At 60.9% G+C, this 114,057-nt stretch carries 103 protein-coding genes, 1 tRNA gene and 1 pseudogene (2 of these 105 only partly in view); 66 read left to right on the top strand and 39 right to left on the bottom strand.

Annotated features, from left to right (window positions below; genetic code table 11):
• On the top strand, nt 1–446 hold the 3' portion of the coding sequence (locus PST29_RS24355; RefSeq protein ID WP_060844531.1) for a hypothetical protein. The gene continues 19 nt to the left of window position 1, outside the view; 446 of the gene's 465 nt are visible here — the last part of the coding sequence; the start codon falls outside the window, past its left edge; the stop codon is at nt 444–446.
• A gap of 87 nt (nt 447–533) precedes the next feature.
• Here PST29_RS24355 and PST29_RS24350 read toward each other — a convergent pair.
• A tRNA-Leu gene (locus PST29_RS24350) sits at nt 534–618 on the bottom strand.
• Nucleotides 619–726: 108 nt separating this feature from the next.
• Between PST29_RS24350 and queA the strand changes: the two genes are divergently transcribed.
• The 6 genes from queA to PST29_RS24320 all read left to right on the top strand — a co-directional run bounded on the left by queA (nt 727) and on the right by PST29_RS24320 (nt 6,839).
• Nucleotides 727–1,791, top strand: a complete 1,065-nt coding sequence (gene queA, locus PST29_RS24345) for a tRNA preQ1(34) S-adenosylmethionine ribosyltransferase-isomerase QueA (RefSeq protein ID WP_060840889.1) — start codon at nt 727–729, stop codon at nt 1,789–1,791.
• A gap of 14 nt (nt 1,792–1,805) precedes the next feature.
• Complete coding sequence (gene tgt / locus PST29_RS24340) at nt 1,806–2,921, top strand: tRNA guanosine(34) transglycosylase Tgt (RefSeq protein ID WP_162470478.1); 1,116 nt, start codon at nt 1,806–1,808, stop codon at nt 2,919–2,921.
• Between the two features lie 47 nt (nt 2,922–2,968).
• Nucleotides 2,969–3,307, top strand: coding sequence for a preprotein translocase subunit YajC (gene yajC / locus PST29_RS24335; protein WP_060840888.1), 339 nt, complete (start codon nt 2,969–2,971; stop codon nt 3,305–3,307).
• Between the two features lie 62 nt (nt 3,308–3,369).
• On the top strand, nt 3,370–5,238 hold the full coding sequence (secD, locus tag PST29_RS24330; protein WP_060840887.1) for a protein translocase subunit SecD: 1,869 nt from the start codon (nt 3,370–3,372) through the stop codon (nt 5,236–5,238).
• Between the two features lie 9 nt (nt 5,239–5,247).
• On the top strand, nt 5,248–6,162 hold the full coding sequence (secF, locus tag PST29_RS24325) for a protein translocase subunit SecF (RefSeq protein ID WP_060840886.1): 915 nt from the start codon (nt 5,248–5,250) through the stop codon (nt 6,160–6,162).
• Between the two features lie 122 nt (nt 6,163–6,284).
• Entirely contained in the window at nt 6,285–6,839 is a 555-nt protein-coding gene (locus PST29_RS24320; RefSeq protein ID WP_011063221.1) for a glycine zipper 2TM domain-containing protein, read from the top strand.
• Nucleotides 6,840–6,972: 133 nt separating this feature from the next.
• Here PST29_RS24320 and suhB read toward each other — a convergent pair whose 3' ends face one another.
• A complete protein-coding gene (gene suhB, locus PST29_RS24315; RefSeq protein ID WP_011063220.1) occupies nt 6,973–7,788 on the bottom strand; it encodes a type III secretion system regulator SuhB in 816 nt (271 codons plus the stop codon).
• Nucleotides 7,789–8,034: 246 nt separating this feature from the next.
• Here suhB and trmJ point away from each other — a divergent pair, with 246 nt between their 5' ends.
• The 22 genes from trmJ to PST29_RS24205 all read left to right on the top strand — a co-directional run bounded on the left by trmJ (nt 8,035) and on the right by PST29_RS24205 (nt 27,388).
• On the top strand, nt 8,035–8,808 hold the full coding sequence (trmJ, locus tag PST29_RS24310; protein WP_060844530.1) for a tRNA (cytosine(32)/uridine(32)-2'-O)-methyltransferase TrmJ: 774 nt from the start codon (nt 8,035–8,037) through the stop codon (nt 8,806–8,808).
• On the top strand, nt 8,808–9,584 hold the full coding sequence (gene cysE, locus PST29_RS24305; protein ID WP_060840884.1) for a serine O-acetyltransferase: 777 nt from the start codon (nt 8,808–8,810) through the stop codon (nt 9,582–9,584). Before trmJ ends, cysE begins: the two co-directional genes overlap by 1 nt.
• 239 nt (nt 9,585–9,823) lie before the next feature.
• Nucleotides 9,824–10,315 (top strand): Fe-S cluster assembly transcriptional regulator IscR, encoded by a 492-nt coding sequence (gene iscR, locus PST29_RS24300; RefSeq protein WP_011063217.1) that lies wholly within the window; start codon nt 9,824–9,826, stop codon nt 10,313–10,315.
• 50 nt (nt 10,316–10,365) lie between these two features.
• Nucleotides 10,366–11,580 (top strand): IscS subfamily cysteine desulfurase, encoded by a 1,215-nt coding sequence (locus tag PST29_RS24295; RefSeq protein WP_060840883.1) that lies wholly within the window; start codon nt 10,366–10,368, stop codon nt 11,578–11,580.
• A 94-nt stretch (nt 11,581–11,674) separates the two neighbouring features.
• A complete protein-coding gene (iscU, locus tag PST29_RS24290; protein ID WP_003443374.1) occupies nt 11,675–12,061 on the top strand; it encodes a Fe-S cluster assembly scaffold IscU in 387 nt (128 codons plus the stop codon).
• Nucleotides 12,062–12,103: 42 nt separating this feature from the next.
• Nucleotides 12,104–12,427: an iron-sulfur cluster assembly protein IscA gene (gene iscA / locus PST29_RS24285; protein WP_007929524.1), complete on the top strand. Its 324-nt coding sequence runs from the start codon at nt 12,104–12,106 to the stop codon at nt 12,425–12,427.
• 8 nt (nt 12,428–12,435) lie between these two features.
• Entirely contained in the window at nt 12,436–12,957 is a 522-nt protein-coding gene (gene hscB / locus PST29_RS24280; protein WP_060840882.1) for a co-chaperone HscB, read from the top strand.
• A gap of 51 nt (nt 12,958–13,008) precedes the next feature.
• Nucleotides 13,009–14,871: a Fe-S protein assembly chaperone HscA gene (gene hscA, locus PST29_RS24275; protein WP_060844529.1), complete on the top strand. Its 1,863-nt coding sequence runs from the start codon at nt 13,009–13,011 to the stop codon at nt 14,869–14,871.
• A 3-nt stretch (nt 14,872–14,874) separates the two neighbouring features.
• The gene (gene fdx / locus PST29_RS24270; protein WP_011063213.1) at nt 14,875–15,216 is read left to right on the top strand and encodes an ISC system 2Fe-2S type ferredoxin; all 342 of its coding nucleotides are present in this window, start codon (nt 14,875–14,877) and stop codon (nt 15,214–15,216) included.
• 14 nt (nt 15,217–15,230) lie between these two features.
• Nucleotides 15,231–15,431: a Fe-S cluster assembly protein IscX gene (gene iscX / locus PST29_RS24265; protein WP_011063212.1), complete on the top strand. Its 201-nt coding sequence runs from the start codon at nt 15,231–15,233 to the stop codon at nt 15,429–15,431.
• A gap of 94 nt (nt 15,432–15,525) precedes the next feature.
• Nucleotides 15,526–15,951, top strand: a complete 426-nt coding sequence (ndk, locus tag PST29_RS24260; protein ID WP_025129556.1) for a nucleoside-diphosphate kinase — start codon at nt 15,526–15,528, stop codon at nt 15,949–15,951.
• Between the two features lie 28 nt (nt 15,952–15,979).
• Nucleotides 15,980–17,128, top strand: a complete 1,149-nt coding sequence (rlmN, locus tag PST29_RS24255) for a 23S rRNA (adenine(2503)-C(2))-methyltransferase RlmN (RefSeq protein WP_060840879.1) — start codon at nt 15,980–15,982, stop codon at nt 17,126–17,128.
• A gap of 12 nt (nt 17,129–17,140) precedes the next feature.
• Nucleotides 17,141–17,899: a type IV pilus biogenesis/stability protein PilW gene (pilW, locus tag PST29_RS24250; RefSeq protein WP_060840878.1), complete on the top strand. Its 759-nt coding sequence runs from the start codon at nt 17,141–17,143 to the stop codon at nt 17,897–17,899.
• Entirely contained in the window at nt 17,899–18,915 is a 1,017-nt protein-coding gene (locus PST29_RS24245) for a RodZ domain-containing protein (RefSeq protein ID WP_060844528.1), read from the top strand. Before pilW ends, PST29_RS24245 begins: the two co-directional genes overlap by 1 nt.
• A gap of 3 nt (nt 18,916–18,918) precedes the next feature.
• A complete protein-coding gene (gene ispG / locus PST29_RS24240; RefSeq protein ID WP_060844527.1) occupies nt 18,919–20,028 on the top strand; it encodes a flavodoxin-dependent (E)-4-hydroxy-3-methylbut-2-enyl-diphosphate synthase in 1,110 nt (369 codons plus the stop codon).
• 23 nt (nt 20,029–20,051) lie between these two features.
• The gene (hisS, locus tag PST29_RS24235; RefSeq protein ID WP_060840876.1) at nt 20,052–21,341 is read left to right on the top strand and encodes a histidine--tRNA ligase; all 1,290 of its coding nucleotides are present in this window, start codon (nt 20,052–20,054) and stop codon (nt 21,339–21,341) included.
• 40 nt (nt 21,342–21,381) lie between these two features.
• The gene (locus tag PST29_RS24230) at nt 21,382–22,023 is read left to right on the top strand and encodes a tetratricopeptide repeat protein (protein ID WP_016968331.1); all 642 of its coding nucleotides are present in this window, start codon (nt 21,382–21,384) and stop codon (nt 22,021–22,023) included.
• The gene (gene bamB / locus PST29_RS24225; RefSeq protein ID WP_060840875.1) at nt 22,016–23,167 is read left to right on the top strand and encodes an outer membrane protein assembly factor BamB; all 1,152 of its coding nucleotides are present in this window, start codon (nt 22,016–22,018) and stop codon (nt 23,165–23,167) included. Before PST29_RS24230 ends, bamB begins: the two co-directional genes overlap by 8 nt.
• 141 nt (nt 23,168–23,308) lie before the next feature.
• The gene (der, locus tag PST29_RS24220; RefSeq protein ID WP_016968329.1) at nt 23,309–24,781 is read left to right on the top strand and encodes a ribosome biogenesis GTPase Der; all 1,473 of its coding nucleotides are present in this window, start codon (nt 23,309–23,311) and stop codon (nt 24,779–24,781) included.
• Between the two features lie 187 nt (nt 24,782–24,968).
• Nucleotides 24,969–26,117 (top strand): pyridoxal phosphate-dependent aminotransferase, encoded by a 1,149-nt coding sequence (locus PST29_RS24215; protein ID WP_060844526.1) that lies wholly within the window; start codon nt 24,969–24,971, stop codon nt 26,115–26,117.
• A complete protein-coding gene (locus PST29_RS24210; protein ID WP_060844525.1) occupies nt 26,105–26,896 on the top strand; it encodes an amidohydrolase in 792 nt (263 codons plus the stop codon). Before PST29_RS24215 ends, PST29_RS24210 begins: the two co-directional genes overlap by 13 nt.
• A 90-nt stretch (nt 26,897–26,986) precedes the next feature.
• Entirely contained in the window at nt 26,987–27,388 is a 402-nt protein-coding gene (locus PST29_RS24205) for a hypothetical protein (RefSeq protein WP_060844524.1), read from the top strand.
• Between the two features lie 88 nt (nt 27,389–27,476).
• Here PST29_RS24205 and leuA read toward each other — a convergent pair whose 3' ends face one another.
• The 4 genes from leuA to PST29_RS24185 form a co-directional block, all read right to left on the bottom strand.
• The gene (leuA, locus tag PST29_RS24200) at nt 27,477–29,156 is read right to left on the bottom strand and encodes a 2-isopropylmalate synthase (RefSeq protein ID WP_016968325.1); all 1,680 of its coding nucleotides are present in this window, start codon (nt 29,154–29,156) and stop codon (nt 27,477–27,479) included.
• A gap of 355 nt (nt 29,157–29,511) precedes the next feature.
• Complete coding sequence (locus tag PST29_RS24195) at nt 29,512–30,333, bottom strand: peptidoglycan DD-metalloendopeptidase family protein (protein WP_060844523.1); 822 nt, start codon at nt 30,331–30,333, stop codon at nt 29,512–29,514.
• Between the two features lie 3 nt (nt 30,334–30,336).
• A complete protein-coding gene (gene xseA / locus PST29_RS24190; RefSeq protein ID WP_060844522.1) occupies nt 30,337–31,716 on the bottom strand; it encodes an exodeoxyribonuclease VII large subunit in 1,380 nt (459 codons plus the stop codon).
• The gene (locus PST29_RS24185; RefSeq protein WP_060844521.1) at nt 31,713–32,660 is read right to left on the bottom strand and encodes a LysR family transcriptional regulator; all 948 of its coding nucleotides are present in this window, start codon (nt 32,658–32,660) and stop codon (nt 31,713–31,715) included. The genes xseA and PST29_RS24185 overlap by 4 nt, the downstream gene beginning before the upstream one ends.
• Nucleotides 32,661–32,762: 102 nt before the next feature.
• On the opposite strand from PST29_RS24185, the gene PST29_RS24180 reads away from it, so the two are divergent.
• From PST29_RS24180 to PST29_RS24160, 5 genes are all read left to right on the top strand, one after another.
• Nucleotides 32,763–33,533, top strand: coding sequence for a sulfite exporter TauE/SafE family protein (locus tag PST29_RS24180; protein ID WP_060844520.1), 771 nt, complete (start codon nt 32,763–32,765; stop codon nt 33,531–33,533).
• Nucleotides 33,534–33,663: 130 nt separating this feature from the next.
• Nucleotides 33,664–34,212, top strand: a complete 549-nt coding sequence (locus tag PST29_RS24175) for a hypothetical protein (RefSeq protein WP_060844519.1) — start codon at nt 33,664–33,666, stop codon at nt 34,210–34,212.
• Nucleotides 34,213–34,328: 116 nt separating this feature from the next.
• On the top strand, nt 34,329–35,798 hold the full coding sequence (gene guaB / locus PST29_RS24170) for an IMP dehydrogenase (RefSeq protein WP_060840866.1): 1,470 nt from the start codon (nt 34,329–34,331) through the stop codon (nt 35,796–35,798).
• Nucleotides 35,799–35,902: 104 nt separating this feature from the next.
• Entirely contained in the window at nt 35,903–37,480 is a 1,578-nt protein-coding gene (gene guaA / locus PST29_RS24165) for a glutamine-hydrolyzing GMP synthase (RefSeq protein WP_060844518.1), read from the top strand.
• A gap of 307 nt (nt 37,481–37,787) precedes the next feature.
• On the top strand, nt 37,788–38,999 hold the full coding sequence (locus PST29_RS24160; protein ID WP_060845175.1) for a tyrosine-type recombinase/integrase: 1,212 nt from the start codon (nt 37,788–37,790) through the stop codon (nt 38,997–38,999).
• 251 nt (nt 39,000–39,250) lie between these two features.
• On the opposite strand, the gene PST29_RS32005 is transcribed toward PST29_RS24160, so the two are convergent.
• From PST29_RS32005 to PST29_RS24150, 3 genes are all read right to left on the bottom strand, one after another.
• On the bottom strand, nt 39,251–40,129 hold the full coding sequence (locus tag PST29_RS32005) for a hypothetical protein (protein ID WP_148659674.1): 879 nt from the start codon (nt 40,127–40,129) through the stop codon (nt 39,251–39,253).
• A 650-nt stretch (nt 40,130–40,779) separates the two neighbouring features.
• Nucleotides 40,780–41,589, bottom strand: a complete 810-nt coding sequence (locus PST29_RS31310; protein WP_082729293.1) for a restriction endonuclease — start codon at nt 41,587–41,589, stop codon at nt 40,780–40,782.
• Between the two features lie 81 nt (nt 41,590–41,670).
• Nucleotides 41,671–42,612: a LuxR family transcriptional regulator gene (locus PST29_RS24150; RefSeq protein WP_198419648.1), complete on the bottom strand. Its 942-nt coding sequence runs from the start codon at nt 42,610–42,612 to the stop codon at nt 41,671–41,673.
• Between the two features lie 91 nt (nt 42,613–42,703).
• On the opposite strand from PST29_RS24150, the gene PST29_RS31305 reads away from it, so the two are divergent.
• Together PST29_RS31305 and PST29_RS24145 are read left to right on the top strand one after the other, a co-directional pair.
• The gene (locus tag PST29_RS31305; protein WP_082729292.1) at nt 42,704–42,922 is read left to right on the top strand and encodes a helix-turn-helix transcriptional regulator; all 219 of its coding nucleotides are present in this window, start codon (nt 42,704–42,706) and stop codon (nt 42,920–42,922) included.
• A 216-nt stretch (nt 42,923–43,138) separates the two neighbouring features.
• Complete coding sequence (locus PST29_RS24145) at nt 43,139–44,404, top strand: replication protein (protein WP_442966375.1); 1,266 nt, start codon at nt 43,139–43,141, stop codon at nt 44,402–44,404.
• A 224-nt stretch (nt 44,405–44,628) separates the two neighbouring features.
• Here PST29_RS24145 and PST29_RS24140 read toward each other — a convergent pair whose 3' ends face one another.
• From PST29_RS24140 to trbJ, 4 genes are read right to left on the bottom strand one after another with little or no spacing between them, the layout of a single operon-like run.
• Nucleotides 44,629–44,949 (bottom strand): hypothetical protein, encoded by a 321-nt coding sequence (locus PST29_RS24140; protein ID WP_060844514.1) that lies wholly within the window; start codon nt 44,947–44,949, stop codon nt 44,629–44,631.
• 2 nt (nt 44,950–44,951) lie between these two features.
• The gene (gene trbL, locus PST29_RS24135; RefSeq protein WP_060844513.1) at nt 44,952–46,532 is read right to left on the bottom strand and encodes a P-type conjugative transfer protein TrbL; all 1,581 of its coding nucleotides are present in this window, start codon (nt 46,530–46,532) and stop codon (nt 44,952–44,954) included.
• 2 nt (nt 46,533–46,534) lie between these two features.
• Nucleotides 46,535–46,723: a hypothetical protein gene (locus PST29_RS24130; RefSeq protein WP_060844512.1), complete on the bottom strand. Its 189-nt coding sequence runs from the start codon at nt 46,721–46,723 to the stop codon at nt 46,535–46,537.
• A 2-nt stretch (nt 46,724–46,725) separates the two neighbouring features.
• Nucleotides 46,726–47,565, bottom strand: coding sequence for a P-type conjugative transfer protein TrbJ (trbJ, locus tag PST29_RS24125; RefSeq protein WP_442966374.1), 840 nt, complete (start codon nt 47,563–47,565; stop codon nt 46,726–46,728).
• An 887-nt stretch (nt 47,566–48,452) separates the two neighbouring features.
• Here trbJ and PST29_RS24120 point away from each other — a divergent pair.
• The 3 genes from PST29_RS24120 to PST29_RS32000 all read left to right on the top strand — a co-directional run bounded on the left by PST29_RS24120 (nt 48,453) and on the right by PST29_RS32000 (nt 50,485).
• Nucleotides 48,453–48,824 (top strand): plasmid mobilization protein, encoded by a 372-nt coding sequence (locus tag PST29_RS24120; protein WP_060844511.1) that lies wholly within the window; start codon nt 48,453–48,455, stop codon nt 48,822–48,824.
• Between the two features lie 88 nt (nt 48,825–48,912).
• Nucleotides 48,913–50,013, top strand: a complete 1,101-nt coding sequence (locus PST29_RS24115; RefSeq protein WP_060844510.1) for a hypothetical protein — start codon at nt 48,913–48,915, stop codon at nt 50,011–50,013.
• A 229-nt stretch (nt 50,014–50,242) separates the two neighbouring features.
• The gene (locus PST29_RS32000) at nt 50,243–50,485 is read left to right on the top strand and encodes a hypothetical protein (protein WP_148659673.1); all 243 of its coding nucleotides are present in this window, start codon (nt 50,243–50,245) and stop codon (nt 50,483–50,485) included.
• Between the two features lie 80 nt (nt 50,486–50,565).
• On the opposite strand, the gene PST29_RS24110 is transcribed toward PST29_RS32000, so the two are convergent.
• Complete coding sequence (locus tag PST29_RS24110; RefSeq protein ID WP_060844509.1) at nt 50,566–52,041, bottom strand: hypothetical protein; 1,476 nt, start codon at nt 52,039–52,041, stop codon at nt 50,566–50,568.
• 777 nt (nt 52,042–52,818) lie between these two features.
• Here PST29_RS24110 and PST29_RS24105 point away from each other — a divergent pair.
• The 3 genes from PST29_RS24105 (at nt 52,819) to PST29_RS24095 (ending at nt 54,773) form a co-directional block, all read left to right on the top strand.
• A complete protein-coding gene (locus tag PST29_RS24105; RefSeq protein WP_060844508.1) occupies nt 52,819–53,703 on the top strand; it encodes a M24 family metallopeptidase in 885 nt (294 codons plus the stop codon).
• 264 nt (nt 53,704–53,967) lie between these two features.
• Nucleotides 53,968–54,246, top strand: coding sequence for a hypothetical protein (locus tag PST29_RS24100; protein WP_060840864.1), 279 nt, complete (start codon nt 53,968–53,970; stop codon nt 54,244–54,246).
• A 5-nt stretch (nt 54,247–54,251) separates the two neighbouring features.
• Nucleotides 54,252–54,773 carry a helix-turn-helix transcriptional regulator gene (locus tag PST29_RS24095; protein ID WP_060844507.1) on the top strand — a complete coding sequence of 174 codons (522 nt, stop codon included), beginning with the start codon at nt 54,252–54,254 and terminating at the stop codon, nt 54,771–54,773.
• Between the two features lie 11 nt (nt 54,774–54,784).
• On the opposite strand, the gene treR is transcribed toward PST29_RS24095, so the two are convergent.
• Entirely contained in the window at nt 54,785–55,489 is a 705-nt protein-coding gene (treR, locus tag PST29_RS24090; RefSeq protein WP_060840862.1) for a trehalose operon repressor, read from the bottom strand.
• A 230-nt stretch (nt 55,490–55,719) separates the two neighbouring features.
• Here treR and treP point away from each other — a divergent pair, with 230 nt between their 5' ends.
• From treP to tadA, 7 genes are all read left to right on the top strand, one after another.
• Nucleotides 55,720–57,162 (top strand): PTS system trehalose-specific EIIBC component, encoded by a 1,443-nt coding sequence (gene treP, locus PST29_RS24085; protein WP_060844506.1) that lies wholly within the window; start codon nt 55,720–55,722, stop codon nt 57,160–57,162.
• Between the two features lie 60 nt (nt 57,163–57,222).
• Entirely contained in the window at nt 57,223–58,869 is a 1,647-nt protein-coding gene (gene treC / locus PST29_RS24080) for an alpha,alpha-phosphotrehalase (protein ID WP_060844505.1), read from the top strand.
• A 109-nt stretch (nt 58,870–58,978) separates the two neighbouring features.
• Nucleotides 58,979–60,202, top strand: a complete 1,224-nt coding sequence (locus PST29_RS24075; RefSeq protein WP_060844504.1) for a maltoporin — start codon at nt 58,979–58,981, stop codon at nt 60,200–60,202.
• Nucleotides 60,203–60,262: 60 nt separating this feature from the next.
• A complete protein-coding gene (gene ptsP / locus PST29_RS24070) occupies nt 60,263–62,797 on the top strand; it encodes a phosphoenolpyruvate--protein phosphotransferase (protein WP_060844503.1) in 2,535 nt (844 codons plus the stop codon).
• Nucleotides 62,798–62,799: 2 nt separating this feature from the next.
• Nucleotides 62,800–63,090 (top strand): PTS transporter subunit EIIB, encoded by a 291-nt coding sequence (locus PST29_RS24065; protein WP_060844502.1) that lies wholly within the window; start codon nt 62,800–62,802, stop codon nt 63,088–63,090.
• A gap of 198 nt (nt 63,091–63,288) precedes the next feature.
• On the top strand, nt 63,289–64,665 hold the full coding sequence (locus PST29_RS24060) for a multicopper oxidase family protein (RefSeq protein ID WP_060840856.1): 1,377 nt from the start codon (nt 63,289–63,291) through the stop codon (nt 64,663–64,665).
• Nucleotides 64,665–65,153, top strand: a complete 489-nt coding sequence (gene tadA / locus PST29_RS24055) for a tRNA adenosine(34) deaminase TadA (RefSeq protein WP_047305914.1) — start codon at nt 64,665–64,667, stop codon at nt 65,151–65,153. Before PST29_RS24060 ends, tadA begins: the two co-directional genes overlap by 1 nt.
• Before the next feature lie 143 nt (nt 65,154–65,296).
• Here the strand turns inward: tadA and cmoB are convergent, their stop codons facing one another.
• The 5 genes from cmoB to lon form a co-directional block, all read right to left on the bottom strand.
• Complete coding sequence (gene cmoB / locus PST29_RS24050) at nt 65,297–66,253, bottom strand: tRNA 5-methoxyuridine(34)/uridine 5-oxyacetic acid(34) synthase CmoB (RefSeq protein WP_060844501.1); 957 nt, start codon at nt 66,251–66,253, stop codon at nt 65,297–65,299.
• Complete coding sequence (gene cmoA, locus PST29_RS24045) at nt 66,250–66,993, bottom strand: carboxy-S-adenosyl-L-methionine synthase CmoA (RefSeq protein ID WP_060840854.1); 744 nt, start codon at nt 66,991–66,993, stop codon at nt 66,250–66,252. Before cmoA ends, cmoB begins: the two co-directional genes overlap by 4 nt.
• A 171-nt stretch (nt 66,994–67,164) precedes the next feature.
• Entirely contained in the window at nt 67,165–67,800 is a 636-nt protein-coding gene (locus tag PST29_RS24040) for a lysoplasmalogenase (RefSeq protein WP_060840853.1), read from the bottom strand.
• A gap of 1 nt (nt 67,801) precedes the next feature.
• On the bottom strand, nt 67,802–68,194 hold the full coding sequence (locus PST29_RS24035) for a protease inhibitor I42 family protein (protein ID WP_060840852.1): 393 nt from the start codon (nt 68,192–68,194) through the stop codon (nt 67,802–67,804).
• A gap of 151 nt (nt 68,195–68,345) precedes the next feature.
• Nucleotides 68,346–70,766, bottom strand: coding sequence for an endopeptidase La (gene lon / locus PST29_RS24030; protein ID WP_060844500.1), 2,421 nt, complete (start codon nt 70,764–70,766; stop codon nt 68,346–68,348).
• A 401-nt stretch (nt 70,767–71,167) separates the two neighbouring features.
• Here lon and PST29_RS24025 point away from each other — a divergent pair, with 401 nt between their 5' ends.
• Entirely contained in the window at nt 71,168–73,510 is a 2,343-nt protein-coding gene (locus PST29_RS24025; RefSeq protein WP_060844499.1) for a putative bifunctional diguanylate cyclase/phosphodiesterase, read from the top strand.
• Nucleotides 73,511–73,550: 40 nt separating this feature from the next.
• Here the strand turns inward: PST29_RS24025 and PST29_RS24020 are convergent, their stop codons facing one another.
• Together PST29_RS24020 and PST29_RS24015 are read right to left on the bottom strand one after the other, a co-directional pair.
• Nucleotides 73,551–73,982, bottom strand: coding sequence for a HEAT repeat domain-containing protein (locus PST29_RS24020; RefSeq protein WP_060840849.1), 432 nt, complete (start codon nt 73,980–73,982; stop codon nt 73,551–73,553).
• 206 nt (nt 73,983–74,188) lie between these two features.
• Nucleotides 74,189–74,806 (bottom strand): response regulator, encoded by a 618-nt coding sequence (locus PST29_RS24015; protein WP_060844498.1) that lies wholly within the window; start codon nt 74,804–74,806, stop codon nt 74,189–74,191.
• A 146-nt stretch (nt 74,807–74,952) separates the two neighbouring features.
• Here PST29_RS24015 and PST29_RS24010 point away from each other — a divergent pair, with 146 nt between their 5' ends.
• Nucleotides 74,953–76,611, top strand: coding sequence for an ATP-binding response regulator (locus tag PST29_RS24010; RefSeq protein ID WP_060844497.1), 1,659 nt, complete (start codon nt 74,953–74,955; stop codon nt 76,609–76,611).
• Here PST29_RS24010 and PST29_RS24005 read toward each other — a convergent pair.
• The 3 genes from PST29_RS24005 to PST29_RS23995 form a co-directional block, all read right to left on the bottom strand.
• Nucleotides 76,589–77,236 carry a carboxypeptidase-like regulatory domain-containing protein gene (locus tag PST29_RS24005; RefSeq protein WP_060844496.1) on the bottom strand — a complete coding sequence of 216 codons (648 nt, stop codon included), beginning with the start codon at nt 77,234–77,236 and terminating at the stop codon, nt 76,589–76,591. The two genes, PST29_RS24010 and PST29_RS24005, sit on opposite strands and share 23 nt — an antisense overlap.
• Nucleotides 77,237–77,342: 106 nt before the next feature.
• A complete protein-coding gene (locus PST29_RS24000) occupies nt 77,343–77,636 on the bottom strand; it encodes a hypothetical protein (RefSeq protein WP_060844495.1) in 294 nt (97 codons plus the stop codon).
• Between the two features lie 229 nt (nt 77,637–77,865).
• The gene (locus tag PST29_RS23995; protein ID WP_016964166.1) at nt 77,866–78,186 is read right to left on the bottom strand and encodes a hypothetical protein; all 321 of its coding nucleotides are present in this window, start codon (nt 78,184–78,186) and stop codon (nt 77,866–77,868) included.
• Nucleotides 78,187–78,760: 574 nt separating this feature from the next.
• Between PST29_RS23995 and tssI the strand changes: the two genes are divergently transcribed.
• From tssI to PST29_RS31985, 5 genes are all read left to right on the top strand, one after another.
• Entirely contained in the window at nt 78,761–80,791 is a 2,031-nt protein-coding gene (gene tssI / locus PST29_RS23990; RefSeq protein ID WP_060844494.1) for a type VI secretion system Vgr family protein, read from the top strand.
• Nucleotides 80,792–80,837: 46 nt separating this feature from the next.
• Nucleotides 80,838–83,066 (top strand): M23 family metallopeptidase, encoded by a 2,229-nt coding sequence (locus PST29_RS31995; protein ID WP_148659672.1) that lies wholly within the window; start codon nt 80,838–80,840, stop codon nt 83,064–83,066.
• 4 nt (nt 83,067–83,070) lie between these two features.
• On the top strand, nt 83,071–83,517 hold the full coding sequence (locus PST29_RS23980; protein WP_129406397.1) for an XAC2610-related protein: 447 nt from the start codon (nt 83,071–83,073) through the stop codon (nt 83,515–83,517).
• 254 nt (nt 83,518–83,771) lie between these two features.
• Entirely contained in the window at nt 83,772–84,236 is a 465-nt protein-coding gene (locus PST29_RS31990; protein WP_129406398.1) for a hypothetical protein, read from the top strand.
• Nucleotides 84,233–84,973, top strand: coding sequence for a hypothetical protein (locus PST29_RS31985; protein ID WP_129406399.1), 741 nt, complete (start codon nt 84,233–84,235; stop codon nt 84,971–84,973). Before PST29_RS31990 ends, PST29_RS31985 begins: the two co-directional genes overlap by 4 nt.
• Before the next feature lie 112 nt (nt 84,974–85,085).
• On the opposite strand, the gene PST29_RS23975 is transcribed toward PST29_RS31985, so the two are convergent.
• From PST29_RS23975 to PST29_RS23965, 3 genes are all read right to left on the bottom strand, one after another.
• Nucleotides 85,086–87,506, bottom strand: a complete 2,421-nt coding sequence (locus PST29_RS23975) for a glucose/quinate/shikimate family membrane-bound PQQ-dependent dehydrogenase (protein WP_060844492.1) — start codon at nt 87,504–87,506, stop codon at nt 85,086–85,088.
• Between the two features lie 116 nt (nt 87,507–87,622).
• Nucleotides 87,623–88,996, bottom strand: a complete 1,374-nt coding sequence (locus PST29_RS23970) for a carbohydrate porin (RefSeq protein WP_060844491.1) — start codon at nt 88,994–88,996, stop codon at nt 87,623–87,625.
• 223 nt (nt 88,997–89,219) lie between these two features.
• The gene (locus PST29_RS23965; RefSeq protein WP_060844490.1) at nt 89,220–90,422 is read right to left on the bottom strand and encodes a benzoate/H(+) symporter BenE family transporter; all 1,203 of its coding nucleotides are present in this window, start codon (nt 90,420–90,422) and stop codon (nt 89,220–89,222) included.
• Between the two features lie 307 nt (nt 90,423–90,729).
• Here PST29_RS23965 and PST29_RS23960 point away from each other — a divergent pair, with 307 nt between their 5' ends.
• Nucleotides 90,730–92,118 carry an aminotransferase-like domain-containing protein gene (locus PST29_RS23960; RefSeq protein WP_060840839.1) on the top strand — a complete coding sequence of 463 codons (1,389 nt, stop codon included), beginning with the start codon at nt 90,730–90,732 and terminating at the stop codon, nt 92,116–92,118.
• Nucleotides 92,119–92,184: 66 nt separating this feature from the next.
• Here PST29_RS23960 and PST29_RS23955 read toward each other — a convergent pair whose 3' ends face one another.
• Nucleotides 92,185–94,224, bottom strand: a complete 2,040-nt coding sequence (locus PST29_RS23955) for a TonB-dependent receptor (RefSeq protein WP_060844489.1) — start codon at nt 94,222–94,224, stop codon at nt 92,185–92,187.
• A gap of 265 nt (nt 94,225–94,489) precedes the next feature.
• On the opposite strand from PST29_RS23955, the gene PST29_RS23950 reads away from it, so the two are divergent.
• Both PST29_RS23950 and PST29_RS23945 read left to right on the top strand, forming a co-directional pair.
• Nucleotides 94,490–94,720: a VF530 family DNA-binding protein gene (locus PST29_RS23950; protein ID WP_019093117.1), complete on the top strand. Its 231-nt coding sequence runs from the start codon at nt 94,490–94,492 to the stop codon at nt 94,718–94,720.
• 8 nt (nt 94,721–94,728) lie between these two features.
• Entirely contained in the window at nt 94,729–95,397 is a 669-nt protein-coding gene (locus tag PST29_RS23945) for a Pr6Pr family membrane protein (protein ID WP_060844488.1), read from the top strand.
• 6 nt (nt 95,398–95,403) lie between these two features.
• Here the strand turns inward: PST29_RS23945 and PST29_RS23940 are convergent, their stop codons facing one another.
• From PST29_RS23940 to PST29_RS23930, 3 genes are all read right to left on the bottom strand, one after another.
• On the bottom strand, nt 95,404–96,189 hold the full coding sequence (locus PST29_RS23940) for a siderophore-interacting protein (protein ID WP_060844487.1): 786 nt from the start codon (nt 96,187–96,189) through the stop codon (nt 95,404–95,406).
• On the bottom strand, nt 96,186–96,764 hold the full coding sequence (locus tag PST29_RS23935; protein WP_060840835.1) for a PadR family transcriptional regulator: 579 nt from the start codon (nt 96,762–96,764) through the stop codon (nt 96,186–96,188). The genes PST29_RS23940 and PST29_RS23935 overlap by 4 nt, the downstream gene beginning before the upstream one ends.
• A 123-nt stretch (nt 96,765–96,887) precedes the next feature.
• Nucleotides 96,888–99,995: a transglycosylase domain-containing protein gene (locus PST29_RS23930; RefSeq protein ID WP_060844486.1), complete on the bottom strand. Its 3,108-nt coding sequence runs from the start codon at nt 99,993–99,995 to the stop codon at nt 96,888–96,890.
• 598 nt (nt 99,996–100,593) lie between these two features.
• On the opposite strand from PST29_RS23930, the gene PST29_RS23925 reads away from it, so the two are divergent.
• Nucleotides 100,594–102,015 carry an amino acid permease gene (locus PST29_RS23925; protein WP_016968550.1) on the top strand — a complete coding sequence of 474 codons (1,422 nt, stop codon included), beginning with the start codon at nt 100,594–100,596 and terminating at the stop codon, nt 102,013–102,015.
• A 101-nt stretch (nt 102,016–102,116) separates the two neighbouring features.
• On the opposite strand, the gene PST29_RS23920 is transcribed toward PST29_RS23925, so the two are convergent.
• The 6 genes and pseudogenes from PST29_RS23920 to PST29_RS23895 all read right to left on the bottom strand — a co-directional run bounded on the left by PST29_RS23920 (nt 102,117) and on the right by PST29_RS23895 (nt 106,833).
• Nucleotides 102,117–102,716, bottom strand: a complete 600-nt coding sequence (locus PST29_RS23920; protein WP_060840833.1) for a hypothetical protein — start codon at nt 102,714–102,716, stop codon at nt 102,117–102,119.
• A gap of 8 nt (nt 102,717–102,724) precedes the next feature.
• Nucleotides 102,725–103,315 carry a papain-like cysteine protease family protein gene (locus PST29_RS23915; RefSeq protein ID WP_060844485.1) on the bottom strand — a complete coding sequence of 197 codons (591 nt, stop codon included), beginning with the start codon at nt 103,313–103,315 and terminating at the stop codon, nt 102,725–102,727.
• Nucleotides 103,316–103,566: 251 nt separating this feature from the next.
• The gene (locus PST29_RS23910; protein ID WP_060844484.1) at nt 103,567–104,409 is read right to left on the bottom strand and encodes an alpha/beta fold hydrolase; all 843 of its coding nucleotides are present in this window, start codon (nt 104,407–104,409) and stop codon (nt 103,567–103,569) included.
• 80 nt (nt 104,410–104,489) lie between these two features.
• Nucleotides 104,490–104,788, bottom strand: a pseudogene (locus tag PST29_RS23905) (cupin domain-containing protein).
• Between the two features lie 76 nt (nt 104,789–104,864).
• A complete protein-coding gene (locus PST29_RS23900; RefSeq protein WP_060840829.1) occupies nt 104,865–105,149 on the bottom strand; it encodes a putative quinol monooxygenase in 285 nt (94 codons plus the stop codon).
• 64 nt (nt 105,150–105,213) lie between these two features.
• A complete protein-coding gene (locus PST29_RS23895) occupies nt 105,214–106,833 on the bottom strand; it encodes an FMN-binding glutamate synthase family protein (RefSeq protein WP_060844483.1) in 1,620 nt (539 codons plus the stop codon).
• Between the two features lie 309 nt (nt 106,834–107,142).
• On the opposite strand from PST29_RS23895, the gene PST29_RS23890 reads away from it, so the two are divergent.
• The 5 genes from PST29_RS23890 (at nt 107,143) to PST29_RS23870 (ending at nt 110,692) form a co-directional block, all read left to right on the top strand.
• Complete coding sequence (locus PST29_RS23890; RefSeq protein ID WP_060844482.1) at nt 107,143–107,412, top strand: type B 50S ribosomal protein L31; 270 nt, start codon at nt 107,143–107,145, stop codon at nt 107,410–107,412.
• A gap of 194 nt (nt 107,413–107,606) precedes the next feature.
• Complete coding sequence (locus PST29_RS23885; protein WP_060844481.1) at nt 107,607–108,953, top strand: HD domain-containing phosphohydrolase; 1,347 nt, start codon at nt 107,607–107,609, stop codon at nt 108,951–108,953.
• 99 nt (nt 108,954–109,052) lie between these two features.
• Complete coding sequence (locus PST29_RS23880) at nt 109,053–109,487, top strand: NUDIX hydrolase (RefSeq protein WP_060840825.1); 435 nt, start codon at nt 109,053–109,055, stop codon at nt 109,485–109,487.
• A gap of 27 nt (nt 109,488–109,514) precedes the next feature.
• Nucleotides 109,515–110,153 carry a LysE family translocator gene (locus PST29_RS23875; protein WP_060840824.1) on the top strand — a complete coding sequence of 213 codons (639 nt, stop codon included), beginning with the start codon at nt 109,515–109,517 and terminating at the stop codon, nt 110,151–110,153.
• A 29-nt stretch (nt 110,154–110,182) separates the two neighbouring features.
• Nucleotides 110,183–110,692: a GNAT family N-acetyltransferase gene (locus PST29_RS23870; RefSeq protein WP_060845173.1), complete on the top strand. Its 510-nt coding sequence runs from the start codon at nt 110,183–110,185 to the stop codon at nt 110,690–110,692.
• Nucleotides 110,693–110,737: 45 nt separating this feature from the next.
• Here the strand turns inward: PST29_RS23870 and metR are convergent, their stop codons facing one another.
• Nucleotides 110,738–111,655 (bottom strand): transcriptional regulator MetR, encoded by a 918-nt coding sequence (gene metR, locus PST29_RS23865; protein ID WP_060842009.1) that lies wholly within the window; start codon nt 111,653–111,655, stop codon nt 110,738–110,740.
• A 108-nt stretch (nt 111,656–111,763) separates the two neighbouring features.
• On the opposite strand from metR, the gene metE reads away from it, so the two are divergent.
• Nucleotides 111,764–114,057, top strand: partial view of a 5-methyltetrahydropteroyltriglutamate--homocysteine S-methyltransferase gene (gene metE / locus PST29_RS23860; RefSeq protein ID WP_060844480.1) — the 5' portion only. Its footprint extends 16 nt past the window's final position; 2,294 of the gene's 2,310 nt are visible here — the first part of the coding sequence; it begins with the start codon at nt 111,764–111,766; its stop codon lies beyond the right edge, outside the window.

Genomic DNA, 114,057 nt, shown 5'->3' with positions numbered 1-114,057 from the left:
CAGCACTGGCTATTTTGCTGGTTGCCCAGTCGCCGGCGTACGCCATCAACGAAAAGTATCGCCAGCAACTTGAGCAATCGGGCTGCACTCAGATGACCGAGCTTCAGGGTTGTGACATCCACAAGAGCAAAGCCGAGAACGCCAAGGCCGGATTTGCTGACCCCGACGCCCCGGCAAGCGCTGACAGCCTGAAGGCACCGACGCCTTATGTCGGGCAATGGACGGCGAAAAGCCCATCCGGCGCGACGGTTGCCACGATCCGTATCGATGCCAGGGAGCGGGTGTGGGTCAATGGCAAACAGGTCAAAGCCAAACGCACGGATGGCGCCCTGCAATTTCGTCAGGGCACGCTGCTCTTCACCATTCAAGGCAATCGGCGGCGGCAGAACGAAGACATCTGGATGGATACCGATACTGGAGCCAAGGGGCCGATTCAGATCCAGTGAGGATTCGGCCAGGCACAAAAAAACCGGCTCAGGTGGCCGGTTTCTTTGGGTTCAAGACGTATTGAGCAACGTCTTGAGATATGTACTTGGTGCCCCGAGGGAGACTCGAACTCCCACTTCTTGCGAAAACGGATTTTGAATCCGCCGCGTCTACCAATTCCGCCATCAGGGCTCAATGGCGGCGAAGTATAGAGAGGCGGTTACCGTTGGTCAATCGGCTTTCATGGTCAATTTTTAGTTATTCCGCTAAACTTTCCGGCCCTGCTAGACGAACCCCATCATGCGCGTTGCTGACTTTACCTTCGAGCTTCCTGATTCGCTGATCGCCCGCCATCCTTTGGCCGAGCGTCGCGGCAGCCGTCTGTTGACCCTGGATGGGCCAACCGGCGCCTTGGCCCACCGTCAATTCACCGATCTGCTGGAGCATCTGCGCCCTGGCGATCTGATGGTGTTCAACAATACCCGGGTGATTCCGGCCCGCCTGTTTGGCCAGAAGGCCTCCGGCGGCAAGCTGGAGATCCTCATCGAGCGGGTGCTGGACAGCCATCGTGTGCTGGCCCATGTGCGCTCCAGCAAGTCGCCCAAGCCGGGCTCGAAGATTCTGATCGAGGGCGGTGGCGAGGCCGAGATGCTGGCGCGCCACGACACGCTGTTCGAGCTGGGTTTTGCCGAGGAGGTGCTGCCGCTGCTGGACCGGGTCGGGCACATGCCGTTGCCTCCTTATATAGACCGCCCGGACGAAGGCGCGGATCGCGAGCGCTACCAGACCGTGTACGCCCAGCGCCTGGGCGCGGTGGCAGCACCGACCGCCGGGCTGCATTTCGACCAGCCGCTGCTGGAGGCGATTGCCGCCAAGGGTGTGGAGACGGCATTCGTGACCCTGCATGTCGGCGCCGGAACCTTCCAGCCGGTGCGGGTCGAACGCATCGAAGATCACCATATGCATCACGAGTGGCTGGAAGTCGGCCAGGATGTGGTGGATGCGGTGGCCGCGTGCCGGGCTCGCGGTGGCCGGGTGGTGGCGGTGGGTACCACCAGCGTGCGTTCCCTGGAAAGCGCCGCCCGCGATGGTGTGCTCAAGCCGTTCAGCGGCGACACCGACATCTTTATCTACCCGGGCCGGCCATTCCATGTGGTCGATGCCCTGGTGACCAACTTCCATCTGCCGGAATCCACGCTGTTGATGCTGGTTTCGGCGTTCGCCGGTTATCCCGAGACCATGGCCGCCTATCGCGCCGCAGTGGAAAATGGGTACCGCTTTTTCAGCTACGGTGATGCGATGTTCATCACCCGTAATCCCGCGCCGACCGCTCCCAAGGATCTGGCCCCCGAGGAAACTGTATGAGTCGCACTTGTCGTATGTCCTTCGAGCTTCTGGCCACTGATGGCAAGGCTCGTCGCGGTCGCCTGACCTTCCCCCGCGGTACGGTGGAAACCCCGGCCTTCATGCCGGTGGGCACCTACGGCACGGTCAAGGGCATGTTGCCGCGGGATATCGTCGCCACCGGCGCCGAGATCATTCTCGGCAACACCTTCCATCTGTGGCTGCGCCCGGGTACGGAAGTGATCAAGGCCCACGGTGACCTGCATGATTTCATGCAGTGGAAGGGCCCGATCCTGACCGACTCCGGCGGTTTCCAGGTGTTCAGCCTGGGGGCGATGCGCAAGATCAAGGAAGAGGGCGTGACCTTCGCCTCGCCGGTGGACGGTGCCAAGGTGTTCATGGGCCCGGAAGAGTCGATGCAAGTGCAGCGCGACCTGGGGTCGGACATCGTGATGATCTTCGATGAGTGCACGCCGTACCCGGCCGATGAGGACGTGGCGCGGATCTCCATGGAGTTGTCCCTGCGCTGGGCCCAGCGCTCGAAGAACGCCCACGGCGACAACACGGCGGCGCTGTTCGGCATCGTCCAGGGCGGCATGCACCAGGACCTGCGCATGCGTTCCCTGGAAGGCCTGGACAAGATCGGCTTCGACGGCCTGGCCATCGGCGGCCTGTCGGTGGGCGAGCCCAAGCATGAAATGATCAAGGTCCTGGACTACCTGCCGGGCCAGATGCCTGCCGACAAACCTCGTTACCTTATGGGAGTTGGCAAGCCGGAAGATCTGGTTGAGGGTGTGCGCCGCGGTGTGGACATGTTCGATTGCGTGATGCCAACCCGCAATGCCCGCAATGGGCATCTGTTCATCGATACAGGCGTGCTGAAAATCCGTAACGCGTTTCATCGCCATGATGATTCGCCGCTGGACCCAACTTGTGATTGCTACACCTGCCAGAACTTCTCCCGTGCCTATCTGCATCACTTGGACAAGTGCGGGGAAATGCTCGGGAGTATGCTCAATACCATCCATAATTTGCGCCATTACCAGCGTCTTATGGCTGGTTTGCGCGAGGCTATTCAACAAGGTACATTGGCCGCCTTTGTCGATTCCTTCTATGCCAAGCGCGGGTTGCCCGTGCCGCCTTTAGAGTAAGTTCTAAAGACGTTAAGCCACTAATTCTGCAATTATCGGAGTGTTAAATGAGCTTTTTGATCCCTGCCGCGTATGCGGACGCCGCTGCACCTGCTGCTGCCGGTCCTGCCGGCACTGGTTTCGAGTGGATTTTCCTGGTCGGCTTCCTGGTCATCTTCTATCTGATGATCTGGCGTCCACAGGCCAAGCGCGCCAAAGAGCAGAAGAACCTGCTGAGCAACCTGCAGAAAGGCGACGAAGTTGTGACCACTGGCGGTATCGCCGGCAAGATCAACAAAGTGACCGACGACTTCGTGGTTCTGGAAGTGTCGGACTCCGTTGAGTTGAAGTTCCAGAAGGGCGCGATCGCAGCCACGCTGCCAAAAGGCACGCTGAAAGCGATCTAAGTTTCATCTTTTACCAATCGACGGGGCGCGCAAGGCGCCCCGCGTCATAAACGGGCGGCGTGATGCTGAACAAATATCCTCTGTGGAAGTACCTACTGATCCTGGCGGTGCTGGCGATCGGTTTTATTTATTCCGCTCCCAATCTATACCCTGATGATCCGGCCATTCAGGTCAGCGGTGCGAGCACTGCGTTGCAGGTCACTCAGGCGGATCTGGATCGTGCGAGCAACGCGCTCACCGACGCCGGTATCAAGGTCAAGGCTTCCTCCATTGCCGCCAACGGCAAGGGTGGCCTGCTGCGCTTGATCAACAAGGAAGACCAGCTTCCGGCCAAGGATGTAGTGCGCAAGGCGCTGGGCGATGACTATGTGGTGGCGTTGAACCTGGCGCAAACCACCCCGCAATGGCTGCGCAACCTCGGTGCGCACCCGATGAAACTGGGTCTGGACTTGTCCGGTGGTGTGCACTTCCTGCTGGAAGTGGACATGGACAAAGCCCTCGACGCCCGCCTGAAGGTCTATGAAGGCGACGTCAAGAGCCTGCTGCGCAAAGAGCGTCTGCGCTATCGCAGCCTGCCGCAGCTCAACGGTGCCATCCAGCTGGGCTTCAGCGATGAAGACAGCCGTGAACAGGCCCGCTCGCTGATCCGCAAGAACTTCAATGATTTCGATATCGTACCGGCCGACCTCAATGGCCAACCGGTGCTGCGTCTGGCGATGACCCCGGCCAAGCTGGCGGAAATCCGCGAATACTCCATCAAGCAGAACTTGACCACCGTGCGTAACCGGGTCAACGAGCTGGGTGTGGCCGAGCCTCTGGTTCAGCGTCAGGGTGCCAACCGTATCGTGGTTGAGCTGCCGGGTGTGCAGGACACCGCTGAAGCCAAGCGGATCCTGGGCAAGACCGCCAACCTGGAATTCCGTCTGGCCGCCGAGCCGGGTGCTTCCAAGGCGACTTCCGAGTCCTTCGAATTCCGTGAGGGCAACCGTCCTCCAGCGCTGATCGAGCGTGGCCTGATCATCACCGGCGACCAGGTGACCGATGCCCAGGCCGGCTACGACGAGCACGGCCGTCCACAGGTGAACATCAAGCTCGATGGTCACGGTGGCGAACTGATGAACCGTTCGACCCGCAGCAACGTCGGTCGCAGCATGGCGGTGATCTTCATCGAGCAGAAGCCGATCACCACCTACACCAAGCAGATGGTCGACGGCGTCGAGAAAGACGTGCCGGTCCAGGCGTTCAAGGAAGAGAAGAAGATCATCAGCCTGGCGACCATCCAGTCGCCACTGGGCAGCCAGTTCCGCATCACCGGCCTGAACGGCCAGGGTGAGTCCTCCGAGCTGGCGCTGCTGCTGCGTGCCGGTGGTCTGGCGGCGCCGATGTACTTCGCCGAAGAGCGCACAATCGGTCCGAGCCTGGGTGCTGACAACATCACCAAGGGTATCGATGCGTCGCTGTGGGGCATGCTGTTCGTGTCGCTATTCATCATCGCCATCTACCGATTCTTCGGCGTGATCGCCACGGTGGCCCTGGCGCTGAACATGGTGCTGCTGCTGGCCCTGATGTCCTTGCTGGGGGCGACGCTGACCCTGCCGGGTATCGCCGGTATCGTGCTGACCATGGGTATGGCGGTGGACGCCAACGTACTGATCTTCTCGCGGATACGTGAAGAGATCGCCGCCGGCATGACGGTGCAGCGGGCAATCAACGAAGGCTTCGGCCGGGCATTCACCGCGATTCTCGATGCCAACCTGACCACCTTGCTGGTGGGCGGCATCCTCTTTGCCATGGGCACCGGCCCGGTCAAGGGCTTTGCGGTGACCATGTCCCTCGGGATCTTTACCTCGATGTTCACGGCCATCTGGCTGACCCGCGCGATGGTCAACCTGATCTTCGGCGGTCGTGACTTCAAGAAGTTGTGGATTTAAGGGGCTGCCATGTTACGTACTATCAACTTCATGGGCGTCCGCAACTTTGCGTTCGGCGTCACAGTGCTCCTCACCGTTCTGGCGTTGTTCAGCTGGTTCCACAAGGGGTTGAACTACGGTCTGGACTTCACCGGCGGTACGCTCATCGAGCTGACCTACGAGCGTCCGGCGGATGTGATGAAGGTGCGTTCGCAACTGAACGACGCCGGTTATCACGAAGCCATCGTGCAGAGCTTTGGTGCGACCACCGACCTGCTGGTGCGGATGCCGGGTGAAGACCCGCAGCTGGGTCACCAGGTGGCCGAAGCGTTGCAGAAGGTCGGCGGCGACAACCCGGCGCAGGTCAAGCGCGTCGAGTTCGTCGGCCCGCAAGTGGGTGAAGAGCTGCGCGACCAGGGCGGTCTGGGCATGCTCATGGCGCTGGGCGGCATCCTGATCTACCTGGCTTTCCGCTTCCAGTGGAAGTTCGCCGTGGGCGCCATCGTTTCGCTGATCCACGACGTGATCGTGACCGTGGGTATCCTGTCGTTCTTCCAGATCACCTTCGACCTGACGGTGCTGGCGGCGGTGCTGGCGATCATCGGTTACTCCCTCAACGACACCATCGTGGTGTTCGACCGGGTGCGTGAGAACTTCCGGGTGCTGCGCAAGGCCAGCCTGATCGAGAACATCAACATCTCGACCACTCAGACCCTGCTGCGGACCATGGCGACGTCGATTTCCACCTTGCTGGCGATCATTGCGCTGCTGTTCTTCGGTGGTGACAACCTGCACGGCTTCTCCATCGCCCTGTTTGTCGGTGTGCTGGCGGGTACCTACTCGTCGATCTATATCGCCAACGTGGTGCTGATCTGGCTGAACCTGAACAGCGAGGACCTGATTCCTCCGGCCAACACCGAGAAGGAAGTGGACGACCGTCCTTGAGGATCTAGCCCTTTTCCGGCTGTCAGTTAAAAAGGCGCGGGTGTTGAACTCGCGCCTTTTTTATTGCTCCAACGCTGGGAGAAGCGCGGGCTAAGTCCCGTTTGTATGGTCAGGAGGTTCACGTGAACAAGTCGTTGCTGGTTGGTGCGGTATTGGGTGCTGTCGGTGTCACCGCCGGGGGTGCTGTTGCCACCTACAGCCTGGTTAAAAGCGGCCCTGAGTATGCGCAAGTGCTGGCTGTGCAGCCGGTCAAGCAACAGATCAAGACCCCTCGCGAAGTCTGCAAGGACGTTGCGGTCACCCGTCAGCGCCCGGTCAAGGATGAGCATCAGATCCTCGGCACCGTGGCCGGTGCGGTGGGCGGTGGCCTGCTGGGCAGCATGATTGGCAATGGTAACGGCAAGAAGCTTGCCACTGTGGCCGGCGCCGTGGGTGGCGGTTATGCGGGCAACAAGGTGCAGGAAGGCATGCAGGAGCGTGACACCTACACCACCACGCAGACTCGCTGTAACACGGTCAATGACATCAGTGACAAGATCGTCGGTTACGACGTGAAGTACGACCTGGGCGGCAAGCAAGGTCAGGTGCGCATGGATCGCGATCCGGGCAACCAGATTCCGGTGGATAAAGAAGGGCGTCTGATTCTCGGCCAGAACCAGAATCAGCCGGGCCAATAACCCGCGCTTGCAGGAGTCTGCTTGCCGGCGAATGGGCTCTGAGATTGCCTTTGCCGGCAACTCGGCTCCTGCGGGGCGGGTTTTGCGGGCATAAAAAAAGCACCCCGAAGGGTGCTTTTTTTGTCGCTGGCGCTTAGCGCTTCAGCGAGGCCGGCAGGTGCGGCTGGATGGCGGTCAGGACCGCTTTGAAGCATTTGGTGTTGCCGGCTACCACATGGCCTTTTTCCAGGAAGTCGTGACCGCCGGTGAAGTCGCTCACCAGGCCGCCGGCTTCTTGAATCAGCAGGGCGCCTGCTGCCATGTCCCATTCGGACAGGCCCGACTCCCAGAACGCATCGAAACGACCGGCGGCGACATAGGCCAGGTCCAGGCTCGCAGCGCCAGCACGGCGAATACCGGCGGTCTGGCCCACCAGGGCGCGGAACATGCCCAGGTAGTTGTCGAGGTTGTCCATTTGATCGTCACGGAACGGGAAGCCGGTGCCCAGCAGGGCGCCGTCGAGGCTGGTGCGACCGCTGACCCGCAGGCGGCGACCGTTCAGCTGGGCGCCACGGCCGCGGCTGGCGGTGAATTCTTCCTGGCGAACCGGATCGAGGACCACGGCGTGTTCCAGGCGGCCACGGTATTTGCAGGCGATGCTTACGGCAAAGTGCGGGATGCCACGCAGGAAGTTGGTGGTGCCGTCCAGTGGGTCGATGATCCACAGGTAGTCTTCACCTTCGCCGCTACCGGCATGCAGGCCGGTTTCTTCGCCGAGGATGGCGTGGGTCGGGTAGGCCTTGCGCAATGCGTCGATGATCTTCTGCTCGGCGGCACGATCAACTTCGGATACGTAGTCTTTGGCGTCTTTTTCGTCGACCTTGATGGTATCCAGGCGCTCGATGGAGCGGAAAATCAATTCACTGGCGCTGCGGGCGGCGCGCAGCGCGATATTCAGCATTGGCTGCATGGATAGGTCACCTAAGGTTGTTAAAGAAAGCCGAGCATTCTAGCAGAAAACTTTTGCAGATGAAGGTCGGCGTTCGCTTTGATTGCATCGATCCGCTGTGTGGCGCAGTTCGAGGGTGTGGGTGCGCCTCGCTGGCCGACTGCGCTTGATGGGCGGGTCGTTGGTTGTGGATGGTTATTTTTGAGGCGGGAGTCTTGCCTGTTCTGTAAGATTTGCTCCCCTTTCCCGTGTCCGAGAGCGCCTCCCTTGCTGCAGAACATTCGTGTCGTCCTGGTCAATACCAGTCATCCCGGCAATATCGGCGGGGTTGCGCGTGCCATGAAGAACATGGGCCTGTCGCGGCTGGTGCTGGTGGAGCCCCGGGTGTTTCCGTCCCATGAGGCCGATGCGCGGGCTTCCGGTGCCACCGATATCCTGGAGAGCGCCCAGGTGGTCGCCACCCTTGAGGAGGCCCTGGCCGGTTGCACTCTGGTATTTGGTACCAGTGCTCGTGATCGACGTATTCCCTGGCCGCTGCTGGATCCTCGTGAATCCGGCCTGAAAGTGGTGGAAGAGGTCGGGCAGGGTGCGCAGATCGCTCTGGTCTTCGGTCGTGAAGATTCCGGCCTGACCAATGACGAGCTGCAGCGATGTCATTTCCATGTGCATATCCCGTCGGACCCGGCGTTCAGCTCGCTGAACCTGGCCACGGCGGTGCAGGTGTTGACCTATGAAGTGCGCATGTCCTGGCTGGCGGCCCAAGGTCGGCCGACCAAGGTTGAGAAGGATGAAGTGGCCTCGCCGCGCAGTGAAGAACTGGCGACCATGGATGAGTTGGAGCGGTTTTACGAGCATCTGCAGCAGACGCTGGTGGCCATCGACTTTCTCGATCCGGAAAAACCGCGGCACTTGATGGCGCGCCTGCGTCGGTTGTACGGTCGCAGCTCGGTCAGCCGGGCGGAAATGAATATATTGCGTGGCATTCTCACGGAAACCCAGAAAGCGGCCCGTGGAGAGCTACAAAAGCGGAAGGATCAATGATGTTCGAGCGTCTGCGTGAAGATATCCAAAGCGTATTTCATCGTGACCCGGCGGCGCGCAATGCGTTCGAGGTGCTGACCTGCTACCCGGGGATGCACGCGATCTGGATTCACCGCTTGTCCGCTGCCCTGTGGGGCATGGGCTGGAAATGGCTGGCGCGGCTGGTGTCGAACTTCGGTCGCTGGCTGACAGGGATCGAGATCCACCCGGGGGCCAAGGTGGGGCGTCGTTTCTTCATTGACCATGGTATGGGCATCGTCATTGGTGAAACCGCCGAGATCGGTGATGACGTCACGCTCTATCAGGGGGTGACCCTGGGCGGTACCAGTTGGAACAAGGGTAAACGTCATCCGACCCTGGAGGACGGCGTGGTAGTGGGTGCGGGCGCCAAGGTGCTGGGCCCCTTCACGGTCGGTGCGGGGGCCAAGGTCGGTTCCAATGCGGTGGTGACCAAGGCGGTGCCGGCGGGCGCGACAGTGGTCGGCATTCCGGGGCGGATCATCATGAAGTCCAGTGACGAGCAGGAAGCCAAGCGCAAGGCGATGGCGGAAAAGCTCGGTTTCGATGCCTATGGCGTCAGCGAGGACATGCCTGATCCGGTGGCGCGGGCCATTGGTCAGTTGCTCGACCACCTGCAGGCGGTGGACGCTCGCCTGGAGGGTGTGTGCGGCGCTCTGAAGGACCTGGGCAGTGACTACTGCGCCAAGGATCTGCCAGTCCTGCGAGAGGAAGACTTCGCAGCAGTCAAAGGCAAGAGCGACAGCCAGATCGGCTGATGGCCTGGCCGGCTGCTCCTCGTCCAGGGGGCCGCTTGCCGGCGAAAGGGGGCTGAGGCGCCCTGGGTGACCCGCAGGTCAGTTGTCGGCAACCCGCTGTGCCATTACGTCGCAGACTTTGCTATGATTCGCGCGCTCTTTTGCGGGTAAACCCGACTAAAGTAGTTGGTCTTATAGTTGACCTGATTACTCGGGTATTGCATACTCGCCTCCATTCCGAAACTCCGTGGTACTTGTCCATGCGACTGACTACTAAAGGCCGATACGCGGTGACCGCCATGCTTGATCTGGCGTTGCACGCGCAACATGGCCCGGTCTCCCTGGCCGATATCTCTGAGCGCCAAGGCATTTCCCTGTCCTACCTCGAACAGCTTTTCGCCAAACTGCGTCGCAGTAACCTGGTGTCCAGCGTCCGTGGTCCGGGTGGCGGCTATCAGCTGTCCCGTGACATGCAGGGGATCCAGGTGGCCCAGGTGATCGATGCCGTGAACGAATCGGTCGATGCCACCAAATGCCAGGGGCTGGGTGATTGCCATGCCGGCGACACCTGCCTGACCCATCACCTGTGGTGCGACCTGAGCCTGCAGATCCACGAATTTCTGAGCGGTATCAGCTTGGCAGACCTTGTCACTCGCCGTGAGGTACAAGAAGTTGCCCAGCGTCAGGATCAGCGCCGTTGTAATGGCAAGGCGCCGCGCCTGGACAAGATTGAAGCGTCAGCCGTCGAATGACAGCCATAGAGCTAGCGGCACGCCAGCCAGCCTGATTTAGGAGAGAGTCCATGAAATTGCCGATTTACCTTGATTACTCTGCAACCACCCCGGTTGATCCGCGCGTGGCGCAGAAGATGAGTGAATGCCTGCTGGTCGACGGAAACTTCGGTAACCCGGCGTCCCGCTCCCACGTGTTTGGCTGGAAGGCCGAAGAGTCGGTGGAAAATGCCCGTCGCCAAGTGGCAGACCTGGTCAACGCCGACCCGCGTGAAATCGTCTGGACCTCCGGTGCCACCGAGTCCGACAACCTGGCAATCAAGGGTGTCGCGCATTTCTATCACACCAAGGGCAAGCACCTGATCACCTCGAAGATCGAGCACAAGGCTGTCCTGGACACCATGCGCCAGCTTGAGCGTGAAGGCTTCGAAGTGACCTACATCGAGCCGGGCGAAGACGGTCTGATCACTCCGGCCATGGTTGAAGCAGCTCTGCGTGACGACACCATCCTGGTTTCGATCATGCATGTGAACAACGAGATCGGCACCATCAACGACATCGCCGCCATCGGCGAGTTGACCCGCTCCAAAGGCGTCCTGTTCCACGTCGACGGCGCTCAGTCCACCGGCAAGGTCGAGATCGACCTGCAGGCCCTGAAAGTCGACCTGATGTCCTTCTCGGCCCACAAGACCTACGGTCCTAAAGGCATCGGCGCGCTGTACGTCAGCCGCAAGCCGCGGGTGCGCCTGGAAGCCACCATGCACGGCGGCGGTCACGAGCGCGGCATGCGTTCCGGCACCCTGGCCACTCACCAGATCGTCGGCATGGGCGAAGCCTTCCGCGTCGCCAAGGAAGACATGGCGGCCGAGAATGCCCGCATCAAGGCCTTGAGCGAGCGCTTCTACAAGCAGGTCGAGCACTTGGAAGAGCTGTACATCAACGGCAGCATGACTGCCCGCGTGCCGCACAACCTGAACCTGAGCTTCAACTACGTTGAAGGCGAGTCGCTGATCATGGCCCTCAAGGACCTGGCGGTGTCTTCCGGCTCGGCTTGCACTTCGGCGTCGCTCGAGCCTTCGTACGTGCTGCGCGCCCTGGGCCGCAACGACGAGCTGGCTCACAGCTCGATCCGCTTCACCTTCGGCCGCTTCACCACCGAAGAAGAAATCGATTACGCAGCGCAGAAAGTCTGCGAAGCCGTTACCAAGCTGCGCGCTTTGTCGCCGCTGTGGGACATGTACAAAGATGGCGTCGATATCTCGAAGATCGAGTGGGCGGCACACTGAATATAAGTCGCCGCACAGGGTTCTGTAGAGCGTGCCGATAACGGCGATTTGCGGAACCCGAGAGCGACTCTCTGATGAGTGAGGATTAAGAATCATGGCTTACAGCGAAAAGGTCATCGACCACTACGAGAACCCGCGTAACGTCGGCAAGATGGACGCGGAAGATCCTGATGTCGGCACCGGCATGGTCGGCGCTCCCGCCTGCGGCGACGTGATGCGTCTGCAGATCAAGGTTAACGAGCAGGGCATCATCGAGGACGCCAAGTTCAAGACCTATGGCTGCGGTTCCGCCATTGCCTCCAGCTCCCTGGCCACTGAGTGGATGAAGGGCAAGACGCTGGATGAAGCCGAAACCATCAAGAACACCCAGCTGGCAGAAGAGCTGGCCCTGCCTCCAGTGAAGATTCACTGCTCGGTACTCGCCGAAGACGCCATCAAGGCCGCCGTTCGCGACTACAAGCAGAAGAAAGGCCTGATCTGATCGATCGGCTTTCACAGATTTGGCGACAAGTAAGGAGTCACGATGGCTATCAGCATGACAGAAGCGGCTGCTCAACACGTGCGACGCTCCCTCAACGGGCGCGGCAAGGGTGATGGGATTCGTCTGGGTGTTCGCACCACGGGCTGTTCCGGCCTTGCCTATGTGCTGGAGTTCGTCGACGAGATCGGCGAGGACGATCAGGTGTTCGAGAGTCACGGCGAGAAAGTGATCATCGACCCGAAAAGCCTGACCTATCTGGACGGCACCGAGCTTGATTTCGTCAAGGAAGGGTTGAACGAAGGCTTCAAGTTCAACAACCCCAACGTGCGCGGTGAATGTGGCTGCGGCGAAAGCTTCAACATCTGAGGCTTCCAGTGGGTACTCCTTGTCATTTCGCTTTATTTGAGCTGCAACCGAGCTTCCGCCTGGATCTCGAGCAGCTGGCCGCGCGCTACCGTGAGTTGGCGCGCGGGGTTCATCCTGACCGTTTTGCCGATGCGTCCGAGCGTGAGCAGCGCCTGGCCCTGGAGCAGTCGGCAAGCCTCAATGAGGCTTATCAGACGCTCAAGAGTCCGCCCAAGCGTGCCCGTTATCTGTTGGCGTTGAAGGGTGGCGAGTTGCCGCTGGAAGTCACGGTGCATGATCCCGAGTTTCTTCTGCAGCAGATGCAGTGGCGCGAAGAGCTCGAAGACCTGCAGGACAGCGCCGACCTGGCCGGTGTGGCGGCATTCAAGCGGCGGTTGAAGATTGCCCAGGATGAACTGAACGAAAGCTTCGCAGCCTGTTGGGATGATGCAGCGCAGCGCGAGCAGGCCGAGCGCCTGATGCGGCGCATGCAGTTCCTCGACAAGCTCACCTACGAAGTGCGCCAGTTAGAAGAGCGCCTCGACGATTAACCCAGTGCCGCTCCGGTCGCACGCCTGATATACAGATAAGTCCAGATAAGCATGGCCCTACTGCAGATCGCCGAACCCGGCCAAAGTCCTCAACCGCACCAGCGTCGCCTGGCTGTGGGAATCGACTTGGGCACTACCAATTCGCTGGTCGCTGCCTTGCGCAGTGGTCTTTCCGAGCCTCTGGCCGACGCGCAGGGTCAGGTGATTCTGCCGTCCGCCGTGCGTTATCACGCCGACCGTGTCGAAGTGGGCGAATCCGCCCGCCTGGCCGCGCCCACCGATCCCTTGAACACCGTGCTTTCGGTCAAGCGCCTGATGGGGCGCGGGCTGGCCGACGTCAAGCAGCTGGGCGAACAACTGCCCTATCGCTTCGTTGACGGCGAGTCGCACATGCCGTTCATCGAGACTATCCAGGGGCCGAAAAGCCCGGTGGAGGTCTCCGCGGAAGTGCTGAAAGTGTTGCGTCAGCGCGCTGAAGCGACCCTGGGTGGCGAGCTGGTGGGGGCGGTGATTACTGTTCCGGCCTATTTCGACGATGCCCAGCGTCAAGCCACCAAGGATGCGGCCAAGCTGGCCGGTCTGAATGTGCTGCGCTTGCTCAACGAACCGACCGCGGCTGCCGTGGCCTACGGCCTGGACCAGCACGCCGAGGGCGTGGTGGCGATCTATGACCTGGGTGGCGGTACCTTCGATATTTCCATCCTGCGCCTGACCGGCGGTGTCTTCGAGGTGCTGGCCACCGGCGGCGATACCGCCCTGGGTGGCGACGACTTCGATCACGCCATTGCCGGCTGGATCATCGAGGGCGCGGGCTTGTCCGCCGACCTGGATCCGGGCACTCAGCGCAACCTGTTGCAAACCGCCTGCGCGGCCAAGGAAGCCCTGACCCATGCCGCCTCGGTGGAAGTGGTTTACGGTGACTGGCGCGCCGCGCTGACCCGCGAAACCTTCGATGCCCTGATCGAGCCCATGGTGGCGCGCAGCCTCAAGGCCTGCCGTCGCGCCGTTCGTGACTCCAATGTCGAATTGGACGAAGTGCAGGCGGTGGTCATGGTGGGCGGTTCGACCCGGGTGCCGCGAGTGCGGGAAGCGGTCGCCGAAATGTTCGGTCGCCAGCCGCTGACCGAAATCGACCCGGATCAAGTGGTGGCCATTGGTGCTGCGATCCAGGCCGATACGCTGGCCGGTAACAAGCGCGAAGGTGGCGAGTTGTTGCTGCTGGACGTGATTCCGCTGTCCCTGGGTCTGGAAACCATGGGCGGGCTGATGGAGAAGGTGATTCCGCGCAACACCACCATCCCGGTGGCCCGTGCCCAGGACTTCACGACTTACAAAGATGGCCAGACGGCCATGATGATTCATGTGCTGCAGGGCGAGCGTGAGCTGATCAGCGACTGCCGCTCCCTTGCGCGCTTCGAATTGCGCGGCATCCCGCCGATGGTGGCGGGTGCGGCGAAGATCCGCGTGACCTTCCAGGTCGATGCCGATGGCCTGCTCAGCGTCTCGGCCCGGGAGCTGGGGTCGGGCGTGGAAGCCAGCATTCAGGTCAAGCCATCCTACGGTCTGACCGACGGCGAGATCGCCAAGATGCTCAAGGACTCCTTCCAGTACGCCGGCGACGACAAGGTGGCCCGCGTGCTGCGGGAGCAGCAGGTTGATGCCCAGCGGCTGATCGAGGCTGTGCAAGGCGCTCTGGACGCGGACGGTGATCGCCTGCTGGACGCTGAAGAGCGCATGGTCATCGAGCTGCAGATGCAGGAACTGAGTGAATTGATGCGTGGTACCGATGGTTACGCCATCGAGCAGCAGACCAAGCGTCTGTCGCAAGTGACCGATGCCTTTGCTGCCCGCCGCCTGGATTCGACGGTGAAAGCCGCCCTGGCGGGGCGCAACCTGAATGAAATCGAGGAATAACTGATGCCGCAGATCATTTTTCTGCCACACGCCGTGTTCTGCCCGGACGGTCTGGTTGTCGAGGTCGAGCCCGGGGTTTCGGTGCTCGAGGTGGCCCATGACAACCACATCGAGATCGAGAGCGCCTGCGGCGGCGTCTGTGCCTGTACCACCTGCCACTGCATCATTCGTGAAGGGTTCGATTCGCTGAACGAAGCCGACGAGCTGGAAGAAGACTTGCTGGACAAGGCCTGGGGCCTGGAAGCGCAATCGCGGCTGTCGTGCCAGGCCATCGTCGGCGACGAAGACCTGACCGTTGAAATTCCCAAGTACTCGCTCAACCATGCCGCCGAAGCGCCGCACTGATTCAAGGAGTCGTCATGAGTCTGAAGTGGGTTGATGTACTGGAAATCGCGATCCAGCTGGCTGAGTCCAAGCCCGATGTGGATCCGCGTTATGTGAACTTTGTCGATCTGCACCAATGGGTTCTGGCATTGCCGGAGTTCAGCGACGATCCGGCTCGCGGAGGCGAGAAGGTTCTTGAAGCAATTCAGGCCGCCTGGATCGACGAAGCGGACTGAATCCGCGGGCTACGCAGTTAGGCAATCCCTATAAACCCGCGTATAATTCGCGGGTTTAATTTTTCGCTTTAATCACCGTTTCTGGAGTTACACCATGGCTGTTCAACGTACTTTCTCCATCATCAAGCCTGACGCTGTTGCAAAAAACGTTATCGGCAAGATCGTTTCCCGTTTTGAAGAAGCCGGCCTGCGCGTTGTAGCTTCGAAAATGAAGCAACTGTCCAAGGCTGAAGCTGAAGGCTTCTACGCTGAGCACAGCGAGCGTGGCTTCTTCGGCGAACTGGTTGCCTTCATGACTTCCGGTCCAGTTGTTGTTCAGGTTCTGGAAGGCGAAAACGCCATCGCTCGCAACCGTGAGCTGATGGGCGCTACCAACCCTAAAGAAGCTGCTGCCGGCACCATCCGTGCTGACTTCGCCGAGTCCATCGACGCCAACGCCGTTCACGGTTCGGACTCCGAAGCTGCCGCTGCTCGCGAAATCGCTTACTTCTTCGCAGCTACTGAAGTAACCGCTCGCTGAGTAAGGCTTGCGTGTGAGGGGTGAGACCATGACTACATCGATCGGCAAAACTAACCTGTTGGGGCTGACTCAACCGGAAATGGAGAAATTCTTCGACTCAATCGGGGAGAAGCGTTTCCGTGCCGGTCAGGTAATGAAATGGATTCACCACTTTGGCGTCGATGATTTCGACGCCATGACGAATGTCGGCAAGGCCTTGCGCGAAAAGCTCAAGGCCGTTGCCGAGATTCGCGGTCCGGAAGTGGTCAGCGAGGACATCTCCAGCGATGGCACCCGTAAATGGGTGGTGCGCGTGGCGTCCGGCAGCTGCGTCGAGACCGTGTACATTCCCCAGGGCAAGCGCGGCACGCTGTGCGTTTCGTCCCAGGCAGGCTGTGCCCTGGACTGCAGTTTCTGCTCCACCGGCAAGCAAGGCTTCAATAGCAACCTCACCGCCGCCGAAGTCATCGGCCAGGTGTGGATTGCCAACAAATCCTTTGGCAGCGTCCCGGCGACCGTCGACCGTGCCATCACCAACGTGGTGATGATGGGCATGGGTGAGCCGCTGCTGAACTTCGACAACGTCATCGCGGCCATGCACTTGATGATGGACGACCTGGGCTACGGCATTTCCAAGCGCCGGGTGACCCTGTCCACCTCCGGCGTGGTGCCGATGATCGATGAGCTGGCCAAGCACATCGACGTCTCCCTGGCGTTGTCGCTGCACGCACCCAACGATGCGCTGCGCAACCAGCTGGTACCGATCAACAAGAAGTACCCGCTGAAGATGCTTCTCGAGTCCTGCCAGCGCTACATGTCCGCCCTGGGCGAGAAGCGCGTGCTGACCATCGAGTACACCCTGCTCAAGGATGTCAACGACAAGCTGGAACACGCCGTTGAAATGATCGAGTTGCTCAAGGACGTTCCTTGCAAGATCAACCTGATTCCGTTCAACCCGTTCCCTCACTCCGGCTACGAACGTCCGAGCAACAATGCCATTCGCCGTTTCCAGGACCAGCTGCATCACGCCGGCTTCAATGTCACCGTGCGCACGACTCGCGGTGAGGACATTGACGCCGCCTGCGGGCAGTTGGTCGGGCAGGTGCTGGACCGCACCCGTCGCAGCGAACGCTATATCGCCGTGCGTGAGTTGAGCGCCGACGCCGATATGCCGCAAAGCGCTGCGACCCGTACCTGAGAGAGGAACTCCATGACCCTGCGCTTCGCGCTGCTCCTGCTCGTTGCCAGTCTCTGTGCTGGCTGTGTTCTGTCGGGTGATTCCAATCCGCTGAACACCAGCAAGGGCCGCGATGAGGCGCGTGCCGCCTATGTGCAACTGGGGCTGGGTTATCTGCAGCAAGGCATGAGCGAGCGCGCCAAGGTTCCGTTGCGCAAGGCTCTGGAACTGGCTCCTGCCGATGCCGATGCCAATGCCGCCCTGGCGTTGGTGTTCCAGGCCGAGATGGAGCCGGCGCTGGCCGACGAGCATTTTCGTCAGGCCCTGGCGGCCCGTCCGGACGATGCGCGAATCCTCAATAACTACGGCAGTTTCCTGTTCGAAGAAAAACGTTACAAAGAGGCCTATCAGCGTTTTGAGCAAGCCGCGGCTGATACTCTGTACCCCGAACGTTCCCGGGTGTTTGAAAGCCTCGGGATGACCGCTTCGAAGCTGGGCCAGCGTGAGCTGGCCCGGTTGCAACTGGAAAAAGCCCTGCGCTTGAATCACCAACAGCCCCGCGCGTTGCTGGAAATGGCTGAGTTGTCTTACGAAGACAGGCATTATGTGCCCGCCCGCGACTATTACGATCGTTTTAGCCTGCTCGACGCGCAAAATGCACGTAGTCTATTGCTCGGCGTTCGGCTGGCAACGGTGTTCGAAGATCGCGACAAGGCCGCCAGTTACGGTCTGCAACTAAAACGACTTTATCCCGGTACGCCGGAATATCAGCAATACCTGTCGGAGCAATGATGAAAGCGGCGCATCCCGAAGTTCAAGCAGTGACTCGCGTAAACCCCGGTGAGACCCTGCGTCAGGCCCGCGAAAGCAATGGTTGGTCGCTGGCAGAAGTGGCCCACAAGCTCAACCTCACCGTGAGCTCTCTGAGCAACCTGGAAGCCGGCGCTTTCGACAAGCTGCCAGGGCATACCTTTGCTCGCGGCTATATCCGCGCCTATGCCAAGTTGCTGGGCATGGATCAGGCGATCCTGGTTCAGGAGTTCGATCAATACACCGGTACCGACTCTCAAGGCAGCAACGTTCACGCCCTGGGACGGATCGAGGAACCGGTACGGGTTTCCCACACCATCCTGCGCATTGTCAGCTTGCTGCTGCTAGTGGCGGTGGTCGGTGGCGGCTTCATCTGGTGGCAGGATCAATCCTCCCAGCGTGGCAAGGAGCCAGTGTCCCTGAGCCCTGAGCACGTTGAGGTCGAAGGGGCCGACGGCACCACGCAGATCCATCCGATCGACGAGCCCGAAGACCAGGCGGTTGCCGAAGGTCAGAGCGAAGCCCTGGACAACGCCGCACAAGACCAGAACCAGGCGAGTGCCGAGGCGCCGGCCAATCCGCCAGTTCCTGCGGCCCCGGCTCCCGTTGTGACGCCTGCGGCACCGACCGCTCCTGTGCATGCCGCCCCAACCACCGCGCCTGTTGCCAGCGCACCGGTAGCTCCGGCTCCGGCCGCCGCGCCCGCTGTGCCGGCAAATGCTGGCAATGCCGCAGCGCCGAGCTCGCCGGTTGCCGGTTCGGGTCAGGTGCAGATCCAGTTCAGCGCCGATTGCTGGGCCCAGGTCATCGATGGCAACGGCAAGATTCTGCTCAGCGCCCTCAAGCGCAAGGGCGAGAACGTTGATGTCAGCGGCAAGCCACCTTTTGCCGTGCGTCTGGGTTATGCCCGTGGCGCACAAATCACTTACAACGGTCAGGCGGTGGATATCGCCCCGTTCACCAGTGGCGAGACTGCTCGCCTGAAGTTAGGTCAATAAGTCATGCACGGCGAATCTCCAATCAAACGTCGCGGGTCCCGCAAGATCTGGGTCGGCTCGGTACCGGTCGGCGGCGATGCGCCGATCGCGGTGCAGAGCATGACCAACAGCGACACCAACGACGTAGCGGCAACCGTCGCCCAGATCAACCGCCTGGAAGCTGCCGGTGTCGACATCGTGCGGGTTTCGGTGCCGGACATGGACGCCGCCGAGGCGTTCGGCCGGATCAAGCAGCAGGTCAAGGTGCCCCTGGTGGCCGACATTCACTTCGACTACAAGATCGCTTTGCGCGTGGCCGAGCTGGGTGTCGATTGCCTGCGGATCAACCCCGGCAACATCGGTCGCGAAGACCGGGTTCGCGCCGTGGTGGACGCCGCTCGCGATCGCGGGATCCCGATCCGTATCGGGGTCAACGCCGGCTCCTTGGAAAAGGACCTGCAGAAGAAGTACGGCGAGCCGACTCCGGCTGCGCTGGTCGAGTCGGCACTGCGTCATGTCGAGCACCTCGAACGCCTGAATTTCCAGGACTTCAAGGTCAGCGTTAAGGCTTCCGACGTGTTCATGGCGGTCGAAGCCTACCGTTTGCTGGCCAAGGAAATCATTCAACCCTTGCACCTGGGCATCACTGAAGCCGGTGGATTGCGTTCAGGCACGGTGAAATCCGCTGTCGGCCTCGGTATGCTGCTGGCCGAAGGGATTGGCGATACCATTCGCATCTCGTTGGCGGCCGACCCGGTCGAGGAAGTGAAGGTCGGCTACGACATTCTCAAGTCCCTGCACCTGCGTTCCCGTGGCATCAACTTCATCGCCTGCCCGAGCTGCTCGCGGCAGAATTTCGATGTGGTGAAAACCATGAACGAGCTGGAAGGGCGCCTTGAAGACCTGCTGGTGCCGTTGGATGTCGCGGTGATCGGTTGCGTGGTCAACGGCCCGGGTGAAGCCAAAGAGGCGCACATCGGTCTGACCGGCGGTACGCCAAACCTGATCTACATCGACGGCAAGCCGGCACAGAAACTGACCAATGACAATCTGGTGGACGAGCTCGAAAAGCTGATCCGGCAGAAGGCGGCCGAAAAGGTCGAAGCCGACGCAGCGCTGATCGCTCGCGGCTAACCGAACGTATTTAAGGATTTTTTGTGAGCAAGTCTCTGCAAGCCATTCGTGGCATGAATGACATCCTGCCCGAGCAGACGCCCCTGTGGCGTTATTTCGAGGGTACCGTGGCGCGTCTGCTGGATAACTACGGTTACAAGCAGATCCGCATGCCGATCGTCGAGTTCACCGAGCTGTTCAAGCGCTCCATCGGTGAAGTGACCGACATCGTCGAAAAAGAGATGTACACCTTCGAAGACCGCAACGGCGACTCCCTGACCTTGCGTCCGGAAGGCACCGCGGCTTGCGTTCGCGCGGCCCTGGAGCATGGCCTGACCGGTGCTGGCCAGGTGCAGAAACTGTGGTACATCGGCCCGATGTTCCGTCACGAGCGTCCACAGAAAGGCCGTTATCGCCAGTTCCACCAGATCGGTCTGGAGGTGTTCAACCTCGACGGTCCGGATATCGACGCCGAGCTGATCGTGCTGACCTGGCGCCTGTGGGGCGAGCTGGGCATCCGTGATGCGGTGAAGCTCGAACTCAACAGCCTGGGCACTTCCGAAGCACGTGCCCGCTATCGCGATGCCCTGGTGGAATTCCTCTCGGCCCGTCACGACAAGCTGGACGAAGACAGCCAGCGTCGCCTGAAGAGCAACCCGCTGCGGGTTCTGGACACCAAGGATCCAGGCACCCAGGCCGTACTGGTGGACGCGCCGAAGCTGGCCGACTACCTCGATGAAGAATCCCGGGTTCACTTCGAGGGCCTCAAGGCTCGCCTGGATGCCGCCGGGATTCCTTATGTGATCAACCCGAAGCTGGTCCGCGGCCTGGATTACTACAGCAAGACCGTTTTCGAATGGGTGACCGACAAGCTCGGTGCCCAGGGCACCGTCTGCGCGGGTGGCCGTTATGACGGCCTGGTGGAGCAGATGGGCGGCAAGCCGACCTCGGGCGTGGGTTTCGCCATGGGTATCGAGCGTCTGGTGCTGATGCTGGAAACCCTGGAGCAGGTGCCGGAGTCGATTTCCCGCCAGGTGGATGTCTACCTCTGCGCCTTTGGCGAGGCTGCCGAATTGGCGGGGCTGGCCCTGAGCGAGCGGGTACGCGACCAGTTGCCCAACCTGCGCCTGCAGGTCAACGCCGGTGGCGGCAGCTTCAAGAGCCAATTCAAGAAGGCCGACAAGAGCGGTGCGTTGTACGCGCTGATCCTCGGTGACGACGAGCTGGCCCAGCAAGTGGTAGGTTTCAAACCCCTGCGTGGCCAGGGCGAACAACAAAGCATTGCCTGGGATGCGCTCGCGGCGCACCTGGCCACCTGCGTCGTGCAGGGTTGAAGCTGTCAAACAGCCGAATTAGCGAATAAGGAGTATTGGGGTGTCGAGTACCGAAGACGAACAGCTGGCGGAATTGAAAGACTGGTGGCAGCGCAACGGCAAACCTCTGGTGACCGGCGGTCTGCTGGCTCTGGTCATCGTGTTTGGCTGGCAGGCCTGGCACAAGTATCAGAACAATCAGTCGCAAGGCGCTTCGGTGCTCTATCAGCAACTGCTGGAAACCACGCTGACACCGGATGGCAAGCCTGATGCCGCCCGCGTTGCGGACCTGGCCGGCAAGCTCAACAGCGAGTTCGGCGGCACCGCCTACGCGCAGTACGGCAGTCTGTTCGTCGCCAAGGTGGCGGTCGACACCGGCAAGCTGGATGATGCAGCGGCGCAACTGAAGGCCATCGCCGACAAGCCTGCGAACCCGACCTTGGGTGAAGTGGCGCGTCAGCGCCTGGCCCAGGTGCTGGCGGCGCAGAACAAGGCCGACGAAGCCCTGAAACTGCTCGACGGCGATGCCGACAAGGCCTTCCTGGCAACCCGTGAAGAGCTCAAGGGCGATCTGCTGGTGCAGTTGGGCCGTGTCGATGAAGCTCATGCGGCATATCAAAAAGCCAAGGCAGCGCTCTCGGATGAAGCGGCGGTCGGTGGCTTACAAATCAAGCTGGACGACCTGGCCAAAGGGGATGCATGACGTGATCCGTTGGAAACATGCAGCATTGCTGGCTCTGGCCTTGTTGGCCGCGGGTTGCAGCAGCAACAGCAAGAAAGAACTGCCGCCGGCTGAGCTGGTCGACTTCAAAGAAGAAGTGGTCCTGCAGAAGCAGTGGAGCCGTTCGATCGGTGACGGTCAGGGCGAAACCTACAACATGCTGGTACCGGCCATCGATGGTGACACCATCTATGCCGCCGACGTCACCGGTGTGGTGGTTTCCATGGATCGCATGAACGGCGACGTCAAATGGAAGAAAGATCTCGAACTGCCTGTTTCCGGCGCCGTGGGCGTGGGTTATGGCCTGGTCATGATCGGCACCCTGAAAGGCGAAGTGGTTGCCCTGGATGCTTCCAGCGGTGAAGAGAAGTGGCGTACCCGTGTGACCAGTGAAGTTCTGGCTCCGCCTGCCACCAACGGTGACGTGGTGGTGGTGCAGACTCAGGATGATCGGGTGATTGGCCTTGATGCCAGCACCGGTCATCAGATCTGGCTGTACGACAGCACCCCGGCGGTACTGACCCTGCGGGGCACCAGTGCTCCCTTGGCGACCAACCGTCTGGCCCTGGCCGGTCTTTCCACTGGCAAGGTGGTGGCCCTGGATATCCGCAACGGCGTGCCGGTGTGGGAGCAGCGCATCGCCATTCCACAAGGTCGTTCCGAACTGGATCGCGTAGTGGACATCGACGGCGGCCTGCTGCTGTCCGGCGGCACGCTGTATGTCGCCAGTTACCAGGGGCGTGTGGTTGCCCTGGACCTGGAGAGCGGTCGTCCGCTGTGGCAGCGTGATGCGTCCAGCTATGCCGGCGTGGCACAAGGTTTTGGCAGCGTCTATGTCAGCCTGTCCTCGGGCACCGTGGAAGGCGTGGACGAGCGTTCGACCACCGCCCTGTGGAGCAACGACTCCCTGGCTCGACGTCAACTGTCGGCACCGGAAGTCTTCTCCAGCTACGTGGCTGTAGGTGACCTGGAAGGTTACCTGCACCTGCTGAGCCAGGTGGACGGTCGTTTCGTCGGCCGTACGCGCATTGACAGCGATGGCCTGCGCGCCCGTCCGCTGGTGGTGGGCGACATGATTTATGTGTATGGCAACAGCGGCAAACTGGAAGCCCTGACCATCAAGTAATGGTTTGACTATGCTTGGGGTTGATTCCCCAAGCGGCCTTGTCTCGACAAGGTTCGCAGCACTTCAAGGTGCTGCCCCGAGCACCAGCCGCTGCCTCGCAGCGGCTTTTGTATTTTCGCAATTAACGCAGTGGAGAGCCGCATGGTTCCCGTAATCGCCCTGGTGGGCCGACCTAACGTCGGCAAGTCCACCTTGTTCAACCGCCTGACTCGGACTCGCGACGCCATTGTCGGCGACCTGTCCGGTCTGACCCGTGATCGCCAATACGGTGAGGCCAAGTGGCAAGGGCGTACCTATATTCTGATCGACACCGGTGGTATTTCCGGTGACGAGCATGGCATGGACGAAAAGATGGCCGAGCAGTCGCTGCTGGCCATTGAAGAAGCTGATGTGGTGTTGTTCCTGGTGGACGCCAAGGCCGGGTTTACCGCGGCCGACCAGATGATCGGCGAGCACCTGCGCAAACGTAACAAGACCTCCTACGTGATCGCCAACAAGGTCGACAACATCGACCCGGACATGGCCCGCGCCGAGTTCGCGCCATTGGGCATGGGCGATGCGATCCCGATCGCCGGTGCCCATGGCCGCGGCATCACCCAGATGCTGGAAATCGCCCTACGCGAATTCCCCAAGGATGACGCCGACGAGCCGGAGGAAGGTGAAGAAGAGATCGTCGCCGAAGGCGAGGAAGCCAAGCGCATTCCGGGCCCGAGCGAGAAGGACGGGATCAAGATCGCCATCATCGGGCGTCCCAACGTCGGCAAGTCGACCCTGGTCAACCGCATGCTCGGTGAAGATCGGGTCATCGTCTATGACCAGCCCGGCACCACCCGCGACAGCATCTACATCCCGTTCGAGCGCAACGACGAGAAGTACACGCTGATCGACACCGCCGGTGTGCGCAAGCGCGGCAAGATCCACGAGGAAGTCGAAAAGTTCTCGGTGGTCAAAACCCTGCAGGCGATCAAGGACGCCAACGTGGTGATCTTCGTCATGGACGCCCGCGAAGGCGTGGTGGATCACGACCTGAACCTGCTGGGCTTTGCCCTGGAAGCCGGTCGGGCCCTGGTGATTGCCCTGAACAAGTGGGACGGCATGCAGCCGAGCGAGCGCGACTACGTGAAGACCGAGCTGCAGCGGCGGTTGTTCTTCGTCGACTTCGCCGATATCCACTTCATCTCGGCACTGCACGGCACGGGCGTGGGCAACCTCTACCAGTCGGTGCAGAACTCGTTCAAGTCGGCGGTGACCCGCTGGCCGACCAGCCGCCTGACCCAGATTCTCGAAGACGCCGTTGGCGAGCATGCGCCGCCCATGGTCAACAACCGTCGGATCAAGTTGCGCTACGCCCACTTGGGCGGTGCCAACCCGCCGCTGATCGTGATTCACGGCAACCAGGTGGAGAAGGTACCCAAGTCCTACGTGCGTTACCTGGAAAACACCTACCGTCGGGTGCTGAAGCTGGTGGGCACGCCGATCCGTATCGAGTTCAAAGGTGGCGAGAACCCATACGAAGGCAACAAGAACACGCTCACCGACCGCCAGGTCAACAAGAAGCGTCGTTTGATGTCGCACCACAAGAAGGCCGACAAGAAGCGCCGCGACAAGCGCTAAACAGCAGCGGCAAGCTGCAAGGGACGAGCTGCAAGTGAGGGTAGGGAAGTCTTGCCGCTCGTGGCTTGCAGCTTGAAGCAGCGACTGAAGAAGGGGCCTTGGGGCCCCTTTTTTAATCGCCGCGCTTTGGGCTATTCTCGGGACCTCCCGCGCCGCCGTAGAGCCGGGTGTTCAGCAGGGAACCCTCATGATCACCAGTAAGCTGCCGCATGTCGGCACCACCATCTTCACGCAAATGTCCCAGCTCGCGGTGGAAACCGGAGCGCTCAACCTGTCCCAGGGCTTTCCTGATTTCGATGGTCCCCAGGCCTTGCGCGACGCGGTTGGCCGGCATATCGCCAATGGCCATAACCAATACGCCCCCATGACCGGTTTGCCGGCTCTGCGCCAACAGGTGGCGGCGAAAATCGCTCGCAGCTATGGCGTCGAGGTCAATGCCGACAGCGAAGTGACCATCACTCCTGGCGCGACCCAGGCCATTTTCTGTGCCATCCAGGCGGTGATTCAGCGTGGCGACGAGGTCATCGTTTTCGATCCCTGTTACGACAGTTATGAGCCGGCAGTGGAGCTGGCCGGTGGCCGCTGTGTGCATGTGCAGCTCGGGCTCGAGGACTTTGCCATCGACTGGCAGCAGCTTGGCCAAGCCTTGAGTCCGCGTACGCGGATGATCATCCTCAACACTCCCCACAACCCCAGTGGCGCCTTGATCAGCCGGGCCGAGCTGGAACAGCTGGCGGCGTTGATCCGTGATCGCGACATCTACCTGGTCAGCGACGAGGTGTATGAACATCTGGTATTCGACGGTGTGCCCCATGTCAGCGTATTGGCTCACGAGGAGCTGTATAAACGGGCCTTCGTCGTCAGTTCCTTCGGCAAGACTTACCACGTGACTGGCTGGAAGACGGGATATGTGGTTGCGCCACCGGCCCTGAGCGCCGAGCTGCGCAAGGTGCATCAATATGTCAGCTTCTGCGGCGTGACCCCTTTGCAGTACGCTCTGGCGGATTTCATGGCCCAGTGCCCGGAACATGTCGAGGAACTGCCGGCCTTCTATCAGGCCAAGCGTGATCTGTTCTGCGACTTGCTGAGCGCTTCGCGTTTCAGCTTCACCCGGGTGGCCGGTACTTACTTTCAACTGGTGGACTATGCGCAGATTCGTCCGGACTTGAATGACGTCGACATGGCGAAATGGATGACCCGCGAACATGGCGTGGCCGCCATTCCGGTGTCGGTGTTCTATCGGCAGCCGCCCCAGGGGCAGCGTCTGGTACGACTGTGTTTCGCCAAACGCGAGGAGACGCTGCGTCAGGCAGCGGAGAAACTATGCGTGATCTGAGTGCATTACCCGATCTGAATCTGGCGTTGATTCAGACCACCCTGGCCTGGCATGACCGCCAGGCCAACTTCGAACACTTTGAGCAGTTGCTGGAGCAGGCCCGCGGTGCCGATCTGATCATCCTGCCGGAGATGTTCACCACCGGATTTTCCATGGAGTCCAGCACCCTGGCGGAGGCTGAGAACGGTCCCACCAGCAAGTGGCTGCGCTGCCAGGCGAAGAAGCTCGATGCGGTGATCACGGGGAGCGTGATCATCCAGGCGGCGGATGGCAGCCACCGAAACCGCCTGTTGTGGGCACGCCCCGACGGTGAAGTCTGGCATTACGACAAGCGCCATCTGTTCCGCATGGCCGGCGAGCACAATCACTTCACTCCGGGCGAGCGCCAGGTGCAGTTCGAGCTCAAGGGCTGGCGCATTCGTCCGCTGATTTGCTACGACCTGCGCTTTCCGGTGTGGAGTCGCGATGCCCAGGACACCGATCTGCTGCTGTACACCGCCAATTGGCCGGGCGCCCGGCGCTTGCACTGGAACCGCCTGCTACCGGCCCGGGCCATTGAAAATCTTTGCTATGTGGCGGCGGTCAACCGGATCGGCACTGACGGCAAGGGCTTTGCCTACACCGGTGACAGCCAGGTGCTGGATTATCAGGGCGAAACCCTGCTTAGCGCCGGGGAAGCGGATGGGGTGTTTCAGGTGCGCCTGAATGCCGGCGAGCTGGCGGCCTACCGCGCACGCTTTCCAGCCAACCTCGATGCCGATACTTTCATCTTCACTTAGGGGCAGATCGCCGCACACTTTTTTACAGGTTGCCGATATCAAGCTTCAGGGACGAGCGCCGATAGGACGGACATCCAGGAGGAATCAGGCATGACCACCATCAACGCCAATGCCGTCAATCCTTATCCATTGTCCGCGCCGACAGTCGTGACCGGGGCAGCCGAAGACACCAGCCCGCTGGCGCCGGCGGCCCAGGGCAAGGATGGCGAGGACAAGGAGCTGCGGGTCAACTCTGCCGGTGCCGGCATCGATGCGGTGCAAGGTGGCGGCGATCCGGTGCAGCAGTTGCAGAAGCAGATCGAGCAGACCCAGAAGATTCTGCAGCAACAACAGGCGCAATTGGCCAGTACCGAGAAGGGGCAGGCCAGTGATGAACAGAAGGCCCAGCAGGTCATGGAGATTCAGGCGCAGATTGCCGTGACCAATAGCACTTTGCAGGTGTTGCAGGCCGCTTTGCTGCAAGCCATGTTCAGTGTCGATGTCCATGCCTGAACCCTGTGCCGCGCCCAATTAGCGTGGCAACGGATGCAAAAAGGCCCCGAGGAGCAGCGCTCCCCGGGGCCTTTTTGATCAGCGCTGTTTAAGCCGCCTTGGCTTCCTGCTCGCTCAGGGAGCGGTTCAGGGCACTGAACAGCGCCTTGAAGCTGGCCGTGGTGATGTTTTCGTCGATGCCCACGCCGTGGACCGCACGCTCACCGTTGACCCGCAGTTCGATGTAGGCCGCCGCCTTGGCATTGGTGCCAGCGCCGATGGCGTGTTCGTTGTAGTCCATGATCTCCACTGGCACCGGCAAGCCGGCCACCAGCGCTTCCAGGGCACCGTTGCCCTTGCCGCGCCAGTGCAGGTTGGTTTCGCCCTGGCCCTTGCTCGACACTTCCACTTCCACGGCGCTGTGGCCGTTCTCTTCCTGCAGGCGATGGCTGACCAGCGCGTACGGGGTGTTGGCCTGCAAGTACTCGCTGTGCAACAGCGCGTGGATCTGCTGGGCGGTCATTTCCAGGCCCAGGCGATCGGTTTCCCGCTGGACCACCTGGCTGAATTCGATCTGCATGCGGCGCGGCAAGCTGATGCCGTATTCCTGCTCCAGCAGGTAGGCGATACCGCCCTTGCCCGACTGACTGTTAACGCGGATCACCGCCTCGTAGCTGCGACCGATGTCGGCCGGGTCGATCGGCAAGTACGGCACTTCCCACAAGCCGTCGGCTTTCTGCTGGGCGAAGCCCTTGCGAATCGCGTCCTGGTGGGAGCCGGAGAAGGCGGTGTGGACCAGGTCACCGACATATGGGTGACGTGGGTGCACGGCAATCTGGTTGCACTCTTCCACCACTTTGCGCACGCCGTCGATGTCGGAAAAGTCCAGCTCCGGATCGACGCCCTGGGTATAGAGGTTCAAGGCCACGGTGACCAGGTCGACGTTGCCAGTACGCTCGCCGTTGCCGAACAGGCAGCCTTCCACACGGTCGGCGCCGGCCATCAGGCCCAGCTCGGTGGCGGCTACGCCAGTGCCACGGTCGTTGTGGGTGTGCAGGCTGATGAGCACGCTGTCGCGACGGTTGATGTGGCGGCAGAACCACTCGATCTGGTCGGCGTAGATGTTCGGTGTTGCCACTTCAACGGTGGCCGGCAGGTTGAGGATCACCTTGTTGGTCGGCGTCGCGTTCCAGACTTCCACCACGGCGTCACAGACTTCCTTGGCGAACTCCAGTTCGGTGGCGCTGAAGGTCTCTGGCGAGTACTCGAACTGCCACTGGGTTTCCGGCTGCTGAGCGGCGTATTTGACGAACAGCTTGGCGGCGTTCACCGCGATTTCCTTCACGCCGGCCTTGTCCTGGTTGAAGACGATGCGGCGGAACGACGGGCTGGTGGCGTTGTACAGGTGGACGATGGCTTTCTTCGCCCCGCGCAAGGACTCGAAGGTGCGGGCAATCAGGTCTTCGCGGGCCTGGGTCAATACCTGGATGGTGGTGTCGTCCGGGATATGGCCGCCTTCGATCAGGGTGCGCACGAAATCAAAGTCGGTTTGCGAAGCGGCGGGGAACGACGCCTCGATTTCCTTCACGCCAACAGCTACCAGGGTTTTCCAGAAACGCAGCTTCTTGACCGCATCCATCGGCTCGATCAGCGACTGGTTGCCATCACGCAAGTCTGAGCTGCACCAGATCGGCGCGCGGGTGATGGTCTTCGACGGCCAGGTGCGGTCCGGCAAGTTGATGGTCGGAAACGCGCGGTACTTGGAGGATGGGTCTTTGAGCATGGTCATGGAGAAATCCTTATGGTCCGGGCCGAAAAGAGGCGGCCTGCCGGTGAGTCAAGAGTGCAGTGTTGACGCAGGGGGATGAGGCACCGCGATTCAGCCTGGCAGTCGTGCGCTGACGAGGCAGAGGCTCCGGTGTTGACGACGCTGAATGAGGGTGTGAGAGGTTTTCATGCGCTCAACCCTAACCACTGAGATGAGAGATGGCAAGCAGTCGAAAAAAATTGAGAGGAATACTCGAAATTGAAGCTATATCGAGATTTTATGCTGGCTATTCTTGTAAAGAATATCAACGATTGCGCAGTCGTCCTGGCCTGCGCAATCCTCGTGGGACCGACTTGTCGGCGGTCAGGCCCGGGGATCAGGGTTGAAACGCCCCGATAAAAATCGCCGGATCGACCCGGGCATCGTTCAGGCTGACGTTCCAGTGCATATGCGGGCCGGTGGCGCGTCCAGTCGAACCCACCTTGCCCACCACTGCTGCGCGAGCCAGCGACTGGCCGACTTTCACATCGATCTTCGACATGTGGCAGAACATGCTGATAAAGCCCTGGCCGTGGTCGACGAACACCGTGTTGCCGTTGAAGAAGTAGTTGCCGATCAGGATCACCTTGCCGGCTGCCGGAGTCTTGATCGGCGTGCCTGCCGGTACGGCAAAGTCCAGCCCGGCGTGAGGATTGCGCTCCTCGCCATTGAAGAACCGGCGCACGCCGAACTTGCTCGACAGCGGTCCGTTAACCGGTTTGTCCAGCAGCAGGTTGCTCGGGGTGTTGGGGCTGAAGCTGCGGTAGGCGCGGATCTGCTCTGCCAGTTCTCCATCGATGCGCTTGAGGTCCGCCGGGTTCGGATTGACCTGGCGCTGGTTCTTCAAGGTGATGTGCTGCTCGGGGTATTTCTTGCTGCCCACCACGAAACTCAGGCTCCGGTTGCCGGCGCTGATCTGTTGAGGACCGGGCTTGACCGTCAGTGGGATGCCGACGATCGCCAGCCAGTTGTTCTGCTCCTTGACCACCAGCACGGGTTTGCCTTGATAGCTGGCCTTGGGCGCCTGGGCGGCGTTGCCCAGGTCGACCACCGCGACGCCACCGGGCACAGGCTTGTTCAACAGGCGGGTGATGTAGCTGTCGGCGTGAGCATTCAAGGCCAGGCACAGCAACAGCAGGGAGCAGAGAAAGCGTGGCATGGATCAATCCAGTAGAGAGAGGGTGACAGGCGTCAGGTGGTTGTCTTCGACCCGCACTTGCAACTCGCCTTCACCCAGGCGGGCAGTGAGGCGCTGGCCGTTGCGGGTCTGGGCGGCGTTGCGGATGGCCTGGCCACGATCGTCCAGCAGGATGCTGTAGCCGCGGCCCAGGGTGGCCAGGGGGCTGACCACATGCAGGGTCTGCATCTGGCTGTGCAATTGCAGGCGCCGGGCCTTGAGACCTTCGCGCATGGCGCGGGGCAGCCGTTCGGCCAGGCTGTCCAGGCGCTGGCGCAGCAGTGCCAGTTGCCGACCCGGATGCTGGGCGCCGAGGCGGGTTTCCAGGCGGATCAAGCGTTCGCGCCGGGTATTGAGGCTGCGTTCGAAGGCCCGGCGCAGGCGCATGTCCAGGTCATCCAGGCGCTGTGCTTGCTGGCGCAGGCGTTCGCCGGGATGGCGCAGGCGTCGGGCCAGGCCGTCCAGGCGCAGGCGGTCGCGCATCAGCCGGTCGCGGATGCGCATCACCAGGCGCCGATGCAGGCTGTCGATGCGGCGTTGCAGGTCGCTGGAATCAGGGGCCAGCAGTTCGGCGGCGGCGGAAGGCGTGGGGGCACGAACGTCGGCCACGAAATCGCTGATGGACACGTCGGTTTCATGGCCGACGGCGCTGACGATCGGCGTCACGCAGGCATCCACTGCCCGCGCCACAGCTTCTTCGTTGAAGCACCAGAGGTCTTCCAGCGAGCCGCCACCACGGGCCAGGATCAGCGCGTCAAAACCCCGGGCATCGGCCAGTTGCAAGGCGCGGACGATCTGCGCCGTGGCCTCGCGGCCCTGCACGGCCGTGGGAATCAGGGTCAGTTCAACCTGCGGCGCCCGGCGGCGGAACACGCTGATGATGTCGCGGATCACCGCGCCGGTAGGGGAACTGATGATGCCGATGCGTTGCGGATGAGTGGGCAGCGGCACCTTGCGCTCGGCGCTGAACAGGCCTTCGGCGCTGAGCTTTTCCTTGAGTGCATCGAAGGCCAGGCGCAGGGCGCCGTCACCGGCTGGCTCCACGGTGTCGAGGATCAGCTGATAGTCGCCGCGGCCCTCGAACAGCGAGACCTTGCCCCGGACCTTGACCGCCAGGCCATCCTTCAGGGCCTGGCGGACCCGCGCGGCATTCTGCCGGAACAGCGCGCAACGCACCTGGGCGCCGCTGTCCTTGAGGGTGAAGTAGACATGGCCGGAAGCCGGGCGAGCGAGGTTGGAGATCTCGCCTTCGACCCAGATGTTGCTGAACACGTCCTCGAGCAGCACCCGGGCGTGGCCGTTGAGCTGGGTGACAGTGAGGACCTCGCGGTCCAGGCCGAGTCGTGCAAAGGGATCTTTAATCATGGGGCGCAGTTTAAGGGGCTGTCAGTCCACGGAACAACGCAATTCGATTGCCAATGATTGCGCAGCTGTTCGACAAACTGCGCCACCAGCGGTGTGGGGTCTTGTCGATAGGCGAGGGCGACGGTGCTCTGGCAATCGCTATCGGCCAGAGGCAGGAAACGCACGCTGGTCGGGGCGATGTCCTGCATCGATTCGGGCAGCAGGGCGATGCCGAAACCGGCCTGGATCAACTGCAGTTGAGTGGTCTTGCGTGACATCACTCGCGCGGCCTTGGGAAAGAATCCCTGGCGCATGCACAACTGTGCCGACAGATAGCTCAAGCCCCCGCGCTGGGGATGGGGGATGGAGATAAAGGCTTCGTTGCGCAGTTGCGCCAGCTCCACCCCCCGGGCCGGTGGATCAAGGGCCAGAGGATGCTGTGGCGGCAAGGCCAGGAGCAGCGGTTCGCTGAACAGGGGCACGATTTGCACGCCCTCCCGCTGGCGCAGTACCGGCATGCGCAGCAGGCCAGCATCCAGCCGGCCTTCGGCGAGCTCCTGCAACTGCGCCTCGGACGACAGCTTGACGATGTCCATCGAGGCTCCGGGGCACGCCTGCAGATACTCGCTGATGCCCCTCAGCAGGCGACCGCTCATGGGCACGGTGCTTGAATGACTCAGGCGCAGCGTGCCCAGTTGCCCCTGGCCGACCTGGGTGGCCAGCTCCGCGGCCTTGTGCAGTTCGCTCAGCAGGTTGCGGGCCTTGGGCAGGAAGGCTTCACCGGCGGCAGTCAGCCGAGGCTGGCGGGCGGTGCGTTGGAACAGTGGGGTTTGCAGTTGGCCTTCCAGTTCCTTGATCTGCCGGCTGAGGGCCGACTGGGCAACGAACAGGCGTTCTGCCGCAGCGCTGAAGCTACCGCTCTCGGCAATTTCGACGAAATAGCGCAGTTGACGGGTTGAAATCACAAGACATGCCTTTTTGCGATGGGTTGAAGGCTTTGACGATATTAGTCGCAAGGCTCGCCGCTGGCTAAAGTCATTGCTGATCCAGTTGGGGAAGTCGCAGTGATGAGCGTGATCATCGAGGGGTTGAGTCAGTGGTCGTTTGGTCCGGGAGCCTGGTTGGCGATCGGCCTGGGCATCGCGCTGGCGTACATCGTGTTTGGCATTGCCGGTTTCGGCACGGCGCTGGTGGCGGGACCGGTGCTGATCCTGTTCATGCCGTTGTCGAAGATCGTGCCGCTGCTGGTGCTGCTCGACTTTGTCGCGGCCTTCGGCAACCTGTTGCCATCGCGCAAGGACGTGGCCAGGCCCGAGCTGTTGCGGCTGTTGCCTTGCATGGCGCTGGGCTGCACCTTGGGGGTGATTTTCCTGCTCAACCTCAAGTCCGATCTGCTGCTTCTATTGATGGGGCTGTTTATCAGTGCCTACGCCATCTACAGCTTGTGGGTGAAGGTGCGCCCGGCTCAGCTGGCGGCCGGCTGGGCGGTGCCGATGGGAATAGTGGGCGGAATGTTTGGCGCGCTGTTCGGCAGTGGCGGCTTTCTATATGCCATTTACCTGAACAGCCGTTTGCCCAAGGACCCGGCCCGGGCCACTCAAAGTGCGTTGATCAGTTGTAGCACCGTGGTGCGTCTGAGCCTGTTCGCCCTGGCCGGGGTGTATGCCGAGTGGCCGCTGCTGCTGTTGGCCGGCTGCCTGTTGCCAGCGATGGCGTTGGGCTTGTGGGTCGGGCGGCGCTTGACCATGAAGTTGTCTCGGGAGGCCTTTGTCCGCCTGGTGACCTGGCTGGTGCTGGCCAGTGGTTTTGCCTTGATCGGGCGCTACCTGAGCACTTGACCTGCCGGGGGCAGGGATTAAGCTGCGGGCCTTTAAATTCGTTCGCCGGCACGCCGGCTCCTACAATTGATGCCAGGAGCCGGTTTGCCGGCGAACGCGTTCGTACTGTCCCGCACGTTTCAGGTTATCCATGAACTCGCAAAGCATCCTCGTCCCGAAAATCTCCACCCTGCCGGTGCACGAGCCCCGGGCCCGGGCCATCGTGCGCTGGCTGGTGCGCAAGAACATCGTCGAGGAAACCCTGAGCACCTGCGGGCGTACCGGCAATCGCATGGGCCATGCGATTGCGTCGGGGGCACGGGACGTGGTGCTGCGGCCAGAGGCGCTGCCTTTCGGCGAGCCGATCAATGGCCTGGAGATCATCACCAAGCGCTGCATCTATACCCCGGCCAAGGGCTTCCTCGAAGAAGCCGGCTGCGCCGAATGCCGCCAGGAAATCGGCGAGGCGCTGTTCGAGAGCCTGGAAGACTGGATGCCGGGGCGGACCGATAACTTCACCTGTCCCGAGTGCGGTCATGAAGATGACATCAACGGCTTCCTGTTTCTTCAGGAATGCGGCTTTTCCAACTTGGGCTTTATCTTCAACAACTGGGCCGAAGCGGGTTTCAAACAGAGTTTTATCGACGAGTTCGCCGACTGGCTGGATCAACCGATAAGTTGGGTCAAGGTCGAGTTGTAGCGCGCGGATATCTCCATCTATCACTCCAGCGATATTAGACAGAGTTTTACATTGAGCCCGGGTAGGTGTCTGAGTATAATGGCGCGCTTCCATTTTCCCGCCCGGGAGCCCCCGCGATGCTGCGTATCAGCCAAGAAGCCCTCACCTTCGACGACATCCTCTTAGTGCCCGGTTATTCCGAAGTACTGCCTAATGAAGTCAGTCTAAAGACCCGTTTGACCCGTGGCATCGAGCTGAATATTCCACTGGTTTCCGCCGCCATGGACACCGTCACTGAAGCCCGTCTGGCAATCGCCATGGCTCAGGAAGGCGGCATCGGCATCATCCACAAGAACATGACCATCGAGCAGCAAGCTGCCGAAGTGCGCAAGGTCAAGCGTTTCGAAGCCGGTGTGGTCAAAGACCCCATCACCATCGAAGCCGACGCCACCGTGCGTGATCTGCTCGAGCTGACCAACATGCACAACATCTCCGGTGTGCCCGTGCTGCACAACGGCGACCTGGTGGGCATCGTGACTTCCCGCGACGTGCGTTTCGAAAGCCGTCTGGACGTCAGCGTTCGCGAAGTGATGACGCCTAAAGAGCGTCTGGTCACCGTCAAGGAAGGCGCCGACAAGACCGCCGTCCGCGAGCTGCTGCACAAGCACCGCATCGAGCGCGTACTGATCGTCGACGACGCCTTCGCCCTCAAGGGCATGATGACCGTCAACGACATCGAAAAAGCCAAGGCCTACCCGCTGGCCAGCAAGGACGACCAAGGTCGCCTGCGCGTCGGCGCTGCGGTCGGCACGGGTAAGGACACCGGCGATCGCGTTGCCGCGCTGGTCAACGCCGGTGTCGACGTGGTGGTGGTGGATACCGCCCACGGTCACTCCAAAGGCGTGATCGACCGCGTTCGCTGGGTCAAGGAGAACTTCCCTGAGGTCCAGGTGATCGGCGGCAACATCGCCACTGGCGCTGCAGCCAAGGCCCTGGCCGAAGCCGGCGCCGACGCGGTCAAGGTCGGTATCGGCCCTGGCTCGATCTGCACCACCCGTATCGTTGCCGGTGTCGGCGTGCCGCAAATCAGCGCGATCGCCAATGTTGCAGCGGCCCTGGTCGGCACGGGCGTTCCCCTGATCGCCGACGGCGGTATCCGTTTCTCCGGTGACCTGTCCAAGGCCATCGTGGCCGGTGCCTCCTGCGTGATGATGGGTTCGATGTTCGCCGGTACCGAAGAGGCGCCGGGCGAGATCGAACTGTTCCAGGGTCGTTCCTACAAGGCTTACCGTGGCATGGGTTCCCTGGGCGCCATGTCCCAGGCCCAGGGCTCTTCCGACCGCTACTTCCAGGACTCCTCCGCGGGTGCCGAGAAGCTGGTGCCGGAAGGTATCGAAGGTCGTGTGCCGTACAAGGGCACCCTGACCGCGATCATCCATCAGCTGATGGGTGGCCTGCGTTCTTCCATGGGCTACACCGGTAGCGCCAACATCGAAGAAATGCGCACCAAGCCGGAGTTTGTCCGCATCACCGGCGCCGGCATGGCTGAATCCCACGTCCACGACGTGCAGATCACCAAGGAAGCGCCAAACTATCGCGTAGGTTGATAGTGATCGCCTCCAGGTCCAGGCCCGGAGGCGATCGACGAATTTAGTAACCGGGGCTGTGTTTTTCAGCCCCGTGTCGTTTCTGAAATTAGACGAGACTGACCATGGCCCTCGACATTCACGCCCACCGCATTCTGATCCTCGACTTCGGTTCCCAGTACACCCAACTGATCGCCCGCCGCGTGCGTGAAATCGGGGTCTACTGCGAACTGCATCCGTTCGACATGGACGACGAAGCGATCCGCGAATTCGCTCCCAAAGGCGTCATCCTCGCCGGCGGCCCCGAGTCCGTGCACGAAGCCAACAGCCCTCGCTGCCCGCAAGCGGTGTTCGATCTGGGCGTCCCAGTCTTCGGCATCTGCTACGGCATGCAGACCATGGCCGAGCAAATGGGTGGCAAGGTCGAAGGTTCCGAACTGCGCGAATTCGGTTACGCCCGGGTTGACGTGGTGGGCAAGAGCCGCCTGCTGGACGGCATCGAAGACCACGTCGACGCCGACGGCCTGTTCGGTCTCGACGTGTGGATGAGCCACGGTGACAAGGTCACCAAGATGCCCAAGGATTTCCACATCCTGGCCAGCACCCCGAGCTGCCCGATTGCCGGCATGTTCAACGATGACCTGCGCTACTACGGCGTGCAGTTCCACCCGGAAGTGACCCACACCAAGCAGGGCGGCCGCATCCTGTCGCGCTTCATCCTCGACATCTGCGGCTGTGAAGCGCTGTGGACCCCGTCGAAGATCGCCGAAGACGCCATTGCCCAGATCCGTGCCCAGGTTGGCACCGACAACGTCCTGCTGGGCCTGTCCGGCGGTGTCGACTCCTCGGTGGTGGCGGCCCTGCTGCACAAGGCCATCGGCGACCAGCTGACCTGCGTTTTCGTCGACAACGGCCTGCTGCGCCTGCACGAAGGCGAGCAAGTGATGGCCATGTTCGCCGAGAACATGGGCGTCAAGGTGATCCGCGCCAATGCCGAGGAGCAGTTCCTCAGCAACCTGGCCGGTGAATCCGACCCGGAGAAGAAGCGCAAGATCATCGGCCGCACCTTCATCGACGTGTTCGATGCCGAATCCTGCAAGCTGGAAAACATCAAGTACCTGGCCCAGGGCACCATCTACCCGGACGTGATCGAGTCGGCTGGCGCGAAAAGCGGCAAGGCCCACGTGATCAAGTCGCACCACAACGTGGGCGGCCTGCCGGAAGAAATGAACCTCAAGCTGGTTGAACCGCTGCGTGAGCTGTTCAAGGACGAAGTCCGCCGTCTGGGCCTGGAGCTGGGCCTGCCGTACGACATGGTCTACCGTCACCCGTTCCCGGGCCCGGGCCTGGGCGTGCGCATCCTCGGTGAAGTGAAGAAGGAATACGCCGACCTGCTGCGTCGCGCCGACCACATCTTCATCGAAGAACTGCGCAAGGCCGACTGGTACCACAAAGTCAGCCAGGCATTCGTCGTGTTCCAGCCGGTGAAATCGGTGGGCGTGGTGGGCGATGGCCGTCGTTACGCCTGGGTCGTGGCCCTGCGCGCCGTGGAAACCATCGACTTCATGACCGCACGTTGGGCACACCTGCCTTACGAGCTGCTGGAAACCGTCAGCGGCCGGATCATCAACGAAATCGAAGGCATCTCCCGCGTCACCTACGACGTGTCGAGCAAGCCGCCGGCCACCATCGAGTGGGAATGATCCCGCGTCCGGCACTGCCCGGCACGATCTAGCAAAAAATGCCATGGAGCCCGCGTAATTGCGGGCTTTTGGCTTTTTGGGTCTGGCAAATTCGGGTAGCGTTCTGCATCGCCAAGCACGGTGTTTGTGTGGCATGGTACGGGGTATTGACTGCATCTAATGCCATGCATGACGCTCAATACCATGTCCTTTGCCTCAGTGTCGGCATGGTATCGAGTTGGCCTAAAGGCCCGGTTTTACTGGGGATAGACCTCATTTTTCCGCGCTTTTCAGAGCATGGTATTTTTTCATGGAAATAGTGGAAGCCATGCTCACCGATACCAAGCTTCGAAATCTCAAGTCCCAGGACAAGCTCTACAAGGTGATTGACCGTGACGGCTTGTACGTGGCCGTCACCCCAGCCGGCTCAATCTCCTTTCGCTACAACTACTCCATCAACGGCCGGCAGGAGACCATCACCTTCGGTCGTTACGGCTTAGGGGGGATCACTCTGGCAGAGGCTCGCGAGCGGCTAGGGGAGGCGAAGAAGATGGTCGCCGCTGGCAAGTCTCCAGCTAAGGAAAAAGCGCGTGCGAAGGCGCGCACGAAGGGTGCTGAGACTTTTGACGCTTGGGCTGAAAAGTGGCTGCGCGGTTACCAGATGGCGGACTCGACGCGAGACATGCGTCGATCAGTCTACGAGCGTGAGTTGAAGCCGAAATTTGGCAATCAGAAGCTGGTCGAAATCACCCATGAGGATCTGCGTGCGCTGACGGATGCCATAGTGGAGCGGGGTGCCCCTGCAACCGCCGTCCACTCACGGGAGATCGTGCTGCAAGTCTTCCGTTGGGCCATTGAGCGTGGCCAGAAGGTTGAAAACCCTGCCGATCTGGTAAGGCCTGCCAGCATCGCGAAATTTGAGCCGCGCGACCGTGCGTTGACGCCCGATGAAATTGCGCTGATGTACCAGTACATGGACAGAATCGGCACTGCGACTTCGGTTCGCGCAGCGGCCAAACTCCTACTGCTGACAATGGTGCGCAAGAGCGAATTGACCAACGCGACGTGGAGTGAGATCAATTTCAGCGAGGCGCTGTGGACGATCCCCAAAGAGCGGATGAAGCGTCGTAACCCTCATTTGGTGTTTCTGTCCCAGCAGGCATTAGATTTCTTCATCGCGTTGAAAACCTTGGCAGGAGGTTCGGACTACGTTTTGCCGTCACGCTACGACTCTGATTTGCCAATGAGTGCGGCCACGATCAACCAGGTACTGACGCTGACCTATCGTCTTGCTGAAAAGGAGGGCGTGCCTCTAGGTAAATTCGGTCCCCACGATCTACGCCGCACGGCCAGCACGCTGTTGCATGAGGCGGGATACAACTCCGATTGGATCGAGAAGTGCCTTGCGCACGAGCAGAAAGGTGTGCGCGCCGTTTACAACAAGGCCGAGTACCGTGATCAGCGCCGAGCGATGCTCCAAGACTGGGCGGATATGATCGACGAGTGGACGCACAAGAAACCTCGGAAGACAAATGGGTAACTTGCATGATCACCCCTCATTTTAGCTAATCGCATGATGGGAAATTGCCCAGCACTTGGCGAGCGGTTTTCATCAATGCTGGCCAGCTATTTGGATTCGCACCAAGCGCACGCATGGCTAAGAGGCGTAAGCAGCTATGTACGACTGGCAGCAACCGGCCAGAGGTCGCCCTTATAATCCCTCTGGGAGACCAAGGGCGATTTAGGCAAATCGTTTAACCGGTCCAGGCCCTCCCTATGTCCTCTATCCATTCAACCAGTCGGTTTGGTAGCGTTTATTTCGCCTTCGAGCCTCCCCTCGATGCAGCGTTCTACTTTTTCATATATTCGCAAAAGTTTTTTTGCAGCATAAATAAGCGCATTCCTATCACTTGTGAATGAGGCAGACTGCGCGCCTAGACTAATTTCGATTCCTTTGATTGTCGTGGAATCTGCCTCTCCTTCATTTACCCCTAAGTTGTGCACCGTGTTTCGTTGCTTGCGATAGAAATTTAAAAAATTTCTTGTTTCTACGATGTCTAAATCACAGTCGCGACACTTGGACAGGACGTACTCGATTTTTTCCGCACCAGATAGATAAAAATTTATATTTTTTATTTTCTTTAAAATGGATGATCTTTTTGATTCGTCCGTGCAGGAAGAGTAAAGGCATATATATTTAACAAGCTCTTTCTCTTTTCTCTCGAGTCGATCTTTGGGGGCGATTTTGTCATATAGCAGTCCAATATATTTTTCGAAAACCGAGTATGTTCCAACCTTGAAGTCTAAAAAGGCAGAGCCTATGATGAAGTCTGTTTTATTGGAGAAGAGATCCGGCAAGTCTGCTTTGGCAAACTCTAATCTTTTAAAATGCCTTTTCTCGTAGTTGTCCTCAATCGCTTGATCCAGAATGCTAGTGAGCGGGCCTCTATTGGGGAGGGATGCAGAGATTTCTTCATTGATAAAGTATGTTAATATTGAATCTACTTGATCTGACATTGCAGTGTAAAAGTTGCTGTAGCTATCCCCGTTTGCTGCTCCTTTACGTAGCTCGGAAAAGTGACCTTTAATAAGGCATTCACCCTTCAGTATTAAGAGGTTATAGATTCTTTTGTTGCTATTCTTATCGGGTCCGAAAATTTGCGCGCTCATTTTAGTCCTTTATGTTCAAGGAATAGTGGAAAGGTAGGTCGTACTGTATGTGGCTGCCCTAACCGCCATTCTCCGTCGCACTCAAGTAGGGTTGGGTGACAGTCGCAGCGAGATTGAATACTTGGTCTGGATTGCGCTCGAACGGCTTTTTTCCGCAAGAGTAAGTTCCTTTAGCTTCGTTCTTATACTGTCGAACAGAGTTCGAAGACATTCGATATACCAAGAAGTCATCTGTATACCTGCTCGAACGAAGCAAGCTGGTCTTGCCCAGCACAACAAGCACATGGTCGTACATGTCCGGGTTTCCCAGGTCTATATTTGTGCGTGTGCAAGATCCGTGGTACTTAACTTGAACAAAACCATCGCGATCGATTCCGTCGTGTCCGACTTGGCGGCCACTTGATGCAAGTTCTATCTCATAAAAATGAGTGCAGATGTACTCAGCCAGATCTCCGAGATACTTGTCAGACCTGATAACCCCTAGCTTTCGGAGTTCGCTTGCTGCATCGAAAAACGCTGAAATAGCTTTCGGTATTGCTGCGTCCAAGTGGCACCTGTAAATGGCAATCGTTTAAGTTTATCAGCCTGCTTCGCTTGCTCTTAGGTCTGCGGCGTGAGGCGTGTGGTCTCAAATGTAAGATGGAAGTTGATTAGTCCGATCCTTCAAGAAGCATCTCAGATAGAGAGGTGGTTGGTGTCCATACTCCCTCCACACTCTCAAGATAGTTCTGGCAGAGTGAGACAATTTTGTTACGACCAGCAATTCTGACGGTGTGCTGCTCGATCTCCGTACGTCCGTTGAGGATGTCCCTAGTAAAGCCCGATGAAGAGAGCAGTATTCCCTTAGTTTTGCCGCCCACTTTTGCGACTACATCAACCAAGCTAGATAGGACGTTGCTTCCTGGCTTTTTCCCGCTGGCAAGCCAATGCTTTATCTCTACCAAAAAGACATGTGTTTCACCATGCTCCTTGCTTTCTAGGCGGATATCAAATCCACCATCTTTTCCGGATCGTGTCAGTTCGGTTGTGAATCCAAGCAGCTCAAAAACCTCTCGCATGACTCGCTCCAGATCTCGCCACTCAATGTCTCGAAGACAACGTGGGTTTTTGGCGATCTCGGATGCAATTGCCTTCATTGCCGTTCGAACAATCACATCAAGCTGAGACGAGGTTGTGGTGTTTTCTATTACATTAGTATTTGACTCGACCTCGCTCAAATACCGCTTCAGTAATGGCCGCCCACTGGAGGAAAGGGCAATACGCCCCTCCGCCTCTAAGATTGCTGCGCGTTCACGTGAATAGCGCCATGACCGACCCTGAGGGGGATAGTGACCAAACCATTCGTATTGCAAACTTGGCCGCTCAAAAGGCGACGTAACATCTGAAAAAAGGTACGGCCCTCTAGGGTCACTGTCCGGGTTCTGATAACGGCCATTAATTGCGGAGCTTCTCGAATTCATTGGGCGACACTGCAAAAAAGGTGGGTAAAGAACTATAATTGAGTAAACCAACTTTGTTTTATTTGTAAGGCGTTGAGGTACTTACGCTGTCGACAGTCGAAAACAATCCGGGATTGAGTGAATGGCTTTGGATACTGCTTGGCGCTCAATCTCCAGTCTGCGAGCAATTTCTGACTGGTTGAAGCCGAACTTTTGTAGCACGAGGATTTGCTTTCTTCGGTCTGTCAGCTTCATATCCACCATTAATCGAGCGAGATTTCTTAACTCCGCTTCGTCCGCTAGGTGCAGGGTTTGGCTAAGCATGTATCGAAAGATATACGCGTCGACGAGCTCGTCACCTGACTTTGCCTTAGGCTCTGCTCGTATCGCGCATTGTCTGCTCAATCTGGCCAGCTCTAGGTCGAACTGCGCTATAGATCTCATTGCTTGCCTGTATGCCGGGTTCCAGCGTCCATCTAATGTCTTTGGGCGGTGGGTGGTGCAGTACAGGTTGCTCAGGCGTAGGTGTTCATCAAGGTCACGCTGACCCTCACCTTCTGCGAACGATGCCAGCTCTGCTCGCGTGCCGCAGAATCTACAGAAACCCTTCAAGCGTTGACCGTTCAAACCGCCCATATCCTTGTTAGACGGCTGCTTGCGCTTACATGCCAGCACCAGTTCTATCAACGTCTCAAGCGTCGCAATGAAGCAGCGATCATCCCCCGACTGCTTGTCGTGGGTCAGAACAAAGGCTCGTAGCAGTTGACGCTGTAGGCGGACCATAGCGGCAACGCCAACCAGTTGCATAATCGCGCTGAACGCTACATTTGTTCCTGCTCCGGGGATGTGGCCCTGATAACGCGATGGAAGCGTTTCGGCATATGCCGCCACGGCAGGGTCGATAAGCTCTTCGACCAGACGGACGATCGGGTAGCGTTTAGATGCTGTGGAGTAGGGCTCCCAGCGATCAAGGAATTGGTGTAGCGCTTCTGTGAGGGAAGTGTCACACCCCTCCCAAATAGCTATGGTTGATGGTTTTTTCATGTCAACCATTCTAGCCAATCATTCTGTCGAAGCAATAGGCACCTAAAGGCACGATCAGGCACACATTCGCTGTGACTGGTAGGGCCTAGCTATGCATCCATCGAGCAAAAAACTCATCGACAAAAAGACACTCCTGGCGATGATCCCGCTATGTGAGCGCACGATCTATAACTTTGAAATGAAGGGTAAATTTCCACGTCGAATTGCGGTGAGTAGCCGCAAGGTCGTGTGGGATTTAGCCGAGGTAGAGGAGTGGATTGATACATGCAGGGAGTCCGGCCCCGCTCCTAGGCCAGGAATGGCAGTCTGAGCGGTGGGGGGCAGGCCTGAGACAAGGTCGACATCGCGTCCTTACTCAGACACTGCAAACGCTCTGATAGAGCTGACCGGCGCAAGTCCACAGCTTGCGCTTTTCAGTTCCCACAACGAAGCGCAGATGTACCACGATAGGACGAGAGCCGGTTTTTTTTCGTTACTCGTCGACTCCCGAGGTGAAAAGCGCCAGTCTTCTCATCGCTTGGCTGATATGCCAAAAGTACTCGATTTGTTGGACAAAAAGCGTGACACGTGGATGTCCCAAGCTGAGTTCGTTCGGCCCAATAGGCGAGTCGTCAACCTCCTGCGGCTTGGCCTGCTGTTTGCCGACCTCGACACTTACCGGGTGCCTGCGCTGGCCGGGCGCACGCCTGAGGCACTGGCGGCATCTGTACTGTATTTTTGCGGCGAGGAAGGTTTGCCGTCGCCGTCTGTGCTGATTTACAGCGGCCGTGGAATACAGGCCAAGTGGCTGCTGGATGGCACGATTCCGCGTCAGGCCCTGCCGCGTTGGAACGCTTGCCAGCGCTATCTTGTGGATCGCCTCGCGCACGTCGGCGCTGACCCGATGGCCAAAGACGCCAGCCGCGTGCTGCGTACCGTGGAGACGGTCAATAGCAAGAGCGGGGAAGTCTGTCGCGTGGTTCATGTCCAGAGCGGCGCAGACAGCGAACCGATCCGCTATAACTTCGAGTATCTGGCCGAGGCGCTGCTACCGGCGGCACGCTGGACAATTGAGCAGCAGCGGCAGGAACAGGCCGAACAGCGCGAGCGGCGCGCCACGAAAAAGCCTTTCCTTCTGGTGCCCGGCGGCAAGGCCGACAATCTGCGCGGATTCTCCGGCAGACAGCTCGCATGGGACCGCCTCGAAGACCTGCGCAAGCTCGCTGAGCTACGCGGCGGCGTCAGCGAAGGCAGCCGGATGCAGCACTTGTTTTGGCGGCTGAATTTCCTGCTGCTGTCAGGGGCGACCAACAGCAAGCAGATGTACCACGAGGCGGCCGCGCTGGCCCGCGAGCTTGACCCGCAATGGAATAGCCGCTCGAAAGAGCTTATGACGCTGTTCAGCAAGGCCAAAGCCTATGAGGGCGGGGAAAAGATTAGCTTTGGTGGTAAGGACTACGCGCCGCTCTACACGCCGCGAAACGACACGCTTATCAACCTGTTCGGGATCACCACCGACGAACAGCGTCAGCTTAAAACCATCGTCAGCCAGGCCGAGGCCGCGGAACGGCACCGGAAGCGCGAGGAATGCCGCAGACGCGCTTCCGGTGCGGTAGACCGGGAAACCTACCTTGAAGCTGCGAACTCCAAGCAGGCGAAGGCTCAGTCCCTCAGGCGCGAGGGCTTGAGCGTGCGGGCCATCGCTAAGCAAATGGCTGTATCAGTCATGGCGGTTTCTAGATACATAAACGCACCGGCGAGTCAGTGTACCAAGTCCGTGCGTATTACTAATGGCGAAGCCCCCGCGCATTAGACGGTGTCCTGTCCGAGCTGATGGTCAAGGTGTTCAGAGTCCGTGCGTATTACTAATGGCAGAGTCTTCCGCACTTTTGATCAAGGCTGTCTGGGGGCGCCGTTCTGATGGAGTACCGGTAGGGGGGCTTTCCTAAAGGGTGAGCTGAGACAAGTCCGTGCGTACTACTTAGATTTGGTGTCTCCGGAAAACAATCCCCCGCACTTTGGCGGGGGATTATAGGGTCAGCGGTTGCCGGGAGAGTCGAGCCTTTGGGCTTCCTGCGCCGCTCGGATCGCCATCAGAATTTGCTGGGCTTGGGCTGCATTGCTCTTGCTACCAAGCAGTGGGAGGCGATTCAGGTGTTGCACTCCGGAAAACATATGAAAGGAAGCCGAAAGGGCCAGCGGGCTAACTCGAAGCTGCAACGCGGTACATTGTCGATCCAGTCTATCGAGCAATGGCCCGTAGCCTTTGCTTCGTAGCCAGCGGCCGAACGCCCACATTGCAATGGCCAAGATGGAGGCGAATACGACGAATACAGCGAACATCAGAATGCTATTCATGGTTATTTCTCCGGCTGGTCATTGCTTGAGGTTATGCTCGAAACGTCGGTGCGACCGGAATTCGAGCTGGTGTTCGTATCTGGTCGAATGACATTGGATTCCATACCTGGGGCTTCCGCAGCCGGCGCTGCGGATTTGAGCGAACTGGAGTCACCGTGAGCTGGCTGTGGAAGACCAGCGCAAAGCGACGCTGAGTGTGCATTCTCCATGCCCGGGACTGTCATCGAGGCGATTACGCCAAGCGCTTTTGCACCACCATTGGCCGCATGGGACAGTGCGTTGCCGGAACTAACAGTTTCCCCTTTCGGTGTTGCTTTCTGATCATTGTCATCGCCGCTCTGTGCGGCCTTCCCGGCCTGCTTAGCGGCCTGCTGGGTGCCGCTGCTGGGGGTAGCCGATTGGGTAGCTGCGCCACCGCCAGTTTTCACGCCTGCGGAGCTGGCCGTCTTGGCAACTGCACCGCCGCCAGTGTTGGCCCCGACGCCAATTGGGGTACCGCCACCTACAGACGGAGCGGCACCACCGGCGGAGCTTGCACCGGCAAAGCTGGAGTTGATCGCCCCTGCGAGACCGCCCCCGGCACCCGCTGCACCGGCACCCGCTGCACCACTGCTGCCAGCAGCGCCGAGAGCGCCGGCAGCAGCAGGAGCGGCCGCCCCGGCCGTGGCGATAGTGGCGATTGCCGCCGCTGCACCGGCAGCACCGGCGGCCGCCATACCACCGATGGCTGATCCGCCACCCATCGACGTGCCGCTAATCATGCCGCCGATCAGGTCGGGAATGGTCTTTGTCAGATAGCAGCACACCAAAGCCAGACCAACCATCGTCATCAACGACGCTTCGTCATTGGTGTAGGCGGCCAACCACTGCTTGGCCGACTGAACGATCAGGCCGACGATCAGCGTTAAGACGAACAGCTTGGCTCCGATTGCGACGGTGAAACGCATTGGAGCGATCGCAAAATCACGCGTCCATTGTGAGCCGCCAAAGCCAAAGAACAGCACCGAAGCATTGATGATTACGTAAGACTCTACGAGCGTTACGAACATGAATGCAGCGATGAAGGCGAAACACGCCAATACAAGGATTGCGCAAACTGCGATCAGAAGTCCTTTCGCCGGCGAAAACACTGATATGCCCTTCACCATGGTGCGGCCAAAATCCAGCGCAACCGCCAGCATATCGCCGGGTTCTAACGCGCGCTCGAGGCCGCTCGCAGATGCCGCCGCATCGCGGAAACTATCGACAATGGCAGATGACCACTCCACCGAGTACTTCATAACGGCAAGGAAGAAACCGACCACCAGGACGAAGCGCAGCAGCTCGCCGACAATCTCGCCGAAGTCGGCTTGCTTCATGACCAGAGGCATGAACGTCCAGATGAACTGAATCGAGGCCAACAGCCAGAATAATCTGATCGCGTGGTCATACAGCTTTCCTGACCACTGGTGCGACTGCTGTAAAACGAGGTCGAGCAGGCCCTGCACCGATGTGTCAGCATGGGAAAGGTCGGTCGCGGCCATAGCATCTCCGCTCACGAATGCACTCGCTAAGGCGAGGAACAACAGTAGGCGAGTATCCATAGCTAGTACCCCTTAACGCCGCCGCGAGTGTTCGGGCGTGCTTCAAACGAGGTATCAGCGTCACGCTGTTGCTGTTGGTGCTCAGCCAGCGAGTTACATTCGCTGTTGCTTTGAACTGCCATGGTGACCATAAAACCGGTTAGTGCTGAGCCGGAGCAGATCAACGCGATGAGCCATTTCGAAATAGTCATTCTCAGTACCCCTTCACGCCGCCGCGTGTGTTTTTGCGCGCTTCAAACTGGTGTTCGGTAGCTTCGCTGGCGGCTGTACGGTCACCCTGCTGAGCCAGATAGTTGCCCTGCATGTTGATTTGCGTAGCCACCAGATCGCGTAGCTTTTGCAACTGCTGTACGTTCTGTGAGGCTATTTCGTTTCCCGCCTGAAGTGCTTGCATCCGGCCCACAGCCGACTGTGAACGGGTCATCATGCGGTCAAGCTGCTCGCCCTCAGACTCAAAGGTGCTGGTATTGAGGTTCGCCGCTTCTAGCGCAGCTTTCACGTTATCGCGGCCTTGCTCAGACCACGTCTGGTAGCGATCTTGTGCCGGTGACTCAGCCGAGTTGGCAGCTTGATTCAGGTACGAATTGAAACCGGGGAAAGCCGTGTTGAACTGCGAATCCATGTCCTGGATTTGGCGGCCCAACGCCTGCGAGCGGTCGTAGATGTTCATCACGTTTTTAAGATCAGCCGCGATACTGCCGAACATCGAATCAGGCAAGCCCGTGCCCTGCGTGATCATGCTTTGATACTGCTGCACCTGGGTTTGCAGTTGCTCGGCAGTGTTCAGAGCCGTGTTAACCGCCTCAGCGTACTCGAAAATTTGCTGATAGAACGTTGAGCAGTTCGAGCAGTAGATTGCATAGGCCGGGGCCGGGGCGATGTATACGGCCATCGCTATAAAAGCGGCTCCGACTATTTTGGTGCTATAGGCCGCTTGGCGTAGGAATTTTTGGAGCGGAGAAGCGGGTGTTTCGTTCGAGATGTATTCTGACAGCGATTTGTCTTTGAATAGGGCTGCAAATATATTACGCATATGATTGACCTCGATCAGTCACTATTATTAGTGCCTGATCGTGCCCTGATATGCCAGTTGCATCGATAGAATGATTGGCTAGTTAGGTTGACATGGACGATATCGACTGTGATGAATGTCGCTGTGGTTCGCCCTAAAAATAATTAAACGCCAGACTGACCATGATTTTCGGTCAGTCGGCACTGATCGTGCCCCAGGTAGGCACAGAAACTCATAAATTTTAGATGAGATCGTCACGATTGTTTCCGCTGCTTGGGTCATGCTGAAACCCAGGCTGACGTTTCGACATGGTGCTTGGTTGCGTTGGGTGAGCAGATTGCCTTTGCTCAAGCAACGGTGTCGTTGGGGGTTGTGTTCCGTCCGTCGCCCTTGTTCGCTGGGCTCCGCGTTTGGTCGGTGTGCGGATGTATTTACCAACGTATCGGGCGAACTGACTGTAGCTGAGACTCGTCTTATGTCCACCATGATTCTCGTATACGACCGTCACCGGCCAACCGGCCTGAATCAGGACTCGGAATTCCTCAAGACGCGCTAGAAATGCTACCCGACCCGCGCCGCTAAGTCCCTCTTTTGGTGTGTTCTTCATCGCAAGCTCCGCCTAAGCATGATTACGCAAGTATGCGCATAAAGTTGCATATGTGCCATGCTCAACCTAGCGTATATATGCGTAAGTATGCTCAGTGGTACTATTTCAGAGCTGTTCGCAGAGATGCGCAGATGTTTGCGCTTCACTGGACGGCAAGATGTGTGTTGTACGGGTACGGGCAAGCCCATACCCATCCACCACCCGCCCCTTATTCGCCCTAGGCTCAACGGATCTTGCTCTGCGAGGCACACAGCCGCTGCGGCGTCTAAGAGCAAAAACACAGTGAAAATCAGGAGCGCCCATGACAGGCGGCACCAAAGAAAAGGCTCCAGCTCGCCGACGTGGCAAGCCAATTGAGGTTTGGGTTACCGATGAGGAGAAAGCGGTGATCACAGAACGCGCCGAAGAGGTTGGGATGTCACGATCTGGCTACCTTCGCGCCCTTGGGTTAAACACACCGATCAGGTCGGTTGTTGACCTGACTGCCGTGGCCGACTTGGCCAAGGTGAATGGCGACCTTGGGCGGGTCGCTGGACTGCTGAAACTTTGGCTCGCGGAGAAGCACGGTCAAGGTGCAGAACCTGTAGACGTTGAGAACTTGATGGTGAGTTTTCGAGATCTTCAAGCACAGGTTCGGGATTTAATGAGTCGGGTAGTTTATGAGCGGAAATAATAGAACTTAGAGTCATAGTGCTTGCCTAACAGCTAGATTCGCCCCGAACAAAGAATTCAAACGGTTATTTGTTTTAGAGAGAAAATTAATGGATCTACAGGAAATCATTAAGCAAAGCAAAATGCTTAAGCCTAAAAGTCAAAAAAAGATGGGCGAAAACTTGCTTCATTTGATAGATCAAATAGAAAGCTCCGTAATATTAGAGGGGCCTTACCGCTTGGTTATAGATTCTAATATAATTATGCGATTAGAATCATATCGACAAGGGGTTATCTCCGAAGGGCTACTTTCGATTCTATTGGCGTTTATGCTTATTAGACGATTACCTTATCGTTTCGATATGGTGGTAAGGCCAACGGTTTTCTATGAATATCTCAGGCAAAAAAATCTGACAAGCAGCCATGAGCACTGGCGTAAGTTCAAGGAATTAAAAGATCTAGTCGAGGAGGAACTAGGTGCTAAGCTATTTTTTGATGGAATTGAGACATATCAAGGCACTGAGCATTATCTAAAGTTGATACAGAGTGACTCAGAAAAAATCGCTAAAGCCCTAAGGTTGTATCAAGAAAAAAACTGGAGGTTCAATTTCGTTCAGCAGGCAGGCCGCGGTTTTGCAGGCATGCCATTATCTGATCCAAGGTTCATATTAGTCCCGCCGGCGTTCGCGGCTGAAGCTCTATACTCCCCCTTAGGTTTGGAGTATTTCGACGAGCAAAAAGCTAGTCGTTTCTTTATCGAATATATCGAAAAGAACCTCATTGAGTGTGAGCATAATGACAAGGAGGTTATTGAAAAATATAGCGATAAAAAAGATTTTTTGTTCACCAAAGTTCTGAGGCTTACTCCTAAAGGGAACTTGGTAGGGTTGGCGGATCTAGATATATACACCACATGCAATGTTCAAAATCAATTTTCGGATCAGAGCCACTCTCGTTATGCGCCAGCATCGGCAGGCCTCACAATCGATAAAAATCTAGCTCTAGCATTGAGAGGGGCGACCTCACACCACATCACGTCGGGAGAAATCAACTGCGGACCTGATAATGAAAACGACATTGATGCAAAAATGGACGCGTTCCAGGAAGAGCATAAGCGCATGCGGGAAAGTGAAAAACGCCATCGTTTAGCGTGGGAAACAAGTAAAGCATTTATGGTAGATATTTTGGCAGAAGGCGCTTTTAGATCGTAGGGTTTTTATATTGGTAATAAGATTGCCTATTAGTGAAGGTGTTATGGGGCTGTGTTTGTGCAATGAAAAGTTTAACCTTGAGAGCCTGCTCTTATAATAGGGGTGGGCGCGATAAATTTATTGCGTGCTCTTATATTGATGCTTGCTGAGGCAATTGGAAGTAGTGGGTTGTTTTGACCTCGGAAGCGCTTGGTTCTATAATTAAAAAAGGCAGATTTAAAGTGACAAAATGAAAGAAAAATCCGTTAAAGATCAATGCCATGATGAATCTATGGCGCAGAAATTTTGCTCTGACCCAAATTACCTAGCTAGTCTTGTTGAGGCAGTTCTGCTTGATGGTTCTGAGGGTGAAGTTGATATTTTGCGTCGCCAAGTCGAAATTGCGCTGGGAGAATGTGATACAAAAGGTGGAGAAAGCGAATCCGTTAAAAAGAAGCTTATCCAAAGCAGTTTTCTCCTGTGGAAGAGGTAGCTCAGTTTTTTGAGGTTAATGCAGGCACTTAAGCAGGTTCAAATCGCAAAAGTGCCGTCATTTTTATAAGCGCTTGAGTGTCAGTCAATGTCAGCTTTCGAGGCCGACTCTTTTGGCATGGCGTTGATAAGTACGATGTGTTTTGTGTCGGATAAACCATTCTTGGTCATAATTCTATGTACTTTATCTCGCTCACTGAAATTAAAGTATAGAATAGCCATAATTGGCGGATTGCTTGCTCTGGCAGCGTCGCTGTATATTTTAGCCTGATTGCGCAAGTTTTTTTCCATATGCGAGTTTTTGGCTAATTTGAATTCAATTATTGATTTGTCTTGACTGCCATAAGATACTAGGAAATCAGCTGGTCCCCGGCCATTGTTCACCTCTGCGTCAGCGCTAAACTTAGAAGCAAACCACGTAAGTTTAAACATAATTTGCAAATCGCTTTCACGTGAAATTGGGACGCCTTTGATGTAAAAAAGGCGGTAGCCGTCCTGTTTTTCAATGACATGCTTGAGAAACTGGACTCGTTGCATGCCCGCTTCGTAGCTATTGGGTTCAGCATCATAGAACTTAGTTTTGTCTAGTAGTGCTACTAGTCTCAGCAAGTTCTCTTCAAATAGCTTCTGGGCCAAAGAGACTTTTTCGAAGCTAGACGAACTTGCAGCATCCTTGTTGGCCTCCTGTAGACTAACGTAAACATCCATCAGCTGAGGATATTGCAAAATGGTTTTTTCGAAAGCGATAGCCCTTTCATCTTTCGTAGGGTCTGCCGGCATAACCTTAGTCAAGTATAAGTTTATTTGGTCGCGCAGCTGATCATTGGGTACGCTGCCAACTACTTGGCTGAAGTCTTCGATAAATCCTTTGTGAGATATCCACGCCTCGTCTTTAGTTAAAATGTCCACTGGAGTAAGCAAAACATGCTCACCCCCGAATTTGGGTAGCAAATACTGTTTTGACTTCCACGATTCAGTTGCGTAATTGAACTCCGCTTTTTTAATGGTGAATTTCTGAAGCTTGGTCGGGTCGATGTATTTCTTTGCGAATTTCTCTGTGTATTCAGCCAAAAATCCATGAATTAAGTTGCAGGTAAAGTCACTAATTTGGTCTTTTCCAACTCCGTGTTTGACTAGTGTGAGCTTGCCTATATGAGTTGCCCCGTTCGTTTCATTACCAAAATCAGAGAACACACCTTTGAAATTCACTTGCAGAGATTTAGCGAAAGATGGGCCTAGCCCGCGCCCACTATTTCCCGACTTGCTAAACCCAAACCAATTTTGCTTGACTTCAGGGAATAGATACCAGCTCTTTATTAGGCCGGAAGGTAACGCTAAAGAAGACTTTCCTTTTAAGAAAAGCATATATTGAATTATTCTTTTATGCAGTTCCTGATAGGTTGTATCGTCACTATTGAACAGCAAAAATGGATCCACAAACAAGGGTAGGTCATTGATTAGGGAGATATTGAATGCTCCATAAGATTCAATCTTTTCCCGGCTCACATCGAAAAAATCTGAAAAATAAATTCGAATTTTTCGTTTGGTCGCATCCATACTTTAACCCTTAAATGATCTGTCAATAGGTTGGAACGCTTCAGCAACGCATAGGCAGTAGGCTGATGATGGTGTGCTCATTCCCTGGGAGCTCCTGATCTTGAGATCTCATAATGCCATCACTGAGGGCTTATCTCGATAGCTTCAGGGTTTTTTCGTTGAACCAGCTAGGCGAGCGAAGCGTTCGAGCCTCAAGCATCGAGCCTGCGTATTGGGGCCTTATTGTTATCGGTTTTCCCGGCATCATGCTTTGCGGCTTGTGTAATCACGCACGGGGCAAGTCAGAATGTGGTTATTCCAATCGCTCTTGACGCGGGCAAAGCCGTTCTACTGGATGTTGCCGGAATTCTCCTCCACACAGGTCAACCTGTACCGCGTCAAGTGAACACTCGAAGCTAGACACGAGGCTTCTGAAGGGATGGGATACGCTTAGGCTCGACGGCAGGAGCTACTTGAGATCGTTAAAGAGGCTTGGCTCAGTCAGTCACGGCCACATGGGTGGAGCTTCCCTTGCTGCACTCAGAGGTAGATCTATGCAGATCCATATATGGTATTATTCGTGGTCTTATTATATCTATGCTTCATAAGTATCTGATTTTTATGGGATAAATCAAATTATTGATAATAGAGTGGGAATGATCCCGCAGCCTCACGAGCGTCAGGCTCGGGTGAAATGGACGAGTATTTTCTAGTCCGCCAAGAAGGCCCCTGATCGCGAGATCAGGGTAAAGAATATCGACCGTCCTGCGGGGCGGGTCATCGGATAGGGATGTTGAGATGAGTGTGTTTGGCAAGCTGCTGCGAACCTTGGGCCTGGCGGCAGAAGCGCCTGAACTGCCGAGCGCGATGGCGCAGCCATTGTCGCGTTTTGATCGTTTTGCCGCAGACAATCGCGAAGCCTTTGCGCTGATCGGCGCCTTGCCGGAGCAGGAGATTGTGGCTGAAGAGCGGCGCCTCGCTGCCGAGGTGACGGACATTCTGCTGTCGCTCAAGCCGTTTATGGTGGAGGGGGTGTCGCGTCTGGAGATTCAGGAACATATGCTGCAGCAGCTTGATAGCCGGCAGTTACTGCCTGCGCTGGTGGGCTACAAGGGATACCCCGCAGCCGTTCCTGTCTCGGTGAATGCGGAGCTGATCGGTTGCCTGCCCTCGGAGAAATGCTTGCCGGCCAGTGCGTTGGTCAAGGTCGAGGTCGTGGTGTCATCGCGCAAGGGGTATGGGGCGCAGTCCTGGACCTTTGCCACGCCCGGCGCCAGCACAGAACAACTGCGCTTGTTGAGCGCTGCCAAGGACGCTCTGGAGCAGGGCTTGCGACAGGTACGCGGTGGTGAGTCCCTGGGGGCCATCGGCAGCGCGATCCAGGAAGTACTGGACGCCCAGGGATTCAGTGCGGTGTTTGAATACTGCGGTTATGGCATGGGCAGGCAGCGGATCCAGGCGCCTCAGGTACTGGGTTACCGCGTTGCGGGACGCTCCGAACCCATGGTGGCCGGCCAGGTATTGAATGTTCAGGTGTTGGCCAAGGCCGGAACCTCACGTGTCCGGGTGATGCCCAATGGCTGGAATGTGGTTGCTCACGATCGGTGCGACGGGGTGGTGGTCAGTGCCATGGTCCGGGTGACAGAGGTGGGAGCAGAACGTCTCAGTCGGTTTGTCGACTGAAGTCGCTGCGCTGCAAGACAAATGGCGATCGCACCTTGGGTGGATCGCCATTTGTATGTCCAGGTATTGGAAAACCCGGGTTTTTCGCGTTCACGCAATACCGGGAAAGACATTGCCCCGTCGAGCCTCCGGGGTGCCGTGTACCTTTGAAGTCGTCCCTCAGTGTTTTGCCCTTGCAGCGAATTGTCGCTGAGCGGCATTGATCGGATTGTGTTGGGTTGTCAGTTGACAACCTTGTGTTCCTGACGATACTGGAGGCTATGGATGGCTCGTGCAACTCATCCCAAGAAGGACATTGAAATGGCCCTGCGCTACGCCGAATGGCAGGGCTGGCGCATCGAGGTTGGCGGTGGTCATGCCTGGGGGCGGATCTACTGCCCGTACAACAACGAAGTGTGCCGCTGCGGCGAGTTCTGCGTCACCAGTGTCTGGCGGACCCCGAAGAACCCGACCCAGCACGCCCGGGCGCTATGCCGGGTGATCGACAACTGCACCGTGAACCAGCTGCGTGGGGCCAAGGCGCCGGCAGCCCGTCAGGAGTAAGCACCATGGAATACCTGTTCACCCTCAACTATCTGCTGCCGCTGGAGGGCTGTGATCCGCTGCAACTGGTGGAGCGCCTCGGTGCGGCGGGGTGCACCGACGTCCTGGTCGGCACCGGCCTGGCCGGGCGCCTGGCCCTGGAGTTCAGTCGCGAGGCCGAGAGCGCCGAGGCAGCGCTGCTCAGTGCCCTGGGGGATATCAAGCGCATCATCCCCGAGGCGCGGCTGGTGGAGGCCAGTCCGGATTTCGTCGGCCTCAGCGAGATCGCCGAGATTGTCGGGGTGTCACGGCAGAACATGCGCAAGCTGATGCTTGGCCACGCCGACAGCTTTCCCCTGGCGATCCATGAGGGCAGCACCTCGCTGTGGCACCTGGCGGAGGTCCTGAGCTGGCTGGACAGCAAGGGCGGCTATCCCCTCAAGCATCCGGTGATCGAGGTGGCGCGGGTGGCGCAGCAGGTGAATACCGCCAAGGAGGCGCAGCGCATCGGCCCCCTCAGCGCTGAGCTGGCGGCCCTGCTGGGCTGACGGAGCAGGGCTTAGCGCCGGGCCACGTCGGAGAAGTAGAACTTGTCCAGGGTGTGCCGTGATTCGGTGTACTCGAACTGCCGCCCGTCCTGCAGAAAGGTCTGGTTGCTCACCACGATCACATGGCTCTGGCCGTCCAGGTCGAGCAACTGCTGGTCGTCCTTGCTCCGCGGGCTGGCCTCGATGGTGCGCTGGGCATAGCTGATGTTCAGTTGCAGGGTCTGTTCGATGTAGGCGTAGATCGAATGCTCTGCGATCTCTCGGTCCAGCCCCGGAATCAGCTCGGCGACAAAATGGTTGATGTCGAGAATCACCCGCTTGCCGTCGATTCGCCGCACACGCTTGATCCGTGTGATCAGGCTGCCTTCTTCGGCCTGCAGGTGATTGAGCAGCGCGCCTTGCAGGGGGAACTGGCTGAACTCCACCACCTCGGTGCTGACGTCATCCCCCAGGCGCGGATAGGTTTCCTGGAAGCTGACGATGCCGCCCAGCTGGAACTCGATGGGATTGGGCGAGAGCACGAAGGTGCCCTTGCCATGGATCTTCTGCGCGAAGCCGCGCTCCTGCAGCAGTTCGATGGCCTTGCGCACGGTGCCGCGGCTGGCCTGGTAGCTGTCCATCAGTTCGCTTTCCGAAGGCAGGCGGGCGCCACGCTCCAGGCGTTCGGTGGTGATGCTGGCAAGCAGATCACTGTAGATCTGGTTGTATTTGCTCATGGGATGGCTCTGTGCCGGACTGTGCTCAAGGCAGGCACCTTAAGGGCTGAACGGGGCATTTGTCCATGCGCCCGGGCCAGGCTTTCCCAGGCGGAAACCACCCGGCGCAAGGCGGTGGCGGAAGAAAATTTCAAACTCGTCTGTACGAGTTATTGATTTAACTCGTACAGACGAGTAATTTGCCCCTCGGCGTGCTGCCAATAACAAAAATCTCAGGTGGAAGAACAAGCATGAGCCACGACTATTCAACGATCGCCAGCGAGTTGCTGCACAGCCTCGGTGGCGCCGACAACCTCGAACAGGCGGCCCACTGCGTGACCCGCCTGCGCCTGGCCCTGAAGGACCCGAGCCTGGTCGACAGCGCCACCCTCAACCAGATCGACCTGGTCAAGGGCTCGTTCTTCACCGGAGGCCTGTATCAGGTGGTGATCGGCCCCGGCGAAGTGGAAAAGGTCTATGCGGCCTTGCGCCAGCAGACCGGTCTGGCGGCCTTGACCATTGCCGACGTGAAGGACAAGGGCGCCCAGAAGACCCACGCCATGCAGCGCCTGGTGCGGGTGTTCTCCGATGTGTTCATGCCGATCCTGCCGGCGCTGATCATCGCCGGCCTGCTGATGGGGGTGAACAACCTGCTGGGGGCCAAGGGCATGTTCATCGAAGGCAAGACCCTGCTTGAGGCCTACCCGGGCCTCGACGGGCTCTGGAGCCTGATCAACCTGATGGCCAACACCTCCTTCGTGTTCCTCCCGGCCCTGGTGGGCTGGTCGGCGGCCAAGCGCTTTGGCGGTAGCGAGATCCTGGGCATCGTCCTGGGCCTGATGCTGGTCCACCCCGATCTGCTCAACGCCTGGAACTACGGCAAGGCGGTGGCCGGGCTGGATGGCCAGAGCCTGCCGTACTTCGACATCTTCGGTCTGTTCCAGATCGAGAAGGTCGGCTATCAGGGGCAGATCCTGCCGATCCTGTTGGCGGCCTATGTGATGAGCGTGATCGAAAAATGGCTGCGCGCCCGGGTGCCCAACGCCATCACTCTGCTGGTGGTGCCCATCACCACCATCGTGGTCACCGGTGTGCTGGCCCTGGCGATCATCGGTCCGGTGACCCGGCACCTGGGGATTCTGATCACCGAAGGCGTGGTCACCCTGTTCGAACTGGCGCCCATGCTCGGCGGCGCGATCTTCGGCCTGCTCTATGCGCCACTGGTGATCACCGGCATGCACCACATGTTCCTGGCGGTCGACCTGCAACTGATTGCCACCCAGGGCGGCACCTTCATCTGGCCGATGATCGTCATGTCCAACCTGGCCCAGGGCAGCGCGGCCCTGGCGGTGTTCACCATGAGCCGCAACGCCCGTGACCGCAGCATGGCCTCGACCTCGGCGATTTCCGCCTACTTCGGCATCACCGAGCCGGCGATGTTCGGCGTCAACCTGCGCTACAAGTTTCCCTTCTATGCCGCGCTGATCGGCTCGGCCCTGGGCTGCGTGTTCCTGTCGCTGAACAAGGTCCAGGCCTCGGCCATCGGCGTCGGCGGGCTGCCGGGGTTCATCTCGATCATTCCCCAGTACATCCCGATGTTCGTCATCGGCATGGTCATCGCCCTGGTGGTGCCTTTTGTCCTGACCTGCGGCCTGAGCCTGAAGATCATCCGGCCCGGCTATCGCGTGGCCTGACCCGCCCTGTAGGCGCCGGCTCGCCGGCGAATGTCCTCGTACTCTCCAAAGGATTCCCCCATGCAAGACTGGCAGCGTTCGGTGATCTACCAGATCTACCCGAAGAGTTTTCACAGCCACCAAGGGCGGCCCACCGGCGACCTGCTGGGCGTGGTGGACAAGCTCGACTACCTGCACTGGCTGGGGGTCGACTGCCTGTGGCTGACGCCGTTCCTGCGCTCGCCACAGCGGGACAATGGCTACGACATCAGCGACTACTACGCCATCGATCCCAGCTACGGCAGCATGGCCGATTGCGAACTGCTGATCGCCGAAGCCGGCAAGCGCGGGATCAAGCTGATGCTGGATATCGTGGTCAACCACACCTCCATCGAACACGCCTGGTTCCAGCAGGCCCGCAGCAGCCTGGACAACCCCTACCGGGACTTCTACATCTGGCGTGACGCGCCCAACAACTGGGAATCCAAGTTCGGCGGCTCCGCCTGGGAGTACGAGGCCCAGACCGGGCAGTACTACCTGCACCTGTTCGATCACACCCAGGCCGACCTCAACTGGGACAACCCCCAGGTGCGCGCCGAGGTGTTCAAGATGATGCGTTTCTGGCGCGACAAGGGCGTCGGCGGCTTCCGCCTCGACGTGATCAACCTGATCTCCAAACCGGCGGATTTCCCCGAGGACCAGAGTGACGGCCGCCGCTTCTATACCGACGGCCCCAACGTCCACCAGTACCTGCAGGAGATGCACCGGGAAGTGTTCGCCGGCCACGATCTGGTGAATGTCGGCGAGATGTCCTCCACCCGCCTGGAGCACTGCATCCGCTATTCCCATCCGGAGTCGAAGGAGTTGTCGATGACCTTCAACTTCCATCACCTGAAGGTGGACTACCCCAACCAGCAGAAGTGGCTGCGGGCCGATTTCGACTTCCTCGAACTCAAGCGCATCCTCTCCGATTGGCAAACCGGCATGCAGGCCGGCGGCGGCTGGAATGCGCTGTTCTGGTGTAACCACGACCAGCCGCGGGTGGTCTCGCGCTTTGGCGATGACGGCGAACACCGGGTGGTCTCGGCGAAGATGCTGGCCACCGCGCTGCACCTGCTCCAGGGCACGCCTTTCGTCTATCAGGGCGAAGAGCTGGGCATGACCAATCCGCATTTCGAGCGCATCGAGCAGTACCGCGATGTCGAGACCCTGAACATCCACCGCCTCAAGCGCGAGGCCGGTGAAGACCCGCAGGCCATCATGGCGGCGATCCAGCAGAAATCCCGGGACAACGGACGCACGCCGATGCAGTGGCATGCCGGGGCCAACGCCGGTTTCAGCAGCGCCGAGCCCTGGATCGGGATACCGGCCAACGCCAGCCAGATCAATGTCGAGGCGCAACTCGACGACGAAAATTCGGTGCTGCATCACTACCGTCGGCTGATCGCCTTGCGCCGCCAGGAAGCGCTGATCCAGCACGGCCTCTATCGCCAGCTGCTGCCCGAGCATCGGCAAGTCTGGGCCTATGTGCGCGAGGGCGAGGGCGAGCGCCTGCTGGTGGTGAACAACTTCTACGGCGCGCCGTGCCAGGTCGAGTTGCCGGAAGCGGTAATCGGCGCGGGCATGCAACAGCGCCTGCTGATCAGCAACTACCCGGACCACGAGCCCCGCAGCCGGCACGTGCACCTGCGGCCCTACGAGTCCTTCGTTCTGCACCTGACCCTGTAGCAGCCGGCTGGCCGGCGAACCGGGCCAGGGGATCTTTCTGGCCCAGCGCATCCGCCGGCCAGCCGGCGCCGACGAATTCGAACAACACAATAAAAATAATGGGTGGCTTATGAGAACAACAATAAATCGCAGTCTGGCGGCGTCCTGCCTGTGCCTGGCCTTGCCTTTTCCGGCCCAGGCCCTGGAGTTTGCCGGCTACCTGCGCAGCGGCCTGGGCACCTCGGTCAACAGCGGCTCGCAGTCCTGCTTCCAGTTGCCCGGCGCGCAGTCCAAGTACCGCCTGGGCAACGAGTGCGAGCAGTACGCCGAGCTGGAACTGCGCCAGGACCTGTACACCCTGGACGACGGCTCGGTGCTCAGCGTCGACGGCATGGCCTCGCTGTACAACCGCTACGACCGCAACCTGAGCTTCCAGGGCGAGAACGGTTCGGCGCGGATGCCGCAGATGTACGCCCAGTGGTCGAACCTGCCCAGCCTCAATGGCGGTTCGCTGTGGGCCGGGCGCCGTTACTACAAGCGTAACGACATCCATATTTCCGACTTCTACTACTGGAACCAGAGCGCCACCGGCGGCGGGGTCGAGGACGTGCGCATTGGCGATCTGAAATACAGCTACGCCTTTTCCCGCAAGGACAATCTCTATCAGAAGCAGGCGTTGAGCCGTCATGACTTCAACGTCGCCGGCTTCCAGACCAACCCCGGCGGCGAGCTGGAACTGGGCCTGAGCTACCTGGAAAAGCCCGATCGCCGCGGTGCCCACAATGGTTGGGCGATCACCACCCAGCATGTGCAGAAGGACTTTTTCGGCGGCAAGAACAAACTCGCCCTGCAATACGGCGAAGGCCCTGGCACCGGCCTGGGCTACACCGGCAACACCTACCTGGATGACAACAACAAGAGCTATCGCCTGGTGGAGTTCTTCGACTGGCAACTGACCCCGCGCTTCGGCGGCCAGGTGGAGGCGGTCTATCAGAAGGACATTCGCCCCGACGGCCAGGATCAGAACTGGATCTCGTTGGGCGTGCGCCCGGCCTACGCCATCACCGAGCAGTTCAAGCTGGTGACCGAGTTCGGCCACGATCAGGTGGAGGCGCCCGGGGGCACCCGCAAACTCAGCAAGTTCACCTTCGCACCCACCTGGTCACCCAAGGGCCCGGACTTCTGGGCCCGGCCGGAGGTGCGGCTGTACTACACCTATGCCAGCTGGAACGAGGCCGCCAAGCGCGCGGCCAATGAGCTGGCGGCCGGTTCCGCGCTGTCCGACAGCGGCGTGTTCGGCAGCGCCCGGCACGGCGCGAACGTCGGCTTGCAGGTCGAGTACTGGTGGAAATAAGCGATGCTGTCGGGGCTCGCGCTCCATCGGCACTTCAAGGAATCAACAGCAGGTGACGTCATGGCCATAACCCAACCCTTGCAATTGCTCGCGCCCCTGTCCGGGGTGCTGCTGCCCCTGGAGCAGGTCCCGGACCCGGTGTTTTCCAGCCGGGTGATCGGTGACGGGCTGTGCATCGACCCGACTTCCCAAACCCTCTGCGCACCGCTGTCCGGGGTGGTCAGCAACCTGCAGCGCAGCGGCCACGCGCTGAGCATCACCGGCGAACAGGGCCAGCAGGTGTTGATGCACATCGGGCTGGACACGGTGAACCTGGCAGGCAAGGGCTTCACCTGCCTGATCGAGGAAGGTCAGCAGGTCACGGCCGGCCAGCCGCTGATCGAGTTCGACGCCGACTACCTGGCCCTGCATGCCCGCAGCCTGCTGACCCTGATGCTGGTGGTCAGTGGCGAAGCGGTGACCGGGCTGGTCGGCGACCGCCTGCTGGTGGAGCTGGGACAGCCGGTGTTGCAGATCGAGCCCGCCTCCGCAGAGGAAGGTGCCAAGGCCGAGGACGCTGAAGCTGAGGCGCTGTTTTCCAAACCGCTGATCCTCGGCAACCCCCAGGGCCTGCATGCGCGCCCGGCGGCGTTGCTGGCCCAGGCCGCCAAGGGCTTTGCCGCGAATATCTGCCTGCACCGGCGCCAGGACTCGGCCAATGCCAAGTCCCTGGTGTCGATCATGGCCTTGCAGACCGTGCAGGGCGATGCCTTGCAGGTCAGCGCCGTGGGCGCGGATGCCGAGCAGGCGATCCAGGCGCTGGTGGAGCTGCTGGCCTCCGGTTGTGGCGAAAAGATCAGCGCCGCAGCAAGCCCCGAGCCGCGAGTCGTGGTTGATGAAGCGCTGGATCCGTTGTGGCGAGGCGTTTGCGCGTCACCGGGCTCGGCATTCGGTCAGGTGCTGCAGTTGGCCGAGCAGCGCCTGCAGATACGCGAGGCGGCAACCCGCCCGCAGCAGGAGCGCGAGTCTCTGGAGCAGGCCCTGAGCCAGGCCCGGGCGGCTCTGCAGTGTCTGCGCGACAGCGCCAGCGCTGACGCGCAGCAGGACATCTTCCGGGCCCATCAGGAGCTGCTCGATGACCCGAGCCTGCTGGAGCAGGCCCACGCCCTGATCGCCAATGGCAAGAGCGCGGCCTTTGCCTGGAACAGCGCCATCGAAGCCACCGCCGAGTTGTTCAAGGGCCTGGGCAGCAGCCTGCTGGCCGAGCGCGCGGTGGATCTGGCGGATGTCGGCCAGCGGGTGCTCAAGCTGCTTCTCGGGGTGCAGGAGCCAGCCCTGATCCTGCCGGATCAGGCGATCCTGATTGCCGAGCAGTTGACCCCATCGCAGACCGCGAGCCTGGACACCGCCAAGGTGCTGGGGTTTGTCACCGTCGGGGGCGGCGCCACCAGCCATGTGGCGATTCTGGCCCGGGCCCTCGGCCTGCCCGCGATCTGTGGCCTGTCGCCTCGGGTCCTGTCCCTGGCCAACGGCACCCGGGTCCTGCTGGATGCCGATCGCGGCGAACTGCATACGGACCCGGACCCGCAACGGGTACAGCAACTGCAGGCCCTGCGTCAGCAGCAACGCCAGCGCCAGCAGCAGGACCTGGCCCAGGCCGCGCATCCTGCGGTGACCCGCGACGGTCATCACCTGGAGGTGACGGCCAATATTGCTTCCCTGGCCGAGGCCGAGCAGGCCATGAGCCTGGGCGGCGAAGGCGTTGGCCTGTTGCGCTCGGAGTTCCTCTACCAGGACCGCAGCCAGGCCCCGAGCCCCGAGGAGCAGGCCGCGACTTACCAGGCCATCGCCCAGGCCCTGGGGCCGACGCGCAATCTGGTGGTGCGGTCCCTGGACGTGGGCGGCGACAAGCCCCTGGCCTATGTGCCCATGGAGCGCGAAGCCAACCCTTTTCTCGGCCTGCGGGGTATCCGCCTGTGCCTGGAGCGTCCCGAACTGCTGCGCGAGCAGTTCCGGGCGATGCTCGCCTGTGCCGGGCAGGCCCGCCTGCACATCATGCTGCCGATGGTCAGCCAACTGGCGGAGCTGCGTCAGGCGCGCCAGTTGCTCGATGACGAGGTTCGGGCCCTGGGCCTCGCGGAGCGGCCCAAGCTGGGCATCATGATCGAGGTGCCTTCAGCGGCCTTGATGGCGGATCGTTTTGCCCCGGAGGTGGATTTCTTCTCCATCGGCACCAACGACCTGACCCAGTACACCCTGGCCATGGACCGCGATCATCCGCGCCTGGCCGGTCAGGCCGACAGCTTTCACCCGGCGGTGCTGCGCCTGATCGCCCGCACGGTGCAGGCCGCCCATGCCCACGGCAAGTGGGTCGGCGTCTGCGGCGCCCTGGCTTCCGAAACCCTGGCGGTGCCGCTGTTGCTGGGCCTGGGGGTGGATGAACTGTCGGTGAGCGTGCCGTTGATTCCCGCCATCAAGGCCCGGGTACGGGAGTTGGATCTGAGCGAGTGCCAGGCCTTGGCAGCGCGGATCATCGATCTGGAAGACGCGGTTCAGGTACGTGAATGCCTGCAACGGCAGCAAGTCGCCGCCGACTCACTGGTTCTGGAGAACTGAAGATGTTCGAGAAATTGCAACGGGCGTTCTGGAAGGCCCTGACTCCAGACCTGATCCCTGATCAGCCGAAGGCCCCCCAGACCAAGGGCAGTATTCTGAGTGACGCGATGCTGGCGGCACTGGGTGGTAGCGCCAACATCAAGAGCCAACAACCATTGGCCCTGACCCGCCTGCGCCTGGAACTGCATGATCCGCAGTTGCTGGACAGCAGCGCCCTGCGAGTGGCGGGGGTGCCGGCAGTGATGCCCCTGGCCGGTGGTGTGGTGCATCTGCTGTTGGGATTGCAGGGCTGAGGGGCTTGTTCGCCGGCAAGCCGGCTCCTACAAGAGCAACGGGCTTGCCAGGGAGCAGGCTCCCGAAAATACCCATCGTTTCCCCGTCCCGCCTGCGTCCGGTCGCCGCGCCGGCCTTACTGTTTCTCAACTGCGGGTGTATCGTATTCGCCTTTTGCGGGCCTGGGCCCGCCGCGGATACGTGAGGTAGTTGAGTCCATGTCCTTTACCCGTCGACAAATACTCGGTGGTCTGGCCGGTCTGGTAGTGGTTGGCGTGGGAGCGGGCGGCGCCTCGCGTTACTGGCTGGGGAAAATGGCCGACGCCGAAGCGGGCCACGACTACGAGCTGATCGCCGCGCCGCTGGATGTGGAACTGGTGCCGGGGCACAAGACCGAGGCCTGGGCCTTCGGACCATCGGCACCGGGCACCGAGCTGCGGGTGCGCCAGGGCGAGTGGCTGCGGGTGCGCTTCATCAACCACCTGCCGGTGGCCACCACCATTCACTGGCATGGCATCCGCCTGCCCCTGGAAATGGACGGCGTGCCTTACGTCTCGCAACTGCCGGTGCTGCCGGGGGAATACTTCGACTACAAGTTCCGCGTGCCGGATGCCGGCAGCTACTGGTATCACCCCCACGTCAACAGCAGCGAGGAACTGGGTCGCGGCCTGGTGGGCCCGCTGATCGTCGAGGAGCGCGAGCCTACCGGCTTCCAGTACGAACGCACCCTGAGCCTGAAAAGCTGGCACGTGGATGAAGAGGGCGCGTTCACGCCCTTCAGCGTCCCGCGGGAAGCGGCGCGGGGCGGCACCGCCGGGCGTCTGTCCACCATCAACGGCGTGTCCCAGGCGGTGATCGACCTGCCGGCGGGGCAGATCACCCGGGTGCGCCTGCTCAACCTCGACAACACCCTGACCTATCGCATCAACATTCCCGACGTCGAAGCGCAGATCTACGCACTGGATGGCAACCCCATCGAGCCGCGTCCGTTGGGCAAGGAATACTGGCTGGGCCCGGGCATGCGCATCTGCCTGGCGATCAAGGCGCCGGCGGCGGGGCAGGAACTGTCCCTGCGCAACGGGCCGGTGCGCCTGGGCACCTTGCGTTCGGTGGCCAACAGCGATGCGCCGACCCAGTGGCCGCCAGCCCTGCCGGCCAACCCGGTGGCCGAGCCGGATCTCGACAATGCCGAGAAGCTCAACTTCAATTTCGAGTGGGTTGGCTCGGTCTCGGTGAACGTGGACAATGGCCAGCCGCCGAGCCTGTGGCAGATCAACGGCCAGGCCTGGGACATCACCGACAAGACCTGCGCCGACCGCCCGATCGCCACCCTGAAAAAGGGCAAGAGCTACATTTTCGAATTGAAGAACATGACTCAGTACCAACACCCGATCCACTTGCACGGCATGAGCTTCAAGGTCATCGCCTCGAACCGCAAGAAGATCACCCCCTACTTCACCGACACCTACCTGCTGGGCAAGAACGAGCGTGCCCGCGTGGCGCTGGTGGCGGATAACCCTGGGGTCTGGATGTTCCACTGCCACGTGATCGACCACATGGAAACCGGCCTGATGGCCGCCATCGAGGTGGCGTGATGCGCCAGATACGCCCGGCGCCGATCATCGACCGCAGCCGCGACCAGGACTTCATGCGCGAAGCCCTGGCCCTGGCCGCCCAGGGCGCGGCCCTGGGAGAAGTGCCGGTGGGCGCGGTGCTGGTGCTGGATGGCCAGATCATCGGCCGCGGCTACAACTGCCCGATCAGCGGCAGCGACCCCAGCGCCCACGCCGAGATGGTGGCGATCCGCGCGGCGGCCCAGGCGGTGAGCAACTATCGCCTGCCCGGCAGCACCCTGTACGTGACCCTGGAACCTTGCAGCATGTGCGCCGGCTTGATCGTCCACTCGCGCATTGCCCGCGTGGTGTACGGCGCCCTGGAACCCAAGGCCGGCATCGTGCAGAGCCAGGGTCAGTTCTTCACCCAGGGGTTTCTCAATCATCGGGTGCTGTACGAGGGCGGGGTGCTGGCCGAAGAGTGCGGCACGGTGTTGAGCGAATTCTTTAAGGCGCGCCGGGCGCGCTGAGCGCAAACCGGTTCGCGGCGTACACCAAACCGTAGGAGCCGGCTTGCCGGCGAAGAGGCCCTTGAGCCTTGCACCGCTTTGACGGGCGCCTTCGCTGGCAAGCGGAACGCCGCCCGGCCAGCTCCTACAGGGGGAAGGCGGGGTTATTTTCTGGCGACAATCACCGCGCGCATCGGCGCCGGCAGGCCTTCGATGGTCTTGCTGTGATCGTTGGGGTCGAGGAAGTCGCTCAGGGACTGGTACTTCATCCACTCGGTGCCGCGCTGCTCCTCGACGCTGGTCACGCTGACATCCACGCAGCGCACATCGCTGAACCCGGCGCGCCGCAGCCACAGCTCCAGCGCCGGCACCGAGGGCAGGAACCACACGTTGCGCATCTGCGCATAACGGTCTTCCGGCACCAGCACCTGATGCTGATCGCCTTCCACCACCAGGGTTTCCAGCACCAGTTCGCCACCCTTGACCAGGCAGTCCTTGAGCGCCAGCAGATGCTCGATGGGCGAACGCCGGTGGTAGAACACCCCCATGGAAAACACCGTGTCGAAACCTTCCAGGTTGGCCGGCAGGTCTTCGAAAGGAAACGGCAAGTGCCACACCGCAGGCTGCGACAGGTAGCGCTGCACCGCCTGGAACTGGCAGAAGAACAGCCAGTTGGGGTCCACGCCAATCACGCTGTGGGCGCCGGCGCCGAGCATGCGCCACATGTAGTAGCCATTGCCGCAGCCGACGTCGAGGATGCGTTTGCCTTCAAGGTTCAGGTGCGGGGCGACCCGTGACCATTTCCAGTCCGAGCGCCATTCGGTGTCCACGTGCACGCCGAACAGGTCGAACGGCCCCTTGCGCCAGGGTGACAGGCCCATCAGCGCGCTGCGCATCTGCGCCCGGGTGGCGTCGTCGCAGTCGGTGTCCAGGCGCAGGCCGTTGACCAGGTCGACTTCGCTGGGCTGGATGTTCGGCAATGCGTCCAGGGCGCTCTGCCAGCGTTCAAGGTCGCCATGGCCCTTTTCCATCTTGGCATCGAGCTGGGCTTGCAGACCGGCGGCCCAGGCGGCCAGGGGCGTGCCCGCCAGGCGGCGGGCGAGGGGGGACAGATCAATCATGGCAGGGCAATCAACGAGGCAAAGTTAAGACACTGGAACCACGGCACGACTTTCGAGAACCCGGCGGCCAGCAGGCGTTCGCGGTGTTCTTCGAGGCTGTCGGGCTTCATGACGTTTTCGATGGCGCTGCGCTTCTGGGCAATTTCCAGTTCGCTGTAGCCGTTGGCGCGCTTGAAGGCGATGTGCAGGTCGGTGAGCAGGGCGTGTTCCTCGGCATCGTTGAAGCGCAGCTTCTCCGAGAGGATCAGCGCGCCGCCGGGCAGCAACGACTGGCGGATGCGCCCGAGCAGGGCCAGGCGTTGCTCGGGGGCGATGAACTGCAGGGTGAAGTTCAGCGCCACCACCGACGCGGGCTGGAACTCCAGGGCCAGGATGTCGCCTTCGACCACCTGCACCGGCAGCAGCTCCTGGAACATCGAATCCTGGCCGTTGAGGTATTCCCGGCAGCGCTCGACCATGGCCGCCGAGTTGTCCACGGCGATTACCCGGCAACCGTCCGTGCGCACATGGCGGCGCAGGGCCTGGGTCACCGCGCCCAGGGACGCCCCCAGGTCGTAGAGCACGCTGTTGGGCTGGGCGAACTGCGCCGCCAGCACCCCGAGGTTCTCGACAATGGTCGGGTAACCCGGCACCGAGCGCTTGATCATGTCCGGGAACACCCGCACCACATCCTCGTTGAAGGCGAAGTCGGGCACCTGGGCCAGGGGCTGGGCGAATAGGCGGTCGGGTTCTTTGCTCACGGCATTTCCAGCGATGGAGATAAAAAAGAGGGCGGCATTGTAGCGGCTGCCGCAGGCTGCGATAAGGCCCGCAGGGCCTTCAGCAGAGCAAGGGCGACGCAAGGTGTGGCCCTTGTCGCCGGCCAGCCGGCTCCTACAGCGAGTAGGGACCGGCTTGCCGGCGCAGGCTGATCAGCGCGGCTTCTGGCTGAACGCCGAAGCGGCGATGCCCCACTGGCCCAGCCAGTAGAAAATGATGATCAGGTAGGGCGCGGCATCGAAGGCCAGCACGAAGCGGCTGATACCGATCAGGCTGTCGGAGAAGGCGAAGCTCAGGGCCCCCGCGGCCGCCAGCGCCGCCGAGCGTTTGGGCACCGCTGAACCGAGGCGTGCCAGGGCGCGCCAGAGCATGGCGCTGATGGTCAGGGCGTAGACGATCACCGGGATCAGCAGCGGGCCCAGGCCGTGGGCGATCAGAATGCTCAACAGCCCCGCGCCGATGGCCAGTGCCACCGCCAGCGGTAGCAGCGCCGGGCGCCGGCAATCGCTGAGGTAAGCCTTGAGGTAGGCCAGGTGGGCCACCAGGAAGGCCCCGAGGCCGAACACGAACAGGTCCGAAGGCCAGGCCAGCAGCACGTCACCCAGCACCGAGAACAGCAGGCCGAGGATGATCCAGCGGCGGTAGTCCCCGGACGGCGCATCGTGCAGCCAGCCCAGCAGGGCCAGCACCGGCAGCGGCTTGACCAGCAGGCAGAGCAGCGTGGCATGCACGCTGACCCCGTAGATGAAAGTGGCGGCGCCCATCAGCGCGAGGATCAGCCAGCCCATGTCAGTTGACCGTGATCGAGCAGTCGAAGGCCTTCACCGGGGCCTCTTCCGGGGCCCAGGGTTGCTGGTAGGTCAGCAACAGCCGGCCCTGGCCCGTGGCGAAGGCCTGGAAGCGCCAGGTCGACTGCCCGCCGCTGCCCACCAGGCCGGTGTCCTCGGGGTTGCTGTAGACCTCGGGGCTGACCTTGCGCAGGATGCCGCCGGCCGAATCCTGGATCGCCCAGCGATAGCCGGTGGTGGGGTTGCTCGGCAGGGTCAGGGTCAGGGTTTGCCCGTTGTGCAGTTGCAGTGGGCATTGGTTCTGGTTTTCCACGCTGACGTTTTGCTTGGGCTGGCTGGCGCAAGCGCTCAGCAGGGCGAGACTGAACAAGGCAAGAAGGCGGTGTGCAGGCATGGGGCAGGAAGCTCCGATCATTCGTGACGAACGGCGAGCATAACTGAAGATGATGGGCGGTGTGGGGCAGGGATGGAGGTTGGCGGTTATGGCCTGTGCGCCGGCTCCTACAAGGGACAACCCGTAGGAGCCGGCGTGCCGGCGAAGGGATTTAGAACAGGACCTTGGCCACGTCGGCAAAACGCTTGGCGAAGTGCACGGTGAGGCCTTCCTTGAGGTAGTCCGGCAACTCCTCGAAATGCCCGCGGTTGGGCTCCGGCAGGATCAGCTCGTGGATCTTCTGGCGCCGCGCGGCAATGACTTTTTCACGGACCCCGCCAATCGGCAGCACGTGCCCGGTGAGGGTCAGTTCGCCAGTCATGGCCACGCCTTTTTTCGGCGGCTGGTTGCGCGCCAGGGACAGCAGGGCGCTGGCCATGGTCACCCCGGCGCTCGGGCCATCCTTGGGCGTGGCGCCTTCCGGTACGTGCAGGTGGACGAAGGCTTCGTCGAAGAACTTGCTGTCGCCGCCGAACTGCTTGAGGTGCGAGCTGACGTAGCTGTAGGCGATTTCCGCCGACTCCTTCATCACGTCCCCCAATTGCCCGGTGAGCTTGAAACCGCGGTTGTGGGTGTGGATTCGCGTGGCCTCGATCGGCAGGGTGGCGCCGCCCATGCTGGTCCAGGCCAGGCCGGTGATGACCCCGGTGCCGCTCAGGACCTGCTCGTTGCGGAACACCGGCATGCCCAGGGAGGCTTCCAGGTCCTTGGGGCCGATCTTGATCGTGGCGTCCGGCTGGTCCAGCAGTTTGACCACCGCCTTGCGCACCAGCTTGCCCAGCTGTTTCTCCAGCTGGCGCACCCCGGCTTCCCGGGCGTAGCCGTCGATCACCGTGCGCAGGGCGCTGTCGCTGATGCTCAGGCTGGTCTTGGCCACGCCGGCCTTTTCCAGCTGCTTGGGCCACAGGTGGCGCTTGGCGATGGCGAGTTTTTCTTCGGTGATGTAGCCCGACAGGCGAATCACTTCCATACGGTCGAGCAGCGGGCCGGGAATCGAATCCAGGGTGTTGGCGGTGCACACGAACAACACCTTGGACAGGTCCATGCGCAGGTCCAGGTAATGGTCGAGGAAGTCGACGTTCTGCTCCGGATCGAGGGTTTCGAGGAGCGCCGAGGCCGGGTCACCCTGGTAGCTCTGGCCCATCTTGTCGATCTCGTCGAGCATGATCACCGGGTTCATCACCTCCACTTCCTTGAGGGCCTGCACCAGCTTGCCCGGCTGGGCGCCGATGTAGGTGCGGCGGTGGCCCTTGATCTCGGCTTCGTCGCGCATGCCGCCGACACTGAAGCGATAGAACGGCCGCCCCAGGGATTCGGCAATGGACTTGCCGACGCTGGTCTTGCCCACACCCGGCGGACCCACCAGCAGCACGATGGAGCCGCTGATCTCGCCCTTGTAGGCGCCCACCGCGAGGAATTCGAGAATGCGGTTCTTGATGTCGTCGAGGCCGGCGTGGTGCAGGTCCAGCACTTTGCGCGCGTGCTTGAGGTCGAGCTTGTCCTCGCCGTAGACGCCCCAGGGTACGGCGGTGGCCCATTCCAGGTAGTTGCGGGTCACGGCGTATTCCGGCGAGCCGGTTTCGAGGATCGACAGCTTGTTCATTTCCTCGGCGATGCGTTTCTGCGCCTGGGCCGGCAGCACCTTGCCGCTCAGCCGCTGCTCGAACTGCTCCAGGTCGGCGCTGCGGTCATCCTTGGTCAGCCCCAGCTCCTGCTGGATCACCTTGAGCTGTTCCTTGAGGAAGAACTCACGCTGGTGCTCGCCGATCTTGCGATTGACCTCGGCGGAAATCTCCTTCTGCAGGCGCGCCACTTCGACTTCCTTGCGCAGCATCGGCAGGACTTTTTCCATGCGCTTGAGCATGGGCACGCAGTCCAGCACCTCCTGCAACTCGTTGCCGGTGGCAGAGGTCAGGGCGGCGGCGAAGTCGGTCAGGGGCGACGGGTCGTTGGGGCTGAAGCGGTTGAGGTAGTTCTTCAGCTCTTCGCTGTACAGCGGATTGAGCGGCAGCAGTTCCTTGATCGCATTGATCAGCGCCATGCCGTAGGCCTTGACCTCATCGGTGGGTTCGCTGGGCTGGTGCGGGTATTCGACTTCCACCAGGTACGGTGGCCGATGGTGCTTGAGCCAGGTGCGGATGCGTACCCGGGTCAGGCCCTGGGCGACAAATTGCAGCTTGCCGTTCTCGCGGCTGGCGTGATGGACCTTGACCAGGGTGCCGTACTCCGGCAGCGCCGACGTATTGAAATGCCGCGGATCCTCGGCAGGCGTGTCCATGTAGAACAGGGCAAGGGAGTGGTGCTCGGACTGGCTCACCAGTTCCAGGGTTTCGGCCCAGGGTTCGTCGTTGACGATCACCGGCAGCACTTGGGCCGGGAAGAACGGCCGATTGTGGATCGGGATGATGTAGACCTTGTCCGGCAGGCTCTGTCCGGGCAGGGCCAGGCCGGTGCCGTGGGCACTCGATTGTTCGGTATTTTCCGGATCGACGTAGTCGCGGGGATCTTCGGGGAATTCTTGCTGGTCGCTCATGGAGGCTCCTGCGCGATGGGCTATGCAGGTTAGATGGGGCAGGTCATGACGGGTTTCAATGGGAAACAGGTTTCAGCTTTTTTCCGGCCGGGGAAAACCCTGCCGAAGGCCTCGTTCAGCCGTGCCGAGGAGGAACCGATGGCGCACTTGCACACTCTGACGGAGATTGATTGTCAATAAAATGACTGTGTAATCACCGATTTTATTGCGTGATCTTCTGCAATTTGAGGATTAATCTGAACGGCCGGAATGCCGGGGCGATACTGGCATTTATTTGACGCACGCATTCAGCTTTTCAGAGGGATGGGTATGAAGAATGGACTTTTCAGTGCTCGGCGGTCGTCGTCCGCAGCGCCAGGTTTCCGGCCCGAGGGGCGATCAAATCTGCTGGGCACGACCCTATGAGGTGGCGCCGAACCTTTCAGGCAAGGATTGTCGGGGTGCTGGCGCTGTTGCTGTTGGTGCTGATCGGCGCGGTGTATTTCGCAGTCAAGACCGCGACCACCCAAGCGGTGGAAAAGCAGGCGCAGCAGCAATTGAAAATCGGCACCCGAGTCTTCGAGCGTCTGTTGGATCTGCGGGGGCGCACTCTGCAATACGGGGTCGACTGGCTGGTGGTGGACTCGGAGTTCCGCCGGGCCGTGCTCAGTGGCAAACCGGTGGATATTCTTGCGGCACTGGCCCAGCACCGGGGCGGCATCCGTTCCAGCGAGATGTTCGTGCTCAGTCCCGAAGGCCGGGTCATCGCCAGTACCTTGCCGGCGGTGGCCCGGGACCGGTCCTTCCCCTATGACCAGGCCCTGCGCCGAGCCTGGCGCCACGACACCCACATGCTGTTCGTCGCGATCCAAGGCCGCCCCTACCTGTTGGTGCAAGGGCAAGTGCAGGCTTCGTCGCCCCTGGCCCGGGTGGTCATGGGGTTTCCCATGGACGAGCTGTTCGCCCGGGAGCTGCGCTCCATGAGCAACCTGGAAGTGTCGTTCCTGACCGTCGACGCCCAACGCCCCGGCGAGCTGTTCAGCACCCAACCCGAATTCTTCTGGTCACCCATCATCAACGCCCTGGGCGATCCGCTGTGGCAGTCCCTGCCGCCGTTGAGCGAAGCCCATGGCCAGCGCTTTCTCAACCAGGCCCTGCAACTGGCCAATACCGGGGACCCCGGCGATCCGCGGGTCATGGTCCTGCTGCAAAGCCCCCTGGAGCAGGCCCTGCAGGCCTTCGCGCCACTGGATCGGGAATTTTTGTGGATCGCCCTGGTGGCCCTGGTGATTTCCCTGGTCTGTGCGCTGTTGATGGCCCGGCGGGTTTCGCGGCCCCTGGAAGACCTGGCCGAAGCGGCCCGGCGCATCGGCGCCGGCAATTATCAGGCGGCGGTGGCCATCAAGCGCAGCGATGAATTCGGGGTCCTGGCCGATGCCTTCAACGCCATGCAGAGCGCCATAGCCACCCGTGAGCGGCAACTGGCCCACAACGCCCTGCACGATCCCCTGACCGGTCTGCCCAATCGGACCCTGGCCATCGAACGCCTGGGCCAGGCCATCGCCGCCCGGCGCAAGGTGGTGCTGCTGTACCTGGGCATCGACAATTACCGGGCGATCCATGAGGGCTTCGGCAGTGAAGGGCTGGAGCTGATGATGGGCGAGCTCAGCCGACGGCTGCGGGAAGTGCTGGCCCAGGGCGATACGGCCGCGCGGATCAACGCCAGCGAATTTCTGCTGCTACTGGAGAACACCGAACTCGATGGCGCCATTGCCGTGGCCGATCGCCTCCACGAGCTGTTGAGCCGGCCGCAACTGATCCATGGCGACGAGGTTCGGCGGCAGATCTGCATGGGCATGGCGGTGTACCCCGCCGACGGCCAGTCCGCCGAGGAATTGATCAGCCGCGCGGCCATCGCGCGCCACGACGCCTCGCTCAATCCCGGCTACCTGCAGGTCTATCAGCAGGACCGTGACCTGGCCCACCAGCGGCAGATCAGCCTGATCCGCGATTTGCGCCGTGCCGCGGCCGAAGGCGAGCTGTTCCTGCTGTATCAGCCCAAGCTCGATCGGCACCGGGATGATTGGCACCAGGCCGAAGCCCTGCTGCGTTGGCAGCATCCGGTGTTCGGCGTGGTGTCGCCGGCGGAGTTCATTCCCCTGGCCGAGCGGACCGGCAGCATGCACAGCCTGACGTCCTGGGTCATCGAAGCCTGCATCGGCCAACTGGCCGAGTGGAACCGCCGGGCCTTGCCGGTGCGCCTGTCGTTGAACATTTCTGCCAGTGACCTGGAGGACGACGGCCTGGAGGTCCGGGTCCGCGAATGCCTGGAGCGCTACCAGGTGGCGGCCGAGCAACTGGTCTTCGAAATCACCGAGAGCGCCATCATGCGCAATCCGCAGCAGGCCCTGGCCGTGCTGCAGCGCTTGCGTGGCTGCGGCATCAGCCTGTCGGTGGACGATTTCGGCACCGGTTATTCATCCCTGGCGCAGTTGCAGCGTCTGCCGGTGCAGGAGCTGAAGATCGACCAGTCCTTTATCCGCAACCTGAACGAAACCAGCGGTGATGCGGTGATCGTGCGCTCCACCATTGAAATGAGCCACAAGCTGGGGCTCAAGGTGGTGGCCGAAGGGGTGGAGTTCGAGCATTGCCTGAGGCTGCTGGAAAGCTGGGGCTGCGACACGCTGCAGGGTTACCTGATCAGCCGGCCCCTGGCCACCGAGGCCTTCGAGCGCTGGGTGTCGAGGTCGCGGGTGTCCAGCTGAGGGTGTTGGATGCCGGCCGCGGCCGGCATCCGGGGAGGGATCAGAGGCGGGCCGATTCGGCCTTGTTCAGCAGGCTGTGCAGCTCCGGTTCGATGTCTTCGGCGCAGAGGTTGTCCATGACCTCCTGGATGCAGGGCGCGTAGCGCTGTTCGATGGCGGCTTCGGCCCAGTCCAGCTCATAGATCGCCATGATCCGTACATCCAGGTAGGGCGAGTCAGCCAGCAGACGTTTCAGCAGGGCGATGGCCGGTGGGGTGCGCAACTCGCCCAGGGACACCGCGCAGCGTTGCTGCCAGTATTCGGGCCGTGACAGCAGCGTCTCGCCGAGTCGTTGCCATTGCGTCGGGGTAAAGGCGCCCAGCACGCCCTTGGCCACCTGCTCGGTGGTGTATTCGTTCCAGTTGGCGGCTTCCGAGTCGCCGAACCAGTGCTGTAACCGGTCAAACAATTCATCACGTTTATCCGTATTCATGATGTCTTTCTCCTGCTTAGGGCGGCGGCGCCAGCACGCTGTTCCTGGCCTGCCACCCAATGCCATGGTGTTTATTCAGGCGTGCCAGGACCGATGCTGCCTGATTTGCGCAGGGCTTCCCAGCATTAAAGGGACTACCGGGACCAATGGCCGCGCTCGCCGCCGGGCAGCGCTTGGCACGCCGCAGCCCCTGCCCGGGTCGCGGTTTACCAGGCGCCGGCGAATTTCACCGCGGCCGCGGCGCGCGAGGGCACCTTGAGGGTGTGCAGCAGGGACGACACATGGATGCGCACGGTGAACGGCGAGATCTCCAGTTCCCGGGCGATTTCCTTGTTGGTCTTGCCCAGGGCAATCAGCCGCAGGACTTCCTGTTGCCGGGTGGTCAGCTGGCTCACTTCGGCGCCGGCGTCCAGGGGTAGCAGCAGGCCGGAAGGCGCGTACTTGACCACCACCTCGCCTTCGCGGATGGCCTGGATCGCCTGGCCGATCTCCTCCGGGCTGATGCTCTTGCCGATGAAACCGTCGGCCCCGGCGGCCATGACCTCGCCGATCAGGTCCTGGTTGTCGACCATTGACACCACGATGATCGAGGTCCGCGGCAGTTGGCGGCGCAGGTCGGCAATCAGGCTCACCGAGGTCAGGCCGGGAAAGCGCAGGTCGAGAATCAGCGAGTCCGGTTCCTCGCCGGCCTGGGCCAGGGCCAGCACCGCGGCCAGGTCGCCGGCCTCTTCCAGCACGGCGTCGGGCAGCAGGCGCTGAAGGGTGCGCAGCATGCCTTCGCGAAACAGCGGGTGGTCGTCGGCGACGATAATCCGGCAGGTCATGTCGTGAAACTCCTTGAAACATCCAGTCCTGCGCCCATGCTAACTTGACGCGCGGCGTTATAACGGGCCGCTGGTCGTGTTCGAAACGCGGTTTGGCCGAGCGGCAAAAGACCACGGCCACACAGATTGCACAAGGAGGTGATCGCATGAACGTTGAGAAGGACAGCGAACTCGACCAGGCCACCCTGCGGATTATCGTGTCCGGTTGCGCCCTGGTCTGGTTTGCCGTGATCGGCTTTCTGCCGGGGCAGCAGGTCGACCCTTATGTGCCGGTGATGATCTACATTGCCCTGTTCATGCTGGGGTCGATCATCCTGCGCTTGGCCATCGCCCGCTGGCCCGGGCACTACCCGGCGCGGCGTATCCTGGGCATGGTCTACGACTACACCGGCACCTGTTACGGCCTGGTGGTGGGCGGCGAGGGGGCGCTGCCGATCTACGCGGTGATGGTCTGGGTCAACCTGGGCAATGGCATGCGTTTCGGTTCGCGCTACCTGGCGATCGCCACCGTGCTGGCGCAGGTCGCGCTGTTCATGGTCTACCTGCTGACCCCCTATTGGCAGGCCCAGCCCTACATGGTGCTGATGCTGATGATCACCAGCACGGTGATTCCGGTGTACGCCCATATCCTGCTCAAGCGCACCCGCCTGGCGTCCGAAGAGGCGATTGCCGCCAACCTGGAAAAATCCCGCTTCCTGGCCCAGGCCAGCCATGACCTGCGCCAGCCGATCCACTCCATCGGCCTGTTCACCGCCTGCCTGCGCGAAGCCAACCTGGGGATGGATGAGCGGCGGCTGGTGGACAACATCGACCGTTCGCTGCTCAACGTTTCGCAGCTGTTCCGTTCGATCCTCGACCTCTACACCCTGGACAACGGGCGGGTGCAGCCCAAGTACGACACCGTGCACCTGGGCGAGCTGCTGCGCGACCTGGTACGCCAGAACACCGAAGCCGCGCGCTGGGCCGGTGTCGAGCTGCGGTTGCGGCCTTGCGCCCATTGGGTGCGAGTCGATCCGGGGTTGTTGGCGACCATGGTGCAGAACGTGCTGTCCAACTGCTTCAAGTACGCCGCCGAACGGCCGGTGCTGATTGGCGTGCGCCGGCGCGGCGCAGGCCTGGCCATTGTCATTTATGACCAGGGCCGGGGGATTGCCGAGGAACATCTGCCGAAGATCTTCGATGAGTTCTACCGGGTCCGCCAATTGCGCGACAAGGACGTCGAAGGCGTCGGCCTGGGTCTGTCCATCGTCAAGCGCCTGGGGCAGTTGACCGGCCTGCAGGTGACGCTCCGCTCGCGGGTCGATCACGGCACCACGGTCAGCCTGCATGGCTTGTCACCGGCCGCGCCACAGCGCTTGCACGGCCGTGACGAGGCGCTGCAGAGCGGCTTGCTGACCGGGTTGCGGGTCTGTCTGGTGGAAGATGACCGCAACGTCCTGCTGGCCACCTCGGCGCTGCTGGAACGCTGGGGTTGCGTGGTCCAGGCCGAGTCGAGCGGGGAAGATTTGCTGACCGACTGCGACATCATCGTCGCCGACTACGACCTGGGCACCCGGGCCTCGGGCATCGAATGCATCGACAGCATCCGCCGACAGCGCGGTTGGGAGGTGCCGGCGCTGATCATCACCGGGCACGACATCGAGAAAATCCACGCGGCCCTGCACGACCGCAACATCGCCATCCTCTCCAAGCCGGTGCGCCCGGTGGAACTGCGGGGCACCTTGCGCGCCCTGCGCGAAACGCCGCTGGCGTCGGCCCGCAGCGCTTCGGCGCCAGCGGCGGTTACCAGGTCCGGCACGGGATAAGCAGGGGGTAGTTGGTCATGGTCAGCTTCTTGTTCTCGCCGCTGGCCACTTCGACGAAGTCATCCAGCATCCCCGAGTACGAAGAGATCGAACTGCGCTCGGTGTAGTAGTGGGTGGTCACCGGCCCGTAGTTGGTGTTGCTCTGGCCGGTGCCCACGTACTCGTTCCAGCGGCTGGTGCCGTACACCATGTCCTGGCCCTGGACGAAGTAGCGGCCCGGTTGCAGTCCGGTGAACTGGAAGATGCCGTTGCCGTCGGTACGGGTCACCCGGTGCACGGCCAGGGCCTCGGGGACCATGCTCACCGGGGCGCCTTCGGGCTGGGACGCGCGCAACTTATGCCAGGCCTGCAAGTGCGGGGTGACCGGGTAGAGATAGATCTTGACGTCGCGGCTGTCCTCGATGCCATCGTTGCCGACGATGCAGAACTTGCCGGTGAGCGTGGCGCTGCCGGGCTGCAGGGCGGCGCGCGCGGCCTGGGTGTCGAAGGGCACGTCGGGGTACTGCACGCTGGGAATCTTTACCGGCGGGTATTCGGCCAGGGTTCGCCCTTGGCGCGGCGCACAGGCCATCAGGGTACAGGCGAGCAGGGCCAGGCCTGTCGCCATGAAGAGACGGGGTTTCATCAACTCGGGACCTTTTCAAGAGGGAGCGGTGCTCGCCCGATGCTGTCCCGCTGCTACACCGGGGCAGCCCGTCGTGGCGAACCAGGTTGGCCTTGGGGCTAGCGCTTTATTGCTTGCTGCACTCGGCCGGCAGCGCTACCGCTCCGCCCATGGTGGCGAAGGCGACCATGCCGCCGCTGGGCAATACGCAGTTGTATTCGCCGGCGCTGGTACTGGCGGTGAAGTAGGTCTGGGACGCGTCGCTGCGCACATTCGAGACTGTGGAAACCGGCTTGCCGAGGGTGATCTGGGCGCGGTTCTTCAGATCGTCGTTGCTCGGTTTGGCGATGGCGCAACCGCCCAGGGTGAGGGCCAGGGCGCTGAGCAGGGCGAGGGGACGAAGGCTGGACTGGAGTTTCATGATGGCTCTTCCTTGGTGTTGTTGTGTTTTCAACGGCGCAGCCGCTCCCGACACCGCAGAACGGCGGTGTTGGGGGAGAGCGGGTGGTTGCCCGGCACTATATCCCCGGGCTGGGGGAGGGTCGATTAGCACAAATGGGCTAATGTCGCTTTGCAATTACGGGGCGCTGGGGGAGGCGCACAGGGCCGTCGGATGGGACCGGCGAGGTGTTGCCGGTCCCGGATCAAGCTCAGGTGAGCAGTTGTTCCTGCAGGCGCCGGCCGAGCACGTCCAACAGGTCGCAGCCGTCGCGCAGGGGGATGACGCACAGCTGGGCGAAGTCCTGGAGCAGGGCCGGGTTGCTCTGCAAGTTGTCGTGACTGGCGATGTTTTCCAGCAATTGGGTGGCCGCGCGGATGCGGTGGGCGGCGGCCTCGTGGAGCGCGTCCAGCGGGGCCTGGGTGTCCACCAGCAGGGCGGGGATGTTGTAGTCGTTGCTGGTGAGGGGCATGTAGTGCTCCACGGTTTTATCCACTGTGTTGGTGGGTGGATCAGGTGTGATTTTCTTCATTGGTCTGCTTCCTAACGTATGAGTCGGAGTCGCCAAGAATCACTTCCACGTAATTAGGTGGCGGCTGTACGCAGGTGTGGAAGACCGGGACGTTAGGCACCCGGCGCACCCAAGAGTGCCCCGCGCACAGCCACCATAAAGTGCAGGCTAAAAACATGCCTGGCGGTTGCTGGTGCTTTGCGCGCCTAACGATATAGGGGCTTCCACACCCCTGTCACTGAATTTGCAATGACCCCCAGACCTTAAGGGCATCGCCTTGGAGGGACAAGGTGATGCAAGTGGACGCGAGTTGTAGGACTTTTCGGTGACCGCGATTTGAGGGGCAGGGTATGCCGAAGTCTTCCTCCGATCAGTCGCCACATGAGCATTCGCAACTTTCCTTCCAGCACCCTCAGCACCCGGATGGCGGTGAGATAAAGGAGGTCATGGAACGGGCTGATCGGTCGGTATTTCAGACACTTCCTACAAACGTGACGAGTTGCAACTTGCTACGTTACTGCGCGTCCGCAGCGTGGCCTCGGCCCCGCAGCGCTTCGGTTAATGGACTTAGCCGCAACACGTCAAGGAGCGACCCATGTTCAGCCCGGCCGACCAGACCCACTTCAGCCTGGACATCCAAGGCGTCCAGCACGACTTCCAGGTGCTCGCCTTCCAGGGCAGCGAAGCCATCAGCCAGCCGTTTCGCTTCGACCTGCAACTGGTCAGCGAACGCCCCTTCATCGACCTCGAACCGCTGCTGCACCAACCGGCCTTTCTCGCTTTCGACCCCCAGGGTCACGGCATCCATGGACTGATCCAACGCATCGCCCAAGGCGACGCCGGCAAGCGCCTGAGTCGCTACAGCTTGTCGCTGCTGCCGCAGCTGGATTACCTGCGCCACCGTAGCAACCAGCGGATCTTCCAGCAGCTCTCGGCGCCGCAGATCATCGCCCTGATCCTCGAAGAGCACGGCATCCTCGGCGATGCCTACCAGTTCCAGATCCAACACCCGTGCCCCGAGCGCAACTACTGCGTGCAGTACGACGAGAGCGACCTGCACTTCATCCAGCGCCTGTGCGAAGAAGAAGGCCTGCACTATCACTTCCAGCACAGCCGCGAGGCGCATTTGCTGGTGTTCAGCGATAACCAGAGCGTATTCCGCAAGCTTGGCCGACCCACCGCCTATGTGCGCGGCAGCGGGCTGGTGGCCGATGAGCCGGTGATCAAGGCTTTCGAGGTGCGGGTCGAGACGCGCACCAGCCGCGTCACCCGACGTGACTACGACTTCGAAAAGCCACGCCTGCAAATGGAGGCCGCCTACAAGCCCGACGCCCAGACCCAGCAACCGGACCTGGAGGACTACGACTACCCCGGGCGCTTCACCGATCGCGAACGGGGCAAGTTCCTCAGCCAGCGCGCCCTGGAGCGCCATCGCGCCGACTACCGGCAAGCCGAAGGCTGGGGCGATGAACCGCGACTGGTCAGCGGACATTTGCTGGAACTGTCCGATCACCCGCGCCAGGCGTGGAACGACCTCTGGCTGCTGACCCAGGTCAGCCATGAGGGCAAACAGCCCCAGGTGCTGGAGGAATCCATCACCAGCGACACCGATTTGAGCGATGGCTTCCAACAGGGTTACCGCAACCGCTTCCTCGCCACCCCCTGGGACGTATTCTTCCGCCCCGCGCTGGACCATCCCAAACCCCGGGTCCTGGGCAGCCAGACCGCAGTGGTCACCGGCCCGCCAGGAGAGGAAATCCACACCGATCAATATGGCCGGGTCAAGGTGCAGTTCCACTGGGACCGCGAAGGCCAGGGCGACGACCAGACCAGCTGCTGGCTGCGGGTCGCCTCCAGCTGGGCCGGCGACCGCTACGGCGCCCTCGCCATCCCCCGCGTCGGCATGGAAGTGCTGGTGGACTTTCTCGAAGGTGACCCCGACCAGCCGCTGATCAGCGGCTGCCTTTATCACCAGGAACACCCGGCGCCCTACGCACTGCCGGCCAACAAGACCCGCAGCGTATTCAAGACCCTGAGTTCGCCGGGTGGCGCCGGCTTCAACGAAGTGCGCATCGAAGACAAGCAAGGCGCCGAACAGATCTTCGTCCACGCCCAGCGCGACTGGGATGAAAACATCCAGCACGACCAGAAGATTCGCGTCGGCCACGAGCGTCACGACAGGGTTGAAGGCAACAGCTACAGCGAACTCAAGGCCGAGGAACACCGCACCGTCCACGGCGAACGCAAAACCGAAATCCGCGCCGACGACCACCTGAACGTGGCGCAAGACCAGCACATCAAGCTGGGCACCGCACAACTGCTCCAGGCCGGGCGTGAAATCCACCTGCAAGCGGGCCAGAAGATGGTGATCGAAGCGGCCAGTGAACTAACGGTGCAAGCCGGGGGCAGCTTTATCAAGCTCGACGCCAGCGGCGTCAGCGTGAGTGGGGCGTTGCTCAAGGTGAATGCGGGAGGTGCAGCCGGTGCTGGCTCTGGCATTGGAATCCAGCCACCGGTGCTACCCGGCGTGGCGGATAAGGATAAGGCCGGGAGCTTGATGGAGAAGGCTTTGGTGAATCCCAAGCAGAAAACCAAACCTGAAGAAGATTATCCGTTCTCGCTGTAACCCTCGTTTTTATGGACATGCAGATTGATGGATATGGAGTCCGACTATGTTGATCAGCCCACCTTTTCTCCCGTTAGCCGCCCCAAACGAAAGCGATGAGGAGTATCTCAATCGGGCGATGAACAGTACTGAAGGAGCCTTTCCTCTCGGTCAGAACATGATCTGGCACGGTGGTATCCATCTCACGGCACCGAGGGAAGGGAACACTCACCTGCCCGTTCGCGCCATCGCCGATGGAACCGTGGCTTATGTTCGTCAGCCTACGGCAACCAACACCGATACCAGCCATCCTTTGAATTATCGAAATGGCTGGACCGATAACGGCTGCCTGATTCTGAAGCACGAAACGGATATAGGCGAAGGCGCCCACGCCAAGGTTGTTTTTTATTCAATCTACATGCACTTATCCGCTATTAAATCCGTCAACATCGCAATTGATATGCCTATTTACAGGAAGGACGAATTAGGTACGGCGGGCAGGATTTATGGTGCTCCCCATAAAATCCACTTTGAAGTCATCTGCTCCCAGGAGCAACTTGGCCATTTTCTAGGCAGGAGTACCGGGCGCCTGACCACCACCAGGAATGGGCGAACTGATAGTTGTTGGGGCGATATTCACTTCTACATTCCTCCAGAAATACTGTTCTATGCCGCCCGCCCGACCAACCCAACAAGCGCAACTAATGAGTCGGCCATTGTTCACCGGCATATCGATGCCTATTTTGTTTCTATGAACTATGGGAAAGGACAGTGCACATTAACCACTCTCGATGAAGTTGGCACTCGACTGGGAGAACGGCAGGAAACGCAAGATTACGAATACAACCTCTATACGACTGCCAGTACGTTGTATCCCCGTTCACCGAGTGCGGGTTATGAGTTATTGCGATTTGGCCGGACATTGGGTCCAGATCTACTACATCCCCATGATGCGGCGCACTGGCGACAAGTAGCCTATCCGGCGAGCGGCGCCCATCCGGCAGGCGTCGGCTGGGTCAACCTGAAAAGTCCTACAGTTACTGTCTATAGCGACGCCGACTTTCCCCATTGGCAGGGTTGGAAGTTGATTGACGATGACACCGATGGTGATGGTCGTTGCCAGTCTGAACAGGTTATGGAATTACTGGGCATTTCCGAGATTCCAGTGACGCCACAACAGCGTACTGCCTATAGTGCGATGATCAACACACCTGAAAACCAGAAAAAACTTAAACGACTGATTTGTAAATTTCCCAGCGAATGGGAAAGAGCCAATTTCTTCAACAGGTACAACTGGTTGAGTGAAGGTAATGAGCCTATTATTTCCGCGCAGGCTCAAGAAAAATTGAAGTTGCACTATGAGGCGTTGGCTTTTTGGGAAAATATGGATCTGAAAGATGTTAATTCAGAGCACTGGCATTTCCCACCAAAGGAGTTTATTCGGGTTTTTAGAAAGTGTGGATGGCTGAGTTTGGTTGAAGTTGGAGGTACGTTTCCCAAGCACATGTTTTATACCGCGAGCGGAAATCCAAGAACTTCCATAAATACAAGTGGCCAGACATATACCACAAATAGAAGAAGTGCGGAAAATAGAGTGTCAAGCCATATAGAGGATCTAAATAAAGCCATAAGAAAATATTTGGGTGCAGACAGGAAGAGAATTTCTATATTTTTAGCGCAAGTACTTCTTGAAACGGCACAGTGGAGAAATATCGGTGGAAGTAAGCGCTTAATGCATGAGTGGGGTTTTGGTCGGTATTCTGTGCTAAACCCCGCAACTGAATTTTATAGCGTGTTCTACGGAAGAGGGATAATGCAGTTGACTTGGGCTAAAAACTACAAAGCTTATGGAGAGTACCGAGGTTTTAGAAATCATGTAGGCGCATATACTGAAAGGATTTCGAATATCCCTCCACGCCTGACTAACGTTTCAATGCACTACTCAGCACATCCGGATGATGGGGGGATTGCTTTTGTCTGGGCTCCAAGATTTGATCCAGATATAGTTGCAGAGAGCAAATATAATGCGTGTGACTCGGGCGGTTTTTACTGGGTGTCTAAAGTCTTCTCTGGTGGAATGAATATAAACAGAGTTTCAGACAGGTTGTACTCGGCTAATAATATAGGACTGATCAATCGTCTAGTTAACGGCGGCGGCAACGGATATTACGAGAGACAGGCCTATACTGCCTATATGCTTCGAAAGCTTACAGACAGCATTGCTGAAACCCAAACAATAATCATATCTCCTACAGGGAAGGCTACTATCCATGCAGATATGCAGCCTGCGGAGTAGTCAGATGAATGTTAAAAAAGCAATTTTGGCGGCGCTAGTAACCTTTGTTTGCGTGTCTATTCAAGCGCAATCGCTAAGATTCAACCCCGACAAAGAAAGCGAAGTAAAGCTTTCGTGGGACGGATTAAGCTTGAATATAGATGTGAAGAGTAATGGGAATCACAAGGTAAGCGACTTTGCTTTTGAAACAGATAAGAAGCTACATATAGCGCTTGATGATTTCAATTTTGACGGAGTGGGGGATTTTGCTGTTTGGCATACTGATGATGGGATGGGTACTTACAGGATCTTTAGAGTGTTTATTTATGACGTTAAAACAATAGCCTTCACAGAGATCTTTCCAAGTTGTGGTGATGAATTTATCAATCTCGTGACTGATAAAAAAAACAGAAGTCTAAACAGTACCTACTATGAGGATAATATCCCAAAGCAGTGCGTTACTAGCTTCTGATGAAAGTGGCCAACTGCTAACCAGAATCACAAGTTCCTTTTAGTACACCTGTCCGAATGGCATGTTTTTTTGCCAATGCCACTCAAGAGACACAAGGGTATCAAACAAGTCATGAGGATAGTCCATAATGGTACAGTTCTTGACGCTGTATAGACTTCCTGCATTTAACCCATATTGGAAACTATATTGAATATTGGAGATTCAAGGGGGGCATCGACAATCAGATTTCACAAGCTTTAATGAGCAGGTTGGTCATGACCAATAATAATCGCCCTATTGCTCAGGGGGGATTCATGTATGATCCGATAAACTCTTTGAACGATATATCTACGGGCATCCCTCAAGAGATCATTGTAAAACGAGAGGCTGTAAAGGCATCGTTTGATACCACCAACAGCGCCGACGCATATGGGTTATGGTCTGGGTCAGCCAAACAGGCAGATGGATACTATGCGGCGCCTTTCAGTACATTAAGGGCTGTCACGACAAACCTTCAGACGAAACACTATTACGAAAATTCCGCGTTTGGAAATGTTGCCGCAACAATTAATACTGGATCACCATCATCAAATTTTTCGTCTATATGGGGAATCCAGGCACGATTCATGGCATTTGCAAATGCACAGGTTGTTTTAATGGATAGACTGCAATTTCCAATGTCCGCCAATAGCCTATCCATGGTTCCACTGGATTATGTTCGCAGGAGTATTGAGTGGTGAATATCATAAAATGGATGTTGGGCTTGGCAAAAGCGCAACTATGCTTACTGCTGATCTTTTCTTTTGCCGCTGTTGGTGGCGAAACCATCAAGTTAGGCAATGGTATCAGGGAAAGCATATATGCCACTGGGAAAAGCACAGTAGAAATTCACCAGAGCCATTGTCTATACAGCATGCTGCTGCTCAAGGGGCAACGCTTAAGGTTTAATACGCCAGACGTTGTATTTCTTGAGTCAAAATCAAATGAAAAAATCAAAGATTGGCCATATTTATCACAGGCCGAAACAAGCTTTGGATACAGTTGGAGTTTTAAGAAAAAATCTGGGCTGAACTCGAAATGGTTTGGTTTGATGTGTGACAATGCAAAATACTTTGATTTTGAGCCGGCATTCGAAAATCAGCTAAGCAGTGACAGCCCTGAACTGCAGCAAATCAAAAATGATAATGCATTTAAATGCCCGGGGGCGCTGAGCGAGGCAGGGTGGAGGCCAACAGAAAAAGCCGGAGCCGCCAATAGTTATGTATTTGAAGAAATAAAAAATGAAAATTTGAGCGGCTTCATTGTTGGATACAAAAACAAAGACACACCTACATTTGGTCGAGTAACGTTTTGCCTGATTAAAGGCGAAAGTGTTTTACTCGGCAGTGCTGAGAATGCCCCAGAGCCACTATCGATAAGTGCGAAAACTTTCAGTGAATTAAAGAGGGTGGCGTCAGGTATTGTATTTTTAAATTAAGCATACAGAAAAGCTGTACTCCCTAAGGGGAGTGATATTCCTAATGCGTAGCGATCACAAAAAAAGGCGGCTACCCGTAGGTAGCCGCCTTTTTCATCCCTGCCGGTAAAGCTTATTCCGCCAGTTTGTAGGCAATGATGTAGTCGCCCATCTTGGTGCCCAGGGAGCCGTGGCCGCCCACGACCACCAGGACGTACTGCTGGCCGTCCTTGCCGGTGTAGCTCATCGGCGTGGCCTGGCCGCCCGCTGGCAGGCGGGATTTCCACAGTTCCTTGCCGTTTTTCACGTCATAGGCGCGGATGTACTGGTCCAGGGTGCCGCTGAGGAAGCCCACGCCACCGCCGGTGACCATGGAGCCGCCCATGCTCGGTACGCCCATCGGCAGGCCGATCGGGATTGGCGAGCTGTCGCGGCTGGTGCCGTTCTTGTGCTTCCACACCACCTTGTTGGTGGTCAGGTCGATACCGGCCACGTAGCCCCAGGCCGGTGCCTGGCAGGGTACGCCCAGAGGCGACATGAACGGGTGCATGATCACCGCGTAAGGCGCGCCAGTGTTGGGTTGCACGCCCGAGGTTTCGCTTTCGCGCTTGCTGCCGGCGGCGACTTCGGCCCGCGGCACCAGCTTGGAAACGAAGGCCATGTAGTTCGGGCTGGTGAACAGCAACTGGCGCACCGGGTCCAGGGACACGCTGCCCCAGTTGAACACGCCGACGTTACCCGGGTAGATCAGGCTGCCCTGCACCGACGGCGGGGTGTACTGACCTTCATAGCGCAGTTCCTTGAACTGGATGCGGCACAGCATCTGGTCGAACGGCGTGGCGCCCCACATGGCTTTCTCGTCCAGTGGCGGTGGCAGCAGGTTCAGGTCCGAGCGGGCCTGGGTCGGGGCGGTGTGGTCGCCTTCGACCGCGCCGGTCGGGGCCGGGATTTCCTGGATCGGTACGATCGGGGTGCCGTCGCGACGGTCCAGCACGTACATGCTGCCTTGCTTGGTCGGCTGGATCAGCGCCGGCTTGACGCCGTTCGCGGTCTTCATGTCGAGCAGGGTCGGCTGGCTGCCCACGTCCATGTCCCACAGGTCGTGGTGGGTGAACTGGTAGTTCCAGCGCAGCTTGCCGGTGTCGATGTCCAGGGCCACGGTGCCGGCGCTGAATTTCTCGGCGCCTGCGGTGCGGTTGCCGCCCCATTGGTCAGGCATCTGGTTGCCCAGTGGCAGGTAGACCATGCCCAGCTTCTCGTCGACGCTGGCCAGGGACCACATGTTCGGCGAGTTGCGGGTGTAGGTCTTGCCTTCCGGCAGGGGAGCGGTTTCGTCGGGGTTGCCCGAATCCCAGTTCCACACCAGGTGACCGTCGTGCGCGTCGAAGGCGCGGATCACGCCGGACGGTTCGTTGGTCGATTCGTTGTCGGTGACATGGCCGCCGATGATCACCAGGTTGCGGGTGATGGCTGCCGGCGAGGTGGAGTAGTAGCCGCCCGGGGTGAACGGGCCGATACCGGCCTTGAGGTCCACGGCGCCCTTGTTACCGAAGTCTTCACAGACCTTGCCGGTGTCGGCGTTGATGGCGATCAGGCGCGCATCGGCGGTGGGCAGGAACAGGCGGCGCGGGCAGCTGGCGGCGATGGCCTGGCCCGCGGGGGACAGGGTGGCCGGCTGGCTGATGGCATCGGCGTTCTTGAAGTTGGCTTCGTCGTAGTACGACACGCCACGGCAGGTCATGTGCGCCCAGCCACGGAAGTCGTCGCCGTTGGGGCCTTGGATCTGCGGGTCGAAGCGCCAGATTTCCTTGCCGGTGTCCGGGTCCAGGGCCAGCACCTTGCTGTGGGCGGTGCAGGCATAGAGCATGCCGTTGACCTTCAGCGGGGTGTTCTGGTTGGTGATTTCCACCGGGTCCTTGGCGGTCGGCATGTCGCCGGTGCGGATGCGCCAGGCTTCCTGCAGCTTGCCGATGTTGCCCGGGGTGATCTGCTTCAGTGGCGAGTAGCGGTCGCCGAACTCGGTGCGGCCGTAGGCTTGCCATTCACCCTCGGGCATGGCCGGGGCGGTGCTGGTCATGTTGGCGCTGTCGCGACCCAGGTCGCCGGAGATTTCACCAGGGTGGGTGAACTGGCTGCCAATGGCGGCGCCACCGGCCAGGACCACGGCCACGCTCAGGGCCGCGGTGCCCATCGGTGCCGGGCCATCGCGCAGCAGCGGACGGCGGAACCAGGGCAGCAGCAGGACCACGCCGAGGGCGAACCACAGCGACAGGCGTGGCACCAGTTGCCACCAGTCCAGGCCGATTTCCCACAGCGACCAGACGGTGCTGGCGAACAGCAGCAGGGCGTACAGACCCAGTGCCGCGCGTTTGCCGGCCAGCAACAGCAGGCCGGTCAGCGTCAGGCCGATACCGGCCAGGACGTAGTACAGCGAGCCGCCGAGCATGCTCAGCTTGATCCCCCCGGCCAGCAAGGCCAGGCCCATTAGCAGCAGCAAGATCCCGAGCAGGCTTGGCAGCCAGCGGCTCGGACTTGAAGCACCCTCAGTGCTCATAGTGTGGTTCTCCGTGACGTTAAGAGTGGACCCGCGCTTGTTCACTGTAGATGACGATCAGGCGCGGGCTTGGTTCAGCTGAAAACTGTGAATGACGTTGTTGGGTACCAGGGGCCTTAGAACGAACTCTGGATCTTGATCCCGCCAATCAGGGCGTCGTCGACCTGGCTCACGCCACCGGGATGGCGGATGTATTGCAGGTTGGGGCGCACGGTCAGCCAGTTGGCCAGGTGCACGCCGTAGTACAGCTCGGCGCTGTATTCGGTGTCCTGCGGCGGCAGGTAGCCGGGGTTGTCGTAGTCGTAGATCGCGCGGGCCTGGTTGCTGGCCTGGGCGTTCTTGCGGTACGCCGGGTTGACGTGGACCCGGGCCAGGGCAAAGCCGATGTCGTCCTTGGCGCGAGCATCGAACAGGCCCTTGTAGACCAGACCGGCCTGGACGTAGTTGTCGATGGCGTTGGTCTTCTTGTCATGGGCGGTGACGTTGGCGAACAGGCTCAGGCCGCGGGAATGGTCGCTGGCGACGCTGGTGACTTGCTGTTGCGCGCCGAACCACAGGCCGTGCTTGCTTGAGCTGCTGCGATAGGCTTCGCCGCTCAGGGCCGCGCTCTGGCCGTTGCTGTCCTTGTACACGTCGCTGGCCTTGGCGCTGCTGTAGTAGTAGCCGGCGCGGTATTCACCGGCCAGGCCGTTGAGCTTGGGCGTCCACACCAGTTCCACCGGCAACAGGGTGCCCTGGGTGCCGCTGCCGCTGAGCTTGAAGCCGTTGTCGCGGTCCAGGTTCGATGGGTTCTGCTCATAGGCGCCGATCTGCGCGTAGACCTCTGGGGTCAGGTGGTATTTGACCCGCAGCGCCCACTGGCTGACCGGCCAGTTGTACCAGACGCTGCCGGCCCAGTTGCCCACCTGGGAGCCGCAGAACGCCAGGTTCTGGAAGTCGCAAGGGAAGCTGTTGAAGTCTTCGCCCTGGCCGAAGCGACCGGCCTTGATGTCGAGCTTCTGGTCGAAGAATTTCTGCTGGTACCACATCTGCGTCAGGCGCCAGGTCTGGCCGCGGCCCCAGACTTCCTGGGCCGAGGTGAAGCCGCCGACCCGTGGGTCGTTGATCCGGTCGTTGCTGATGTTGTCGCCGTCGCGCTTGGTCACCGTCAGTTGGAACTCGGCGTCATCCCAGCCGAGGATCTTCTGCAGGTCCAGGTGGCTGCCGAAGGCGAACTGGTCGCTGTAGCGCGCGGTGCGGTCGTGGTCGTAGCCACCGTGCAGGTTCGACCCCATCTCGCCGACGTAGTCGACCTTGAAGTCGTAGCCCTTGTTCGCCAGTTCCGTGCGTGCGCCGTTCCAGTCGCCCAGCATCCAGGGCGAGTCGCTGTCGAAGGCCGGGGCGGCCTGGGCGCAGGCGGCGAACCCCAGGGCGCCCAGCAGGCTCAGGGTCTTGGGCAGGGCAACGGGAGTCAGGACAGCGCTGTCTTTTAAGCGCTGAAAAACGGGCATAGGCATTCGAGTCAGGTCTTTTTCTAGGAATAGGCAGAAGCAAGGGCAGGCTGCGTGGCCTTGATCGCGATGGATCAAGGTGGCATGCCGCTGATTTCAAAAGGAAAGATGAAGCGTTTCAGCTTCAGGGTGCGAAGGATAAAGCGCCGTCTCCTGGAGAGAAAGCGCTTTTATTGACATGAACCCTTTCGGATTCGGTAACAGTGGCCGGGGCCGGGCAGGTTCAGCGCGGCGCGGTGGCCGCGGCGAGGGCGTGTTTCTGCCGGGTGTAGCTCAAGACGAAGTGCGCCACCAGGCCGAAGATCAGCCCCCAGAACGCCGCCGCCAGGCCGAGGAAACTCATGCCCGAGGCGGTGACCAGGAAGGTGATCAGCGCGGCTTCACGTTGCTTCTCGTCGGCCATGGCGCCGCTGAGCCCGGCGCTGATGGCACCGAACAGGGCCAGGCCGGCCAGGGCCGCGATCAGTTCCTTGGGCAGGGCGGCGAACACCGAGGCCAGGGTCGCGCCGAAAATCCCCATGAGGATGTAGAACAGGCCGCAGGCGATCCCGGCGATGTAGCGCTTGTTCGGGTCTTCGTGGGCTTCGCGGCCGGTGCAGATGGCGGCGGTGATGGCGGCGAGGTTGATGCCGTGGGAGCCGAAGGGCGCCAGCAGCGCCGACGTGATGGCGGTCCAGGACACGATCGAGCGCGCCGGGGTGGTGTAGCCGGCGCTGCGCATCACCGCCATGCCCGGCACGTATTGCCCGGTCAGGGTCACCAGGGCCAGGGGCAGGCCGATGTTGACGATGGCGTGCCAGTTCCACTCGGGGGCGATGAAGATCGGTTCGGCCAGGGCCAGGGTGATGGAGCCACCGTTGAACTCGCCAAGGCCGGCGGCCACGGCGCAGCCCACCAGCAGCACCGCGAGAATCGCGTAGCGTGGCGAGAAGCGTTTGCCCAGCAGATAGGCGGCGATCATTGCCAGCACCAGGGCCGGTTGCAGGGTCACCGAAGTGAACAGCCCGGCGCCGAAGCGGAACAGGATGCCCGCCAGCATGGCCGCGGCAATGGCCTTGGGCAGGCGGCTCATGAGCTTGTCGAAGGCCCCGGACAGGCCGAGCACGGCGATGATCAACGAGGCCACGACATAGGCGCCGATGGCCTGGGGCAGCGATACCGTGGGCAGCATCGATACCAGCAGCGCTGCGCCGGGAGTGGACCAGGCGGTGATCACCGGCACTTTCAGGCGCCAGCTCAGCAGCAGGCCGGTGAGGCCGCTGCCGATGGAGATGGCCCAGATCCAGGACGACACCTGGTCACTGGGCATATGGGCTTCGCGGGCGGCCTGGAACACGATGATCAAGGGGCCGGCGTAGGAAATGATCACGGCGATCAGGCCGGCGATCACGGCGGAGAGGGACAGGTCCTTGCTGAGACTGTGCATGGCATCTCGACTGGGCATGGGGTGGAAGAAGTTGAGTCGATTGAGTTGGCGCGGGTCGAGTGTATTTCAATGAATTGAATCGATTCAATTGTTTCTCGATGTGGGCACGGCAAAATCGTTGGTGATTGGCAGTCAAGTTACTGATTTATAGGGTTTTATAGGGTTTTCAAAAAATTCTTTGGCGAATCTAGGCCAGCGGTTTGGCCTATGGATCGAATCAATTTGTCAAATGAGTCGATGTTAAGGTCGATGCACGGCTGTGATATGCTCCGGTCCACCTCAACGCAGCCGATGGTCATCAGCCTCCATGTGGGTTCCCCAGTTAAGCGAGTTCAATCAGCCGGTCTACCTGTCCATTGCCGATGCCCTGGCGCGGGATATCGGCAGCGGCCTGTTGAATGACGGTGATCGTCTGCCGACCCTGCGCGAGCTGGCGGTGACCCTGAATGTCACCCCCGGCACCATCAGCCGCGCCTACAGCGAAGCCCAGCGGCGCGGGCTGGTGCAGGGGGAAGTCGGGCGTGGCACCTACGTGCTGGCGCAGCCGCCGCTGGCGTTGCCCGAAGGTTCCAGCGCGCCGTCGCTGTCCCTGGGCCAGTCCGACGTCCTGGACCTGTCGATCATCAAGCCCTACAGCGAAACCCTGGAGTACTGGTTGCGCGGCGCTCTGGTGGGCATGGCCCACAGCAGCGACTTCGGCCGTGCCCTGGACTACGCCCCCGACGGTGGCCATCCGGCCCATCGCGAAGCCGGTGCCCAGTGGTTGCGCCACTCCCTGTCCGAAGTCCATTGGCAACAGGTGGTGCTGACGGCCGGGGCCCAGCATGGCCTGACGGTGGCCATCAGCGCCTTGAGCAACGCCGGTGACCTGCTGCTTTGCGAGTCGTTGACCTACCCGGGCATCATCTCCGTGGCCCATGGCCTGGAGCGGCGCCTGAGGGGCGTGGCGATGGACGAGGAGGGGATGCTGCCCGAGGCCCTGCGCGAGCAGTGCCTGCGGGAAAAACCGACATTGCTGGTGTGCGTCGCCAGTTGTCAGAACCCCACCACGGCGATCATGTCGCCCCGGCGTCGGGCGCAGATCGCGGCGATTGCCGAAGAGTTCGACTTTCTGATCATCGACGACGATATCTACGGCTTTCTTGCCACCGATCCGTCGATCAAGCCGCTTTCCAGCTATGCGCCGCAGCGTTCGGTGTACCTCACCAGCCTGTCCAAGGCGATCATGCCGGCGTTGCGCGTGGGTTACCTCTACAGCCCGCCCAAGCTGCTGTCGCGCCTGAGCTCGATGGTTCGCAGCAGTGTGTGGATGCCGTCGCCCCTGACCGCGCAATTGGCCAGCAACGTGATTGTCGAGGGGTTGGATCGCAAGCTGGTGCAGACCCAGCGCAGCGAAGCAGCAGTGCGCCAGGCGATCGCCCGGGAGGTGTTTGCCGGTCTGCAGATCCAGACCCAGCCCCACAGCTATCACCTGTGGCTGACGTTGCCGGAGCCGTGGAGCGCTGATGAGTTCGCCACCCTGGCCCGGGCCAATGGGGTGCTGGTGATGAGCGGCAGCCAATTCCAGGTGGAACGCGGCGTCAGCTCCCGTTGTGTGCGGGTGGTGCTGATGTCGCCCACCACCCGGGACGAGTTGCGTTTTGCCCTGACTCAGCTGGCCAGCCTGATCGAGGCGGACCCGCGCCGTTATCGCTAAGCCCTTTGCCGGCAAGCCGGCTCCTGCACCGATCGGTAGGAGCCGGCTTGTCGGCGAACAGGGCCCTTAGAAGGTGGTGCGCAAGCCCACTTCCACGCTGCGCCCGGCGGCCGGGGCGATATCCCGCAGGATCGAGCTGGCGTAGCGCACGGTCTGGTTGGTCAGGTTCTCGCCCTTGACGAAGGCCAGCCACTGGCTATGGCCGATGTCGAAGCGATAGCCGGCGCTGGCGCCAAAGGTGGTGTAGCCATCGGTGCCGCTTTCGTGGTCCGGCACCCGGCCCTGGCTGGCGGCATGTTGCACATCCAGGCGCGCCTGCCAGCGATCCAGTTCCCACAGCAGGCCGCTGTTCAGACGCAGCGGAGCAATGCGCGGCAGGTCCTGGCCGTTGTCCAGGTTCTTGGCCCGGGTGTAGTCGCCGGACAGCTCCAGGGCGAACTTGCCGTAGGCGCTTTCCCCCAGGGTCCAGCGATCCTGGGCTTCGATCCCGGTGAAGCGTGCTCGTACTCCGCTGTAGGCGTATTCCGGAATTCCGCCTGCCTCTTCTTCGCCTTCATCGTTGAGGGTTCGCCCCGTGCCCAGCAGGCCGATGTAGTTGGAGAAGTGACTGTAGAACACCCCGACGCTGCCTTTGTGGGTGCCGTTGTCGAAGCGCAGGGCCAGGTCGCTGGACACGGCTTTTTCCTTCGATAGCTTGGCGTTGCCCACTTCATAGGTGCCGGTGGCGACGTGGGCGCCGTTGGCATACAGCTCATAGAAGGTCGGAGCGCGTTCGGTGTAGCCCAGGGTCGCGGCCAGGGACCAGACCGGGGTCAGGGTGTAGACCGCGCCGGAGGATAGGCTGCCGGCGGTGAAGCTGCTGGACTTGTCGGCCTGGGCGAAGCGTGGATTGCCTTTGCCGTCCGGGTCCACGGTGGTGTGTTCCAGGCGCCCGCCGAGGCTCAGGCGCAGGCGTTCGGTGGCTTGCAGCTCTTCGAGGATGAACAGCGCGCCGCTGTTGGTATCGGTTTGCGGGACGAAGGCTTCTTCGCCCAGGGCGGAGAACTCGTTGCGATTGACCTGGGCGCCGATCACCCCTTCCAGCGGGCCGAGGGGCTGGTGCCGGGCTTCGACCCGGGCTTCGTAACCCTTGTTCTTGAAGGTGGTGCCGGTTTCGCCGCCCTCGATCTCGCGGTGTTGGTAGTCGGTGTAGCCGGCGTTGAACTTGAGCGAGCTGAACGGGCCCTGCAGGTTGCGCAGTTCCGAAGCGAAGGCGTAGTGGTCCTGCTTCATGCGGATGCGCACGTCGTCTTCGGCGGGGGAGCCGTAGTTGGAGTCGTAGTTGCTGTAGGACAGGCCGGCATAACCGTCGTCCCAGGTGTAGGAACCGCCGATGGCGCCGCCGTCCTGACGTCCGTCGCTGTTGCCCAGGCGGCCTTTCTTGCCATCGCCGTCGTCACTGGCCGGGGCGTGGCGGCTGCGGGCGTAGCCGGGAATCTTCAGGTCGTTGAACTGCCGGGAGTTGGCGTCCAGGTGCAGGGCGAAGGTGCCGTCGCCGGCTTCCAGTTTGCCGGCGCTGCTGCGGGTGGTGTCGGCGCCGCCGTAGCGCAACTCGCCGGCGCCGTGAATCCCTTCGATGGCTTCGGTGGGAATGCGATTGTCGAAGCTGTTGATCACCCCGCCAATGGCGTTGCCGCCGTACAGCAGGGCCGCCGGGCCGCGGACGATTTCAATGCGCTCGACGTTCACCGGGTCCAGGGGCACCGCGTGGTCGTAGGACAGCGACGAAGCATCCAGGGCGCCGACGCCGTTCTGCAGGATGCGGATGCGGTCGCCGTCCAGGCCGCGAATCACCGGGCGGCTGGCGCCGGGGCCGAAGTAGGACGAAGACACCCCCGGCTGTTTGTTCAGGGTTTCACCGAGGCTGCCTTTCTGTTCCAGGGTCAGTTGGTCGCCTTCCAGCACGGTGCTCGGGGCGGCCAGCTCAGTGCTGCCCAAAGGGTTGGCGGTGATGACCTGCCGGGGCAATTCCACGGCGTGGGCCTGTGAGGCAAGCAGCAGTGCGGCGGACAGGGGCGACAGGCGCCACAGTAAAGAGCGAGAAGGACGGGAGGCTGAACGGGACATCGGTCATTCCTTGGCAAGCAGGGCGCTAGGCGCTTTGAGTCAGAGGACAGGCGGGACACGGGGGTGCCCAGAATGCGGGTGAGTTGTTATTGATTGATACAATATAACATCTCTTTTATCGCGAAAAGCCAGGAACTTTTTGCCGCTCATGCCCGAGCACCGCAAGGGCGGGTGGCGGCTACAGTTATTCAAGCGCTCTGGCGCGGGGGCATGCCCTCGGCTAAGGTGCGCGGCTTTCCCTCTTTTCTTCCCGCAAAGGCCTGGCATGACCGACACCCACACCGACCCGCTGCATGGCGTGACCCTGGAACAGATCCTCAAGGCGCTGGTGGAGCACTATGAGTGGTCGGGGTTGGCCGAGCGCATCGATATCCGCTGTTTCAAGAGCGATCCGAGCATCAAGTCGAGCCTGACCTTCCTGCGCAAGACGCCCTGGGCGCGGGAAAAGGTCGAGAAGCTCTACGTGAAGTTGCAACGCACCAAGCGCCCGCTTTAAGGAACCCCATGGCTGGCTTCTCGCTGCGGGGGCTGTTCACTCGGCGCGGCCTGATTGCCGTGGCGGCGATCCTTGGCTGGTTCGGGCTGACCGTCCAGCTGTACCTGATCCTGCTGCTGCGCTGGGAGGTGGGCGCCAGTCTGTTGGGCGGCCTGGTGAATTTCTTCAGCTTCTTCACCGTGCTCAGCAACACCCTGGTGGCCAGTGTGCTGACCTGCGCCCTGAACCTGCGGATATCCCGGGGGCAGGCATTCATGCTCAGGCCCGCGGTCAGTGGCGCGGTGGCGGCGAGCATTGTGCTGGTGGGCTTGGCCTACAGCCTGCTGTTGCGTCACCTGTGGCATCCCCAGGGCTGGCAATGGCTGGCCGATGAGTTGCTGCACGACGTGATGCCGCTGCTGTTTTTGCTCTATTGGTGGTGTTGCGTGCCCAAGGGCGGGCTGCGACTCAAGCACATCGGTCTGTGGATGCTCTACCCGGTGCTGTATTTCGCCTACCTGCTGTTACGCGGAAATCTGCTGGGGCTGTACCCCTATCCCTTCATTGCGGTGGACAAGCTGGGGTATCCCCAGGTGTTGCTCAATGCCCTGGGGATATTGGCCGGATTTGTCCTGGTGTCCCTGCTGTTGCTGGGCCTGGACCGCTGGCTGGGCAGGCGCCAGTCCCATCCCCGGTAGGCGGGGTTATTCCGCTTCGCTGCTGTCCAGGCGCCAGTAACCGGCGGCCTTGACGAATTCGTCGTTGAGCCGGTGTTCATCCAGCAACACCCGACGAACCTGGCGCGACACTTTGCTCTCGGTGGCCACCCAGGCGTACAGCTTGCCTGGCGGCATCTGCAACTGACGCACGGTGCTGAGCAGGTCCTGCCCGCCACCGTCACGTTCGACCCAGATCACCTGCACCTCGGCGGCGCTGTCCAGGGGCTGACGTTCGGCGGCGTCCTGTACCTCGATCACCGCCAGCACCCGGCGGCCGGCCGGCAGTTCTTCCAGGCGCCGGGCGATGGCCGGCAAGGCGGTTTCGTCGCCGATCAATAGGTAGCTGTCGAAGATGTCCGGCACGATCATCGAACCCCTGGGCCCGCCGATGTGCAGGTACTGCCCCGGCTTGGCCTGCTCGGCCCAGGTCGAGGCCGGGCCGTCGCCGTGGAGCACGAAGTCGATGTCCAGTTCGCCCAGCTCCATGTCGTAGCGGCGTGGGGTGTAGTCGCGCATGGCCGGCATCGGGCCGCTGTCCTTGCCCGGGCCCAGCACCAGGGTTTCCAGGGCGGCTTGCTGTTCGGCGTTCTGCGGAAACAGCAGCTTCACATGGTCGTCGCTGCCCAGGCTGATGAAGCCGGCCAACTCGGGCCCGCCGAGGGTGATGCGGCGCATGCGCGGGGTCAGGTCGACGACGCGCAGGACCTCCAGGCGCCGGCGCTTGATCTCGTGCATGACCCGGTGAATGGACAGTTCTGGGCTGGCAGTCATTGGCTTTTCTCCTGGGCAGGGTGGCTGAGGGGGCCATCGACAATGGCCTTGGCGGTGTTGTTCAGCAGGTCGCGGACCCGGAGGATTTCTTCCGGGCTCCAGCGGCCGTGGTGCATCTGCAGGGCGTGGCGCAGGTTGTGCACCGCCTCGTGGATCTCCGCGGGGCGATCGTGCCCGCGCAGGGAACGCTTGCTGACTTCGATGCGCATGCGCACGCCGTCCAGGGCGATGGCTTGCTCCTGCAGGGACTGACGTCCGGCGTCGGTCACGCTGTAGCGCTTTTTGCCGCCTTCGGCGTCGCCCAGGATCAGCTCGCTTTCTTCCAGGAAGGTCAGGGTCGGGTAGATCACCCCGGGGCTGGGGCTGTAGGCGCCGTCGAACATGCTTTCGATCTGGCGGATCAGGTCGTAGCCGTGGCACGGCTGTTCGGCGATCAGCGCCAAGAGCAGCAGTTTCAGGTCGCCGGGGGCGAAGACCCGGGGTCCGCGACCACCGCGTTCGCGGCCGGGGCGGCGTTCGAAAATCTCATGGTTGTCCCCGTGTTCACGATGGGGAGGAGGGTGATGCTCGCTCATTTTCTCTTTCTCCGTTTCGATTTAGACATAACTTAAGATATATCTTAAGTGGCGTGCAAGCATTTCTACCCGCGACGCAGCGGCCGTTTGTCGGGGAGGGAGGAGTGAACGACGAACCCGGATTCAGCGTTGGGCGAGGTTGCCCAGGCACTGGGTACTGCTGTCCGGCTGCAGGTACGGCATGAGGATCGGCGCCATGCCCTTGAGCACCTGCACCGGCAAGGCCGAGGTGAACTTGAAGGCTTGTGCCGAGGCGCCCGGGACGTAGGCGGTGAGGGTGCCGAAGTGGTGCTCGCCGATATAGAACACGAAGGTCGCGGTGCGGTTAATGGACTTGGAACTCAGCACCCGACCGCCGGCACCGATGGCTTCGATGCGGTTGTCGCCGGTGCCGGTCTTGCCGCCCATGGCCAGCGGGGTGCCATCCGCCAGCTTGAAGCTGCCGGACACCCGTTTCGCGGTGCCGGCATCCACCACCTGGGACAAGGCCCCGCGCAGGGCCGTGGCGACTTCCGACGGCATGACCCGCTTGCCCTTGCCCGGGTCATTGCTCAGGCGGGTTTCGTAGGGCGTGCCGGCGGCGAAGTGCAGGCTGTCGATGCGCAGGGTCGGCAGGCGCACGCCGTCGTTGAGGATGGTGCCCACCAGCTCGGCCAGGGCCGCCGGACGGTCGCCGGAGCTGCCGATGGCGGTGGCCAGGGACGGCACCAGGTGGTCGAACGGATAGCCGACGCTCTGCCAGCGCTGGTGAATATCCAGAAACGCCTCGATCTCCAGCATGGTGCGGATGCGACTGTCCCGGGCGCTGCGATGGCGACTCTTGAACAGCCAGCTGTACACCTCCTGACGCTCGAACTCGCTGGCCTTGACGATCTGGCTGAAGCTCGCGTCGGGGTTGTTCATCAGGTAGCCCAGCAGCCACAGATCCAGGGGATGGACCTTGGCGATGTAGCCCTGGTCCGGCAGGTCGTAGGCTCCCGGGCCATAGCTGGCGTAGAGCTTGTCCAGGCGTTCGTCGGTGAGCTTTTCGCCGGTCTTGGCGTTTTTCATGTGGGCCCGGACAAAGCGCTTGAAGCTTTCCTGGCTGGCATCGGGCAGCAGGTAGCGGTGCACCGCGGCCAGGCGGATCGCCGTGGGATGCATGCCGTCGAGAAAGGTGTCCAGGCGTGTCTGGGTGTCCTTGTTGCGGTACTTCTTCCAGAACCGCAGGAGAAACGACGTGCCTTCGCGATCGGCGAAGCGCGCCAGGTACTCCTGGCGCCGCGGGTTGGCGTCGTCGCTGAGCAGTTCGGCGCTGGCGCTGTCGCCGCCGTAGGTGCTGTAGCGCACCAGATCGCGCATCAGGCGGATGAACGGCAGGTTGATGGATTCGCGCAGGGCATCGCGCAGGGTCGGGCTGCGGCCGTTGTCTTCATTGCGGAAGTTGTGGAAGTGATGCACCCCGCCGCCGGTGAAGAAGGCTTCGCCGGGACTGGCGGAGTAGGTGCGGTCCAGGGCCGCGTCGAGCATCTTCGGCAGGCTGCGGTCGCTGTTCTGCATCAGGTAGTCGATGGCCCAGCGGCTCAGCCGGTCCTGGTCGTTGACCGCAACCTTCTTCAGCTCGGCCGGGGTCTGTCCGGCATGCCTGTCGTGCAGCTCGGCGATGATCTGCAGGTAGGTGGTCAGCACCCGCAGCTTGGCGGTGGAGCCCAGTTCCAGCTTGCTGCCTTCGTTGATATCGAACGGCTGGTCGGTGCTGTCGGTCTGCACTCGCACCCGCGAGCCGTCCGGGGTCAGTTCGAACAGGGTGAAGCTGTAGCGCACCTGGGTGGTGCTGGAGGGGGTCAGCAGGCGCTCGCCGAGCACGCCGATCTGCGCGGCGAAGGCCGGGTCGGCCAGGTGCTTGAGGTAGTCGGTGGCCTGGCGTTGCAGGTCGCTCTGCAGGGTGCTGGTGGCGGACAGGTCGAGGCGGTCCAGGTCGTACAGGGGCCGGTTGAGCAGCGCCGCCAGCCGGCTGCGGGCCACGCTGATGCCCTTGTTGGTTTCGATCGGCTGGATCGTCGGCTGTTGCTGCCAGTCGCGGTAGCTGACCTTGCTGGCCAGGGCGGCGGCGCTCAGGGCCGGGTCGATGATGTCGTTCTGGGCCAGCAGGCGGATATGGCTGTCGGTCAGTTCCGCCAGCTCTGCGCGGCCCTTGGCCAGGTAATGGGAAGGGCGACGTTGCGCGATCATCAGCGACAGCACCTGACGCAGGGCCAACCCGCGCTGCGCCAGGCTTTGCGAGTCGTTGGCGGTGCTGCTCAACGCCCGGTTGACCTGTTCGAAATCGGCGCCGTACCAGACCCGCAATCCTTCGGCCATGCCATGCACCTCACCGTGTCCGGGCACTGCCGACAGCGGCACGCTGTTGAGGTAGTCGCGGACGATCCGGCGCCGGGCTTCCAGGGTTTGCGGGCCATCCTGATAGGCACGCACGCTGGCAGAGACCATCTGCCGGATCTTCTCGCCCCCGGACAGCGTCAGGCCGTCGGGGGAGTGGCGGTATTTCTCTAGCTGGGTGGCCAGGGTGCTGCCGCCGGCTGTCTGTCCCGGCAGGTGCATGAGCTTGGCCACCTGGGACCAGGCGGCCTTGGCGAAGCGTGGCCAGTCCACCGCCGGATTGGCCAGGGCCAGCTTGGGATCCAGCAGGTCGCGGTTCTCGATGAACAGCAGGCTGTGCACCATCAGCGGGGGGATGCTGGCGAAACTGGCATACAGCTGTTGCGGATAATTGAAGCGGTACAAGGGCGCGGCGCGGCAATCGGTGATGGACAGCCCGGCCTGGATCTTTTCGGTATAGGGCACGAAAAAGCCATGTTTGCTGTAGTCCATCAACGCTGCGGAAAACCGCGTCTGCGCGTCGATCTGGTAGCCGCGCTTGAGCAGGCGCGGCAGGAATTCCCCCAGGGCGCTGTAGCCCAGGCGGCGGTCGAAGGGACCGGCGCCAGGGTAGAGCACGGCATCGCTGGGCCCGGGTTGCAGGGAGTAGCTCAAATCGCTGGCCAGCCGGCTGAATTCCCGGGCCTGGAGCTTGGAGGTGCGCATCTCCCGGGACGCGGCCACCCCCAGGGCAATCAGGGCAATCAGCAGCAACAGCCAGAACAGGCGCCAGGCATAACGGCGCGCTCGGGGCTTTTTGGGTAAAGGCGCTTCGTCCTCGCTGTGGCCTGGCACTGCGGTTTTACGCGAATCGGTTTGCCACAGAGCGCCCATAGTCGATTGATCCATTCACGCAGATTGATCGGACTTGCCTGAAGCTTAGTCGGTGGCGGCCATGGGTGAGGAAATTGTGAAAACAGCTCGGTCCCGCTTCTGTGGCGAGGGAGCTTGCTCCCGTCCGGCTGCGCAGCAGCCGCCAAGCCTGAGCATGGGTTGCGTCAGAGAGATCACGGTGGCTGAGTCCAGGGCCGCTGCGTGATCCGGCGGGAGCAAGCTCCCTCGCCACAGGGTGGTGGGAGATTGCCGGGCTAGAGCCTTTGCATAGGTAAATACGCCCTAGGTAGGGGCATGACGATGCACCAGGGCTGTGCAATACTCCGGACCCTTTCGGAATGAGGTATTGAGGCAAAAAGCAGGTAATGCTTCTTTGCAAAAGCGCTTTAGGCCGAGATTTCTCTCTGAATTTAGCTACTTATAGAGTGAAAAGCCCTATCAGGAGCTTTTTATACTGCGCACCCCGCTGATCTGGCAGGTCTTGTCCTACAGACGCGCCGCCCCACAAGGCCGGTACGGTTGAGCAAGCTGCGGCTATCCGCCACGGCTTCGCAGACTCGGTGGTTCATATCCAATAACAAAATGAGGTTGTATCTCTATGTCAGTTGGCAACCAACTGCCCCACGGCGAGTCCGCTCAGGGCGGTCCGCTGAAACGCGAACTGGGTGAACGGCATATTCGCTTGATGGCCCTGGGCGCCTGCATTGGTGTCGGCCTGTTCCTGGGCTCGGCCAAGGCCATCGAAATGGCCGGCCCGGCCATCATGCTGTCCTACATCATCGGCGGCCTGGCGATCCTGGTGATCATGCGCGCCCTCGGCGAGATGGCGGTGCACAACCCGGTCGCCGGTTCCTTCAGCCGTTACGCACAAGACTACCTGGGTCCATTGGCGGGTTTTCTCACCGGCTGGAACTACTGGTTCCTGTGGCTGGTGACCTGCGTCGCGGAAATCACCGCGGTGGCGGTGTACATGGGCATCTGGTTCCCCGATGTGCCGCGCTGGATCTGGGCCCTGGCGGCCCTGGTGAGCATGGGCTCGATCAACCTGATCGCGGTCAAGGCCTTCGGTGAGTTCGAGTTCTGGTTTGCCCTGATCAAGATCGTCACCATCATCGCCATGGTCATCGGCGGTGTCGGCATCATTGCCTTCGGCTTCGGCAACGATGGCGTGGCCCTGGGGATCTCCAACCTGTGGACCCACGGCGGCTTCATGCCCAATGGCGTGACCGGCGTGCTGATGTCGCTGCAGATGGTGATGTTCGCCTACCTGGGCGTAGAGATGATCGGCCTCACCGCCGGTGAAGCGCGCAACCCGCAGAAGACCATTCCCAATGCCATCGGCTCGGTGTTCTGGCGCATCCTGCTGTTCTACGTGGGCGCGCTGTTCGTGATCCTGTCGATCTACCCGTGGAACGAGATCGGCACCCAGGGCAGCCCGTTCGTGATGACCTTCGAGCGTCTGGGCATCAAGACCGCCGCCGGCATCATCAACTTCGTGGTGATCACCGCCGCGCTGTCGTCCTGCAACGGCGGCATCTTCAGCACCGGGCGCATGCTCTACAGCCTGGCGCAGAACGGCCAGGCCCCGGCCGGCTTCGCCAAGACCTCGAACAACGGCGTGCCGCGTCGCGCGCTGCTGCTGTCGATCTTCGCCTTGCTGCTGGGCGTGCTGCTGAACTACCTGGTGCCGGAGAAGGTGTTCGTCTGGGTGACGTCGATCGCCACCTTCGGTGCGATCTGGACCTGGGTGATGATCCTGCTGGCCCAGCTCAAGTTCCGCAAGGGCCTGAGCCCGAGCGAGCGTGCCGCGTTGAAGTACCGCATGTGGCTGTACCCGGTCAGTTCCTACCTGGCCCTGGCGTTCCTGGTGCTGGTGGTGGGGCTGATGGCCTACTTCCCGGACACCCGCGTGGCGCTGTACGTCGGCCCGGCGTTCCTGGTGCTGCTGACCGTGCTGTTCTACCTGTTCAAGCTGCAACCGACCAATGTCCAGCAAGGGGCGGTACGCTCGGCGTCCTGAGGGGTGCTGCGGGGATGCGGCTGGCTTGAACATCCCCGGCTGAAAAGCTGAGACACGCCATCCGGCGGCCTGCCAAGGCCGCCGGATTTTTTTTGCCCGGGTCAGCCGCCCAGGGTGCCGCTGCGATCGGCGTCGAAGATGGCCTTGGCCTGTTGTGCCGGGGGCGTCAGCAGGGCCAGCAACGCTGTCTCGCTGTAGAGCTGCCGGTTGGCCAGGGTTTTCGGCGTGGGTTCGATGGGAATCAGCTGATCCTGGTCGCCGCCGTGCAGCCAGATCGCGGTCATTTGCAGAGCCGGGACGAACAGCAAGCGCAGCTCATGGCTTTGGCCCTGCAGCTGGGGAGCCTGCTCGGCAAGTTCCAGGGCACTCACCACGGACGCCGCCAGGGCACCGTGGTTCAGCGCCGAGAAGCCGAGCTTGCCGGCCACCTCGCTCAACTGCGCATCGGCGATCGACACCCCGGCATCGAACACCAGGTAGTGCCAGTCACCGGCCTTGGCCTCGGCCAGCCCTTTGCCCTGGGCCAGGTCCTCCAGGCCCAGGGTGTAGCCGCGAAAGGCCTGGGACAGCTTCAGGTTGCCGGCGCGGGCCTGGGCAAACCCGCGGTTGATGCCGAAACCCTGGGTCTGCAGGGCCGCCTGGAGTGCCGAACGCAGGTGCTGGACGCCATCGACAGGTGCCTTGGGGTAAGTCAGTTGCATGACGCCTCCTAGTTTTTCCGGGTGAAGTAGGTGTGGGTCCAGTAGCCGCCGCCGTTGTAGGAGGCGGGGAAGCTGTTCAGGGCGCGTGTCGAGTAGCCGTAGATCGAGTCCGCCACCAGAAGGTAGCCGCCGTCGCTGCCGTAGATCGTCAGGAAATGCGCGCCGCCGCCGTACCAGGCGCAGCGCAGGCCCACGGGGCGGCCCATGCCCAGCTGGTTGTCGATGGCCGGCATCTGCATCCGGTCTTCGCGCATGCCGCCATAGCAGCGGGTGGTGCGCAGGGCCGAGTCCAGGTAGCCGTAGACGTTGCACGGCCCGGGCTGGCTGCAACAGGAGTTGCGGCCCAGCTCGGCATTGGCCACTGCGCATTGGGTCCAGGACCCGGTGCCGTAATAGTTGCCGACCGAAGCGGACAGGGCGGCCCAGCACCAGTTGCTCTGGGTTTGCGGCTGCACGCTGAAATTCAGCCGGGCAGCGGCCTGGGGCGCCGCTTCGGAGCGGGGATCGACTTCGCTCAGTTGCGGGTCCAGCAGCGTATCGGCCAGGCACTGGGGCAGGGCCTGGAGAGTGCCGCTGGGGGTCAGGTTGCTACTTAACATGTTCATCCTCCATGAATGAAAACCAGCCTCCGGCTGGGTCGCTGTAACGTGTCGGCTACGGTCAGTAGCCGGACCCGGCGAGCTGTTGCTGCGCCGTGCCAGCCTCGATGGCCGGCGCTGATCGGGTCTGTAGACAACCTTAGAGGATTTATGCGTTTATGCAATTTAATGATGCATAAATGCATTATTGCGTGCATGGATGTCCCCGCTAAGGGGGGCATCCGTGGCCGTAGCCGAAGGCGAGTGCCGGGCTATTTTTCGTCGAGGAAGTGCTCCAGGGCCGCATTGAACAGGCCCGGGTCCTGGAGAAAGGCGAAGTGACTGACGTTCGGCAGAATCAGCAGTCCGGCGCCGGGAATGGTCGCGGCCATGTACTGGGTGTGCTCGCGCTTGATGGCTTCATCGTGGTCGCCATCGACGATCAGCACCGGCGTTTTGATCCGCGCCAGGTCGGCGTCGCTCCAGTTCGGTTGGCTGGCCCACATGTGGCCGATCTGCTCGACAAAGGCCGGGTACTCCTTGGGTGTCGGTGACAGTCGGGCGTATTCCCGGCCGGCCCGCTCGATGTAGGCGGCGAAGGTCGGGTTGTTCTCCACGCCTTCCTTGACCCCGGAGGTCTGGGTGTTGGCGGCGTAGGCGAAGACCTTGCCGACCCGCTGCGGATAACGCATGGCCAGGTCCAGGCCGAGGATCGCGCCGTCGCTCCAGCCGACGAAGTCGGCGCGAGGGATCTTCAGTTGATCCAGCAGGGCGATCACGTCATCGGCCATCAGGTCGTAGCCGTAGGGCCGGGCATCTCGGGTGCTGCGCCCGTGGCCGCGGCTGTCGACGCTGATCACCGTGTGCCGGGCGGCCAGGGCCTTGGCCTGCAGCCCCCAGTAGTCGGCATTGCCCAGGCCGCCATGCAGCAGCACCACCGGCGAGCCGTGGCCGAGCTTGCTGTAGTAGAGGCGGATGCCGTTGACCTCGGCATACCCGGCTTGCGCCCCGGCCACCGGCGCGGGTGTGGGCGGCAGGGTCTGCCAGCGTTCGCCGGCATAGGCGCTGTTGAAAGACATCACTAGAGCGATCACTGCAAATAGACGACGAGGCATGGGCTTCTCCGTGCATGGGCCCTCGGGTCGGACCGACCTTGGGGCAGGTGGTTACCGCGATTGAGTCGATGAGGGACAGGCTAGACGTCGATGATCACCAGGGTGCCGTGGCTGCCGGGCAGCACGCTGTGGGGCTGGCCGGCCTCCACCAGGCGTACATCTGGCCCGCCAGGACTTCCACGGTGGCCTGGCCAATGCCCAGGCGCAGGCAGCCCTGGGTCACCAGCAGGCCTTCGTTGTAGTCGTGGGTTTCTTCCGGATGGGGCTGCTGGTCCATGCGCAGCACCTTGATGCGGGCCGGGCCGACCTGGCCCACCCGCGTGGAGTGCCAGGGACTCGGCAGCTGGCTGGACAGGTGTTCGAATGACAGCAGGGGCATGGCGGATCTCCGAAAGGTCAGTGAGGCTGGGGGCTGCTTTCGGTGGTCCGGTCAAGCAAGGGCTGGGTCGGGTTTTCTAGAATTCGTCCATCAGCAGCACGCGGCATTCGCGGCGCTGGAAGGCATTGATCTGCGGCACCAGGCGGGTGAAGTGCTCGGTCTGGCAGTGGGCGTCGAGGGCCGCTTGGTCCGGCCACTGTTCGACGAAGATGAAGTGCCCGGGGTCTTTCTGATCGACGAACAGATCGTAGGCGATGCACAGCGGTTCCTGGCGGGTTTTTTCCACCAGTTCGGCGTACCACGGGCGCACGGTGTCCAGGTGTTCGGGGTGGATGAAGTCTTCAGCGATGACCTTGAGCATTGCAATCTTCCTTGGCTGTCGCCCGGCGCTCCCCGGCAACCGGGCAGCGTCGGGCAATAGGGGGTTAAGCCGCGGCTTGGGTATTGGGTTCGAAGCTGTCGGCCCGGGCCAGTTGCCACATGCGCGAGTAGAACTCGCCGTTGACCTCGCCGGTCAGCAGTTCGCCGGGCTTGAGGAACACGTGCAACTGGGAGAACAGCTTGATCTCGGTGGCCGACATGCGCCGCACCAGGTGCTTGGCCTCCAGTTGCGAAGGGTGTTGCAGGCCGGCGGCGGCGAGCATTTCTGCCAGGGCCTTGAGGGTATTGCGGTGGAAACTGTAGACCCGCTGGGCCTTGTCCGGCACCACCAGGGCGCGCTGGCGCAGGTTGTCCTGGGTGGCCACGCCGGTCGGGCACTTGTTGGTGTGGCAGCTTTGCGACTGGATGCAGCCGATGGCGAACATGAAGCCGCGGGCCGAGTTGGCCCAGTCGGCGCCGATGGCCAGCACGCTGGCGATGTCGAAGGCGCTGACGATCTTGCCGCTGGCGCCGAGCTTGATCTTGTCTCGCAGGTTCAGGCCCACCAGGGTGTTGTGGACGAACAGCAGGCCTTCGCGCATCGGTGCGCCGATGTGGTCGGTGAATTCCACCGGTGCCGCGCCGGTGCCGCCTTCCTTGCCGTCGACCACGATGAAGTCCGGGAGGATGCCGGTTTCCAGCATGGCCTTGGCAATGCCCATGAATTCCCACGGGTGGCCCAGGCAGAACTTGAAGCCCACCGGTTTGCCACCGGACAGCTCACGCAGCTGCTGGATGAAGTGCATCATTTCGATCGGGGTGGAAAAGGCACTGTGGCTCGATGGCGAAATGCAGTCCTCGCCCATGCGGATGCCGCGGGTGTCGGCAATTTCCTGGGTCACCTTGTGCTTGGGCAGGATGCCGCCGTGGCCCGGCTTGGCGCCCTGGCTCATCTTGATTTCGATCATCCGCACTTGCGGGTTCTGCGCCTGGGTGGCGAAGCGCTCGGGGTCGAAGCGACCGTCGGCGGTGCGGCAGCCGAAGTAGCCGCTGCCCAGTTCCCAGGTCAGGTCGCCGCCGTGTTCGCGGTGGTAGGGGCTGATGCTGCCTTCACCGGTGTCGTGGGCGAAGTTGCCGAGCTTGGCGCCCTGGTTCAGGGCGCGGATGGCGTTGGCGCTGAGGGAGCCGAAGCTCATCGCCGAGATGTTGAATACCGAGGCCGAATAAGGCTGGGTGCATTGCGGGCCGCCGACTGTCACGCGAAAGCTGCTGGGATCGCTCAGGGGCGCCGGACGCATGGAGTGGCCGATGAACTCGAAGCCCGATTGATAGACGTCGATCAGGGTGCCGAAGGGCTTGTCGGCGCTTTCGTTCTTGGCCCGCGAGTACACCAGCGAGCGCTGGGCGCGGGAAAAGGGCAGGGCGTCGCTGTCGGACTCCAGCAGGTACTGGCGAATCTCCGGACGGATGCCTTCCACCAGGTAGCGGATATTGCCCAGGATCGGGTAGTTGCGCCGTACCGCGTGCGGGCTTTGCAGCAGATCGAAGATCCCCAGCAGGCTCAGCAGGCCGGTGACCAGGGTGAATGGCCAGAGCCAGTCGTGTTCGAGAAAGGGCAGGCTGGCGAGGGTGAACATCACGCAGGCGGCAAAGAAGGCGTAGCGGCTCAGAAGGGACAGGCTCATACGGTTTCCTTGGTTCGGACTCATCGGTTCAATCAGGCAGCAGGTGCCTGGGCAACGGGTAATCGACAGCGCCACCGAACGGCTGGGACGGTGAGCTGCGCGGGTATTTCTTATAGGAATTCACGGCTGTGTCAGAGCGTCGCAGGCCAGCATACTGGCCCGCCAGTGCCGTGCGGGCAAGCCTGAATCGGCGGATCAGGGCTGGCGTTAGACCATTGTTGCAGGATCTTATTGCGATAAATTCTCGTTTGAGTCGAATTTTATTGTTACTGTATAACAGTATTTTTACCCCAGCCGCTGGAGACTCCGATGAAACCCAACATCCACCCCGACTATCGCACCGTGCTTTTTCACGACACCGCCGCTGACGTGTTCTTTCTCATCGGCTCCACCGTCGACACCGATCGCACGCACACCCACAGCGACGGCCAGACCTACCCTTACGTGACCCTGGATGTGTCCAGCGCCTCGCACCCGGTGTACACCGGCCAGCAGCGCAAGACCCAGTCCGAAGGCCGTATCGCCGGCTTCAACAAGCGTTTCGCTTCATTCGGCTCCAGCGGCAAAGCGGCCAAGTGAGGACCTGGCCGGCGGGCGTTGCCTGAGGGCGGCGCCTGCTCCTGGCCGCGCTTGGACGCTGGCAACGGATGGATGGCATTAAAAAGCCATCATTGGGCTGGAAATTCTTCTAGTCTTGAATCAGGCGACAGGGATTGCGGTTGCCAGTCCAACTCATCAAGGACATGTGCATCGATGGTGACCCGAGGTGTCTCATGGGTGAACTAAACGTTGCCACAGTCACACGCTTGCCCGGGGTCCTGCTGGTGGATAGCCAGGACACCATTCTGCAACGCCTGCATCAACTGCTCAGCGCCCATGACTACCGCCTGTTCCTGGCCCACGATGCCGGCGAGGCGTTGCAGGTCATGGCCCACGAGGAAGTGGACCTGGTGATCAGCGCCGCCCATCTGCCGCAGGTGGACGGCGCGACCCTGCTGGCGCGCATGCACCAGGACTATCCGGCCACCACGCGCATCCTGCTGACCGGTGATCCGGACTTGAAGCTGATCGCCAAGGCCATCAACGAAGGGGAAATCTACCGTTACCTGAGCAAGCCCTGGGATGACCAGGAGTTGCTGCTGACCCTGCGCCAGGCCTTGGACCATCAGCATTCCGAACGCGAGCGCCAGCGCCTGGAAGCCCTGGCCCAACAGCAGAATCGCGAGCTCAAGGCGGTCAATGCCTTGCTCGAGAAGCGGGTTGCGGCCCGTACCGCCGAGTTGCAGCAAACCGCCGACATGCTCGATCTGGCCTATGAAGAGCTCAAGCACAGTTATGCCACCGGCGCCGAGCTGTTCTCGCTGCTGGTGAACCAGCGTCTGCCCAGCGACAAGCAGACCAATCGCCGGATCATCGAACTGGTGCGCGCCTACTGCAAGGTCCAGGGCATCGACGCCGTGGCCCAGCGCGACCTGGCCATGGCCGCGGCCCTGCACAACATCGGCAAGCTGAGCTGGAGCGACAGCATGATGATCACCCCGGCCGATTTGCTGCATCACCATGAGCGCGAGCGTTATCGGGCCTATCCGGCGCAGAGCGAGTCCCTGCTGATGACCCTGGAACCGGTGCAGGATGCCGCGCGTCTGATCCGTCACCATCAGGAGCACTGGGACGGCACGGGCTTTCCCGATCACCTCAAGGGCGAGGCAATTCCCCTGGGCTCGCGGCTGCTCAAGCTGGCGGTGGATTTTGTCGAACTGCAGTGCGGGCTGATCCTCGAACGCCGCATGAACAGCGACGAGGCCCTGGTGTTCATCCGCAAGTACGCCGGCCGGCTGTACGATCCGCAACTGGTGGAAGGCTTCATCCAGGTGTGTTCGGTGTACCTGAGCGACGTGACCCTGGGCGACCCTTCGGTCAAGGTCCTGAGCACCCGGGAGCTGCAGGCGGGCATGGTGCTGGCGCGCAACCTGAATGCCGACAACGGCATGCTGCTGCTCAACGCCGGCAAGGTGTTGAGCATGCCCCTGGTGGACAAGCTGATCGCCTTTGAAACCATGGAGGGCGGCCGCTACAGCGTGTTCGTCAAACTGCCCCGGGAGCAGCCGGCCCAGGCTTGAGGCGAGCGGCAGCGGGTCGGTCAAGGCGCTGTTGGCGGATGACGAGCGGCCGCCGGGCATGGGATCCTTGCGCCCTCTTGTTCAAGGTTTCGGATGCCCATGTCGCTGTCTTGCGTTGCTGTACCTTCCCTGATTCGTATCGCCGCGGCCCTGTTGATCGGGGCCGACGGCCACACCCTGCTGGTGCGCAAGCGCGGCACCCTGGCCTTCATGCAACCCGGTGGCAAGATCGAGCCCGGCGAGCTGCCGGTGCAGGCCCTGGCCCGGGAGCTGGAGGAGGAACTGGGGTTGCGCATCGACCCGAGCCAGGCTCGCTACCTGCAGCAGTTTTCCGCGCCGGCGGCGAATGAACCCGGGCATGTGGTGCAGGCCGAAGTCTTTCTGGTCCACATCGATGCACCGGTGCTTCCGGCGGCAGAGATCGAGGAGGTGCGCTGGATCGATCCGGCCGGCGATGGCGATTTATTCCTGGCGCCGTTGACACGGGATCTGATCTTGCCGTTTTATCGCCAGGCCCAGGCGGATCTCGCCTGACCTCCCCCCCGCTCGCCAAGGACTGCCATGATTCCACTCCACGATTTCCTGATCTTCGCTGCCGCGTCGCTGTTGATGGTACTGACCCCCGGGCCGAACATGATCTACCTGATATCCCGTTCGATCTGCCAGGGGCGCAAGGCCGGCGTCACTTCGCTGTTGGGCGTCGTGGCGGGTTTCTTTGTCCACCTGTTCGCGGCCGCCCTGGGGCTGACCGCTGTGTTCATGGCGGTGCCCCTGGCCTATGAAGTGCTCAAGTGGGCCGGTGCCCTGTACCTGCTGTGGCTGGCCTGGCAGGCGCTCAAGCCGGGCGCCCGCTCGCCGTTCGAAGCCCAGCAACTGCCGGCGGACTCGCCGCGCAAGCTGGTGACCATGGGGTTCCTGACCAGCGCCCTGAACCCCAAGATCGCCATGTTCTACCTGTCGATCTTTCCCCAGTTCATCAACCCCGAACACGGTTCGGTGTTCTCCCAGAGCCTGATTCTCGGTATGACCCAGATCAGCGTGAGCTTCTCGGTGAACCTGCTGATCGCGCTGTTTGCCGCGGGCATTGCCTCCTGGTTCGCCAACAACCCGACCTGGCTCGCGGTACAGCGCTACTTCATGGGGTTCGTGCTGGCGGGGCTGGCGGTGCGCTTGATGTTCGAACAACGCCGTACCAACTGACTATCACGCCCTGACGATCCCGCATGAGCCTGCAGATCCAGCACCTGACGCCTGACGATGCCGAGCAATACCGGGCCTTGATGCTCGAGGCCTATGAGCGCCATCCCCAGGCGTTCACCTCCAGTGTCAGGGAGCGCGAGAAGCTGCCCCTGGCCTGGTGGGGCGCCCGTCTGGACGGAGAGCTGGACCTGATGCTCGGAGCCTTTGTCCAGGGCCGGCTGGCGGGGATCGTCGGCCTGGCCTTCGAGCTGCGGGAAAAGGCCCGGCACAAGGCGACCCTGTTCGGCCTCTACGTCACCGCCGAGCAACGTGGCAGCGGCCTGGGCCGGCAACTGGTGCAGCAACTGCTGGCCGAGGCGGCGCGTTATGAAGGACTGCGCCTGGTGCAACTGACAGTGACGGCGGGCAATGACCCGGCGCTGTCCTTGTACCGGCGCTGCGGCTTTGTCCAGTTCGGTCTGGAACCCCAGGCGGTGCGCGTGGGGGACGACTATTTCGACAAGATCCATATGTGGCGGGAAGTGCCGGTCGACGCGTGAACCGGGCCGCGGAGCCTGGTCGCTGGCCAGCCGGTGCCTGGCGGATCAGCGTACCGCGCTGACACCGTCCAGGGTCGAGAACGAGGTGTCCTTGGCCGTCAGCAGGAAATCACGCATGTAGGGCGCGTCCAGCATGTCGGCGCGAACCGCCGCGTACAGCGTGGCGAACAGTCCCTTTTCACCCAGGCGCTTGGCCTTCACATAGCCCCGTGAGCTGTATTCATGCAGGGCCCAGTGGGGCATGCCGCACACACCGCGGCCGCTGGCCACCAGCTGCATCATCATCACCGTCAGTTCCGAGGTGCGCACCTGCGCCGGCTCGATGTCCGCCGGTTCCAGGAAGCGGGTGAAGATGTCCAGGCGGTCCCGTTCCACCGGGTAGGTGATCAAGGTTTCGTTCAGCAGGTCTTCGGGCACTATGTAGGGCCTGTTCGCCAGGGCGTGCTGGTTGGCCACGGCGAGCATGGCTTCGTAGGTGAACAGCGGCACATAGGTGATACCGGTCAATTCCACCGGATCGGAGGTCACCACCAGATCCAGGTCGCCCCGGGCCAGGGCAGGCAGCGGGGCGAAGGAAAAGCCCGAGGCCAGGTCCAGCTCCACTTCCGGCCAGGCGTCGCGAAACTGATCGATGGTCGGCATCAACCACTGGAAGCAGCTGTGGCATTCGATGGCCATGTGCAAGCGGCCGGCGGTGCCGCCGGCCAGGCGGGCGATGTCCCGTTCGGCGCCGCGCAGCAGGGGCAGGGTCGCGTCCGCCAGTTGCAGCAGGCGCAGGCCGGCGCTGGTGAAGCGCACCGGTTTGGTCTTGCGCACGAACAACGGCATGCCCAGGCGCTCTTCAAGTTCCTTGAACTGATGGGACAGGGCGGACTGGGTCAGGTGCAGGCGTTCGGCGGCTTCAACCAGGCTGTCGGCTTCGCGCAGGGCGTGCAGGGTCTTCAGGTGACGGATTTCGAGCACCAGTTCCTCCATGAGTAAATTTTGTGATCAACACGAAAAGGTTGAGTTTGTCTCATGTTGCTCGGGCTGTCGACAATAGCGCCATCTTTTACAAGGAGGCACTTTCCCATGGCACTGGCCCACACCCTCGGTTTTCCCCGCATCGGCGCTGACCGCGAACTGAAAAAAGCCCTTGAGTCCCACTGGAAGGGCGACCTCGATCAGGCCGCCTTGCAGGGGATTGGTCGCGAGCTGCGGGCCCGGCACTGGCAATTGCAGAAAGACGCCGGCATCGACCTGCTGCCGGTGGGCGATTTCGCCTGGTACGACCAGGTGCTCACCCACTCCCTGACCTTTGGAGTGATTCCCGAGCGCTTCGACAACCTGCGCGATGCTCAGGGCCGCCCGACCCTGGACACCCTGTTCGCCATGGCCCGCGGCGCGTCCAGCGGTTGCTGCGGCGAGCAGGGGCAGGCGCAATACGCCCAGGAACTGACCAAGTGGTTCGACACCAACTACCACTATCTGGTGCCTGAATTCAGCGCCGACCAGGCTTTCCAGCTGAGCTGGGAGCAGTTGTTCGACGAGGTCGAAGAGGCCCATGCCCTGGGGCATCAGGTCAAGCCGGTGATCATCGGCCCCTTGACCTACCTGTGGCTGGGCAAGGCCAAGGGCAACGCCTTTAACAAGCTCGATCTGCTGGAGCGCCTGTTGCCGCTGTACGGCGAGATCCTCAACCGGCTCAAGGCCCAGGGCGTGGAATGGGTGCAGATCGACGAGCCGATCCTGACCCTCGACCTGCCCCAGGAATGGAAAAGCGCCTTCGAGCGGGCTTACCACATCCTTCAGTACTCGCCCTTGAAAAAGCTGGTGGCCACCTACTTCAGCGGCTTGGAAGACAACCTTGGCCTGGCGGTGGGCCTGCCGGTGGACGGCTTGCACATCGACGCGGTGCGGGCCCCTGAACAACTGGGCCAGGTCCTGGACCGGCTGCCGACCTACAAGATTCTTTCGGTGGGGCTGGTCAACGGGCGCAACGTCTGGCGCTGCGAACTGGAGCAGGCCCTGCAACAGCTGCAGGTGGCCCAGGAGCGTTTTGGCGACAACCTCTGGGTCAGCAGTTCCTGCTCCCTGCTGCACAGCCCGGTGGACCTGTCCCGGGAAGATCAGCTGGATGCCGAACTGAAAAGCTGGCTGGCCTTCGCCGTGCAGAAATGTGGCGAGATCTCGGTCCTGCGTGATGCCCTGAACGATCCCCAGGCCCCGGCGGTGCAGGCGGCCCTGGCGCAAAGCCGGGCGGTCCAGGCCAGTCGCGCCCGCTCGCCACGGATTCACAAGCCTCAGGTCCAGGCGCGGGTCGAGGCCATCAGCGCCGCCGACAGCCAGCGTCGCTCGCCCTTTGCCCGACGCATCGAGCAGCAGCGGGCTCGCCTGCAACTGCCGGCCTTTCCCACCACCACCATCGGCTCTTTCCCGCAGACCTCGTCGATCCGCCTGGCGCGCCAGGCCTACAAGCAAGGCAAGCTGTCGCTCAATGACTACACCGACGCCATGCACCGTGAGATCCGTCACGCGGTGGAGATTCAGGAGCGCCTGGGCCTGGACGTGCTGGTCCACGGCGAAGCCGAGCGCAACGACATGGTGGAGTACTTCGCCGAACAGCTGGACGGCTACCTGTTCACCCGCTTCGGCTGGGTCCAGAGCTACGGTTCGCGCTGCGTCAAGCCGGCGATCATCTACGGCGACCTGAGCCGGCCCCGGGCCATGACCGTGGACTGGATCCAGTACGCCCAGAGCCTCACCGACAAGATCATGAAAGGCATGCTCACAGGCCCGGTGACCATGCTCATGTGGTCCTTCCCCCGGGAGGACGTGTCACGCAAGGTCCAGGCCCAGCAGCTGGCCCTGGCCCTGCGCGATGAAGTGCAGGACCTGGAGCGGGCCGGGATCAAGATCGTGCAGATCGACGAGGCAGCGTTCCGCGAAGGCCTGCCCCTGCGCCGGGCGCAATGGCAGGAGTACCTGGATTGGGCGGTGCAGGCCTTCCGCCTGAGCGCCTCCGGGGTGAAGGATGAAACCCAGATCCATACCCACATGTGCTACAGCGAATTCAACGACGTGATCGACGCCATCGCCGCCATGGATGCCGACGTGATCACCATCGAGACTTCCCGCTCGGACATGGAGTTGCTGCAAGCCTTCGAGGCCTTCGATTACCCCAACGACATCGGCCCGGGGGTGTACGACATCCACTCGCCACGGGTGCCGGATACCGCCGAGATGGTCAAGCTGATCAGCAAGGCCGCCCGGCGCATTCCCGCCGAGCGTCTGTGGGTCAACCCCGACTGTGGCCTCAAGACCCGCGCCTGGCCGGAAACCGAAGCGGCCCTGGTGAACATGGTGGCCGCCGCCCGCCAGCTGCG

The sequence above is a fragment of the Pseudomonas sp. St29 genome (assembly GCF_001547915.1).
In the GTDB taxonomy this organism is placed as follows: Bacteria; Pseudomonadota; Gammaproteobacteria; order Pseudomonadales; family Pseudomonadaceae; genus Aquipseudomonas.
The sequence above is the reverse complement of the archived record's forward strand: the minus strand, read 5'-3'. Positions and strand labels throughout refer to the sequence as shown.

What these genes read in the sequence shown, in the direction of transcription:
- queA (WP_060840889.1), top strand. Translation starts at nt 727, where the DNA reads ATGCGCGTTGCTGACTTTACCTTCGAGCTTCCTGATTCGCTGATCGCC.
- tgt (WP_162470478.1), top strand. Translation starts at nt 1,806, where the DNA reads ATGTCCTTCGAGCTTCTGGCCACTGATGGCAAGGCTCGTCGCGGTCGC.
- yajC (WP_060840888.1), top strand. Translation starts at nt 2,969, where the DNA reads ATGAGCTTTTTGATCCCTGCCGCGTATGCGGACGCCGCTGCACCTGCT.
- secD (WP_060840887.1), top strand. Translation starts at nt 3,370, where the DNA reads ATGCTGAACAAATATCCTCTGTGGAAGTACCTACTGATCCTGGCGGTG.
- secF (WP_060840886.1), top strand. Translation starts at nt 5,248, where the DNA reads ATGTTACGTACTATCAACTTCATGGGCGTCCGCAACTTTGCGTTCGGC.
- suhB (WP_011063220.1), bottom strand. Translation starts at nt 7,788, where the DNA reads ATGCAGCCAATGCTGAATATCGCGCTGCGCGCCGCCCGCAGCGCCAGT.
- cysE (WP_060840884.1), top strand. Translation starts at nt 8,808, where the DNA reads ATGTTCGAGCGTCTGCGTGAAGATATCCAAAGCGTATTTCATCGTGAC.
- iscR (WP_011063217.1), top strand. Translation starts at nt 9,824, where the DNA reads ATGCGACTGACTACTAAAGGCCGATACGCGGTGACCGCCATGCTTGAT.
- PST29_RS24295 (WP_060840883.1), top strand. Translation starts at nt 10,366, where the DNA reads ATGAAATTGCCGATTTACCTTGATTACTCTGCAACCACCCCGGTTGAT.
- iscU (WP_003443374.1), top strand. Translation starts at nt 11,675, where the DNA reads ATGGCTTACAGCGAAAAGGTCATCGACCACTACGAGAACCCGCGTAAC.
- iscA (WP_007929524.1), top strand. Translation starts at nt 12,104, where the DNA reads ATGGCTATCAGCATGACAGAAGCGGCTGCTCAACACGTGCGACGCTCC.
- hscA (WP_060844529.1), top strand. Translation starts at nt 13,009, where the DNA reads ATGGCCCTACTGCAGATCGCCGAACCCGGCCAAAGTCCTCAACCGCAC.
- fdx (WP_011063213.1), top strand. Translation starts at nt 14,875, where the DNA reads ATGCCGCAGATCATTTTTCTGCCACACGCCGTGTTCTGCCCGGACGGT.
- iscX (WP_011063212.1), top strand. Translation starts at nt 15,231, where the DNA reads ATGAGTCTGAAGTGGGTTGATGTACTGGAAATCGCGATCCAGCTGGCT.
- ndk (WP_025129556.1), top strand. Translation starts at nt 15,526, where the DNA reads ATGGCTGTTCAACGTACTTTCTCCATCATCAAGCCTGACGCTGTTGCA.
- rlmN (WP_060840879.1), top strand. Translation starts at nt 15,980, where the DNA reads ATGACTACATCGATCGGCAAAACTAACCTGTTGGGGCTGACTCAACCG.
- pilW (WP_060840878.1), top strand. Translation starts at nt 17,141, where the DNA reads ATGACCCTGCGCTTCGCGCTGCTCCTGCTCGTTGCCAGTCTCTGTGCT.
- PST29_RS24245 (WP_060844528.1), top strand. Translation starts at nt 17,899, where the DNA reads ATGAAAGCGGCGCATCCCGAAGTTCAAGCAGTGACTCGCGTAAACCCC.
- ispG (WP_060844527.1), top strand. Translation starts at nt 18,919, where the DNA reads ATGCACGGCGAATCTCCAATCAAACGTCGCGGGTCCCGCAAGATCTGG.
- bamB (WP_060840875.1), top strand. Translation starts at nt 22,016, where the DNA reads ATGCATGACGTGATCCGTTGGAAACATGCAGCATTGCTGGCTCTGGCC.
- der (WP_016968329.1), top strand. Translation starts at nt 23,309, where the DNA reads ATGGTTCCCGTAATCGCCCTGGTGGGCCGACCTAACGTCGGCAAGTCC.
- PST29_RS24215 (WP_060844526.1), top strand. Translation starts at nt 24,969, where the DNA reads ATGATCACCAGTAAGCTGCCGCATGTCGGCACCACCATCTTCACGCAA.
- PST29_RS24210 (WP_060844525.1), top strand. Translation starts at nt 26,105, where the DNA reads ATGCGTGATCTGAGTGCATTACCCGATCTGAATCTGGCGTTGATTCAG.
- PST29_RS24205 (WP_060844524.1), top strand. Translation starts at nt 26,987, where the DNA reads ATGACCACCATCAACGCCAATGCCGTCAATCCTTATCCATTGTCCGCG.
- leuA (WP_016968325.1), bottom strand. Translation starts at nt 29,156, where the DNA reads ATGACCATGCTCAAAGACCCATCCTCCAAGTACCGCGCGTTTCCGACC.
- PST29_RS24195 (WP_060844523.1), bottom strand. Translation starts at nt 30,333, where the DNA reads ATGCCACGCTTTCTCTGCTCCCTGCTGTTGCTGTGCCTGGCCTTGAAT.
- xseA (WP_060844522.1), bottom strand. Translation starts at nt 31,716, where the DNA reads ATGATTAAAGATCCCTTTGCACGACTCGGCCTGGACCGCGAGGTCCTC.
- PST29_RS24180 (WP_060844520.1), top strand. Translation starts at nt 32,763, where the DNA reads ATGAGCGTGATCATCGAGGGGTTGAGTCAGTGGTCGTTTGGTCCGGGA.
- PST29_RS24175 (WP_060844519.1), top strand. Translation starts at nt 33,664, where the DNA reads ATGAACTCGCAAAGCATCCTCGTCCCGAAAATCTCCACCCTGCCGGTG.
- guaB (WP_060840866.1), top strand. Translation starts at nt 34,329, where the DNA reads ATGCTGCGTATCAGCCAAGAAGCCCTCACCTTCGACGACATCCTCTTA.
- guaA (WP_060844518.1), top strand. Translation starts at nt 35,903, where the DNA reads ATGGCCCTCGACATTCACGCCCACCGCATTCTGATCCTCGACTTCGGT.
- PST29_RS24160 (WP_060845175.1), top strand. Translation starts at nt 37,788, where the DNA reads ATGCTCACCGATACCAAGCTTCGAAATCTCAAGTCCCAGGACAAGCTC.
- PST29_RS32005 (WP_148659674.1), bottom strand. Translation starts at nt 40,129, where the DNA reads ATGAGCGCGCAAATTTTCGGACCCGATAAGAATAGCAACAAAAGAATC.
- PST29_RS31310 (WP_082729293.1), bottom strand. Translation starts at nt 41,589, where the DNA reads ATGAATTCGAGAAGCTCCGCAATTAATGGCCGTTATCAGAACCCGGAC.
- PST29_RS24150 (WP_198419648.1), bottom strand. Translation starts at nt 42,612, where the DNA reads ATGAAAAAACCATCAACCATAGCTATTTGGGAGGGGTGTGACACTTCC.
- PST29_RS31305 (WP_082729292.1), top strand. Translation starts at nt 42,704, where the DNA reads ATGCATCCATCGAGCAAAAAACTCATCGACAAAAAGACACTCCTGGCG.
- PST29_RS24145 (WP_442966375.1), top strand. Translation starts at nt 43,139, where the DNA reads ATGCCAAAAGTACTCGATTTGTTGGACAAAAAGCGTGACACGTGGATG.
- PST29_RS24140 (WP_060844514.1), bottom strand. Translation starts at nt 44,949, where the DNA reads ATGAATAGCATTCTGATGTTCGCTGTATTCGTCGTATTCGCCTCCATC.
- trbL (WP_060844513.1), bottom strand. Translation starts at nt 46,532, where the DNA reads ATGGATACTCGCCTACTGTTGTTCCTCGCCTTAGCGAGTGCATTCGTG.
- PST29_RS24130 (WP_060844512.1), bottom strand. Translation starts at nt 46,723, where the DNA reads ATGACTATTTCGAAATGGCTCATCGCGTTGATCTGCTCCGGCTCAGCA.
- trbJ (WP_442966374.1), bottom strand. Translation starts at nt 47,565, where the DNA reads ATGCGTAATATATTTGCAGCCCTATTCAAAGACAAATCGCTGTCAGAA.
- PST29_RS24120 (WP_060844511.1), top strand. Translation starts at nt 48,453, where the DNA reads ATGACAGGCGGCACCAAAGAAAAGGCTCCAGCTCGCCGACGTGGCAAG.
- PST29_RS24115 (WP_060844510.1), top strand. Translation starts at nt 48,913, where the DNA reads ATGGATCTACAGGAAATCATTAAGCAAAGCAAAATGCTTAAGCCTAAA.
- PST29_RS32000 (WP_148659673.1), top strand. Translation starts at nt 50,243, where the DNA reads ATGAAAGAAAAATCCGTTAAAGATCAATGCCATGATGAATCTATGGCG.
- PST29_RS24110 (WP_060844509.1), bottom strand. Translation starts at nt 52,041, where the DNA reads ATGGATGCGACCAAACGAAAAATTCGAATTTATTTTTCAGATTTTTTC.
- PST29_RS24105 (WP_060844508.1), top strand. Translation starts at nt 52,819, where the DNA reads ATGAGTGTGTTTGGCAAGCTGCTGCGAACCTTGGGCCTGGCGGCAGAA.
- PST29_RS24100 (WP_060840864.1), top strand. Translation starts at nt 53,968, where the DNA reads ATGGCTCGTGCAACTCATCCCAAGAAGGACATTGAAATGGCCCTGCGC.
- PST29_RS24095 (WP_060844507.1), top strand. Translation starts at nt 54,252, where the DNA reads ATGGAATACCTGTTCACCCTCAACTATCTGCTGCCGCTGGAGGGCTGT.
- treR (WP_060840862.1), bottom strand. Translation starts at nt 55,489, where the DNA reads ATGAGCAAATACAACCAGATCTACAGTGATCTGCTTGCCAGCATCACC.
- treP (WP_060844506.1), top strand. Translation starts at nt 55,720, where the DNA reads ATGAGCCACGACTATTCAACGATCGCCAGCGAGTTGCTGCACAGCCTC.
- treC (WP_060844505.1), top strand. Translation starts at nt 57,223, where the DNA reads ATGCAAGACTGGCAGCGTTCGGTGATCTACCAGATCTACCCGAAGAGT.
- PST29_RS24075 (WP_060844504.1), top strand. Translation starts at nt 58,979, where the DNA reads ATGAGAACAACAATAAATCGCAGTCTGGCGGCGTCCTGCCTGTGCCTG.
- ptsP (WP_060844503.1), top strand. Translation starts at nt 60,263, where the DNA reads ATGGCCATAACCCAACCCTTGCAATTGCTCGCGCCCCTGTCCGGGGTG.
- PST29_RS24065 (WP_060844502.1), top strand. Translation starts at nt 62,800, where the DNA reads ATGTTCGAGAAATTGCAACGGGCGTTCTGGAAGGCCCTGACTCCAGAC.
- PST29_RS24060 (WP_060840856.1), top strand. Translation starts at nt 63,289, where the DNA reads ATGTCCTTTACCCGTCGACAAATACTCGGTGGTCTGGCCGGTCTGGTA.
- tadA (WP_047305914.1), top strand. Translation starts at nt 64,665, where the DNA reads ATGCGCCAGATACGCCCGGCGCCGATCATCGACCGCAGCCGCGACCAG.
- cmoB (WP_060844501.1), bottom strand. Translation starts at nt 66,253, where the DNA reads ATGATTGATCTGTCCCCCCTCGCCCGCCGCCTGGCGGGCACGCCCCTG.
- PST29_RS24040 (WP_060840853.1), bottom strand. Translation starts at nt 67,800, where the DNA reads ATGGGCTGGCTGATCCTCGCGCTGATGGGCGCCGCCACTTTCATCTAC.
- PST29_RS24035 (WP_060840852.1), bottom strand. Translation starts at nt 68,194, where the DNA reads ATGCCTGCACACCGCCTTCTTGCCTTGTTCAGTCTCGCCCTGCTGAGC.
- lon (WP_060844500.1), bottom strand. Translation starts at nt 70,766, where the DNA reads ATGAGCGACCAGCAAGAATTCCCCGAAGATCCCCGCGACTACGTCGAT.
- PST29_RS24025 (WP_060844499.1), top strand. Translation starts at nt 71,168, where the DNA reads ATGAGGTGGCGCCGAACCTTTCAGGCAAGGATTGTCGGGGTGCTGGCG.
- PST29_RS24020 (WP_060840849.1), bottom strand. Translation starts at nt 73,982, where the DNA reads ATGAATACGGATAAACGTGATGAATTGTTTGACCGGTTACAGCACTGG.
- PST29_RS24015 (WP_060844498.1), bottom strand. Translation starts at nt 74,806, where the DNA reads ATGACCTGCCGGATTATCGTCGCCGACGACCACCCGCTGTTTCGCGAA.
- PST29_RS24010 (WP_060844497.1), top strand. Translation starts at nt 74,953, where the DNA reads ATGAACGTTGAGAAGGACAGCGAACTCGACCAGGCCACCCTGCGGATT.
- PST29_RS24005 (WP_060844496.1), bottom strand. Translation starts at nt 77,236, where the DNA reads ATGAAACCCCGTCTCTTCATGGCGACAGGCCTGGCCCTGCTCGCCTGT.
- PST29_RS24000 (WP_060844495.1), bottom strand. Translation starts at nt 77,636, where the DNA reads ATGAAACTCCAGTCCAGCCTTCGTCCCCTCGCCCTGCTCAGCGCCCTG.
- PST29_RS23995 (WP_016964166.1), bottom strand. Translation starts at nt 78,186, where the DNA reads ATGAAGAAAATCACACCTGATCCACCCACCAACACAGTGGATAAAACC.
- tssI (WP_060844494.1), top strand. Translation starts at nt 78,761, where the DNA reads ATGTTCAGCCCGGCCGACCAGACCCACTTCAGCCTGGACATCCAAGGC.
- PST29_RS31995 (WP_148659672.1), top strand. Translation starts at nt 80,838, where the DNA reads ATGTTGATCAGCCCACCTTTTCTCCCGTTAGCCGCCCCAAACGAAAGC.
- PST29_RS23980 (WP_129406397.1), top strand. Translation starts at nt 83,071, where the DNA reads ATGAATGTTAAAAAAGCAATTTTGGCGGCGCTAGTAACCTTTGTTTGC.
- PST29_RS31990 (WP_129406398.1), top strand. Translation starts at nt 83,772, where the DNA reads ATGACCAATAATAATCGCCCTATTGCTCAGGGGGGATTCATGTATGAT.
- PST29_RS23975 (WP_060844492.1), bottom strand. Translation starts at nt 87,506, where the DNA reads ATGAGCACTGAGGGTGCTTCAAGTCCGAGCCGCTGGCTGCCAAGCCTG.
- PST29_RS23970 (WP_060844491.1), bottom strand. Translation starts at nt 88,996, where the DNA reads ATGCCCGTTTTTCAGCGCTTAAAAGACAGCGCTGTCCTGACTCCCGTT.
- PST29_RS23965 (WP_060844490.1), bottom strand. Translation starts at nt 90,422, where the DNA reads ATGCACAGTCTCAGCAAGGACCTGTCCCTCTCCGCCGTGATCGCCGGC.
- PST29_RS23960 (WP_060840839.1), top strand. Translation starts at nt 90,730, where the DNA reads ATGTGGGTTCCCCAGTTAAGCGAGTTCAATCAGCCGGTCTACCTGTCC.
- PST29_RS23955 (WP_060844489.1), bottom strand. Translation starts at nt 94,224, where the DNA reads ATGTCCCGTTCAGCCTCCCGTCCTTCTCGCTCTTTACTGTGGCGCCTG.
- PST29_RS23950 (WP_019093117.1), top strand. Translation starts at nt 94,490, where the DNA reads ATGACCGACACCCACACCGACCCGCTGCATGGCGTGACCCTGGAACAG.
- PST29_RS23945 (WP_060844488.1), top strand. Translation starts at nt 94,729, where the DNA reads ATGGCTGGCTTCTCGCTGCGGGGGCTGTTCACTCGGCGCGGCCTGATT.
- PST29_RS23940 (WP_060844487.1), bottom strand. Translation starts at nt 96,189, where the DNA reads ATGACTGCCAGCCCAGAACTGTCCATTCACCGGGTCATGCACGAGATC.
- PST29_RS23935 (WP_060840835.1), bottom strand. Translation starts at nt 96,764, where the DNA reads ATGAGCGAGCATCACCCTCCTCCCCATCGTGAACACGGGGACAACCAT.
- PST29_RS23930 (WP_060844486.1), bottom strand. Translation starts at nt 99,995, where the DNA reads ATGGGCGCTCTGTGGCAAACCGATTCGCGTAAAACCGCAGTGCCAGGC.
- PST29_RS23925 (WP_016968550.1), top strand. Translation starts at nt 100,594, where the DNA reads ATGTCAGTTGGCAACCAACTGCCCCACGGCGAGTCCGCTCAGGGCGGT.
- PST29_RS23920 (WP_060840833.1), bottom strand. Translation starts at nt 102,716, where the DNA reads ATGCAACTGACTTACCCCAAGGCACCTGTCGATGGCGTCCAGCACCTG.
- PST29_RS23915 (WP_060844485.1), bottom strand. Translation starts at nt 103,315, where the DNA reads ATGTTAAGTAGCAACCTGACCCCCAGCGGCACTCTCCAGGCCCTGCCC.
- PST29_RS23910 (WP_060844484.1), bottom strand. Translation starts at nt 104,409, where the DNA reads ATGCCTCGTCGTCTATTTGCAGTGATCGCTCTAGTGATGTCTTTCAAC.
- PST29_RS23900 (WP_060840829.1), bottom strand. Translation starts at nt 105,149, where the DNA reads ATGCTCAAGGTCATCGCTGAAGACTTCATCCACCCCGAACACCTGGAC.
- PST29_RS23895 (WP_060844483.1), bottom strand. Translation starts at nt 106,833, where the DNA reads ATGAGCCTGTCCCTTCTGAGCCGCTACGCCTTCTTTGCCGCCTGCGTG.
- PST29_RS23890 (WP_060844482.1), top strand. Translation starts at nt 107,143, where the DNA reads ATGAAACCCAACATCCACCCCGACTATCGCACCGTGCTTTTTCACGAC.
- PST29_RS23885 (WP_060844481.1), top strand. Translation starts at nt 107,607, where the DNA reads ATGGGTGAACTAAACGTTGCCACAGTCACACGCTTGCCCGGGGTCCTG.
- PST29_RS23880 (WP_060840825.1), top strand. Translation starts at nt 109,053, where the DNA reads ATGTCGCTGTCTTGCGTTGCTGTACCTTCCCTGATTCGTATCGCCGCG.
- PST29_RS23875 (WP_060840824.1), top strand. Translation starts at nt 109,515, where the DNA reads ATGATTCCACTCCACGATTTCCTGATCTTCGCTGCCGCGTCGCTGTTG.